This window comes from Sphingomonas sp. PP-CE-3A-406, assembly GCF_003688625.1.
In the GTDB taxonomy this organism is placed as follows: domain Bacteria; phylum Pseudomonadota; class Alphaproteobacteria; order Sphingomonadales; family Sphingomonadaceae; genus Sphingomonas.
On sequence record NZ_RCWY01000001.1, the window covers coordinates 1036710 to 1150507 of the forward strand.

Here is a 113798-nt window from a genome sequence, read left to right on the forward strand (position 1 = left end):
ACCGACGCGATCGCCACCGGCGAGACCGCGCTGATCGTCCGCCGCGACGGCAAACTCTTCTACGCACTGCCCGAAGCCAACGCGCTTCTGCGGTCGATCTGACCAACACATAACCGGGGAGGGTTTCATGCCCGCACAGCTTCTGAACGTCCTGATCTACGCCGGCATCGTGCTGTTCGCACTGGTGGTGATCGGCATCATCCTGACCCGGCTCTACCGCCGCGCGACCAAGGACGTCGCGCTGATCCGCACCGGCTTCGGCGGCGAGAAGGTCGTCCTCAACGGCGGCATCATGGTGATCCCGGTGCTGCACGAACTGATGCAGGTCCGCCTGACGACCGTGAAGCTGGAGGTGTCGCGTCTCAACAAGGATGCGCTGATCACGCTCGACAAGCTTCGCGTCGACGTCGTCGGGCTGTTCCATATCAAGGTGAAGCCCGATGCGGAGTCGATCGCCGCCGCCGCGCAGACGCTCGGCGACTCGGTCAACAGCCCCGATGCGGTGAAGTCGCTGCTCGACGGCAAGCTCGTGTCCGCGCTGCGCTCGGTCGCCGCGACGATGACGATGGAGCACCTCCACGCCAACCGCGCCGACTTCATCCAGAAGGTGCAGGAGGCGCTGATGACCGATCTGGACATGAACGGCTTCCAGCTCGAGTCCGTCAGCATCACGCATTTCGACCAGACCGCGTTCGAGCATTTCAACGAGAACAACGCATTCGATGCCGAGGGCCTGACCGTGCTCACGCGGACGATCGAGGAGCGCAAGAAGATCCGCAACGACATCGTCGCGACCAACCGCGTCGAGATCGAGCAGCGTAACCTCGATGCGAACAACCAGTCGCTCGAGATCGCGCAGGCCGCGGAACAGGCGCGACTGACGCAGGAGCAGACGCTGTCGGCACGCCGTGCCGAACAGGCCACCGCGATCGCCACCGCCGAGGCCGAGCAAACCCGCCTTGCCGAGATCGCCCGCATCACCGCCAGCCAGGCACAAACCGTCGCGCAGACCGAAGCCGACAAGGTGATCCAGACCGCGACCATCGCTCGTGACGGTGCGATCCAGACCGCGACGATCGAACGCGACCGCACCATCGAGATCGCGCGCATAACGACGGCCGTGCAGACCGCGCAAAAGTCCGAGGAGGAATCGACTGCGACGGCTGCCGCCAACGAGGCACGCGCCCTCGCCGTCCGCGCCGAGGAAAGCGTCGCCACCGCCAAAGCGACCGAAATCGCCAACCGCAACAAGAACGTCGCCGTGATCGCCGCCACCCAGCGCGCGCAGGAAGAGGCTGTCGGCATCACCGTCGCCGCGACCGCAGAAAAGGAAGCTGCCGAGGCACGTGCGAGCGCCCTGCGCACCGAGGCGACTGCCGAGGCCGATGCCGAGAAAGCCCGCGCGGAAGGGCGCGAGGCGGCGTTCAAGGTCGATGCGGCAGGTCAGGCATCGCTCAACGAGGCGACCAACCTGCTGAGCGACGCGCAGACAGCGCTGCTGATCCGCCGCGCGATGCTGGAAGCCCTGCCCGCGATCATCGCGGCGGCGAGCAAGCCGATGGAGAACATCGACAAGATCAGCATCCTCGATGCGCGAGGATTGCATGGCGACGGCGGCAGCGACGGCGCGTCCGGCGGCGGACAAAGCAATCTCGCCGACACCGCGGTCGCGGCGGCGATGCGTTACCGCGTCGGTGGCCCGCTGATCGATGGCCTGATGGCGGAACTGGGGATGACCGGCAGTTCCTTGAACGGCATGCTCGCCGGCAGCAGCGCTGACGCGGCGTCTGCGCGAAGCTCCTCCACCGATGCCCACAAACATCCCACTGCTCTCAATGGCGGGTCGGGCAACCCGCCGGCCTGACGTGAGTCCCCAGGCCAAGGCCCTGGAACTCGATCTGCGCTTCGAAGAAGACGGCGCGCAGATCTTTCCGGGCGCGTTGGATCCTGCCACGTGCCTTTCGATCGAACAGGCCGCGGCAGATCTACCCCGCGACGTCCCCGGCGTGCGGATCGGGGCCGCCCCTGCCCTGCGCGGCATGCTCGCCGTTGACGGTCCCATCGGCCGCATCGCCGGATCTGTGCTGGGGCGCGACGCACGCCCCGTCCGAGCCGTGCTGTTCGACAAGACGGCGGCCCGGAACTGGGCGCTCGGCTGGCATCAGGATCGCACCATCGTCGTCGAGCAGCGCGGTGCCGTCGACGGGTTCGGTCCGTGGACGGTGAAGGCCGGACTCGTCCAGGTCGAACCGCCCTTCGCGTTGCTGGAGCGGATGGTCACGATCCGCGTCCACCTCGACCCCGTCGACGCCACGAATGCCCCGCTCCGCATCGTACCCGGATCTCACCGGCTCGGCCGCCTGCCGGAAACGAGTATCGGGCATGTCGTCGAGGCGCGCGGCGAGCGCCTGTGCCGCGCGAACCGCGGCAATGTCTGGCTCTACGCGACACCGATCGTCCACGGCTCGCGCGCGGCCGATCCACCCCGTCGCCGACGCGTGCTCCAGATCGACTACGCAGCCGAAGACCTGCCCGCTCCGCTTCGATGGCACGGGCTGTAGAGGTCAAGGGTTCGATTCCCCTCGGAGCGACCAGCGCCTGCCGACAAACGTTATTTATCGCCCCGAACCGACCGGCCGACGGCAGTGCCCGCGCCTCAGGCGGCGCTGGTGATCGGCGCGTTCCCCGCATCCGAACTCGACAGCCACCGTACGAAGTTCGACGCGTCCATCGGTCGCCCGAACAGGAAGCCCTGCGCCTCTTCGCAGCCGATATGCGCGAGGACGTTGGCCGCGTCCTCGCTTTCGACGCCCTCGGCCACGACGCGGTAGCCGAGCTTCTGCGCCAGCCCGACCATCGTCTCGACGAGGACGAAGTCCGCGCCGCTCGTCGCACGGAGGTTGCGCACGAACGCCTGATCGATCTTGACGACCTGCGCTGGCAGCCTCTGCAGATAGGCGAGGCTGCTATGGCCCGTACCGAAGTCGTCGATCGCGAGGCAAATGCCCGCCGTCGCCAATTCTGCGAGCATCGCGAGCGCCTGCTCGGGGTGATCCATGATCGCGCTCTCGGTCAGTTCGATCTCGAGTTGATCGGGCCGCAGCTGTCGCCGCAGCATCCCCAGCTGGATGCGTTCGATCAGATCCGTCTCTTCGAGGTTGGCGGCCGAGATATTGACGGAAATCGCGACGCCTATGCCGGCCTCGTTCCAGCCGACGAGCTGGTCCATCGCCGCATCCAGCACCCACTGCGTGGTCGGTCGGGCCAGCGACGTGTGCTCGATGATCGGGATGAATTCGGCGGGCGATATCTCACCGAGCACCGGGTGCCGCCATCGCAGCAACGCCTCGACACCGATACAGCGCCGCGTCGCCAGTTCGACACGCGGTTGAAACATCAGCCGAAGCTGATCGCCGGCTTCGAGCGCGGTCCCGAAATCCTGCAACAGCGTATATTGACGGCGATGCGCGATGTCGCTGGCCGGCGAATACAGCGCGATCGCACCATCCACCTGCCGGGCATCCTGCGCCGCGCTGGCCGCCGCGCGCAACACGTCGTCGGCCACCGCGTCACCCAGCGTGAACGCGCGAACGCCGATCGCGACGTTGGTCACGAACCGGACCGACGAGGACGCCCGGATCGCCGCGAAGCCCGACGCCAGGACCGCCATGTACGCATCCTGATCGACGTCGGGTGGCCCCAGAAAGGCGAATTGCGCCGGGCCGACGTGATAAGCGACGCGAGAGGAATCGAGCCGCTGTTGCAGCGACAGCGCGGCCTCTCGGATCAACGCGTCGACCCGCGCTCCGCCCATCACCCGCAAGATCCGGTTGATCTGGTCGTCCCGGCCCAAATCGACGACGACGACGAGCCTATGCTCGCCGCTATGGTCTCGCGTCAGATCTAGGAGGTCCTCGCGGAACTGATTGCGGTTGGGCATACCGCTGATCGGATCGATCCGGCCGAACGCATGCTGCAACTCGATCTGCGCCATGACCATCGCCGCTAGGTCGGTCAACGCGGCCATTTCGGCGGCGGACGCCTGCCGAGGCTCGGTGCCGAGCACGCAGAGCGAGCCAAGACCATAGCCTTCGCTGGTGACCAGCGGTGCGCCCGCATAGAACCGGGTGCCGGCAAGACCCAACGGGCTTTCGGCGTAAAAACAGTCCGCCTGCAGGTCCTCGATAACCAGCGGGCTCGTCGATTCGGCGACCTGCGAACACGGCGCTTTTCGTCGGGTGATCGAGTCGTGAGAGATCCCGACTCGCGACTTGAACCATTGTCGATCGCGATCGGTCAGCGAAATGGCTGCTACCGGCAGGCCGAAGATCTGGCTGGCCATGCGCGTGATACGATCAAAGCTCTCGCTCGATGGCGTATCGAGCAGCTTGAGCTGGTGCAAAGCGTCAAGCCGAGCCTTCTCTAGATAGTCACGCACGGGCTTCCCTTTCGGGATAGCTGATAAATTACAATCGTTAACGGTTTCACCAACGTCAAACGCGACGGGCATTGAAAAATTAGGAAAATCCGCCGCCGAACCGCGTGGCTACCGGCTCGTAATCCGGTGACACGCAGCGCGACCGCGCGACACCAAGGCCGCGTACTAGAGCGACGTGTTCGTCGCGCTTGAGCGGAGCGATATGCGCCGATCGAGCGGATGCTGCTCGACCGATCATCGTTATCCCCTGAAACAACGGGAGGGCCGAGGCCCTCCCGCGAGGATCACCCCTGCATGTCTTCAAGTTCGCGTCCGCGTGTCTCGTTGACCATCGCCTTCACGAAGAAGAACGACGCCGCCGCGAAGAACGCGTAGCCGAAATACGTCACGCTGAGGCCCGGCGATACCGCCAGCGCCGGGAAGCTCACCGAAATCGCCGCGTTGGCGATCCACTGCGCGAAACCGGCGACCGCGAGACCCGAACCACGGATCTGCTGCGGGAACATCTCGCCGAGCATCACCCACATCACCGGACCCCAGCTTGCGTTGAAGAAGATGACGTAGAGGTTAGCCGAGATCAGCGCGATCAGGCCGTTGTGGCCCGGCAGGCTGACCGCGCCCGCCGCGTCGGTGACCGCGGTCGAGAACGCATAGGCGACGATCGCCAGCGTGACGGCCATGCCGGCCGATCCGACCAGCAGCAGCGGCTTGCGGCCGATCTTGTCGACGGTCGCGATCGTGAACAGGCACGCCGCGATCGAGAGGACGCCCGACAGGATGTTGATCTGGAGCGCGTTGTCCTCTGTGAAGCCGACCGCCTCCCACAGCACCGCGCCGTAATAGAACACGACATTGATCCCGACGAACTGCTGGAAAATGGCGAGACCGATGCCCGCCCACAGGATCGGACGGACCTTGCCGGTGGTCTTGTCGAGCAGATCGGACAGCTTGGGCTTGTGGTGGTCCTTGGCGAGCGAATTGCGGATCTCGATCACCTTGCGATCGGCCTCCTCGCGGCCGAACAGCCGGGTCAGGACGGCCCGCGCCTGCTCGTCGCGCCCCTTGGCGACCAGGAAGCGCGGGCTTTCCGGGATGACCGTCAGCGCGATCAGATAGACCAGAGCCGGGATCGCCTGGAACCAGAACATCCAGCGCCACGCCGACTGGTGAAGCCAGAACTCGGCGGTCGAGCCACCGGCATAGCGCGCGACCGCGAAATTCGCGACGAACGCACCGGTCAGGCCCGAGATGATCATCACTTGCTGGACGCTCGACAGGCGCCCGCGGATCGCCGCCGGCGTGACTTCGGAGATGTAGACCGGCGAGGTGACGCTGGCGGCGCCGACGCCGAGACCGCCGATGATCCGCGCCAGGATGAAGATCGCCGACGAGCCTGCCGCGCCCGCGACCAGCGCCGATACCAGGAACAGCACTGCCGACAACATCATGACGCTGCGGCGACCGATCGCATCCGACAACCGTCCGGCGCCGAATGCACCGATCGCCGAACCGACCAGAATCGCGCCGACGTTGACGCCGATCCCGAGCCGTCCGAGTGCGAATGCGGCCTCGAGCCCCTTCTGCGTGCCGTTGATCACGCCCGAATCATAGCCGAACATGAACCCGCCGATGGTGGCGACGGCGACGATCGCGGTGATGAAACCGTAGTTCACCGCCGATCCGCCCGATCCTCTGATACTCTCCGACATAACCCCTCCTAAACGCCGCTATTATCGGCTGATTTGTGCATGTTGCGTGATGGTGTGCGGACGCGGCCTCACCATGTGGCCAGTCGTCCAGATGTTCCGGAAACGCCGATCATGCGGGCGATCGCGCCGGCAGTGGCACGGCGGATCGACAGCCGCGTCCACCGGCTTGGTGCCCGTCCTTGCGAGGGTCTAGCGTCGGTTCGATCACACCCAATCCTCAACAACGGCGCTGGTATCGATTGCCGATCCGCGTCTCTATGGTATCGCTATCAAGTCTGGTGCGCGCGTCAAGTGCGGCTCTCGCGCGGCCGCCGGCGCGGTGCTGCGTCGGACTGCCGCCGGATCAGGGTGAAATCAAGCGTCTGGTGGCGTTCGATCTTCGCGTCGCTGCCCGATTGCCGGATCGCGGTGACCAGCAGGTCGACCGCCGCGCGCGCCATATCCGCGATCGGCTGGTGAATGGTCGTCAGTTCGGGCCAGATCGCGGTCGACAGCGTCGTGTCGTCGAATCCGCAGACCGTCAGGTCGCCCGGCACGTCGATGCCGCGGCGATGCGCGATAGCCACCGTTGCCGCCGCCATGTCGTCGTTCGACGCGAAGATCGCGGTCGGTGGATTTTCAAGCGCGAGAAGCTGCTCTGCGGCGTCGAGCCCCGATCGGTAGGTGAACAGGCCGTCGGCGACCAGGCTCGGATCGAACGGCAAACCTGCCTGTTCGAGCGCGGCGGTATAGCCCGCATAGCGCTGAGCGCTGGCCGACAGGTTGGGATCGCCGGTGATGAAGCCGATCCGCCGATGGCCGAGGTCCATGATGTGCTGGGTCATCATCGACGCCGCCTCGCGATCGTCGATGCCGATCGCCAGCTGGTCCGCCGATGGCATTGCCGTCGCCACCGCGATCGCCGGGATGCCGGCCTTGGCCAGCAGGTCGAGAACGCCGGCGGCTTCGCACAACGGCGGCGGCAGGATGATGCCGTCGATGCCGCCTTCGATCAGGTGTCGGGTCACCTCGAGCTCATGATCGCCCAGTTCGCATTTCTCGACGACGATCTGGACATCACGGCGGCTCGCCTGTTCGAGACTGCCGAGCAGGAATTCGCTCAAGAAGCCCGCGCTCGGATTGCTGTACAAAAGACCGATCCGCGTCTGCCCTGCCCCGGCCAGGCTACGCGCCGCGGGATTGGGCGCGTAGTTCAGCGCTGCGATCGCCGCATTCACGGTCTCGCGCGTCTTGGGCCGTACGTTGGTCTCGCCGTTGATCACGCGCGAGACGGTCATCGGAGAAACCCCGGCGCGCGCCGCCACATCGCTGATGGTGGGAGTCGAACCTCCGCGACGCGAGGAGCGAGTTGGCGCTGGCGAATGAACTGTCATGACAGGGGTGTTAGCGCAACGATCGGGGACCGCAACCGGCGCGGCAAGATTCGCCCAAGCGTACCGTTAATACGAGCGCCGAGGGAGATCGCCGAAACTCGGGAATGAATTCTACGCCGTAGGGCCTGAACGCTTGCCCAATGCCGATACCGGGCATATGGTAGCGGTATCGATATTCACCGACAGGCTTCATAGAGAGCAGGCGGTACAGAGAGAGGACCGATCCGCAATGCGCTACAGTCTGTTCCCCGGCGTGGCCCTGGCCGCCATCGCGCTCACCGCGACGATCTCCGGCGCGCAATCGACGCCGCCCAAGACCGGATCGACCGTCAGCCCTGACGGCAAACAGTATCGCGCGCAACCGCTGACGCGCGAGATCTACGCCGCCGACCCGTCCGCGCATGTCTTCGGCGGCAAGATCTACATCTATCCCAGCCACGACGTCGACGCGGGTATTCCCGACGACGATCTCGGCAACCAGTACGCGATGCACGACTACCGCGTCCTCAGCATGGACCGGGTCGGCGGACCGGTGACGGTCCATCCGGTCGCGATCGACGTGAAGAATATCCCCTGGGCGTCGAAGCAGAGCTGGGCGCCGGATGCCGCGTACAAGAACGGCACCTATTACCTCTACATTCCCGCGCGCGACGACAAGGGCGTCTTCCGGATCGGCGTGGCGACGTCGAAGTCGCCGGTCGGTCCGTTCAAGGCCGAACCGATGCCGATCAAGGGCAGCTATTCGATCGATCCCGCGGTGTTCACCGATACCGACGGCGCGAGCTACATGTATTTCGGCGGCATCTGGGGTGGCCAGTTGCAGCGCTGGGCGACCGGCAGGTTCGATCCGAACGCCGGTGACACCGACCTCAAGCAGGACGGCAAGCCCGCGCTGATGCCCAAGGTCGCCAAGCTGACGGCCGACATGAAGCAGTTCGCCGCGCCTCCGCGCGACGTCGCGATCCTCGACGAAGCCGGCAAGCCGTTGCTCGGCGGCGATCACGACCGGCGGTTCTTCGAAGCCTCGTGGATGTTCAAGCGCGGCGGCAAATACTATTTCACCTATTCGACCGGCGACACGCACTTCATCGCCTATGCGACCGGCACCAGCCCGCTCGGTCCGTTCCGCTACCAGGGCAAGATCCTGCTGCCGGTGCAGGGCTGGACGACGCATCATTCGATCCTGAAGGTCGGCAACACGTGGCAGCTGGTCTACCACGACACGCAATTGTCGAACCGTAACCATCTGCGATCGGCGAAGATGACAGAGCTCACCTTCAATCCCGATGGCTCGATCCGCACCATCGATCCGTTCAAGAAGTAAGCGCATGTTTCTCGGAATCGATATCGGCACGTCCGGCGTAAAGGCGGTGGTGCTCGACGAGGCCGGCGCGGTCGTCGGCCAGGGCACCGCCGCGCTCACCGTCCAGCGCCCCCACCCGCTTTGGTCCGAACAGGACCCCGATGCGTGGTGGCGCGCGACCAATGCGGCGGTGCTGGCGATCGACCCCAGCGTCCGGCGCTCTGTGCGCGGCGTCGGTCTCGCCGGGCAGATGCACGGCGCGACCGTCCTCGGCACGGACGATCGGCCGCTGCGCCCCGCGATCCTGTGGAACGACGGCCGCTGCGCCGCGGAGTGCGCCGAACTGGAGGCTGCGGTTCCCGAACTGCGCGCCATCTCCGGCAACATCGCGATGCCCGGCTTCACCGCCCCCAAGCTGCTGTGGCTGCGCAACCACGAGCCGGACATCTTCGCGAAGATCGCGAGGGTGCTGCTGCCCAAGGATTACGTCCGGCTGCAAATGACCGGCGACAAGGCGTCCGACCTGTCGGATAGCGCGGGCACCCTGTGGCTCGACGTCGGCGCGCGACGCTGGAGCGACACGCTGCTGTCGGCATGCGGCCTGTCCACCGCCAATATGCCCGGCCTGTTCGAAGGCTCGGCGATCACCGGCCAGTTGCAGGCGGACATCGCCGAGGCCTGGGGCATGCCGCGCGTGCCGGTCGCGGCCGGCGGCGGCGACAACGCCGCCGGCGCGGTCGGTGTCGGCGTCGTCCGTGACGGCGACGCGCTGCTCTCGCTCGGCACGTCGGGCGTGATCTTCGTCGCCACCGACGACTTCCGGCCCAGCCCGGAGCGCGCGGCGCATACCTTCTGCCACGCGCTGCCCGGCCTGTGGCATCAGATGTCGGTACACCTGTCGGCTGCCTCGTGCGTCGACTGGGTGGCACGGATTACCGGCACGCAGAGCGTCGCCGACCTGCTCGCGCGCGCCGAATCGGTCGGTCCCGCCGGCGGCCCCGAGCTGTTCCTCCCCTATCTCTCGGGCGAGCGGACGCCGCATAACGACGCCGACGTCCGCGGCGCGTTCCTCGGGCTCGACAACGACACCGACGGCAACCGCCTCGCGCAGGCTGTGCTGGAGGGCGTCGCCTTCGCGCTGGCCGACGGGCTCGACGTGCTGCGCGAGACCGGCACCACGGTCGATCGCCTGTCGGTGATCGGCGGCGGCGCGCGCTCGGGCTATTGGGGCCGGATCATCGCCGCGGCGATGGATGTCGAACTCGTCTATCTCGAAGGCGGCGAGGTCGGCCCGGCGCTCGGTGCCGCCCGGCTCGCGCAGCTCGCGGTCGACGGCGGCGATCCGGCCTCGGTCTGCGTCGCGCCGCCCGTCGCGCGCACCATCGTTCCCGATCCCGCCATCGCGGATACGCTCGCCGCCAAGCGCGACGCGTTCCGTGCCGCCTATTCCCGCATCACCCCCAAAAACTCGCCAAGGAATTTTTGATGGCCGACTTCTTCGCCGACATCGCCCCGATCAAGTACGAGGGCCCGGATACCACCAACGAGCTCGCCTACCGCTTCTACGACAAGGACCGGGTCGTGCTCGGCAAGACGATGGCAGAGCATCTGCGCTTTGCCGCCTGCTTCTGGCACACCTTCTGCTGGCCGGGCTCCGACGTATTCGGCGGCGGCACGTTCGATCGCCCGTGGCATCGCGGCGCCAACGACAGCGCGGCGGCGGCGGAAAAGCGCGAGGCGGCGTTCGATTTCTTCACGCGCCTCGACGTTCCCTTCTACTGCTTCCACGACGTCGATGTGATGGCCGACGCGAACTCGGTCGCCGAGCACCGCAAATTCTTCGCCGAAGCCGTCGACCATCTCGAAAAGCTCCAGGCGTCGTCGGGCCGCAAGCTCCTGTGGGGCACCGCCAACGCGTTCAGCCACCCGCGCTACGCCGCCGGTGCCTCGACCAATCCCGACCCCGAGGTGTTCGCATTCGCCGCGATGCAGGTTCGCGATGCGCTCGAGGCGACGCACCGTCTCGGCGGCGAGAACTACGTGCTGTGGGGCGGTCGCGAAGGCTATGAGACGCTGCTCAACACCGACATGAAGCGCGAGCTGGATAATTTCGGCCGTTTCCTCAACCTAGTGGTCGAGCACAAGCACAAGATCGGTTTCAAGGGCACGATCCTGATCGAGCCGAAGCCGCACGAGCCGACCAAGCACCAGTACGACTTCGACACCGCCACCGTGTACGGCTTCCTCAAGCGCTACGGCCTCGAGAACGAAGTGAAGGTCAACATCGAGGCGAACCACGCCACGCTGTCGGGCCACACCTTCGAGCACGAGATCGCCACCGCCGCCGCGCTCGACATCTTCGGCTCGATCGACGCCAACCGCGGCGATCCGCAGAATGGCTGGGACACCGATCAGTTTCCCAACTCGGTCGAGGAACTCACGCTCGCGATGGTCGAGATCCTGCGCGCCGGTGGGTTCAAGACCGGCGGCTTCAACTTCGACGCCAAGGTCCGTCGCCAGTCGATGGACCCGATCGACCTGTTCTACGGTCATGTCGGCGGGATCGACGTCGTCGCCAAGGGCCTGCTCAACGCCGCTGCGCTGATCGAGGACGGTCGCCTCGATGCGTTCAAGACCGAGCGTTACGCCGGCTGGAACGGTGAGCTCGGCAAGATGATCGGCACCAGCGATCTCGCGACGATCGCCGACCTCGCGGGCGACCGCGCGATCGATCCGAAGCCGCGCTCGGGCCGGCAGGAGCGGATCGAGAACCTGATGAACCGCTTCATGTGATCATCAGCCCGGCGATGCGATCCCACCAAGGGACTCGTATCGCCGGGTCGCTGCCTTGCTTCGACGACAGCGACCGCCGCGCGCGTCAAACACCTGTTCAGATTGCTCCGAGCAATTGATAGTGTCGTATGCGACGATAAAGGCATAATGCGAAGTTATGGACGAACCCCTTTCCGCGACACCAGAGACCACCTCCGACGCGACGTTGCCGCTGCGATCGTCGGGCCGCAGGTTGCGCGGTGCGGTGGCAAACAAGCTCGGCGTGGCGATCCTGTCGGGCGAATTCTCGCCGGGTGAAACGCTGTCGGGCGAGATTGCCTTCGCCGAGGAACTCAACGTATCGCGCGGCGCCTACCGCGAGGCGATCCAGGTCCTGACCGCCAAGGGGCTGGTCGAGAGTCGCCCCAAGGCGGGAACGCGGGTCCTGCCGCGCAACCGCTGGAACCTGCTCGATCCCGACGTGCTGGCCTGGGCGTTCACCGGCGAACCCGATCCGCAACTCGTCCGCAGCCTGTTCGAGATGCGGATGGTGATCGAGCCCGCCGCCGCGGCGATGGCGGCGGCACGGCGCAACAAGGCCGAGTTGAAGATCATGCGCGACGCGCTTGCCGCGATGAAGCGCTTTTCACTCGCGACCGAGCAGGGCCGCCAGGCCGACCGCACGTTCCACGACACGATCCTGCAGGCGACGCAGAACGACGCGATGGTCGTGCTCAGCGCGTCGATCGGCGCCGCGGTGAACTGGACGACGCAGTACAAGCAACGCCTGCGCGCGCTGCCGCGCGATCCGATCCCCGATCACGTCAAGGTCTTCGACGCGATCGCCGCCGAGGATGCCGAAGGCGCCAGCGCGGCGATGACCGCGCTCGTCACGCTGGCGCTGGAGGATACGCGCAGCGCGATGGAGCGCTGAGCGAGCGCCAGGGCGGATCGGCATTCACTTTCGAGACCGGCAGATCAGCTTGTTCTTCGTCATGCCGGTGACAGGCGATCATTGGCCTGTCGCAACGCCTGAGCACTGCAAATACGCTGAATGACGTGCGCCTCCGACGTCGCCGATGACCATCCCCTTCGAACAAGGACGGGTCCGCAGGGGTACGGCACGATGCCCTTCCGTGTTCTCCCGCGAAGGCGGGAGCCCAGTCTGGATCCCCGCCTTCGCGGGGAAACACGTCTTGCGCGAAGGCGATAGCCAACAACGTCGTCCGCTGCCGCTTCGTCAACGCGTGAGCGCAGCCGTGCCCCAGTCGACCGAGATCTGCGCGCCGCCCACACCCGGACTGCGCGCCACCAGTTCGATGATCTTCACCCCCGACACGTTCACCGACAGCTCCTGTGCCGCCTCGCCCCCGCGCGCGGCCCGCGACTGCGCCAACAGCCGCCCATCGCCGTACACCAGGAAGGTCACCGCCCGCGCACGGTCGGTCGTCGAATCGTCGATCCCGACACGCGTCCGCAGCGTGCGATAGCCGGTGTTACGTACCTCCAGCCGCGAATTGGCGAGCACGCCGAGACTGTGCGGCAGTGCCTCCCCCGCCACCTCCAGCGGCTGGTCGTACGGCGTGCGATCGACGCGAGCCCCACCCCAGCCACCGTAGCGCGGGAAGTCCCCCGCTCCTCGCGTGCCCTGCCACGCCAGCGGCGCACGGTGCACCAGCGGATCGGGTTGCGGCGTTTCCACCCCGTCGACCGCCGGATTGACGCTGCCCGGTTGCTCGGACAGGAAGACGCCATCGCGCAACTGTCGATCGCCCTTCGCGGTGAAGATCAGCGTTTCGCGCGGGGCCAGCTTCAGGCTCTGCTGCTTGCGGAATTTGCTGTGCGCGCCGGTCCACAGATCGGTCAGTTCGACATCGGCGGTATCGCGATACGCGAGATGATCGGCGGTCAGGACGACGTCCGCCGCGCCGCTGCCGCGATTGAACACCGCCACCGCCTTGTCGCCGTTGGCCAGCGTCTTGACGAATATCTGCACTTCGTCGGTATCGAACGCCAGCGTCGCCTGGTTGCCCGCGCGATCCTGATTGACCGCGATGATCCGGGCGTTGCCGATCAGGTCGAGCAACGCGGGCGACGCCTTGCGCAAATCGTAGCCGATGAACAGCGGCGCGTTCTCGATCGCCCACAGCGCGAAATGCGATTTCGCTTCGGTCATGTGCCGTTCGTCGAAATCGCCGCTGCCCACGAACAGCATGTCCGGGTCGTTCCACGATCCGGGGTGCGCATACAGCGCGCGCCGCGACACGGTGTCGAGATTGTGCAGCATCCGCCCCCAATGCGGCGAGATGTCCTCGCTGGTCCGCGATATGCCGCCGATGTTCTTGCCCCAGGCGCGGACATCGGCCGATCCCCACAGGCACAGCGAGAACAGATAGTCGTTCGCGTCGTTATACTTCGCCAGCGCGTCGGCGACTTGGGTGTACAGCCCGCGCACCGCGGGGATGTCGGTGCGCGCCAGCGAGTCCGCGTCGATCAGCGGCACGAACGCGCGGTACTTGCCGGCTTTCACCGCGGGATTGCTCGCCGGCAAACCGCGGATGCCACACGCATCGACCTTGATGAAGTCGAACCCCCAGTCCTTGAAATACAGCCGGATATCCTGGTCGACATGGCCGTACAGACCGATCTCGCGCTCCATCACGCTGCCTTCGGGCTGGTTGGGCATCGTCGAGGTGAAGACCTGGCCACAGGAATTGCGCCCGATGTCGCTGTATATCCCCGCCTTGAACCCCATCGCGTGGAGCTTGTCGGTGAACGGCCGGAAACTCGGGTCCTTGCCCGCGATCACCGAGGACGGGAAATTCGCCGATCGGATCATCATCCGGCTATCCGACAGGCGTCGCTTCAACCACCAGCCATCGTCGATATTGATATAGCGATAGCCCTTGGCGGCCAGTCCCGTGTCCGCGATCACCCGCGCCGATGCGAGAATCTTGTCCTCGGTGATGTCGGTTGCGAACGCATTCCACGAACTCCAGCCCATCGGCGGCAGCGCGGCATCGCCGCGCTGGTTCGCGCTCCAGCGGCCGGTCGGCGTCAGCGGATCGGCCTGCGCCGCTGCGACCTGCGCTCCAGCGGTCGAGAGCAAAACCGTCAGAGCAGCCGTTATCCCGTGTCGGCGAGTAGCGCGCATTGTGTGATCCTCATCCGTGCCGATCGTCACGCATGCCCCGTAGTGACAGCGCGCGCATCCCTTGATTATGCCGGATCTTGTCAGGCTATATACAGGCCCTGTCAACGCGGCAGGATAGTATTCTATATTCCGATCCACAGTAGAAAATCTTATCCTTCAAGTCGAACCTACGAAATTTCGTAGCCATTGCGCTGCCGCCCGGCTTAAGGTCACTCCTACAAAATACAGGAGGATGCTGGGGTGATACAGTCGCGAAACACAGCGAAGGGCAAGCCGATGTTCGGCCCACTGCGCGCACTCATGCTGACCGGAGCGGCGTTCGCCACCCTGCCCCTTCAGGCGCAGACGTCGCCAGCACCGAAGACCGATGCAGCGGGTACCCAGGCCGACGCACTCGCCACCGCGATCGTCGCGCGGATGACCGTCGACGAGAAGCTCCCGCAGTTGCTCAACGTCGCGCCGGCAATCCCGCGGCTCGGCATTCCCGCGTACAACTGGTGGACCGAATCGCTTCACGGTGCGCTCGGCCCGGTGCCGACCACGAACTTCCCCGAGCCGATCGGCCTCGCCGCCAGCTTCGATGCACCGCTCGTCCACGATGTCGCCGGTGCGATCAGCACGGAGGTCCGCGCGCTGCACACGCTGGGACGCCAGACCGGACGGCTCGGGCGGATCGGGACCGGGCTCGATACCTGGTCGCCCAACGTCAACATCTTCCGCGATCCACGCTGGGGCCGCGGCCAGGAAACCTATGGCGAGGATCCGTTTCTCGCCGCGCATATGGGAGTTGCCTTCGTCACCGGGATGCAAGGGCCCAATCCGTCGCTGCCCGACGTGATCGCCACGCCCAAGCATTTCGCGGTGCACAGCGGCCCTGAATCGACGCGGCACAAGGCCAATGTGTTCGTCTCGCCGCACGATCTCGAGGACACCTATCTCCCCGCCTTCCGCGCGGCGATCGTCGAGGGCGGCGCCGGCTCGATCATGTGCGCGTATAACCGCATCGACGGGCAGCCGGCGTGCGCGAGCGACCTGCTGCTCAAGGATCATCTGCGCCAGGCTTGGGGCTTTACCGGCTTCGTCGTATCCGACTGCGATGCGGTGAAGGATATCGCCGACAACCATCACTACGCCCCCGATCAGGCGAGCGCCGTCGCTACCGCGCTGAAAACCGGCGTCGACAATGAATGCAACACCGCGACGCTCGGCGATCAGGCGGGGCTCGGCGAGCGCTTCCGCGAGGCGCTCGACCGCGATCTGATCTCGGTCGGCGACATCGATCGGTCGCTCGTCCGGCTGTTCTCCGCGCGCATCCGCAACGGCGACCTGCCGGGGATACAGACCGGGCGTGATCGTGTCGTGCCCGTCGCGCAGATCGGCACGCCCGCGCACGACGCGCTGGCGTTGAAGGCGTCCGAGGAAAGCCTTGTCCTGCTCAAGAACGCCGGCATCCTGCCGCTCAAGCCGGGCACGAAACTCGTGGTCATCGGCCCACTCGGCGACGCGACGCGCGTGCTGCGCGGCAATTACTCGTCACCGTTGTCCGCGCCGCCGGTGTCGGTCCTCGATGGCTTACGGTCGGTAATGCCGGCGGGCGACGTCACGCTGGTGCCGTTCTCCCCCTCGGTCACCGACGGCGACCGCGTGCCCACATCGGCGCTGCGCACGCCCGCCGGCAAACCGGGCGTCCTCGTGCGCTACTACAACCCGACCAAAAAGCTGCCCGCGCTGTTCGATCCCGCGACGATGAAGCAGCAACTCGACGCGATCCGCTATCAGGACACGCCCGTCGCCGAACGCGTCGAGCGTGACGTAGGCGACTACAATCTCTCGCTCGCCAAGGTCGACACGCACCACCGCACGGTGTGGGCGGGATCGCTGACTCCCCCGGAAAGCGGCACCTACCGGGTCGGCCTCTCGGGCAAAGGCGGCGTGCTCGAGTTCGCCGGCGCGGTCGCGTCCGATCGCAAGGGGTCGCAGTGGAACGACCTGCCGACCTTCACCACGGTCGACCTCGTCAAGGGCCGCCGCTATCCGTTCCGCGTCACGTCGAACGATGGCGCAGACCTCGTGTGGAAGCGGATCTCGGCCTCCCCCGATGCCGACCTGACTCGCGCAGCCGCTACTGCCGACGTGCTGGTCGCGGTCGTCGGCCTCACCTCCGACCTGGAGGCGGAGGAGACCGGCGTCACGGTGCCGGGCTTCGAAGGCGGCGACAAGACCACACTCGACCTGCCCGCGAACCAGGTGGCGATGCTCGCCAAAGCCAAGGCGACCGGCAAGCCGGTGATCGTCGTCGCGATGAACGGCAGCCCGATCAACCTCGCCTGGGCGAAGGATAACGCCGCCGCGGTCGTCGAGGCCTGGTATCCGGGCCAGTCGGGGGGCCTCGCGATCGCCAACGTCCTGAGCGGCCGGACCAACCCCGCAGGCCGCCTGCCGCTCACCTTCTATCGCAGCGTCGCCGAACTACCGCCGTTCAGCGATTACGCGATGAAGGGCCGCACCTACCGCTATTTCGAGGGCAAGCCGGTCTACGCGTTCGGCCACGGCCTGAGCTACACCAGCTTCGCCTACACGCCATTGAAGGTGACACCCGCCCCCGCCGGCCCCGAAACCGGCCTGCGCGTCAGCACCGAAGTCCGCAATACCGGCGCGCGGGCCGGCGACGAGGTGGTCCAGCTGTATCTCAATTTTCCGGACCAGCCGGGCACGCCGCGCGTGGCGTTGCGCGGATACAAACGCGTTGCACTGAAACCAGGCGAACGCCGCAGCGTCAGCTTCGACCTGTCGCCGCGCGATCTCAGCAGCGTCGCGACCGACGGCACGCGCCAGGTAATCGCCGGTAAATACCGCGTGACGGTCGGCAGCGGCCAACCCGGCACCGGCGTCCCCGGCCAGTCGGCGGCGTTCACCACCCCGCGCGCGTTGCCGCTACCGCTCTGAATACGAAAGCCCCTACCGCTCCCGACCGGGAGCGGTAGGGTGCCGTCTTATTGCAGGTCGAGCACGACCACCGACATCGGCGGCAACGTCGCCGACACCGTACCACCAGCCGCCTGCGCGCCGTTAAAGGCGACCGGGCGCACCGTATCGGGCTGCTCGAAGCTGTTATGCGCGTCCATCGTCGTGCCCGTGACGATCCGCCCGGTCACGCCGCTCGCCTGAACGCCCGCGAGCGTCATCGCCACCGGGATCGCACGATGCGGATCTAGGTTGACGAGCGCGACGTGCACCTTGCCCGCGACATCGCGCACCGCCGAGACGCTGACCGCCGGCACTGCCACTTCGGACTCGTGATACCAGGGCGATTTCAGATCGACCGGCAGCGTCGTCGCATCCTGCCAGGGCTTGTACAGGTCGAACACCCAATAGGTCGGCGTCTTCACCATCTTGGCGCCGTCGGTCAGCAGCATCGCCTGCAACACGTTCACCATCTGCGCGATCGCCGCCATCTTCACCCGGTCGGCGTGATGCGCGAAGATGTTAAGGTTGAGCCCGGCGACCACCGCATCGCGGACGCTGTTCTGCTGCACCAGGAAGCCGGGGTTGCTGCCCGGCGTCGGATCGTACCACGTGCCCCATTCGTCGACGACCAGCCACTTGGTCTTGCCCGGGTCATATTTGTCCATGATCGCCGAATGCTTGGTGACGAACTCGTCCATCTGCAGCGTGTGCTGCATCGTCAGCGCCCATTCATGCTCCGAGAAGCCAAGCGCCGGGCCCTTGTCGGTCCAGACCTTGTCGCGCGGCCGCGTGTAGTAATGCAGCGACAGGCCGTCGATGTTCTTGCCGGCGATCCGCATCATCGTGTCGGTCCAGTCGTAATCCCCCTCGCTGGGGCCGCTGGCGATCCGGAGCATCTTGCCGTTCCCCGACTTGGCGAACACGCCGTAGCGGTTGGTCAGGTCGGCGGCATATTCCGCGCGCATGTTGCCGCCGCAGCCCCACAGTTCGTTGCCGATGCCGACATACGGCACCTTGTACGGTGCGGGGTGGCCGTTCGCCGCGCGCTCCTTGGCGAGCGTCGAGCCGTTCGGCGAGGTCATGTATTCGAGCCACTGCGCGGTCTCGCTCGGCGGCGCGCTGCCGACGTTGGCGGAGATATACGCTTCGGCGCCCAAGCGTTCGGCGAACCCCATGAATTCGTTGGTCCCGAACGCGTTGTCCTCGTTCACGCCGCCCCAGTTGGTGTTGATCTTGATCGGCCGCTTGCCGCGCGTGCCGATGCCGTCGCGCCAGTGATATTCGTCGGCGAAGCACCCGCCCGGCCAGCGCACCATCGGCACCTTGACCGCCTTCAGCGCCTCCAGCACGTCGCGACGATAACCGTGGTCGTTGGGGATCGACGACTTCTCGCCAACCCAGATCCCGCCATAGATGCCATGGCCGAGATGCTCGGCGAACTGGCCGAACACCTGTCGGTTCATCACCGGGCCGGGCCGGCTCGCGTCGATACCGACCGTCGCCGTGGCGCTAGCCGGAGCGGCTGCGGGCGCATCCTGCGCGGAGGCGGACATCGCCGTGGTCGTCATCAGAGTCATTGCCAGCGCGACGTTGCGATACAGTTGGCGCATTTCGATCCTCCCGTTTTTATCTGCCGCAACCGATATTGGGCCGTCGAAGCGCGGTCAATATGTAAGACTAATTGCGTGACAGGATCTCACGGCAAGACCGCCTTCGTCTGCAACGAGGGCCGAACAAACCAATCTGCCACTGGTTGATCTTGTCCGAGCAGACCGTCGTGCCGATGACAGACGACCGATCCAATCGCGATCGAATTCATATTGCTACGGTCCCTGTTCCGCGTCAGCTTCCCCCAGCAGGGCGAAAGCCCGACCTCGCCGTGTTCGCCCATTCGATCCCCGCCCCGATACCTCTGGACTCGGTCGGCAATTTCCACAGGAGCCTCGATGCTGTTCAACCATGTTTCGCGTCTGTCGCTGAGCGTCGCCATGCTGGCGCTGTCCTCACCCGCGCTCGCGCAGACGGCGCCCACAACCGCCGCCGCGACCGGCACGCGCTACGGAACCTTCGGAATCGATCTCACCGCCGCCGACAAATCGGTGAAACCCGGCGACGATTTCTGGACCTACGCGAACGGCAACTGGAACAAGCGTACCGAGATCGCCGCGGACCGGACCTCGGCCGGCGGCAGCGTCGTCCTGGCCGATCAGGCCGAGCAACAGGTTCGCGCCATCCTCGACGATGCCGCGCGTGATCCTGCGGCGGTCGGGCCGGGCGCGAAACAGTTCGGTGATCTCTACGCCAGCTTCATGGACGAGGCGGCGATCGAACGCGCCGGCACGACACCCCTGAAGCCCTATTTCGCGAAGATCGATGCGGCCGGCGACAAGCAGAAACTGCAGACGCTGTTCTCGACGGTCGGCTATGCCTCGCCGGTCGAGATCGGCCAGTTGCCCGATCCTGCCGATCCGACGCGCTACGCGGTCGCCGCTGGACAGGGTTCGCTCGGCATGGGCGGACGCGATTACTATCTCGAACAGGGCGCGAAGTACGACACCTTCCGCACCGCCTACCGCGCCTATGTCGAGAAGATCCTGACGCTGTCGGGGATTGCCGATGCGTCGGCCAAGGCGGACCGGATCGTCGCACTCGAAACCGCGATGGCGAAGGTGCAATGGTCCCCCGTCCAATCGCGCGACCTGAAGGCGATGCTGAAGCCGATGGACGCTGCCGGCCGCAAGGCGCTGGCGCCCGGTTTCGATTGGCCGCTGCTGCTGACGACCGCCGGCTATGGCAATTTCCCAATCGTCTACATGACGAACTCGACCGCGCTGACCGAGCTGGCCAAGCTGTTCGCCGCGACGCCGGCGTCGACCTGGCAGGACTGGATGAAGTTCCGTCTCGCGTCGGCCAGCGCGCCGGTCCTCCCCAAGGCATTCGATCAGGCGACGTTCGACTTCTACGGCAAGACGATGGCCGACCAGCCGCAGCAGCGCGCGCGCTGGAAACGCGGCATCGCCGTCGTCAACGGCACGATGGGAGAGGCCGTCGGCGAAGTCTACGTCAAGCGCCACTACCCGCCGCAGAGCGAAGCCAAGATGGGCGAACTGATCGCCAACCTGCGTGCCGCCTACAAGGAGCGGATCGGTGCGAACACCTGGATGGACGCGCCGACCAAGACGCAGGCGCTCGCCAAGCTCGCCGCCTTCGATCCGCGGATCGGTCATCCGACGAAATACATCGATTACAGCGCGCTCACCATCGTGCGCGGCGATCCGCTCGGCAATTCGATGCGATCGGGCGAGTTCGACCACCAGCTCGACCTGTCGCGCCTCGGCAAGCCGGTCGATCGCAGCCTGTGGGGCATGACGCCGCAGACGGTGAACGCCTATTACGATCCGCTCAACAACCAGATCACCTTCCCCGCGGCGATCCTGCAACCGCCCTATTTCGATCCGAACGCGGATGCGGCGGTCAATTACGGCGCGATCGGCGCGATCATCGGCCACGAGATGGGTCACGGTTTCGACGATCAGGGCAGCCAGTTCAGCGCATCGGGCAAGTTCGAGAATTGGTGGACGCCCGAAGCGCGCGCCGCCTTCACGAAGCATACCGCCGCGCTGTCGAAGCAGTACGACGCGTACGAACCGATCCCCGGCGTGCACGTGAAGGGCGCGCTGACGCTCGGCGAGAATATCGGCGATCTCGGCGGCGTCGAAACCGCCTATGCCGCGTATCGGAAATACCAGTCGGTGCACGGCAAGGCACCGGTGATCGGCGGTCTCACCGGCGACCAGCGGTTCTTCCTGGCCTATGCGCAGGCCTGGCAGGCGAAGCTCCGCGAAGGCGCGGCGCGGGCGCGTCTGCTGACCGATCCGCACTCACCGCCGTTCTACCGGGTCAACGGCATCGTCCGGAATGTCGACGCCTGGTATACCGCGTTCAACGTCAAGCCCGGCGATGCACTGTACGTGACGCCGGCGCAGCGCGTTCACATCTGGTAATCTGCCGAGGGTGCGCGGCATGACCGCGCACCCTCGCTTGTCGATGGGTCAGGCGATCTCGAGGACCGCGGTCTTCACTTGCGCCGAACTCGGTCCGGCCATGATCGTGAACAGGCCGGGTTCGACGACCTCGCGCATGTCGACGTCCCACAACGCGAACGCGTCCGGCCCCAGCGTGAACCGCAGCGTCCGCCGCTCGCCGGGCGCGAGCGTTACGCGTTCGAACCCCTTCAACTCCATCACCGGTCGCGCCACCGACGACACCTGGTCGCGCACGTAGATCTGCACGACCTCGTCGCCGGCGCGCTGGCCGATATTGGCGACGTCGACCTCGACCCCGACGCTGCCGGCGATACCGATCTTCGCCGCCGACAGCCGCGGTGCGCTGACGTCGAAGCGCGTGTAGCTGAGGCCGTGGCCGAATGAGAACAGCGGCGCCGTTTCCGCGAACAGATAGCCGCGCTCGGTCGACGGCTTGCGGTTGTAATAGAGCGGCACCTGCCCGACTTCGCGGGCGACGGTGACGGGCAGCTTGGCGCCCGGATTGATCCGCCCGAACAGCGCCTCGGCCATCGCGGTGCCGCCCTCCTGCCCCGGATACCAGCATTCGAGCACCGCGTTGGCCTTTGCCATCACATTGGGCCAGCTCGGCGGACGCCCGTTGATCGCGGCGACCACGATCGGCTTGCCCAGTGCGTGCAGCGCGTCGAACAGCGCATTCTGTTCGCCGATCAGGTCGAGCGTCGTGCGATCGCCGAGATGGTTCTTCGAGAATCCCTCGCGGCTGGTCTGCTCGGTATCGCCGATCGCGAGGATGATCGTATCGGCACCGCGCGCGACCTCGACCGCTTCGGCGATCAGCGCGCGGTTCCGGGCCGGATCGGCGAGCAGCACCGCGTCCTGCGACCGGTCCTCGCTCTGCGTGATGAACACGCCCTGCGCATGGACGATCGTCGCTGCGGTACCCACGAGCGTCCGGACGCCGTCGAGCAGCGACACCGTCTGGCGCGGCGGCGCGGAATAGCCGCCGAGCCGCGCGATCGCCGCGTTGGGACCGATCACCGCGATCTTGCCCTTGGGCGCAAGCGGCAGCGTGCCGTCGTTCGTCAACAGGCACAGCGATTTGCGCGCCGCGTCCAATGCGACGCCGCGTGCTTCCGCGTTACCGGTCAGGCGAGCGGCGGCACGGGGATCGACTGCCGACTGCTCGAACAAACCAGCGCGGAACTTCAACGCCAGCATTCGTGCGCAGGCGGCATCGACCGCCGCGATCGGCACCGTCCCCGCCCGCACCTGCGCAGGTAACGTCCGAAACGCGATCCCGTCCGGCAACGCGCTGTCCACCCCGGCTGCCAAGGCGAGCTTCGCCGCTCCATTGAGGTCGCGCGCGACGTGATGGATCGTATCCAGCTCCTCGATCGCGCCGTAATCGCTGACGATCGCGCCCGAAAATCCCCATTCGCCGCGCAGTACCTCGCCGAGCAGCCAGTGGTTGGCATGGCTCGGTATGCCGTCGATCTCGTTGTAGGACGGCATCACCGCGCCGATCCCGGTCCGCGTCACGACCGCGCGGAACGGCGGGAAGAAGCTCTCGCGCAGTTCACGCTCGCCGATCGGTGCGGGGCCGATATTGTTGCCCGCCTGGGGCTGGCCGTGCCCGGTCATGTGCTTCAGCGTCGCAAAGACCTTGCCGGGTGCCAGCGTCGTGCTGTCGCCCTGTAAGCCCTCGACTGCGGCCACCCCCATCTCTCCGCACAGATATGGATCCTCGCCGAACGTCTCCTCGATCCGGCCCCAGCGCGGATCGCGCGCGATGTCGACTACCGGCGACAGCGAGAGGTGGCTGCCGTGCGCGCGTACCTCGCGGCCGATGATCGCCTGTCCGCGTCGCATCAGATCGCGGTCGAACGTACCGGCCATGCCGATCGCCTGCGGGAACATCGTAGCGTCGGGCGCCATATAGCCGTGCAGTGACTCTTCGTGGAAGATCACCGGGATGCCGAGCCGCGTGCCGCGCGCCCAGCGCTGGACCGCGTTGACGAACGCGATCGTCGACGCCGACCCGCGCCACTGCGCACCTGTACCGCCGGCGACCGCGGCCACCGACGGTCCGCCGCGCTTGTCGGACGGCCGCGTGACCTGACCGAACCCCGCGGGATACGCCGCCGACGCGCGCGCCGGATCGAAATCGAGCCCCCCCGGCGTCATCACGTCCGCCTTGGTCGCCCACAGCGAAATGGTCTGGCCAACTTTCTCTTCCAGCGTCATCCGCGCCATCAGGTCGCGAACCCGGAGGTCGACCGGCGCACGCGCGTCACGGTAGATCGGCAACGCGGTCGCGGCCTGCGCGATACCGGGGATCAATCCGCCGACGGAAACCGATCCGAGCAACCCAAGAAGGTCGCGCCGCGTCGGTGCGATCGTAACAGTTGGTGTGCCCGGCAATCTTCATCTCCCGATCTGAAACGCGGCATTGCTGTCGAAGCCATCGTCGTGATAGCGATACCATGACTGGTCATCCGCGATCCTGTCAATCGATCGTGGAACCGCGGGAGAGGATTATGACGGCACTCAGCCGATCGTTTGTTAGGTTCGCGCTGCTTTTTGCGGCGATAATTGGTATGACCGGAACGGCGTATGCCGAAGACGGTTACGACCTGTGGCTTCGCTATCGCACGCCGGCGGCCACAAGTACGCGTCGTGTTCCCACGATCGAAGCGCGCGGCGATACGGCCACGTTCCGTGCAGCGGCCGAGGAACTGCGGCGGGGCGCGGGGTTGTTCGGCACGAGCACACCGACCATCCTGCTAGCCACCGCCGATGATCGCGCCGTCGCCGCGCTGCATCTTCCGCTCGCAGCGCTCGGCGACGAGGGGTACCGCGTCCGCCAAGTCACGCTCGGCAATCGCCGGATGCTCCTCGTCACCGCCAACACCGATCGCGGCGTGCTTTACGGCAGCTTCGCCTTGCTGCGTCACCTCCAGACCGGCGGCAGCCTGGACCGGATCGACCTGACCTCGACGCCGCGCGTGAAACTGCGTGTGCTGAACCACTGGGACAATCTCGATGGCGTGGTCGAGCGCGGCTATGCCGGCGCCTCGCTGTGGGACTGGTGGACGCTCCCGGATTTCCACGACCCGCGCTACACGGACTATGCCCGCGCCAACGCGTCGATCGGAATCAACGGCACCGTCCTCAACAACGTCAACGCGAAAGCCGACAGCCTCACCGCGCCGTATATTGCGAAGGCCGCAGCGCTTGCCGACGTGTTCCGGCCGTACGGGATCAAGGTGTATCTGTCGGCGCGGTTCTCGGCCCCGATCGAACTCGGCGGATTGAAGACGGCCGATCCTCTCGATCCCAAGGTCGCGGCATGGTGGAAGGCGAAGAGCGACGAGATCTATCGCCGTATCCCCGATTTCGGAGGCTTCTTGGTAAAGGCGAACAGCGAGGGCCAGCCCGGCCCGCGCGACTATCATCGTAGCCACGCCGACGGCGCCAACATGCTCGCCGCCGCGGTGCGCCCGCATGGCGGTATCGTGATGTGGCGTGCGTTCGTCTACGCGGAAACCGACCCCGAGGACCGGGCGAAGCAGGCGTATACCGAGTTCAAGCCGCTCGACGGCAAGTTCGCACCCAACGTCATCGTCCAGGTCAAGAACGGCGCGATCGACTTCCAGCCGCGCGAGCCGTTCCATCCGCTGTTCGGCGCGATGCCCAAGACGCCGCTGATGATCGAATTCCAGATCACCAAGGAATATCTCGGTTTCGCCACGCATCTGGCGTATCTCGGCCCGCTGTTCGCCGAGACGCTCGGCAGCGAGACGATGCAGCGGCCGGGCGAGACCGTCGCCGACGTCGTCGACGGCTCGGTCGAGGGTCACACGCTGACCGGGATGGCGGGGGTCGCCAACATCGGCCGCGACCGAGACTGGGCGGGCTCCACCTTCAACCAGGCGAACTGGTACGCGTTCGGTCGGATGGCATGGGATCCGACGCTCGGCGCCGCGCCGGTCGCGCGCGAATGGGCGGCGATGACCTTCGCCCCCTCGCCCAAGATCGTCGATCCGGTCGTCGCGATGATGATGGGCTCGCGCGAGGCGGTGGTCGATTACATGACGCCTTTGGGCCTCGCGCACGTCATGGCGACGGGGCATCATTACGGCCCCGGACCGTGGATCGCCGACCTCAAGCGTCCCGAATGGAACCCGGTCTATTACCACCGCGCCGACAAGACCGGGATCGGCTTCGACCGCACGCGCACCGGCAGCAACGCGGTCGCGCAATACGCCCCCGCCCTCGCCCGCCGACTTGCCGATCCGGCAACGACGCCGGAACGCGCGTTGCTGTGGTTCCACCATGTCCCCTGGGATCGGCGGATGGCGTCGGGACGGACATTATGGGCGGAGATGGTCCATGATTACGACTCAGGCGTCTCTTACGTCGCGGACATGAGCCGCAAATGGGACGCGCTCAAACCCGATATCGATGCCGAGCGCTGGGCAAAAACCGCCACCTATCTGGCCGTGCAACAACGCGAAGCTCAGTGGTGGCGCGATGCGAGCCTTGCCTATTGGATGTCGGTCAACGGTCGGGCGCTCCCCGCCGGTACCGCGCCGCCCGCGCACGACCTCGCGTGGTACAAGGCGCAGCGTTTTCCCTATGCTCCGGGCAACCCGCAATGATGTACTTGGTAGCCCGCAGGTCTGGCCCCCAGCCATGCCGCCCGGCATGTCGTTCGAAGGAAGGCGCAAGCGCATGAGCAATCGGCAGGTTTCGGGCGAGATCACGCGACGCCGCGGGCTCGCGATGCTGGGCGGAGTAGCAGTTTCGGCCTGCGCCGGTGCCAGGGTGCCGTTCCAAAGTTCTGAGGCGCCAAGGACGGACGGGATCGGGCTTCAGTCGATCGCGGCGCGGAAAGGCATGCGGTTGGGATCCTGTTTCGGCTGGAGCCCCCCGGGCGCCGATCGAGGCTCGTTCGCGAACCCCGCTTATGCCGCGCTGCTGAAGCGCGATTGCGGACTTCTGGTCCCTGAGAACCAGATGAAATGGCAGGCGATCCGGCCCACCGCGACCAGTTTCGACTTTACCCACATGGACGCGATGATGGCGTGGGCCGAGGCGAACGGACTGCCGGTGCGGGGCCACAATCTCCTGTGGCACCAGCCCAAATGGATGCCCCGCTGGGAGGAAGCGTACGACTTCGGCGCCAATCCGCATCGGGCTGCGGAGCAGATGCTCGTCGCGCATATCACCACCGTCTGCCAACGCTACGGACCCCGAATCGGCAGCTACGATGTCGTCAACGAGGCGGTGACACCGGCGGACGGAAGCCTGTACCAGACCGCATTGTCGCGCGCGCTGGGCGGGACCGAGGCGACGCTGGATCTCGCGTTCCACACCGCGCGCGCGGAGGCGCCGCACGCGCAGCTCGTCTACAACGACTATATGAGCTGGGAGCCCGGCAACGCGCATCACCGTGCGGGCGTGCTCAAGCTGCTCGAGGGTTTCAGGCGGCGAAAAATCCCCGTCGATGCGCTCGGCGTGCAATCGCATATCGTCACGCAGGGCATCGATACGCGCGCGACGATCGCCGCGATGGAGGGGGAGTGGCGGCGTTTCCTCGATGCGGTGACGGCGATGGGCTATGATCTGGTCATCACCGAGCTCGACGTCCGCGATAACGCGCTGCCCGCGGATATCGCGGTGCGCGATCGCGCGGTTGCGGACTATACCCGCGGCTATCTCGACCTGATGCTCGCCTACCCCTCACTGCGCGACATCATGCTGTGGGGGATGACCGATCGCTACAGCTGGATCGAAGGGTTCGAGCCGCGGGCGGACAAGGCGCGTCGCCGCCCCTGCCCGTACGACGCGGCGTTCGTCGCAAAGCCGATGCGCGCAGCCATTGCGGGCGCGATCGCAGCAGCGCCTGCCCGCAAGCCTCACCACGATGCAAAGACTGCAAGGATCGATCGATGAGCCGTTGGGCAACCGCAATCCTGGCCGGCGTGCTGATGGTCGCAAGCGCCGACGCGCGCGATACCGACCGCCACGTCTCTGTTCGGCACGTGTCCGCCCCGCACTGGATCGCCAGCTGGGGATCGTCGCAGATGATCGCGGACGGCGACAATGCGCTGCCCGCCGATCGCGCGGCCGCCGTCACGCTTCGCCAGATCATCCGGCTTTCGGCGGGCGGAGACCGGGTCCGCGTGCGTCTGTCCAATGCGTTCGGCACGCGACCGCTCGCGATCGGTTCTGCCCGGATCGCGCGAACGACCGCGCCCGCCACACCCCAGGTCGGCGGCGGTGCGGCGTTGACGTTCGCCGGGCAGGCGAAAGCGGTCATTCCGGCAGGCGCCGAACTCTACTCCGACCCCATTGCGTTGCCGGTTGCGCCCGGCACCGACGTTGCCATCAGCCTGTATCTGCCCGAGGCCGCGACCCCGCAGACCGGCCACCCCGGCGCCCGCGCGTTCAGCTACACGCTGGCCGGCGATCACGTCGCTGATCCGGGGTTCACCGGCGCAAAACAGACGACCCACTGGTACGCGCTCGCCGATCTCGAAGTGTCGGGTGCCACGACCATGGGCGCAAACACCGGCACGATCGTGGCGATCGGCGACTCGATCACGGACGGCTATGGCGTAAAGCCCAACCACAACACGCGGTGGACCGACGTTCTCGCCGAACGTCTCCGTGGCACCCCGGCGACGCGCGGGATCGGCGTCGTCAATGCCGGGATCGGCGGCAATCGCATCCTGCTCGACGGGCTCGGTCCCAATCTGATGGCGCGGTTCGACCGCGATGTCGTCGCGCGCAGCGGGGTGCGCTGGGCGATCCTGCTCGAAGGGGTCAACGACCTCGGCGTGCTGACGCGAGAAGCGCCTGCGACGCCCGCGCAGCACGCGGCGATCGTCGCGCAGGTCACCGGAGCTTACACCCAGCTTGTGGCCCGCGCGCATACCCACGGCATCAGGATGATTGGCAGCACGATCACGCCGTTCGGGGGCAACGACTATTACCACCCCGGCCCCGCCACCGAAGGCGACCGCCAGGCGATCAACACCTTCATCCGCACGTCCGGCACGTTCGACGCGGTGATCGATTTCGACCGCGTCATGCGCGACCCCGAGCATCCTGACCGGCTCGCCCCGGCGTATGATTCGGGCGACCACCTCCACCCATCCGAGGCGGGATATCGCAAGATGGGCGAGGCGGTTCCGTTGACCCTGTTCGGCAAGACGACCCGCCAGGTGATCGGTGCGGTCGCCCCGGTTCCCGTCGCCCCTGAACCGTTGAAGAGCAGTGCGGATACCCGACCGGCGATCGCGCTCACCTTCGACGATATCCCGGCCCACGGTCCGCTCGCGCCCGGGCAGACACGCGCCGACGTGATCCGGGGTATCACCACCGCGCTCGCTGCGGCCCGAGCGCCCGCCTTCGGGTTCATGAATGCGGGGTTCGGGCTGGATAATCCGGCGGATGCCGCAGCCGCGATCGCGGCATGGCGTGCCGCGGGACTGCCGCTCGGCAACCACACCCATTCGCACGGCGATCTGGCGAAGGTCGGCGCCAGCGCGTTCGTCGCCGATATCGTCCGCAACGAAGCCCCGCTCGAGCGTGTCGCCAAAGGCACCGACTGGCACTGGTTCCGCTACCCGTTCCTGTCCGAAGGCAAGACACTTGCGGACCGCGATGCCGTCCGCGCCGCGCTGAAGGCGCGTGGTTACCGCATCGCCGCGGTCACGATGAGCTTCGACGACTATAACTGGAACCCGCCCTACGCCGCCTGCGCCGCCAAGCGCGATCGGGCGGCGATCACGACGCTCGAAACCGGATATCTCGCGGCGGCGCGCACCGCGGCGCTCGCATCGCGCGCTCGCGCCAAGGCACAACTCGGGCACGACATTCCCTATGTGCTGCTGATGCACGTCGGCGCGTTCGATGCACGCATGCTGCCCAGACTGCTGAGACTCTACACGTCGATGGGATTCCGCTTCGTCACGCTCGCCGAGGCGGAGGCCGACCCCTATTATGCCGCCGCCACGGACCTCACCCGTCCAACCGCCTCGCCCTCGCTGCAAGGTCCACCCTCGGTGCCGGCCCCCGTCGGTCCGCCGGCAGGGCTGTGCGGTTGAACGAGACGGTTGCGTCGCGGCGGCGGCGGGAGCACGGCGGACGCTACGAAAACAGGAGAGATACATGACCGTGAAAATCGTCGCGCTGGTGTCCGTGCTGCCGGGCAAGGATGACGCCTTCATCGCCGCTGCCAAGACCTGCGTCGCCGCCTCGCGGGCCGAACCCGGCGTTCTGCACTACGAGTTGTGGCGCGAAGCCGAGGGAGAGCAGCGCTTCGTGTTCAACGAGCTCTATGTCGACGATGCCGCCGTGCAGCAGCACATGGCCTCCGACCATTTCAAGGCCTTCAGTCTGGCTGCCCGCGATCTCGCCGCGGGGCGACCGACGATCATCGTCACCAACCCCGTCGACATCGGCTGACGCGGCCGTCGAGACTGCCCGTCGCGATTGCGCCATAGGCAGTCGCGACGGTAAGAGGTCGGCAGGGTCTGGCGAGTGCCGCAACCTGCCGACTGGAAAGACTGTCGATGACCGTGATGGACGTGATCCCTGCCCGCGCCGCAAGCGACCCCCCCGGCGCCGCCGCCGAACTGGTGAGACGGCTGGGCGATGACGCACGACGCGCGGCGCGCCGCCTTGCCGTCAGCGATGGCGCAGCGCGAAACCAGGCTCTGCGCGCCGCCGCCGCTGCGCTGCGTGATGCCGTGCCGACGCTGTTGGAGGCCAATGCCGCGGACGTGGCGAGCGTCGCCGACAGCAAACCCGAATCTTTCCTCGATCGGCTCCGGCTTGACGAACCACGGATCGAGGCGATGGCGCAGGCGCTCGACGATATCGCCGAACTGCCCGACCCGGTCGGCCGCGAACTGGCCCGGTTCACCCGGCCGAACGGACTGGAGATCACGCGCGTCGCCGTGCCGATCGGCGTGATCGCGATGATCTACGAATCGCGTCCCAATGTCGGGGCCGACGCCAGCGGGCTCTGCATCAAATCGGGTAATGCGATCATCCTGCGCGGCGGATCCGAAAGCCGCCGTTCGACCGCTGCGATCGTCGCGTGCATGCAGACGGGTCTGCGGGCTGCCGGTCTTTCCGAAACCGCAGTCCAGACCGTCGACACGCCCGACCGCCAGGTCGTCGGCGAACTGCTCCGTGCGGTCGACCATGTTGATCTCGCCATCCCGCGCGGCGGTCGTAGTCTGGTCGAACTGGTACAGCGCGAGGCGCGCGTGCCGACACTGCTCCATCTCGACGGCAATTGTCACAGCTATGTCCACTCCGAGGCCGACGTCGCCGAAGCGGTGGCGATCATCCGCAACGCCAAGCTGCGACGTACCGGCGTGTGCGGCGCGACCGAAAGCATCGTCGTCGATCGTGCGATCGCGTCCGCGCTGCTCCCCGCGCTGGTCGATGCGATGCCCGATTGCGAACTGCGCGGCGACGCCGAGGCGGTCGCGATCGAGCCGCGGCTCGCGACGGCCGGCGCGGACGACTGGGATACCGAATATCTCGACGCGATCGCCTCGATCAAGATCGTCGACGGGCTTGACGCAGGAATCGCCTTCGTCGCCGAACATTCGTCGGGGCATACCGATGCGATCCTCACGCGCGACACCGCCGCCGCGCGCCGGTTCATGCTCGCGATCGATAGCGCAGTGGTGATGCACAACGCCTCGACGCAGTTTTCGGACGGCGGCGAATTCGGCATGGGCGCGGAGATCGGTATCGCCACCGGCAAGATGCACGCCCGCGGACCGGTCGGCGTCGAGCAGCTGACGAGCTACAAATATCTCGTCCAGGGGAGCGGCCAGATCCGCCCTTGATCCGGCCGTTTCGGACGGTGCGGATCGTGACATAGATGTCATCGTATACAGACGCATCCTTGGTATCGATGGTGCGTTGCGACCTCCGAAATGACGTCCCCTTAGCCGTCATGTTTTACGGAGAATGATACGATGAACCTGTTCGACGATCAGGTGGTCATTGTGACCGGGGGCGAGTCCGGGATCGGCGCCGCCTGCGCCAAGACTCTGGGTGATTCCGGCGCGCGCGTCGTCATCACCTATTTCAAGGATGCCGATGCGGCGCATGCCGTCTGTGCAGCGATCGGCGGCAAGGAGCGCGCGATCGCCGTGCAGACCGACGTCGGCGACGAGGCGGCGATCGAACGACTGTTCGCGCAAGCCGAGTCTGCGTTCGGCACGGTCAGCCTGCTGGTCAATTCGGCCGGGCTCAACATGAGCGGCGTGATGCTCGCCGACATGGCGCTGGCGCAGTTCGACCGCGTCATCCGCTCGGATCTCTACGGGCCGTTCCTCACCTGCCGGCGACTGGTGCGCGGGCTCGAAGCGAAGGGCGCCAAGGGCCGCATTGTCAACATCTCCTCTATCCACGAGCGCGCGCCCCGCCCCGGAGGCGCCGATTACGATTCGGCAAAGGGCGGGCTGGCTCAGCTGACCGCGACGCTCGCGCTCGAACTGGCGCCCAAGGGCATCGCGGTGAACGGCGTGGCACCGGGCATGATCCTGACGCCGATGAACCAGTCCGCGGTCGACAATCCCAAGGAGCTGGCCACCAAAGAAGCCGCGATTCCGTGGAAGCGTGCCGGTCGTCCCGACGAGGTTGCGGCGCTCGTCGCGTTCCTGCTGTCCCCCGCCGCGGACTATATCACCGGCACCACCGTCACGATCGACGGCGCGCTGTCGCTGACCGTTGCACAGGGCGCCTGACCGATGATCACCTACGCGGTCGAACAGCTCGACACGGTCGCCATTTCCGCAGGCTCGGTGATCGATGGCATGGACCTGATGAGCCCCTTCGTTTGGAAGGAAGGCAATCTCCACCGGATCATGGTGCGCGGCGTGCCCAGTCCGCTTGGCCCGCATGATCCGACCGGCGTCATCGCGCGCGGGGAGAGCCGCGATGGCCTGACCTTCACGATGGACCCGGGGCTTGCGATCGTCCCGGGCCCCGGCGCCGAGGATCTCGGCGGATGCGAGGACCCGACCGTCCTGGTGACCCCGAACAACGAATATCTGGTCTACTACACAGGCGTCGATGCGGCCCGGTCGCAGGGCTGCATGATCCTGGCAGCAGGGCTAGATCTCACCGCACTGACCAAGCAGGATCTGGTCCTGAAAGCCCCGCCCGGCGAAGGCAACATCAAGGAAGCGACGCTCGCGCAGACCGATGCGGGCTACTGGCGGCTGTTCTACGAATATGCCGCACAGGGCGCGTCGCGGATTGGCATGGCGTCCGGGCCGACCGCCAAAGGACCGTGGACCGTCCAGCCCGACCCATTCGGCATCCGCGACGACAGCTGGGACAATTGGCACCTCTCGACCGGTCCGATGTGGCAAATGCCGGGCGAGGATCCGGTGATGTTCTACAATGGCGCAACGCACGACGCCCGCTGGCGGATCGGCTGGATCAGCTTCAGCCCGGACTTCGCGCGCGTCACCGGTCGCGGCATCGAGCCGTTACTGCTGCCACCTCCCGCCGTCAGCCGCGATTCCACCGATATCGCATTCGCAGCCTCGACGGTCGCGCATGGCGACCAGATCGCGCTGTATTACTCGCTCGAAGACCGGATGCTGCGCAGAGCGCTGATCGCCAGATACCAGCGATGAGACGCGTGGTAAGTCAGCGCATCAGCGCCTGAAGCCTCGGGCGGACGCGGAGGAATCCCCGATATGTTCGTTCGAGGATCGCCAGGACCACGGCATTTTTGGCCACGAGCCCAAGCGGCCGTAGCACCGGTATGGCGCGCCACATCGCGGCGAAAGCTTCCGCGCCCGACAGCATTCGACCGTCTTCCGAGGCATGGAACCGTGCCAGCAGCGCATCGCGGTCAGTCGGGCAGACCGTGCCCGGTTCACTAGCGTCGACGAACTCGATCGCACCGCGACGATCCAGCCGCCGCATCAGCGCGATTTCGCGTCGACACAGCGGGCAGGAACCGTCATGCCAAACCGTCAATTTGTTCATGTGCCCGTCTTGGCTCCATCGTCGTTCCGCGCCGAAATCCGCGCGGCCAAAACCGTCGCGAACCCCAGCCACGCCACGAACGGCGCGCCAAGGATCGCCGCCGGACGATCGACCTTCGCGGCGGTCGCGACATACGCGGCACCGCTGACGATCATCGCGCCGGACGCGATCGCACCGGCATCGAGATCGCGCTTGCGAAAGAATATCTCGGTCCACGCGCCGATCATGCCGGTGTTGAGCAGCCACAGGCCTACCGCGGCGTTACGCGTGCTGTCGGCGGGTTGACGAAGCAGACGATAACCGCCGACCGCAAGCCCGGTTTCGAGCACCGGCCAGACCGCGCCGAAAACTGCGTCGGGTGGCGTGAAGCTCGGTTTGTCGAGGCGTTTGTACCAACGCCGAATCCGCGGATGTGACGGATCCGGGGCATTGCGTCGACCGAGCACCGCGCTCACGCCTAATACTGCTGCGACGATCGCTACCGATGCGGTGCGCGACAGACCTGTGGCCGATGGGACGGATTCGCTGGTCGTCATGCTGCGAGATACCGCTCGAGATCGTCGCTGCCGCCGATCCGCTCGCCATCGATGAACACCTGTGGCGTCGTAGCGACGCCGTGCTCGTCCTTGAACGCATCGACCTCGTCGCGCGACCGCAGGAGCCGGTCATCGACCTGGAAGCCGTTCTGCTCCAGCATCGTCTTCGCGCGTACGCCGAACGGGCAGGTGTGATCCGGCAGGATCATCCGGTACAGTATCGCGTTCTTCGTCTCGGCCATGTTCGTCATCCTCCTTACCACTCGATCCCGATCTTGCCGAAATGCTCGCCGCTCTGCTGGAACGCGAACGCCTCGGCGAGATCGTCCAGCGCGAAACGACGGTCGATCACCGGGCGGATCGCGGTCGCCTCCAGCGCGCGGACGAAATCCTGCTGCTCGCGACGGCTGCCAACGATCAGGCCCTGTAGCCGCGCTTGCTTGCCCATCAGCGCTGCGGTGGGCACCTCACCGCCGATCCCCGTCAGCACGCCGATCAACGAGATGTGCCCGCCGACCCTGACCGCATCGATCGACTGCGCCAGCGTACCGGGGCCGCCAACCTCAACGACATGATCGACGCCGCGCCCGCCGGCCCAGTCCGCAACTTTACGCCCCCACTCGGGTTCGCTCCGATAGTTGAGCGTGAAGTCGGCCCCTAGATCGCGGGCACGGGCAAGCTTGTCCTCGGACGACGATGTGATCGCCACTGTCGCCCCCATCGCCTTGGCGATCTGCAACGCCCAGATCGAGACCCCACCCGTGCCAAGCAGGAGCACCGTGTCCCCGGCCTTCAGCTTGCCGTCGACCACCAGCGCGCGCCACGCGGTGAGGCCCGCAGTCGTGATCGAGGCGGCTTCGACGGAATCATAGCCTTTGGGTGCCTTGGTGAACGCGGTGGCTGGCAGCACGACGTGGCTCTGCGCGAACCCATCGATGCCATCGCCCGGCGTGCGGCTGAAATCGCCGATGGTCGGCGTGCCGTCCTGCCAATCCGGGAAGAAGCACGACACCACATGATCGCCGACCGCGAACTCGGTCACACCTTCGCCGACGCTTTCGACGGTCCCCGCGCCATCGGACAGCGGTATGCGACCGTCTTCGGTCGGCATCCGGCCGAGCGCGACGCCAAGATCGTGAAAATTGATCGAACTGCCGTGCAACGCGACACGGATCGCGCCCGGTGGCGGCGTGCCTGGATCGTCCCTTTCGGCGATCGCGATATTGTCGAGACCCGCGGGGGATCGTAGCGTCATGATCTTCATGTCGGCTCCTTCGATGCTGTAACGCACCGCCCCGCCGAACTGGCCCCGACCGCAACCCATAGCCACGTCGTCCGGCACAAAAAAAGGGCCCGCCATCGCTGGCGAGCCCTCAGGTCGGGGAGAGGAAGGATCAGAACTTGATGGTCGTACCGATCGCGATGTTTCGGCCGAGCGAGTCGTAGCGCGACGGGATCGTGTTGGTTCGTGCGAGTGCGACGTTGTACGAGTCCACCACGATCGGCGGGTTCTTGTCGAACAGGTTGTTCGCGATCAGACGCAGCGAGAACTGCTTGGCGATCGCGAAGTTGAGCGCGAGATCGAAATAGCTCTGCGGCGCGACCCGGTAGTAGCTGGTCCGTGCCCGCGCATCGGTGCCGCCGATCGCCGGATCACCCGAATTGTCCGCATTGGTCAGCGATCCGACATAGCGCCAGTTGAACGACGCGCTGAAACCGCGGCCGACCGTCGTGTAGGTCGCGCGCAAGCCGTGCGACCATTTCGGGATCAGCTGGCCGCAACCATTGCCGTAATAGCCCGCGCAGTTGCGCTGCGGCTGGACCGGCGAGTCCTGGCCACCCGCAAACGTCGTCAACGACCCATTGAAGTTCCAGTCGATCTTGCCGACCGTCGCCAGGTCCATCGTGTACTGCGCCTGGAAATCATAGCCGCGCGCGATCGACGTGTAGTAGTTGGTCGTGCCCTGGCGGATGAAGCCAGTCGTCGGGTTGGTGCTTGCGTTGGAGAACAACGTGCCCGTGCCCGGGTTACGGACGATGCCCTGGCAGAAGAACGCATCGCCGTTCGAGCGCTGACAGCCATCGGTGTAATAGCTGTAGTCGTTGAAGCCGAGCGAGTCGTTGATCTTGATCCGGTAGCGGTCGACCGAGAAGAACAGCCCACGGACGAACCTCGGCTTCACGATCAGGCCATAGGTCTGCGTGTAGGCGGTCTCCGGCTCGGCGGTGAAGCCACCCGACCGGACGGTGCACGCTGCCGAACCGTTCGGCGTCGTGCCGTTGCTGCAGAGCAAGGACTGGCTGCCATAGAGCGCATCGGACAATCCGGTTGCCCGGCAAACGTCACGCGACGCAACCGGCGCGCCGAACGTCACGCCGTTGGGGCCATTGGTGACCGTCGGCGCACAGAAGTCGCTGAAGGTGCCAGCCCCGCCGGATGCGAAGTCGATATTCGTTGCCTGGCGGATTTCGGTGACCGTCGGCGCGCGCTGCGCCTTGTTGAACGAGGCGCGGAACGTCAGATCGCTGACGGGCGCGTAGATGCCCTCAACCTTCCAGGTGTTGAAGGTGTCCGGATTGCTGCTGTACTTCGACAGGCGATAGCCACCGTTCACCTGAAGCAGGTCGGCAAATCGCTTATGCTCGACCAGCGGGACTTGGAGTTCAGCGTTCGCTTCCCAGACGTCCTGCTTGAGATAGCTGTCGGTACCGCCGAGGGCACCGCGATACGCCGCGTCGGCGGTCGATTTCAGCGTATCCTTGCGATACTCGGTCCCCAACGCGATCGCGATGCCCTGCTCGGCAAACGGCGAGGTGATGCCGTATTTGCCGAGGTCGCCGGTGACGTTGGCCTGCACGTCATACAGCGTGCCGGTGGTCACGGCGGTACCCGTGTTCAACAGATAGTTGACCAGCGCCGGATTGGTGTTGCCGGCGCTGAACGCGTCGAACGGAACGCAGCCGGCATCGGCGGTCGTGGCGCAGGTCGGCGCCGCGAGCGTACCACCGACATTGATCGAGTTCTGCAACCGCGTCGAATTGACGAAGGTAGGCGTGTAGTCCTGATGGTTGCGGGCATAGACGCCGCCGACATCATAGGTCCACGCGCTGCCGACCTTGCCGCGGATACCGGCTGTAAAGCGGGCGCCGGTGTTCAGATAGGTATCCGGCTGATCGTTGTTATCGCCGAGACGATAGGCGATATTGATTGGTGCGGTCGTGGCGGTACCGGCAGCCGCCCCGCAGATCGCGGTGGCCTGCGAGCCCGACAGGAACGGGTTGTTGCAGTTGACCTGGACGTTGCCGCCCGCGATCCCCGGATAGTTGGTGTACGATTTATCGCGGAACCAGATACCAGAGCCGTACAGCTCGGCGTTGGGCGAGATGTCGAAGCTGACGAAGCCGCCGGCGTTGATCCGCTCAGACGGACGCTGATAAGAGTAATTGTTGAAATAGTTCGAGGCGTTGCCGGGACCCGCGCCGAACGGGACGAAGGTGCGCGAACCATTGGGATTGTTGACGAATTGCGCGTCCTTGTTCGCGCCGCTGAGCGGCGTGACGAGACCGCTGGTCGAGCTGCTCGGCGTCAGACCGCACGAGATCGGCGCGTTCAGACTCGTCTGCGTCAGGTAGCAGCCGGTGTTCGACCGGTCCGACAGCAGCACGGGGTCGGTATGCTTGTAGTTGGCGAACCCGGAAATCCGCAGCTTGCCGTCGAAGAACTTCTTGCCGGCGGTCAGCGTGAGGTCGGCACGGCCGCCGTCGTTGGTCAGGCCACGCACGCTGTTGAAGCCCGCCGCGCGTGCCAGCGGCGACACGACCGTATCCTTGTTGTTGTGATTGTAGAAATTATAGTTGCCGTCGAGCTGGATGCCCTCGAAATCCTTCTTGAGGATGAAGTTGACGACACCCGCGACAGCGTCCGAACCGTACACCGACGAAGCGCCGCCGGTCAGCACGTCGACGCGCTCCAGCAGGGTCGCGGGAATGATGCCGACGTCCTGGCCGTTCTGCGTGCCGATGCGCTTGCCGTCGATCAGCACGAGCGTCCGCTCGAACCCGAGGCTGCGCAGCTTGATCCGCTGGCGACCGTCCGAATCGGCATAGGTCTGCTGGCTGTCGGGCGCGACCTGCGGCAGGCGGTTCAGCACGTCCTCGACGTTGACCGCCGCCTGCGCGCGAATGTCCTGCGAGGTCACCGAGGTAATCGGCGCGGCGGAGGTCGTGTTGGGGCGCTGGATGCGCGATCCGGTGACGACGATCGACTGGTTCGCGCCGCTATCGGCGTTGGCGGGAGCGACTGCGGTGGTCGCGTCGGCCTGAACCTTGGCTTGTGCGGGCGTGTTGGCGCTGTCCTGGGCTGGGGCCTGAACCGGGGCCTGGACTGGGGCCTGAGCCGGAGCGACCGGGCCAGCGGCGGCATCCTGTGCCACCCCGGGCGTGGCCCAGATCATGAGCGATCCCACAAGCGCAACGCGCGATACCGAATGACTGAAATTCATATCCTACCCCTATGGCCGACAGCGCCGTACGACCGCGCAGTTCCTCCCAGCACGCTTGATCAGATAATTGGTTCCGTCAATACCTATGCAATACCTTTATGGAACATTTACGATGGATTGTTGCAAATGTGCGTCACCTCTTGGCGGGTGGGCCGCGCCTGCGTAGCATGCTGCACATACACCCGATGGAGGATCGACCGTTGACGACAAGGCGCTCATTGCTCGCGGGTCTCGGAACCTGTGGAACTCTGTCATTGGCCGCATCCTACGCGCAGGCGGCAAGCGTTCCCGCCCCCGGGGGCACGTCCCGAGGCGAAGGCGCGATGATCGTGTCGACATGGGATTTCGGCGCGGCGGCGAACGCAGCGGCATTTGCCAAGCTCAAAGCAGGTGGCACGTTGATCGATGCGGTCGAGGCCGGCGCGATGGTGCCCGAAGCGGATCCGACCAACCACAGCGTCGGCTATGCCGGCTATCCGGACCGCGACGGGCACGTCACGCTCGACGCGGTCATCATGGACGATGCCGGCGGGGTCGGCGCGGTCGCGGCGCTGGAGAATACGGTCCATGCGATCTCCGTTGCCCGACGGGTCATGGAACGGACGCCGCACACCTTCCTGGTCGGCGAAGGCGCGACGCGGTTCGCGCGCGATCAGGGGTTTCCCCAGCAATCTCTGCTGACTCCCGAATCCGAGAACGCGTGGCGGGATTGGCTCAAGACCGCGAAATACCAGCCCGAAGCCAACAGCGAGAACCGCACGCGCACCCCAGGCGGTGCGCTCGATCACGATACGATCGGCCTGCTCGCCCGCAGCGCGGACGGCCGGCTCGCCGGCGCCTGCACGACCTCGGGGATGGCGTTCAAGATGCGCGGCCGCGTCGGCGATTCGCCGCAGGTCGGTTCGGGCCTCTACGTGGAGGCCGGCGTCGGCGGTGCGACCTCTACGGGACTAGGCGAGGAAGTCACCCGGGTCGCAGGGTCGGCACGAGTCGTCGCATCGATGCGGTCGGGCGCCTCCCCGCAAAAAGCCTGCGAAGAGGTCGTGCGCCATATCGCCCATCTGCGCGGCGATGCCGTTCGCGGCGTGCAGGTCGGCTTCCTCGCGCTCGACCCGAAGGGCAATGTCGGCGCGTTCTGCCTGCTTCCCGGATTTACATACGCCGTCACCGACGCGCACGGCGTGACGAAGGTTCTCAAGGCTGCTTCGCTGTTTCAGGCCTGACACAGACTGAAGCTGGACGCTGGCGTTCCGCAATACCAATCACGCCCCACAGAATTTCTTGTGGCGGAATATCCGTCGTCCGATCGCGAACCGGGGCTCAGCGGCCCGGTTCACGATCTACTGGACCGAATGACGCCGTTCACTGATAGGCAGGTCGAACAGCAGTTCGCGGACATAGCGGACCGGCGGCGAACCGTGGTTCAGCAGCGCGTCGTTGTACCGCTTGAGGTCGAACGCCGCGCCCTGCCGCTTCCTCGCCTCTTCCCGCAGCGCCATGTGCTCCGAATAGCCGGTGAAATAGCTCAGCAACTGCGTCGAGCCGAGCGAGGCGCGGACCCATTTGCCCGCCGCCTCGCGCTCCTGCTGGAACGCGGTGTGCGTCATCAGCTGCATCGCCTGCTCGCGCGTCATGCCCTCGGTGTGGATGCCGATGTCGAGTAGCGAGTTCGAGATCGAGCGCAGCCGCATCTTGAGCACAGTCAGCTTGAACAGCGGATCGCCGTTCATGAAGCCCTCGTCCGCCATCATGCCCTCGGCATAGACCGCCCAGCCCTCGACGAACGGCCCCGAGCCGAGCACCGCGCGCAGCGTCGACTGAGTCGCATTGGCGTGCGCGAGCTGGAGATAATGCCCTGGCATCGCCTCGTGCACCGCCAGATCGTGGATCATGTAGTCGTTATATTCGCTGAGGAACGAGGTCGCCTGCGCCTCGGTCCAGTCGCCGGGGATCGGCGACACGGCGAAGAACGTGCCGAGGTTCTTTTCCAGCGGGCCGGGCGAATCGCAGTAGGCTACCGCGACGCCCTGCTGGAACTTGGGCATCGTGATGATCTTCACGGGGCCGTCGGGCATCCCGACCAGACCCTTGTCGCGGACGAACGCGGTCGCCTGCGCCAGTGCCTTGGTCGAGGCGTCGATCATGCCGTCGCGTGCCGGACGCTTGGCGTAGGTGAGTTCGAGCGCGAGCTGGATCGCGGCCTGTTGCTGCGCTTCGGACGGCTTGTCGGGAAGCAGCAGCGCGCCCTTTTGGGCGCCGAAAATCTGGCGCGCGATCGCGTACATCTGCGCACGCGTGTCGACGATCGCGGCCTGCGCGCGGCGCTTGATCTCGGCCCGGGTGAGGTCGGATTGCAGCGCGAAGCCGAGCTTCTTGTCGTAGAGCGCCGCGCCGAGGCGGAAGTCGCCCTTCGCGCCGGGGACGAGCGTCTTCTCGAGCCAGACCTGATGCTCTGCGACCGCCGCCTTTAGTTTCACGAGCGCGGCGTCGAACCGCTTGGCGTCCGCTGCCGACAATTCGCTCTCGTGCGGCGCGAGCATGGTCTCGGCGATGTCGACGATGCCGCTGTTCTGTTTCGCCACGGTCGTCGCGTAGATCGACGGTACGCGGGCGGGGACGATGTTCGCGCGCGCCTGTGCCAGCAACGCGGGAAGCGCCGCCATCCGCGCGGTCGCCGCGTTCAGCCGCTGCGGCCACGGTGCAAAATCGCGGGCAGCGAGCGAATAGAGCGAGCTGCCGGCGATGTCGTTATAGACCTGCGGGTCCCACGCCCACCCGCCGAGCGTCTCGGTATCCCAGATGTCGTAGCGCAGCGCATTGTCGAGCAATGCCGCATCGACCTGCTCCTCGCGCGACAGGGCTTTGCGGTCGATCCGCTGGAGATCGGCGAGCATCGCCTTCGAGAACGCCTCTCGCTTGCCGCGCCCTGCGGCCGACATGTCGGTGATCTGCGTGTCGAACCGGTGATCGCCGAGCGCGGTCGCCGACGATGGATTGAGCTGCGCCAGGCCATCGACATAGCGCTTCGACAGAGACGCGAACGCGCTCGTCTCGGCTTGCGCCGCCAGCGCGGGCGCAGGGATCGACGAGACGGGCAGCGCCAGCATCGCGACGCCGAGCAACAGACGGAAATTACGCATCTTGGAATTCCTGACGATCAGCGTTGTGGCGCGAGTTGTGCGTTCAGATAGACGGTGACGAGCGCGGCGCGCTTGGCGTCCTCGATCTTGTCGGCGCCCGCCGCGTGGCCGCCCTCCGGGTTCTCGTAATAGAAGAACGGGTCGCCATACGCCTCCAGCCGCGCGGCGAATTTGCGCGCGTGGCCGGGGTGGACACGGTCGTCCTCGGTCGACGTGTAGATGAACGGCACCGGATATTTCATGCCGCGCTTCAGGTTCTGGTAGGGCGAATATTGCGAGATAAACGCCCAGTCCGCCGGCTTGTCAGGATCGCCATATTCACCCATCCACGATGCGCCCGCCGACAGATGCGAATATTTCTGCATGTCGAGCAGCGGCGATCCCATCACGATTGCGCCGTAGAGATCGGGTCGCTGCTCCATCGCCACGCCGACCAGCAGGCCGCCGTTCGACCGCCCCGACACCGCGATCTTGCGCTTGGCGCTGACACCGGTGCGCACCAGATCGTCACCAACCGCGTGCAGATCGTCATACGCCTTTTGCCGGTTCTCGCGCAGCGTCGCCTGATGCCAGCGCGGGCCGTACTCGCCGCCGCCGCGGATGTTGGCGAGCACGAACGCGTTGCCCTCCTCGACCCAGAACAGCCCGGCCGGGCCCGAGCGGTACGGCTGATCGACGAGATAGGTCGGCGTCTGCGCGTTGCGGAACCCCCCATAGGCATGGACGAGCGCGGGCACCGGGCCCGTCGTGCCCTTCTTGCGCACGAGGAAATACGGTATCTTCGTCCCGTCCTTCGACGTCGCGAACCGCTGTTCGACCTGCATCCGGGACGCATCGAACCGCGCCGGCAGCGTGTCGACCGCGACCGGCTTGGCGGCTGGTCGGACCGCATACAAGGCCGGCGGGCTGAGGAACCCCTCGACCATCGCATAGGCCAGATCGTCCTTGCCGGCGGTCGCCTCGAGATGGATCGTCGACGCGGTCGGCAACGCCGCGATCGACTGGGTCCAGACACCGTCGGCACCGCGCGTCAGCGACACCAGCCGCCCCGACACGTCGTCAAGCATCTTCACCCATAACACCGACTTGCTTGAATCGACCTGTTCGACGGCCTGTCTGGCGGTCGGCACCAGCACGCGCTCGATCGTCGGATCACGTCCGGCCAGCACGTCGGCGATCGCATAGGCGACCACCGCGCCGGCGGGAATGCCGCGCCAGTCCGACGACAGCGTCGCGATCAGCCGCCCGTCGAGCACCGTGTCGATCACCGCATCGTCGGGCAACGGCGTCGCCACCAGTCGGCCATCGGCCGCGACATGACTCCGCTTGGCATGGAAGAAATCGACGTCGCGCGACACCAGCGCATAGCGGCGGTCGCCCTCGGTGAAGACCGCCGTATTGATCCCGACATCGCTCGGCGCAGCGCTGGCGATCTCGGTCGCGGCGGACAGCGGTGTGCCCCGTCGCCACAGCTTTGCTGTCCGCGGCAGACCCGAGGTGGTGAGGCTGTCCGGCCCGAAGTCGGTCGCGACATACAGCGCGTCCGGCCCGGCCCAGTTTACGCCTGACTTGAACATCGGCACGACGAAACCGTTCGCGACGAACTTGCCCGAGGGAATGTCGAACTCGCGCTCGACCACCGCGTCGCCGCCGCCGTTCGACAGCGCCACCATGCAGCGATCGTAGGACGGCGATCGGCAGGTCGCGCCCTTCCACACCCAGCTCTTGCCCTCCGCCTTGCCCAGCGCATCGACGTCGATCAGCGTCCGCCACACCGGCTTGCCGCTGCCGAACGAGGCGAGCGACGCTACCCGCCACAGGCCGCGCGGATTCGCCTTGTCCTGCCAGAGGTTGACGACCTGATCGCCGAGGATCTGGTCGGGCGTCGCGATCTGGCGATCCGCCTGCAACAAATCGAGCGCACGCTGGCGGTAGCGCGCATAGCCGGGCTTGGCTTCGAGCGCGGCGAGCGACTGCGTGTTCCACCGCTTCACCGTATCGAGCGCACGCGTGCCGTGAATGTCCTCGAGATACGCGTTCGGATCGGTAGCGGGGGCCGGCGTCTGCGCCAACGCGGTTGTGGAAAGGGCCAGCAAGGCCAGGAACGGCAGGCGTCTTTGCATCATCACTCTCTTTCGTTCGATGATGCGACCTTAGGCAGCGTAGTCCGCTCTGCTAACCCCTTCTCTCCGCCGATCCGCGATCAGTCGGCCTCGAGCGCGAGCAGCGCGAACGTCGCCAGCCAATGCTCACCCATGTAGTCGTCCGCGAGATGCGGCAGCGCCTCGGCGAGGTGCGCGTCGGCGATCGCACGAGCGGCGGCAGGATCGGGCAGCGCGTCGGCGATCGTCCGCCAGCACCACGCGCGCGACAGGTTCACGCCATCGAGATGCGCGAGGCGGCCGTCCGACCGGTCGCTGACGATCGCGGGAGAGCGCAGGCACGCCGTCGCCGGACCGAACGGATCGGGCAGGAATGCCGCCAGCCACGGTGCGAACCCGGCCCCCAGCACGTCCTTCATCAACGCCGCCTCGCACAATGTCGCCGACAGGAAATCCTCGCCGCTCGGCTCGAACGGCAGGCAATCGCGATCGTCGCCATACCAGTCCCCCGCGCGCGCCTCGATCAGCGCGGCGAGCGACGCGTCGTGCGTCCGCGCCCAGCGCAGTGCGTGGACCAGTGCGAACGCGGTGCAGTCGTGCTTGCCGCTGCGGACCGGATAGATCAGCTTCGGCAGGTACGCCGCAAACCGGCCTGCGAACGCGCGTGCCAAAGGCTCGACCGCCGCCGCCCACGGCCGATCGGGCCGCAATGCCAGCTCGTCATGCAGCGCTAGCAGCCAGCCCCAGCCGTAAGGCCGCTCGAACCCGCCGGTGCCCGGCCGATCGAGATAGGCGACCTCGCCCGCGATCAAGGCAGGAACGAGCATCCGATGCGCTAGCGCCTCGACCTCGGCGGCTTCGGACATGTCCGGATGTAGCCGCGCAAGCCGCATCACCTGCCACCAGCCATGCACGCAGCTGTGCCAGTCGAAACTGCCGTGGAATACCGGGTGCAGCGTCTTCGGCAGCGCGAGGTCGCCGGGGCCGTCCAGCACTTGGTCGAGCTTGTACGGCCATTGGCGCGTCAGGTGCCCCAGCGTCAGCCCGGCGAACCGCGCCGCGGTCGTGCGATCGAGCGTGTCGGTCATTCCATCATCCCGTATCGGTGCAGGTCGGGTGTCAGCTGCTGTGGTCCGCGATGATCTGCCACGCGGTCCCGCGCCGTTCGAACACCAGCGTCGTCATCCCGCTTTCCACGGTCGACGGCCCGGTCAGCGTCCAGCGTGCGAACAGCATCGCATGCCGCGGATCGATCCCGCGCATCTCGAGGACTGCGAACGACAGCGTGCCTCGCGCATTGCCGACGCCGCGGAAGCTCGGCTGATATTTGGCCGCGATCGCCGTCTTGCCGCGCAGCAGCCCCTTGGGCGTCACGAACACGGCATCGTCGGCATACACCGCCATGAACCGCGCGAGATCGCCCGCATTCCAGCCCGCCGCGCTCACCGCCATCGTCTGGCGGATGGCGGTCTCGGCCGGGACCTGTGCAGGCGCCGCGGCGGCGCTCATCATCACGATCGGCACCAGCAGAGCACGCATCATTCTTTCCCCACCAGTTCGAGCAGCGCCGGTTCGTCGACGGGCTCCGAAAACAGGAAGCCCTGGTACAGACCACAGCCGCCCGCCGTGAGCAATTCGAGCTGCGACGGCGTTTCCACGCCTTCGGCGATCACCGCGAGCCCGAGCGACCGCGCCATCGTGATCGCACCGGCAACCACCACCCGGTCGCGCGCCGATCCGTCGATATCGCGCACCAGCGACTTATCGATCTTGACGTAATCGAGCGGCAGCGACTTCAGATAGGCCAGGCTCGAATAGCCCGTGCCGAAATCGTCGATCGCAACGCGGCACCCTGCCCCGCGTAGCTCCGCCAGCAACGCCGATGCAGCCGCCAGGTCTTCGATCAGCCCGGTCTCGGTGATCTCGACGGTCAACCGCCCGCGCGGAAAGCCGCTTTCGTCGACCCGTGCCAGGAACAGCGCCGCGAACCCCGGCCGCGTGATATCCGCCGCGGTCAGGTTCAGTGAAACCCGCAACGTGTTCAGCGCCGCCGGCCAGGCAACCGCACGCGCGAGCACCAGCCGCTGGATATGATCGGACAAGGCGATCCCCAGGTCGGCGCGGTCGGCGGCGTCGAACAGCGTGTCCGCGCCGAGCGGCCCCAGCGTCCGGTGGCTCCACCGCGCCAGCGCCTCGACACCGGTGATCCGGCCGCTCGCGATTTCGACCTGGGGTTGCCAGCGCAAGTCGATCTCGTCGCGTTCGATCGCGTGATGCAGGTCGATCGCCAGCGCATCGATTGGCGCGACGCCGTCGGGCAGCGCGACATGCAACACCGATCCGTCACTCGCCTTGGCTTCCGCCAGTGCTTCGCTGGCGCGGCGCAGCAACGCCGCCGCGTCGTCGCCCGGCTGCCGCTGCGCCACCCCGAACCGACAGCCGAGCACGGCACGCGTATCGGCCACCGCGAACGGCCGCGCGAGCGCCGCGTCGAGCGCGGTGATCGCTGCCGTCACCGCCGCACCCGACGCCTCGATCACCAGCGCGAATTCCGACCCGCCAAGTCGCGCGACCATCGAGTCCACGTCGATCGCTGCGTGCGCGATCGTCTCGGTCCGCCGCACCGCTGTCTCGATCAATGCGTCCACCATCGGTCGCCCATGCGCCGCATTGACGATATCGAGCCGCGACAACGACACCAGCACCACCGCGACCGGGCAGTCGGCGGCGATCCGGCCGATGATCCAGCGGCGAACGTCACCGGTTTCGCGGTCGTACAACGTTGCGCCAGGAATCCTGCGCCGGTCGACCGCACTCCCAGAAGAGCGGACCGCATGGCGCCCGGCGAAGCGGAGCGCCTGGATCAACTCGCTATCGGCCGCCGGGCTCGTCAGGAATTGCGTTGCACCCGCATCGAAGAACTCGCCGATCGCTTCGACATCGCCGCGCGACACCAGCACCAGCAGCGCCGCGCCGTTGGTGGCAACCAGCCCGCCCAGCGCGAGCGTCGCCGCGATACCCTCGTCGAGCGCGCCGCGCGCGTCGATCAGCGCCACTGCCGCGCCGCTTGCGAGAAAGCGGCTTTCGATCGCCACGGCATCGCTAGTCACCGCCGCATGCCAGTCCGCGCCGGCGCCGGCATCGGCCAGAATCCTGGCGATCTCATCGCGTTGACGGAACGATACCGCGAACAGCGTCGTTGCCGTCTGCATGTCTTCCATATCCGTCGCACCCCACCCCATCGGTGCGAGCCTAGCCGCAGCGTCGCTGCCCGCCAATCCATTACCGTCCGGTTCGGCCTTGTTCGAGGCTCCTCCTGTGCTTAGCTCGTCTATGATGATCGACTCTGCCCATCCCCTGCCCGGCGTTCCGGCGCAAAAGCCGTTGCAGGACACGCATGGTCGCACGATCAAGTATCTCCGGATTTCGGTGACGGACCGGTGCGATCTTCGGTGCCGGTATTGCATGGCCGAGCAGATGACGTTCCTGCCGCGCGCCAAGCTCCTGAGCCTCGAAGAGATCGCGATCATCGCCGAGCGGTTCATCGCGCGCGGGGTCACCAAGATCCGGTTGTCGGGCGGCGAGCCTCTCGTCCGCCGCGATGTTGCCGAACTCGTCCAGCGCCTGGGCCACAACATCGGAGCTGGCCTGGAAGAGTTGACGATGACCACCAACGGCACGCGTCTCGCGCAGCATGCGGAGGCGATGGTTGACGCTGGCATCCGCCGCGTCAACGTCAGCATGGACAGCCGCGACCCGGAGCGGTTCCGCTACATCACTCGTCACGGTGACGTGTCGCAGGTGATCGGCGGGATCATGGCGGCGCGCGACGCGGGGCTGGCGATCAAGATCAACATGGTCGCCCTGAAAGGTTTCAACGAAGACGAGATCGCGCCGATGCTCGCATGGTGTCGCGACGAGGGCTTCGACCTGTCGCTGATCGAAACGATGCCGCTCGGCGCGATCGACGAGGACCGCACCGATCGCTTCCTGCCGCTGACCAAGGTGTTCGACGAGCTGAGCGAGCAGTTCACGCTTGCCCGCGATGCGTACAAGACCGGTGGCCCGGCGCGCTACTGGAACGTCGACGGCACGCGCACCCGGCTCGGGCTGATATCGCCGCTGACCGCCAATTTCTGCGACGGCTGCAACCGCGTTCGCCTGACGACCGAGGGCAAGCTCTACATGTGCCTCGGCCACGATGATCAGGTCGATCTGAAAGCCGCGCTGCGCGAGGGCGGCACGGCCGGGCTCGACGAAGCGATCGATGCCGGGCTCTTCGCGAAGCCGAAGGCGCACGATTTCCGCATCGGCGTCGGCGAGCGCCCTGCGGTCTCGCGTCACATGAGCGTCACCGGAGGATGAGCCGGTTCGAGCGGCTGGCGCTGGTCGCATCCACGACACCGCCCGCTCGCGCCGCCGAAGCCCAGCTTGCCGATACGGGCGACTGGGTATCGGTCGACGAAGCCGACGCGATCATCGCGCTCGGCGGCGACGGTTTCATGCTTCAGACGCTTCACGCCATGCTGGAGCGCCGCAAGCCGCCGGTGCCGGTCTTCGGCATGAACCTCGGCACGGTGGGGTTCCTCATGAACGAGTGGCGCCATCATGGCCTGCTCGATCGCCTCGAGCGCGCGAAGCCGTTCAAGGTCGTGCCGCTCACGATGACCGCGATCGGCGTCGATGGCCGCACGCACACTTTGCCCGCGATCAACGAGGTGTCGTTCCTGCGCGAGACCCGCCAGACCGCCAATCTGGAGATTACGGTAAACGAGCGGATCGTCCTGCCCGAACTCGCCTGCGACGGCATCCTGGTCGCCACGCCGGCCGGCTCGACAGCATATAATCTGTCCGCGCACGGCCCGATCCTGCCGTTGGGCTCGGGCATGATCGCGCTGACCCCGATCAGCCCGTTCCGTCCGCGGCGCTGGCGTGGGGCGATCCTGCCCGACAAGGCCCGGATCGGCGTCCGCGTCCTCGACGCCGCCAAGCGGCCCGTATCGGTGGTCGCCGACCAGCGCGAGATCCGCGATATCGCCCGCGTCGACATCTGCATGGACCGCGCCCGCGAGCTGACACTGCTGTTCGACCCGGAGCACGCGCTCGACGACCGCATCACGATGGAGCAGTTCATCTCCTGACGCGGTCGCCCGATGCAGGGCCGGAACGAAAGTTTTCGGATTTACGTCGAAACCCGCTTGCATGATCCGGAGGGCCAGTTATAGAGCCGCCCTCGGCAACGATCCCTGATAGCTCAGCGGTAGAGCTCTCGACTGTTAATCGAGTGGCCGTAGGTTCGAATCCTACTCAGGGAGCCAGTTGCAGGCCGCATAAGTCCTCGCTTTTCGGAGTGCGGCGGCGCCAGTGCCAGCCGGGTGTTATTACATATATTATGGCACACGTTATGACATTCGCGGCTCGTTCTCGCGATATCGCCGGCCGCTGCGAAGCGCGACTTTTCGATCAGCTTCGAACGACGTCCGGCATCAGGATATAGCCGTTGCCGCGTACCGTGCGGATGATCTCGGTCGCATCGAACGCCTGCAGCTTGCGTCGTAGGCGGCTGATGTTCACGTCGATCGTCCGCCCCCGCGACAGGCTCTCCGCCCTGCCCGACTGCGCGATCATGTCGTCGCGCGTGTGGACGATCTGCGGCTGCGACACGAACACGTTGAGCAACTGGAACTCGCCGTCGGTGAGACGAACCGCGGTACCGTCCGGCGTGTGCAGCGTCCGCATGCGACAGTTCAGCGTCCATCCGGCGAACGTGTAGGCCTCGACCCTAGCTGAAGGCGCCGCCTCGTTCGCTATTGGCTCGTGGGCTCCCGAGGGAGCAGGCGTCGCAGCCCCGCGCCGCCGCAACACCGACCTGATGCGGGCCAGGATCTCCCTGGGACTGGAGGGCTTCGTGACGTAATCGTCCGCGCCGAGTTCGAGGGCGACCACCCGGTCCACTTCGCCCGCAAGCGCCGAGAACATGATGACCGCCGGCGCATCGCCGCTTTGCGTCAGACTGCGCAGCACCGACAGGCCGTCCTCGCCCGGCATCATCATGTCCAGCACGACGAGATCGCACGCATGATGCGCCAGCCACGCGCGCAGCGCTGCCCCGCTCTCGACCGCCTCGGCACGCAGGCCGTGATCGACCAGAAATTCGGTGAGCAATTCCCGCAGACCGGGATCGTCGTCGACGATGACGATCCGCGCACCGCCGACGACATGGTCATCGACATCGCTCGGAGCGGCTGAGCTTTCAGGAAAGCCTGGATGGAGTGTGATCATGCCGACGCCCTGCATCGCGTGTTTGTCCGGGATATTTCAGGCGTAACGCTCACGTCGTGCGCGCGACACGGTTTGCGATGATCTGTTATGCAGCGACGACGTGATGCGGCCGGGGATCACGCCGTCGTCGTCCAAGGCAGCGTTCGCGCGCAGGACCTTCGGTTCTTTCATGAGCCCGGTGATCGGCGCGGCGCGATCACGGAAACGTCGCTCCGCTCGCCATCGCCTTGCTGGGGCTGAGCCCCGGCTGCTCGAGAAACTGGTTGAGCCCCGCCACCAGCGCCTGCGTGGCGGCGCCGGTCAACGCGACTCGCCCGACGACGACGAGCGAGTGGTCACCTCACGTCGCGGCCATCATCGACGGTCAGTCCTGCGCAGAAACGCGCGCGTCGCCTTCTCCCTCGACGCCCGCACTCCCGATCGACCGGTCAATCATCCCGGACCGGCTCATCCACCAGAACAGCGCCACGCCCGGCAGCGCGAGCACGGTCGTCAGAAGATAGAAATTCACATAGCCCATCGCGTCGATCAGTCCGCCCGCCGTGGTGCCAGTCACGATCCGGCCGACGACGCTCGCCGCTGCCGAGATCAGCGCGAACTGCGCCGCGGTGAAACGCAGGTCGCACAGCGCCGAGAAGTACGCGATCACGACGACGCCGCCGAAACCGCTGGAGGCATTCTCGAAGCCGATCGCGCCCGCCATGCCGATATTCGAATGGCCAGCCGCCGCCAGCGCGGCAAACGAGAGGTTCGACACGCCCATCAGCACTAGCGACAACAGCACCGAGCGCTTCATCCCCATCCGCGCATACAGGATGCCACCGATGAAGATGCCGACCAGGTACGCGAAGAAGCCCACGCCGACGTCATAGAATGCGATCTCGTCGCCGGTGAAGCCGAGATCGTCGAACAGCAGGCGCAAGGTCAGGTTGGCCAACGTGTCGCCGACCTTGAAGATCAGGATGAAGGCGAGGACGACGAATGCACCTTCGCGCGAGAAGAACTGCACGAACGGCACCCAGATCGCGCGGAACCCCTCGCCCAGCCCGCGCCGTTCGATCGGCGGACGGCGACGTTCGGGCTCACCGAGCACCAGTCCCGCCAGCACTGCAGGCAGCGCGAAGATCGTGCAGGCCAGATACGCCGCGCTCCAGCCAGCGCGTTCCGCCACGACCAGCGCCAGCGCACCGGCACCCGCGGAGCCGATCCGCCAGCCATATTGGCTCATGCCGGAGCCGACGCCCAACTGGCGCGGTTCGAGGATCTCGATCCGGAATGCATCGATCACGATGTCGAACGTCGCCCCCGCCGCACCGACCAATATCGCTGCGGTCGCGGTACTGGCGATGCTGGCCGACGGATCGACCAGCGCGAGGTTCACCACCGCCGCGATCACCAGCGCCGCCGTGACGATCAACCAGGAAACGCGCTGACCGAGGCGACCAATGATCGGCAGCCGGACACCATCGACGATCCATGCCCACAGGAATTTGAGATTGTAGACGAGGAAGGCGAGACTGAACGCGGTCACCGTCTTCTTGTCGATGCCGCTCGCCGCTAGCCGCGTCGTCAGCGTCGCGCCGATCATCGCATAGGGAAAGCCCGACGACATCCCAAGCGCGAGGGCTGCCAGGGGCGCCTTCTCGGCATAAGGCCGAAATCCGTCGCTCCAGCGCTTGCCTGCGGTGTCGTCCATACGCCAAACTTCCCTACTCGATCGAGCAGGACCCTAGCGCGAAAACCGCGGGATGCCAGCGCAGGCTGGCGTCAATGACAGCTAGGTCAGCGTCGCGAACAGCCTGAACCCCGGCGGCAGGCGCTTCGGAGTCGCGCCACCGATCCGTGCGTCGATGACCGCGATCGCACCGATCAGGTCGCGCGGCGCATAGGGCTTTGCCAGGCAACCCGTCGCCAGCGCCATCGCCTCGTCCGGAAAGTTGCCGGTCACGAACATCACCGGCACGCCGCGCGCTTGCGCCGCGCGTGCCACGTCGAGACCCGAGCCATCGGCGAGATGAACGTCGACCAGCACCAGGTCGATTTCCGCATTGCCCTCCGCATCGGTGCTGTTGGCAATGATCGCGAGCGCATCGGCGACGCGGTCGACCGTCGCCACGATCGTGTAGGCCGCCTCGGTCAGGAAATGCTCGTTGTCGAACGCGATCAGCGGCTCGTCCTCGACCAGCAGGAGGCGCACGATGTTTCGCTTCTTCTTGCCGAACAACATGATGGTCGAGACCCCACAGCGTGCCGAACGATCGTTACGCTTGTGGGTCTAACGCACCGCAACACGAACGGTCGCAAATATTTCGCGCTTGGCGCCGATCCATAGTATTAGCCGCGCCATGACGACTTCAAAAGACGATAACCCGACTGCCAGCCCGTCGAACGACGCGCCCGCAACCTCCCCCGAAACGCCGGCCGCACCGATCAAGGGCGACCGTATCGCCAAACTGCTCGCCCGCGCCGGGATCGCCTCGCGCCGCGATATCGAGCGGATGATCGCCGAGGGCCGCGTCGCGCTCAACGGCAGCATTCTCGACACGCCTGCGACCATTCTGCGCAACCTCAACGGCGTGACGGTCGATGGCGACCCGGTCGAGGCTCCGAGTTCGGCGCGGCTGTTCCTGTACCACAAGCCGACCGGGCTGCTCGTCACCGAGCGCGATCCCGCCGGGCGTACGACGATCTACGACCGCCTGCCGCGCGAACTGCCGCGGCTGGTGCCGGTCGGTCGCCTCGATCTCAACACCGAGGGGCTGTTGCTGATGACCACCGATGGCGGGCTCAAGCGCCAGCTCGAACTGCCCGCGACCGGCGTTGAGCGTGCCTATCGCGCGCGCGCTTACGGCAACATCACGCAGCCGCAGCTCGAGGAACTGATCGAGGGTATCGAGATCGAAGGCGTCCGCTACGGCTCGATCAACGCGAATATCGAGCGGCGCACTGGCGCGAACGTCTGGATCGAGATGATCCTGACCGAGGGCAAGAATCGCGAAGTTCGCCGCGTGCTGGAGCATCTCGGGTTGCAGGTCTCGCGGCTGATCCGGACGCGTTATGGTCCGTTCGTGCTCGGCGACCTGCCGCCCGGGCAGATCGGCGAAGTGCTCCAGCACGACGTCGTCGCGTTCCAGAAGGAACTGGCCAAGGGTCGACCCGAGGGTCCGGGCGCGCGCGCGAACATCGGGATCAGCGCGAGTGCCGGGGCCGGGGCCGGGATCGGCGCGCGGTCTAGCCAGCGTGGCAGCAATGCGCCGCGGCCGGCTCCGACGGCACGGCCGGCGCCGGGTGCGCGTCCGGTTTCGGGCGCGCGGCCTGTTGCTGGCGTGCGTGCGCCGGTTCGCAGTCCGTATGCGGCGCCTGCAAGCTCGGGCTTTTCGAGCGGCGCGGTACCGACCGATCGTCCGTCGCGACCGGCGCGTCCGGAGCGGATTCGTCCGACCGCAGCGATGCAGCGCGGCGACGTCAACGATCCCTGGGCGCGGCCGGACGTGCGGAATGCCGCTCGGCCGACGGGAACGCATCACGCCCGCCCGACGAGTGGCGAGACCTCGAAGCCGTATGTGCGCCAGGAGCGTGCGGATCGCGGCGAGGAGCTGAGCACGAGCCCCAAGATCAAGCATTTCCGCGCCGCCAAGCCACCGCGGGAGCGCGCTGCGCCGTCGCGAGTCGGTGCGGGCGCTACGGTGCAGCGTCAGGAGCAGCCGCGGGGCTTCCGTCCGCAGGCCGACGATTCGCGGGGGCGCAGTTCACTCGACAAGCGCGCGGCGCGGAGTGCCAGCGGGCGTCCGGGTGCCGAGCCAAGGCCAGTGCGATCGGAGGGTCCGGCGCGGCCTGAACGCGGCAGTCGTGCTACGGCACCGGGCAAGGGTCCGTCGGGAGGGCGCGGTCATCCGCCCCGTGCACCACGTGGAGGGAAGCGCTGATGCGGATCATCGCAGGCCAATGGCGCGGTCGCCCGATCGTCGCGCCCAAGGGGGACTCAACGCGTCCCACCGCCGACCGGATGCGCGAGACGTTATTCTCGATGCTGACGAGCCGCGTCGGGAGCTTCGAAGGGTTGGCAGTCGCCGATCTGTTCGCCGGCTCGGGCGCGCTCGGGATCGAGGCACTTTCACGGGGTGCAGCGACGTGCATGTTCGTGGAATCGGACAAGCTGGCGGTCGACGCGCTGAAGGCCAACCTCGCCAAGCTGGAGATCCGCGGTGATGTCCGCGCCACGTCGGTGATGGCGCTCGGGCCCGCACCGGCGCCGCTAGACGTGATCCTGATGGATCCGCCCTACAACACCGGTGCCGGACTGGTCGCGCTCGACAAGCTGTCGCGGTTGGGTTGGGTCGGACCGGCGACGTGGATCAGCCTGGAGACGGCGAAGGCCGAGGTCGTCGAACTGGCAGGCTTCGAGGTCGACGCCACGCGCGTGCACGGCAAGGCGCGGCTGACGCTGTTGCGGCCGTTGTCAGCGTAAAAGCGTGTTCTCCGCGAAGGCGGGAGCCCAGACTGGGCTCCCGCCTTCGCGGAGAACATTCTACTTCTCGGTCGTGCGGCCCAGAATCAGCAGCCCGCCAAGGCTCAGCATCCCGGCCGCCATCAGATACCCTCCGACCAGCCACAACCCATGTGGCGCCAGCGCCTCCGCGACGATCGGCGCGAGCGCACCGCCCAGCACGCCGCCAAGGTTGAACGTCATCGACACGCCGGTGTAGCGCACCCCCGCCGGAAACAGGCTCGGCAGCCAACCGCCCAGCGGCCCGTACGCGAACCCCATCACGAACAGCGCGCCCGACAGCCACAGCCACACAGTGAACAGCGATCCCGAGCCCAGCATCGGCCCCATCAGCGCGCCGACGCCGATGCACCCGGCAAACCCGATTGCGAGCATCCGCGCCGCGGAGTGCCGGTCCGCCAGCACGCTGGCCACGATCACGCCGCCTGCCAGGAACCAGATCGCGACGAGTTCGACACCGAGGAACGCCTCGCGCGAATAGCCGAGCGTCTTCGTGCCGTAACCGAGCGCGAAGGCGGTCGCGAGGTAGAACAGCGCGAAGCATGCGATGACGCCAAACGTGCCCGCCAGCGTCGCACGAAAATGCTGTGTGAGAAGTGTCGCGATCGGCACCTTGGGGAGCGCCTCGGTAGCCTCCGCTTCCAGGAAGGCGGGAGTCTCGGTCAGCTTCAGCCGCACCCACAGGCCGAGCCCCACGAGGATCGCGCTGAGCAGGAACGGGATGCGCCAACCCCAGGCGATGAACTGCGCCTCGTCGAGGACGAGACCGATGATCAGGAACAGCCCGTTGGCGGCGAGGAAGCCGACTGGTGCACCAAGCGGTGGGAACATGCCCCAGGTGTTCTTGCGATGCGGCGGCGCGTTCTCGACCGCCAACAACGCCGCCCCGCCCCATTCGCCGCCTAAGCCGAGCCCCTGCCCAAGCCGCATCAGGCACAGCAGCGCGGGCGCTATCCAGCCGACTTGTGCATAGGTGGGGAGGAACGCGATCCCGACGGTCGATCCGCCCATCAGCAGCAGCGAGGCGACGAGGGTCGACTTGCGCCCGATCCGATCGCCGAAATGCCCGAACACGATCGCGCCGACCGGGCGGGCGACGAAGGCCAATCCGAACGTCGCATAGCTCAGCAGCAACTGCGCCGAGGCTAACTGTCCCGAAAAGAACAGAGGCCCGAACACCAGTGCCGCGGCGGTCGCGTAGATATAGAAATCGTAGAACTCGACCGCGGTGCCGACTAGGCTGGCGGCGAGGATGCGGCGATGGGAGGCTAGCGTCGTCATGGGCACGGTCTCGCCGGGGAGGCGGTTCCGGTCAACCGATTGCGGCTTACAATCCTCCCCCGCCAAGGGGGGGGCAGCGCGTAGCGACGGAGGGGGAGGAAACGCAACCGAGGTTACCCTTTCCTCCCCCTCCGTCTGGCAAGCGCCAGCCGCCTCCCGCTTGCGGGGGAGGATCAGACTGGGAGGACTATGCGGGCGACGAGGCCCGGGGCGTTGTCGGCGAGTTCGAAATGGCCATCGTGGAGCCGCGCCACCGCCTCGATCAGGGCCATGCCGAGGCCAGCACCGGGCGTCGATCGTGCGCTGTCGAGGCGGCCGAAGCGCTTCAGCGCCTGGGCACGGTCGGAGGCGGCGATGCCAGGGCCGCGGTCCTCGACCTGGATCGCGACGCCGTCGGTGCGGTGGACGATCCGCAGGGTGACTTCGCCACCGCCGGCGCCGTGGCGGAGCGCGTTGTCGATCAGGTTGGTGATTGCCTGGCTGATGAGTTCACGGTGCAGCTTCATCGGCGGAGGGCGGTCGTCGATCGCTATCGTGAAAACGAGGCCGGCATCCTCCGCGACGGGCGCGTAGAGTTCGCCGATCTCCTCAAGCAGGTTCGCCGGCGAGACCTCAATGAAGCGATCGCGTGAGACCGAGCCCGAGCGGCTGATCTCGATCACCATCGTCAGCATCCGCATGACGAGGTCGGTTTCGACCAGAAGCCCGCCCAGCGCCGCTTCCCGAGCGTCGGGATCCGCGATCAGCACCGCCTGCTCGGTCTTGGTGCGCAGACGCGCGAGCGGCGAGCGGAGGTCGTGCGCGAGGCTGTCGGTGACGATCCGCAGTTCGGCCATCACGCCTTCGAGTTTGCCCAGCATGACGTTGAGGCGGGCGGCAAGGCGGTCGAACGCATCGCCCCCGCCCGCGATCATATCGACGCGGCGAGACAAGTCGCCTTCGCCCGCTGCCTCGATCGCCTTGGCGATGCCGTCGAGCCGGCGGCTGACGTAGCGCGTGAGGACAAGCCCTCCGACCACGCCAAGCGCGAGCGACAGGAACACGGCGACCGCGAGTGCGCGTTCGATCGCGCGTTCCTCTGCGGCGATCAGGTCGAGATTGCGACCGGTCAGCAGCCAGTAGCTCCCGAGCGGGTGGAGCGCGTACCCCGTCTCACGTGCCGACCAGAGTTCGTCAGCGCCGAGTCGTGCGATGCGAAACTGCGTGATGCGAAGCGGGACCGCGAGCCGTTCAGGCGCGATGCCGACGACTGCCCTGCCCTTCGGGTCGACCACCGCGAGGACTAGCGAGACATCGCCGGGGACGACTGCGCTGTCGATCGCCTGACGGATCGCGGGGAGACCACCGTTACGCCAGACCGCGCGCAGGGCTTCCGATTGTTCGGTGGTCTCGCGCCGGATCGCGTCGATCGCGTCCGCGCTGGTGGTCTTCCAGACGAAGCCGACCAGCGCGAGGTTGGAGATCAGCGCCAGCGCGATCGAGAGCAGCGCGATTCGGGCTGTTACCGAAAGGCGAATCACCCTTCTACGGCGAGCCGGTAGCCTGCGCCGCGGACCGTATGGAGGATCGGCGTCGGGAACCCTTCCTCGAGCTTGCGACGGAGACGGCCGATATGGACGTCGACGACGTTCGAGCCCGGGTCGAAGTGATAGTTCCAGATCTTCTCGAGCATCATCGTGCGCGTCACTACCTGACCGGCATGGCGGGCAAGGAATTCGAGCAGGTTGAACTCGCGGGCGCCGAGCGGGATCGAGCGGCCGGCGCGGGAGACGGCGCGGGCGAGCAGGTCGATTTCGAGATCACCGACCGAGAGCTTGGTCTTCTGCGGCTCGGTCGCGGCGCGATCAGAGCGGCGGAGCATGGCCTCGATCCGTGCGGACAGTTCGGCGAACGAGAAGGGCTTGCACAGATAATCGTCGGCGCCGGCCTTTAGGCCATCGACGCGATCGTCGACGGCGGCGAGTGCCGACAGGATCAGGACCGGCGTGGCGATGCCAGCCGCGCGAATCGCGCTGACCATCGACAGCCCGTCGAGACCAGGCAGCATGCGGTCCGCTATGATTAGGTCGAAGATGCCTTCGCTCGCGAGAAAAAGGCCGTCGCGGCCGTCTGCACACGCTTCGATTGCATGGCCAGCCTCAGCCAAGCCCTTGGCAAGATAGGCGGATGTCGAGGCGTCGTCCTCGACGATCAGGATCTTGCGGCTCAACGCGGTCTCACCTTCCCTGCCACCGATTTCGGTCACCATCTCCTGCCCTTATAAACGGAAAGGCCGGCGGAAAGAACCCTTCCCGCCGGCCCCCACGGTACCCCCGGGAGTGACGGGCACCGATCTCTGGAAACTCATGTGACCGTTGCTGGCCACGTGGTCGTTCTAGGATCGGGTGGGGGTCAGGGCGATGACCGAGGAGTGACAATTTCGTCATGTTGATGGTTGTTGTGAGGCTCGATACGAAACCGTCCGAGGAATCCACCCAACTTCCTACCCCCGTCATCCCGGCGAACGCCGGGACCCACGGTTGCGGAATGGGTGGTGGTAGTTCGCTATCGCTTGGTCCGCCGTATCCGTGGGTCCCGGCGTTCGCCGGGATGACGGAGGGGGCGCGCAAAGGCGTGAGCCCAGTTTGGGCTCACGCCTTTGCAGCGGAACATGCCTACTTCTTGTCGAGAATCGCAGCGATCGCCGCGCCGACATGCGCGATGTCGGCCATACCGTCGACACGGTGGACCAGGCCTCGTGCGTCGTAGATGGGCAGGATCGGCGCCGTCTTCGCGCGGTATTCGGCCATGCGGTTGTGGACCGTCTCCGCGTTGTCGTCGGGACGACGCTTGAACTCGGTCGAGCCGCAGACGTCGCAGACGCCGGCGACGACCGGCTTCTTGTAGCGATCGTGATAGCCCGTGCCGCACTTGGCGCAGGTGTAGCGGCCGACGACGCGGTCGATCAACGCGGCTTCATCGACGCCGAGTTCGATTACGTAATCGAGCGTCCGACCACGATCGGCGAGCAAGCCATCGAGCGCTTCCGCCTGTGCCGCAGTCCGCGGATAGCCGTCGAAGATGACGCCTTTGGTCGTGTCCGGCTGGTCGAGGCGTTCACCGATGATACCCGACACGATCTCGTCAGACACGAGACCGCCGGACTCCATCACGGACTTCGCCTGAAGGCCGACCGGCGTTCCGGCGGCGACCGCTGCACGCAGCATGTCGCCAGTCGAAAGCTGGACCATGCCGCGCTCGTTGACGAGCGTGGCGGCTTGCGTGCCCTTGCCCGCGCCAGGCGGTCCAAGAAGGATGATATTCACGAAACGCACTCCCCTCGTTCGTGCAGGATTTTTACCGCGTTAGACCCGCGGCTTAACGAAGTCGATTGCCCTTGAGCTTCGCCTTCTTGATCAGGTCGCCATACTGGTGTGCCAGCAGGTGCGACTGGATCTGCGTCACCGTGTCCATCGTCACGTTGACGACGATCAGCAGGCTGGTGCCACCGAGGTAGAACGGGATCTGCAACGCGGTCACCAGATACTCCGGCAACAGGCAGATGATCGTCAGATACGCCGCACCGATGACGGTGATGCGCGTCAGCACGTAATCGAAGTAATTCTCGGTATTCTTGCCCGGGCGGATGCCGGGAATGAACCCGCCATTGCGCTTCAGGTTGTCGGCGGTTTCCTCGGGGTTGAAGACGACCGCGGTGTAGAAAAACGAGAAGAAGATGATGCCGGCGCCGTAGAGCAGCATGTACACGGGCGAACCATGCTGAAGGTACTGGTTGAGGGTGATGATGAAATCACCCCACTTCGATTCACCTGCGACACGCTGACCGGCGAACTGCGAGATCGTCAGCGGCATCAGCAGCAGCGACGACGCGAAGATCGGCGGAATCACACCGGCGGTGTTGATCTTCAGCGGCAGATGGCTGCGGTCGGCCTGCATGCCGCGCTGAGTCTGGCGCTTGGGATACTGGATCAGGATGCGGCGCTGCGCGCGCTCCATGAAGCAGATGAAGAGGATCAGCACGACCACCGCGACGACGATGCCGATCAGCTTGATCGGATCGAGCGAGCCCGAGCGGCCGCCTTCGAGCAGGTTGACCAGCGTGACGGGGAGATGCGCGACGATGCCGGCCATGATGATCAACGAGACGCCGTTGCCGATACCGCGGCTGGTGATCTGCTCGCCTAGCCACATCAGGAACATCGTACCGCCGATCAGCGAGATGACCGCGGCAACACGGAACATCATACCGGGCTCGATGACCGCCTGGATGCCCTGTGCCGCACCCAGCGTCTCAAGGCCTACAGCGATGAAATACCCCTGGACCGCGGTCAGGCCGACGGTGCCGTAGCGCGTGTACTGGTTGAGGCGCTTGCGGCCCGATTCGCCGTCCTTCTTGATGGCGGCGAGCGTCGGCGACAGCGAGGTCGCGAGCTGCACCACGATCGAGGCGGTGATGTAGGGCATCACGCCGAGCGCGATCAGCGACATACGGCTGAGCGAACCGCCAGAGAAGGTGTTGAAGAAATCGAGCACGCCGCCCTGCGTCTGTTGCGAAAGCAGGCCGAGCGCGGTCGGATCGACACCCGGCAGCGGAACATAGCTGAGCAGGCGGAAAATAATCAGCGCACCGATCGTGAACCACAACCGCTTCTTGAGGTCGGTCGCCTTCGCGAATTTCGAAAGGCTGATGCTTTGCGCCATCTGGTCGGCTGCGGATGCCATGCGTGTGATCGTCCTGGAAACAAAGAAGGCGGGATGCGTTATGACCGCCCCCGCCGCTCATATAGGCGCACGGGCGCGCTTGTCTAATGGCTAAGGCGGATATGGATGGGTGGAGGACCACCTCGTCCATTCAATTCCGCCGCCTTGTTGCCCTCACCCCATTCCGTTCGTCCCGAGTAGCCGTCGAGCTTGTCGAGACGGCGTATCGAAGGACTGGCCCGCTCGGGTGTTGTACCTCGATACGAGTTCTCGACTGCGCTCGACCTCTACTCGGCACGAACGGGATGGGGAGAGATGGTGAGGGTTGCCGCGGCGGAGCGTCTCAGACGCCACAAACGAAAAGAGAGGAGGCGCACTCGGCGCCCCCTCCCCCATCAAGGTCAGGCCTTGAACGACGCCTTGTGCGCCGCACGCTCCTTGTACTTCACGCCCTTCTTGGCGGCAGCCTTCTCGGCTGCGGGGACGAAGTGGATCACCTCGACCTTGCCGCCGATCTTCTCGACCGCTTCGATCGCGCCCTTCGACGCGCCGTCGACGGTGAACGAGAGGACCGTGGTCAGCTCGCCCTTGGCGAGGAGGCGGACGCCGTCCTTGCCGCCGCGTGCCAGGCCAGCAGCCTTCAGCGCGTCGTGGTCGAGCGTGGCGTTCGCCTCGATCTTGCCGGCGTCGACCGCGAGCTGGATCGCGCCGAGGTTGACCTCTGCGAAGTCCTTGCGGAAGATATTGTTGAAGCCGCGCTTAGGCAGACGCATGTGCAGTGGCATCTGGCCGCCTTCGAAGCCGGCGATGGACACGCCCTCGCGGCTCTTCTGGCCCTTCTGGCCGCGGCCTGCGGTCTTGCCCTTGCCCGAGCCGATGCCGCGTCCGACGCGCATTTTGGACTTACGGGCACCTTCGTTATCGCGGAGTTCGTTGAGCTTCATGGTAATGCACTCGCTTTCGCTTGTTACGCGCTGGTTGGATAGAATCTGTAATAAGAAAGGGGGCCGTTAGCCCCCTTCCCCGTATTTGTCACTAGGTAGCGTGAAGGCTCAGCCTTCGACCGACACCATGTGCTGCACCTTGCGGATCATGCCGCGGACCTCTGGGCTGTCTTCCAGCTCGCGGGTCTTGTGCATCTTGTTGAGACCGAGACCGATCAGCGTTGCGCGCTGATCCTTCTCGCGGCGGATCGGCGAACCGGTCTGCGTGATCTTGATGGTTGCCATGATCGCTTACTCCGTGATCGCAGCTGCATCGGCCTCGGCGGTCTTCGAACCACCATGGCCGAGCAGGTCGGCGATCTTCTTGCCGCGACGCTGTGCGACGGCCTTGGGCGAGGTCTGCTCGCCAAGGGCCTCGAACGTGGCGCGGATCATGTTGTAGGGGTTCGACGTGCCGACCGACTTGGTCACAACGTCCGCAACGCCCAGCGATTCGAAGACTGCGCGCATCGGGCCACCGGCGATGATGCCCGTACCCTGAGGCGCCGACCGCAGCGTGACCTTGCCGGCACCGAAGTGACCGTTGCCGTCATGATGCAGCGTGCGACCGTCCTTCAACGGAACGCGAACCATCTTCTTCTTGGCAGCAGCCGTCGCCTTCGAGATGGCTTCCGGCACTTCGCGTGCCTTGCCATGACCGAAGCCTGCACGACCCTTGCCGTCGCCGACGACGACCAGTGCCGCGAAGCCGAAGCGCTTACCGCCCTTGACCGTCTTCGAGACGCGGTTGATGTGCACCAGCTTCTCGATCAGCTCTTCGCCGCCATCGTCCGCACCGGGACGACCGCCACGATTGTCGCGACCGCGACCGCCGTCGCGACCACCGCGATTGCCGCCTGGGCCACCGCTGCGGTTGCCACCGGGACCACCACGACCACCGCCGCCGCCGCCGCCGCCACCGGGACCGCCGCGACCGCGACCGCCACCGTTGTTGCCCTGGTAGCCAGTGCTCTGCGGGACATTCTGAGCCGTGACGTCCTGTGCGGTCGTCTCAGGAGCGATTACTGCCGGCGTGTTGTTTTCGTCAGCCATGTCTTAGAACTCCAATCCGGCTTCGCGCGCGGCATCGGCAAGAGCCTTCACGCGACCGTGGTAGAGGAAGCCGCCGCGATCGAACACGACCTGGGTCACGCCCGCTGCCTTCGCAGCCTCGGCGACGCGCTTGCCGACCGAAGTCGCCGCGTCGATGTTGGCGCCGGACGTGCCGCGCACGTCCTTCTCCAGCGTCGAGGCCGATGCGACCGTTGTGCCGGCGGCATCGTCGATCACCTGGGCATAGATGTGCTTGCCCGAGCGATGCACCGACAACCGCGGACGGGTGCCTGCACGTGCGCGGAGCGCGGTACGGTTGCGGCGACGCCGCTTGGCGAAAAGAGAAAGTCCCTTGGTCATTACTTCTTCTTCCCTTCCTTGCGGAAGATGAACTCGCCGTCGTACTTGATACCCTTGCCCTTGTAAGGCTCGGGCTTGCGCCACTGACGAATTTCCGCGGCCAGCTGACCGACCATCTGCTTGTCCGAACCCGAGATCTCGATCGTCGTGTTGTCGGGGGTCTTGACTTCGATCCCCTCCGGCACGTCGATGTTGACGTCGTGGCTGTAGCCGAGCTGCAGCTTGAGGTTACGACCCTGCGCTGCGGCACGATAGCCGACGCCGGTGATCAGCAGCTTCTTGGTGAAGCCTTCCGACACGCCGGTGACCAGGTTCTGCACCATGGTCCGCTGCATGCCCCAGAACGCGCGAGCGCGCTTGGTATCGTTGGCCGGCTGCACCGAAATGCCGCCGTCTTCGATCGTGTAGCTGATCTCGTCGCGAAGCGGCATCTTGAGGGTACCCTTGGGGCCCTTCATCGTCAGCTGCTTGTTCTCGATGGTCGGCGTGATGCCTGCCGGTACGGTGACCGGCTTCTTACCAATGCGGCTCATCAGAACACCTCCGCGAGGACTTCGCCGCCGACGTTCTGCTCGCGTGCTTCGGAATCCGACAGCACGCCGCGGGGCGTCGAGACGATGGTGATGCCGAGGCCGTTACGGACGCGCGGGAGTTCCTGCGAGCCGGAATAGACGCGACGGCCGGGCTTCGAGACGCGCGCGACATGCTTGATCGCAGGCTGGCCCTCGAAATACTTCAGCTCGATGCGAAGGCCGGCCGCGGGGCCCATCTGCTCTTCGCTATAGCCACGGATGTAGCCTTCGCGCTGCAGAACGTCGAGCACGCGGACGCGCAGCTTCGACGCCGGCGTGAGGACGGAGTCCTTCTTCGCGCGCTGGCCATTACGGATACGGGTGAGCAAATCACCCAGGGGATCGGTCACTGCCATGATTTAGTCCTTACCAGCTCGACTTCGTGACGCCGGGGATGAGGCCCTTGTTGGCCAGATCGCGCAGCTGAATACGGCAGAGCCGGAACTTGCGGTAATAGGCGCGCGGGCGACCGGTCAGCTCGCACCGGTTACGGATGCGGGTCGGGTTCGCGTTGCGCGGCAGTGCCGCCATCTTGAGGCGAGCGATCAGACGCTCACCGTCGTCGAGCGTCTTGTCCGCTGCGATCGCCTTCAGTGCCGCGTACTTCGGGGCATACTGCTTGACCATGCGCTTGCGGCGCTCGTTCTTGTTGACTGAACTCAGTTTCGCCATCGACTTAAGTTCTTTCTTTCTTCTGCCCCCTCGCCCCTCCGGGGAGAGGGTCGGGGTGAGGGGCAGCCCAGCAGGACCGCGCCTCCAGTTTTCGGGCGGAGCGAGGGAGACTCACTCCCCCTCACCCCAACCCTCTCCCCGAGGGGAGAGGGAGTTACTTAAGCTGCCTTCTTCTCGTCAGCAGCGTCGTCTTCGATCGGGAACGGGAAACCGAACAGACGGAGAAGCTCGCGAGCCTCGTCGTCGGTCTTTGCGGTCGTCGTCACGATCACATCCATGCCGCGGACCTTGTCGACCCGGTCATAGCTGATTTCTGGGAACACGATCTGCTCCTTGATACCGCAGGCATAGTTGCCACGGCCATCGAAGCTCTTCGGGTTGAGACCGCGAAAATCGCGGACGCGGGGAAGAGCGATCGTGATGAAACGGTCGAGAAACTCGTACATGCGCTCGCGGCGAAGGGTGACCTTCACGCCGATCGGCATGCCTTCACGCAGCTTGAACTGCGCGATCGACTTCTTGGCCTTCGTCACGACAGGCTTCTGGCCGGCGATCAGCTCCATTTCGGAAGCAGCCTGGTCGACCTTCTTCTTGTCCTGCGTAGCTTCGCCGACGCCCATGTTCAGCACGATCTTGTCGAGCCGCGGGATCTCCATGACGTTCTTGTAACCGAACTTCTCGGTCATCGCCTTGATGATCGTCTCGTCATACAGCTTGCGCATGCGCGCAACGTAGACGGCCTCGGTGCCGGCCTGCTCGCCAGTGTTCTGATCAACCATTGATCTTCTCCCCGGTCTTGACGGCGACGCGGACCTTCTTGCCGTCCTGCTCCTCGAAGCGGACGCGGGTCGGCTTGCCGTCGGCGGTCACGTGCGCGACCTTCGAAACGTGCATCGGTGCTTCCTTGCGGATCAAGCCACCCTGCGGGTCACCCTGAGTCGGCTTGGTGTGGCGCACGGCGATGTTGACGCCCGATACGACGACCTTGTCGGTCTTCGGCATGGAGACGGTGACTTCACCGGTCTTGCCCTTGTCCTTGCCGGACAGGACGATGACCTTGTCACCCTTCTTGATACGCTGCGACGCCATTACAGCACCTCCGGCGCAAGGCTGATGATCTTCATGTGCTTCTTGCCGCGCAGCTCGCGAACGACTGGGCCAAAGATACGGGTGCCGATCGGCTCCTCGTTCTTGTTGACCAGCACCGCGGCATTGCCGTCGAAGCGGATGACCGTACCGTCTGCACGGCGGATATCCTTGGCGGTACGCACGATCACCGCGCGGTGAACGTCGCCCTTCTTCACACGGCCACGTGGCTGCGCTTCCTTGATGCTGACGACGATAATGTCGCCAACGCCTGCAACACGACGCTTGGAACCCCCAAGCACCTTGATGCACTGCACCCGCTTCGCGCCGCTGTTGTCAGCGACGTCGAGATTGGACTGCATCTGGATCATGGATCCGTATCCCTTCTCTGTCTCTGGGGTCGATACCGACCGAACCCCGCCTAAAAAATCACCCCGCCACGGACGAACCGCAACGGGGAGGAGCGGCCGCTTAGCCGTTCCATCGATGGAACACAAGGTTCCAATGTAAACCGTCATCCCAGCGAAAGCTGGGATCCAGAGTTATCGAGCGTTACGCCCCTGGCTCTGGATCCTGACTTTCGTCAGGATGACGGGAACCGGTTCGAGCCGATCGCCCCTCACCACTAGATCCCAGCTTTCGCCGGGATGACGGGGTTTGGAGCGTACCAGTTCAGCCCTCGGCCGAAGCCCGCTCCGGCGTCGCGTGGGTGTTGACCCGCTCGATCACCTTCCAGGTCTTCAGCTTGGAGATTGGTGCGGTCTCTTCGATCCGCACGGTCTCGCCCTGCTTGAACTCGTTGCTCTCGTCATGAGCATGATACTTCTTCGAGCGACGGATGATCTTCCCGTAGAGCGGGTGCTTCACCTTACGCTCGACGTTCACGACCACCGTCTTGTCGCCCTTGTCGGACACGACCAGACCGGTCAGCACGCGCTTCGGCATGATACGTTCCTTACTTCGCGGCTTCAGCGCTGGTGCGCTGAGCCTGCAGGGTCTTGATGCGAGCGATGTCGCGGCGGACCTCACGAACGCGGCTCGGCTTTTCGAGCTGGTTCGTGGCGGCCTGGAAGCGCAGGTTGAACTGCTCGCGCTTCAGTTCGCCGAGCGACTCCGACAGCTGGTCGTCGCTCTTGGTCTTCATGTCGTCGATACGAGCCATGATCTTACTCGCCTCCCAGATGCGAGGTGTCGCCCAGGCGGGCAACGACCTTTACCTTGATCGGCAGCTTCATGGCCGCCCGCTCGAACGCCTCGGCGGCGATCTTGCCGTCGACGCCGTCGAGCTCGAACAGGATCCGACCCGGCTTAACGCGAGCGGCCCAGTATTCCGGCGCGCCCTTGCCCTTACCCATGCGGACTTCGGCTGGCTTTCCCGAGACCGGAAGGTCTGGGAAAATGCGGATCCACAAACGCCCCTGGCGCTTCATGTGACGCGTGATCGCGCGGCGGGCCGCCTCGATCTGGCGTGCGGTGATCCGGTCGGGTTCCATCGCCTTGAGGCCGTAGGAGCCGAAATTGAGCGAGAAGCCACTCTTGGCGTCGCCCGAAATCTTGCCCTTGAAGGCCTTCCGGAACTTGGTCTTTTTTGGTTGCAGCATGTCTGTTCCTGCCCCTTAGCGACGATCGTCGCGCTGCGGCCGCACGCCGGAGGTCTGAGCCTCCATCATGATGCGGTCGTACGACGTCGGATCGTTGCCGAGAATCTCGCCCTTGAAGACCCAGACCTTCACGCCGCAAACGCCGTAGGACGTGTGCGCCGTAGCCTCGGCATAATCGATGTTCGCGCGCAGCGTGTGCAACGGAACCCGACCCTCACGATAGCTCTCCGACCGTGCGATCTCGGCGCCGCCGAGACGGCCACCGCAGTTCACCCGGATGCCCTCGGCACCGAGACGCATCGCCGACTGCACCGCACGCTTCATGGCGCGACGGAAGGCGATACGACGCTCGAGCTGATCGGCGATGCCCTGCGCGACGAGACGCGCATCGACTTCCGGCTTGCGGATCTCGACGATGTTCAGCGACACGGTCGACGACGTCATCTTGCCGATCGTCGAACGCAACTTCTCGATGTCCGCACCCTTCTTGCCGATGATCACGCCGGGGCGCGCAGCGAAGATGGAGATACGGGCCAGCTTGGCCGGACGCTCGATGACCACCTTGGAGATCGCGGCCTGCGGCAGCGTCTTCATGATGAATGCGCGGATCTTGAGATCCTCGAGCAGGAGCCGACCATAGTCCGCGCCTTCGGCGTACCAGCGGCTATCCCAGGTACGGTTGATCTGCAGACGCAGACCGATGGGGTTGCTCTTCTGACCCATTATGCTTCTTCCTGCTCGCGCACGACGATGCGCAGACGGCTGAATGGCTTGAGAATGCGGGTCGACTTGCCGCGGCCGCGGGTAGCGAAGCGCTTCATCGTGATCGACTTGCCGACCGAAGCCTCGGCGACGACGAGTGCGTCGACGTCGAGGTTATGGTTGTTCTCGGCGTTGGCGATGGCCGAGGCCAGCACCTTGCGCGCTTCGATCGCCATGCCCTTGGTCGAGAAGGCGAGGATGTTCATCGCATCGCCGACCTTCTTGCCACGGATCAGCGCAGCCACGAGGCCGAGCTTCTGCGCGGAACCACGGATCTGCGTACCGACCGAAAGCGCCTCGTTGTCCGCGACCTTGCGCGGGCTGACTTGCTTAGACATCAGCGCTTGCCCTTCTTGTCGGCGGAGTGGCCGGGGAAGTAGCGCGTGGGCGCGAACTCACCGAGCTTCATGCCGACCATGTCTTCGTTGACCGAGACGGGCACGAACTTGCGGCCGTTATAGACGTTGAACGTGAGACCCACGAACGACGGCAGGATCGTCGAGCGACGCGACCAGGTCTTGATCGGCGAACGCGCGTTGGTGTCCTGGGCGGTTTCTGCCTTCTTGAGCAGATGAAGGTCCACGAAGGGGCCCTTCCAGACTGAACGAGCCATGTTAGCCCTTCCTCTTCGTCGAATGACGCGACCGGATGATCATCTTGTCGGTCGACTTGTTATGACGCGTGCGCGCACCCTTCGTCGGCTTGCCCCAAGGCGTAACCGGATGACGGCCACCCGAGGTACGGCCTTCACCACCGCCATGCGGATGGTCGACCGGGTTCTTGGCGACGCCGCGCGTCAGAGGACGGATACCCATCCAGCGCGAACGGCCTGCCTTGCCCAGGTTCTGGTTCTGGTTGTCGGGGTTCGAGACCGCGCCAACCGTCGCCATGCAATCGCTGCGGATGTAGCGCTGCTCGCCCGAGTTCAGGCGGACCATCACCATGCCCTTGTCGCGACCGACGACCTGCACGTACGTGCCGGCCGAACGGGCGATCTGGCCACCCTTCATCGGCTTCATCTCCACGTTGTGGACGATGGTGCCGACCGGCATCTGACCGAGTTCCATGGCATTGCCTGGCTTCACGTCGGTCTTCTTGGCCGCGAGGACCTTGTCGCCGACGGCCAGACGCTGTGGCGCCAGGATGTAGGCGAGTTCCTCGTCCGGGTACTTGACCAGGGCGATGAACGCGGTGCGGTTGGGATCATACTCGATCCGCTCGACAGTGCCTTCGACGTCCCACTTGCGACGCTTGAAGTCGATGTAGCGGTACTTCTGCTTGTGACCGCCGGCGATGCCGCGCGAGGTCACATGGCCCTTGTTGTTACGACCGCCGGTCTTGTGCTTACCTTCGGTCAGCGCCTTGACGGGGCGGCCCTTCCAGAGCGACGACTTGTCGACCAGGATGAGACCGCGGCGTGCCGGCGATGTCGGATTATAATGCTTGAGTGCCATGGCCTCAGATCCCCGTCGTCACGTCGATGGACTGACCGTCCTTCAACGTCACGATTGCCTTTTTCATGTCGGAGCGCGAGTAGTTCGTGCCCTTCCACTTCTTGGTCTTGCCCTTCTGGACGAGCGTGTTCACGCCGACGACGTTCACGTCGAACAGCGCCTCTACGGCCGCCTTGATCTCGGGCTTCGTGGCATCGTTCGATACCTTGAACACAACCGCGTTGAACTCCGACAGGGTCGTCGTCTTCTCGGTGATGTGCGGCGCGAGGATAACGTCGTAATGACGATTATCGATGCCCGCCTTCTGCTTCTTAGCCATGGAAGCGCGCCTCCAGCTTTTCGACAGCGGCGCGCGTCAGCACCAGCGTGTCATGCTTCAGGATGTCGTAAACGTTCGCGCCGGCAGCCGGCATCACGTTCACTTCGTACAGGTTGCCCGCAGCGAATGCGAAGCTGGTGTCGACCATGTCGCCGTCGATGACGAGCGCACGCTTGCCGAAGCCGAGCTTTGCGAGATCGCCCTGCAGCGTCTTGGTCTTGCCACCCTCGACAGCCAGGCTGTCCATGATGACCAGCGAACCCGCCTTGGCGTGGCTGCTGAGAGCCATCCGCAGGCCGAGCGAGCGAACCTTCTTGTTCAGCGACGGGTTGAAGTCACGAACGCGTGCGCCGTGAGCCTTACCACCACCGATGAACACAGGTGCGCGACGATCGCCGTGACGAGCCGTACCGCCGCCCTTCTGGCGACCGAACTTCTTGCCGGTGCGTGCGACGTCTGCGCGCTCACGGGTGCCACGAGCCGTCTCGCGACGCTTCTCGAGCTGCCAGGTGACGACACGGTGCAGGATGTCGGCGCGCGGATCGAGACCGAAGACCTCGTCGTTGAGCTCGATGTCCGCTGCGTCAGTGCCGGCGAAAGATGAAACCTTGATCTTCACGCTCAGCCCTCCTGGCCGTCGGCTGCAGGTGCGTCGGTCGTTTCGGCCGGCGTGTCTGCTGCGGTGTTGCTATTTGCGGTCTTGAGACCGGCGGGGAACGGTGCGTCGGCATGGCGCGCAACCTTCACCGAGTCCTTGACGAAGAGCCAGCCGCCCTTGGAGCCAGGAACCGAACCCTTGACGAACAGGAGACCACGCTCGACGTCCGTCGATACGATCTCGAGGTTCTGCTGGGTGCGATACTTGTCGCCCATGTGGCCGGCCATCTTCTTGTTCTTGAAGACCTTGCCCGGATCCTGACGCTGACCGGTCGAACCGAGCGAACGGTGCGAGACCGACACGCCGTGGGTTGCCCGCAGACCGCCGAAGCCCCAACGCTTCATGCCGCCCTGGAAGCCCTTACCCTGGGTCTTGCCCTGGATATCGACGATCTGGCCTGCGACGTAATGGTCGGCCGAGATCTCGGCGCCAACGTCGAGCAGGCCGTCTGCGTTCACGCGGAACTCATGGACGACAGCCTTAGGCTCCACTTCGGCCTTGCCGAAATGGCCGCGCTGCGGCTTTGCTACATTCTTCGACTTGGCGACACCTGCACCAAGCTGGACGGCAGTGTAGCCGTCACGATCCATTTCGCGAACGGAAACGACCTGATTGCCTTCGAGTGCCAGAACGGTGACCGGCACGTGCCGACCATCTTCCTGGAACAGGCGGGTCATCCCCATCTTCTTCGCGATCACGCCAGTACGCATGATCTTGTCCCTTCCTAGACAGAGGCCCCGTCGGACTATTCCTCGGGGGCTTGCGGACCATGTCCGGAGCGAGCTCCATGATGCGTCCACCTGACCCCATCCCCGGCAAAAGCCCTGAATGGAGTCGGTTCAACCCGGTAAATACGAAACGTGCCCCCGTCCCGGGCTGGTGTTTCTGCAAGTGCAAAAACGTGACGGGGGACGCTGCCCCGTCGGTTTTCACCGACGGCGGTATCCCAATGTAGAGCGGCGCGGGACCGTTACCGGTCGACCGCGCCGCGCCAGCCCTTAGGCCAGCTTGATCTCTACGTCCACCCCTGCTGCGAGGTCGAGCTTCATGAGCGCATCGACCGTCTGCGGCGTCGGCTGGACGATATCCAGCATACGCTTGTACGTGCGCACCTCGAACTGCTCGCGCGACTTCTTGTCGATGTGCGGGCCGCGGTTCACGGTGAACTTTTCGATGCGCGTCGGAAGGGGAATCGGACCGCGGATGAGCGCGCCGGTGCGGCGTGCGGTGTCGGCGATGTCGCCAGTGGCCTGATCGAGCACACGGTGATCGAACGCCTTCAGACGAATGCGGATATTGCTGTCCATAGTCCCTACCGATGCGAAAGAGCGGGCCCGTTTCTGGGCTCTTGCTGGTTGATGTTTAAACCGAAGGCGGGCCATTACGGGAGAGTCGGGCGAAATGCAACTGGGGGTTGCCGGTTTTCGCCGGTTACGAGCGAGGAATGGGACATCATCGGACGGTGCCCTATCCTCCCCCTTCGTCGCCTACGGCGCCACCTCCCCCTGGCGGGGGAGGATTGTAGATGTCGACGCTTCGCCGCTAAGATCGCCCCGCTACTTGATCCTCCCCCGCCAGGGGGAGGTGGCACGCGAAGCGTGACGGAGGGGGAGGCAAGCGATGCGGCTCGAAGGATCTCTACCCGGCCGCAGCAACGCCAAGCGCCTGCGAAAACAGATGACCCCGCCAGAGATAGCCCTCTGGCTGGCGCTACGAGCTAACGAAGAAGGCCTACGCTTCCGAAAGCAACACGCAGCAGGCCCCTATGTCCTGGACTTCTACTGCGCCCCAGCTCGACTCGCGATCGAAGTAGACGGCGAAGCCCACAACCACGGCAACCGCCCCGGACGAGACGCAACCCGAGACGCCTGGCTAGTTGCCCAAAACATCCAAGTCCTTCGCTACCCAGCCCGCGAAATGCTAGCCAACCTCGACGACGTCGTCCGCCAGATCACGTACACCGCACTCCAACGACGAACCACCATCGAGAGCTAATCGCCCCCTCCCCCTCCGACGCCTCCGGCGCCACCTCCCCCTAGCGGGGGAGGATTGTACCCATCGGTCGTTGGACGGCAGTTTTACTCCTAACCCAAATGACCACCGGAGCCGCGAACGATTCAGTGAAGCAGTAGAAATACGGACGTTTGGAAAGACGCGTCAGGGCATGATCTTATGATTAAGAGCCCAAGGGAGGCGGCTTCCCGTCAATGAGTAAGCGCACATCTCGTCGCATGAGCCAACCGGCGAAACCACTCGCATTTTGTCGGGATCGACTACCGTAAAGTCGTAGTCGTCCCCACACGAACTGCCCCCACAGGCCGCCCATATTAGCAATCGGGTCCTGCCGTTACCGGTGGTGCAGGCTATCCCGTTATGGTCTGAAAGCCCGTTAGACGCGTCCACCACCAAGTCGGCACCGCGCGGCGAATGAAGAACGACGCGGCCATCCGTATCGAGATTGAAAAAGCTGCCTGTCACATCAGTCACGCCCACGACCCGTACAACAGCAGGCCCACAGCCGCCTGTATAGGTTTGAGTAGTCTCAATCAATGTTGTGGGAAATGCATCACTAGGGTCAAGATGTATAGCCAGCGGGACATCAGCTTGGCCAACAGAAGCCAGGACGGCTGCGTAGATTAAGACACCTGATACCATCGATCCAACTCCGGCAAAAAGGCGATGCTCTACAGAGTGCCCTGTCACTCATCCTACACCGCTTTGCGACGCAATAGATCGAATGTTTAAACTGGATAACTAGCCTGCTCCAAACACGAAAAAGCCCGGCCTCTCTCGCGAGAAGCCGGGCTCTTCGATCACCTCCCGAAGGAGAGGATGCTTACTTGTCGATCTGGCTGACGACGCCTGCACCGACGGTACGGCCGCCTTCGCGGATCGTGAAGCGCTGGCCCACGTCCATGGCGATCGGTGCGATCAGCTTGATGCCGAGCGACACGTTGTCGCCTGGCATGACCATCTCGGTGCCCTCAGGCAGCTCGACGGTGCCGGTCACGTCCGTCGTACGGAAGTAGAACTGCGGGCGGTAGTTGGCGAAGAACGGCGTGTGACGGCCACCCTCTTCCTTCGACAGCACGTACACTTCCGAGTTGAAGTCGGTGTGCGGCTTGATCGTGCCTGGCTTGCAGAGCACCTGGCCACGCTCGACTTCGTCGCGTGCGACGCCGCGGATCAGCGCGCCGACGTTATCGCCAGCCTGGCCCTGGTCGAGTAGCTTGCGGAACATCTCGACGCCCGTGACCGTGGTCTTGCGGACGGTCGGGTGGATGCCGACGATCTCGACTTCCTCGCCAACCTTGACGATGCCGGTCTCGACGCGGCCGGTGACGACCGTACCACGACCCGAGATCGAGAACACGTCCTCGATCGGCATCATGAACGGCTTGTCGAGCGGACGCTCGGGCTGCGGGATGTAGTCGTCGACAGCCTGCATCAGCTCGGTGACGGCGTCGGCACCCAGCTTCTGGTTCGAACCCGACAGTGCGCAGGTAGCCGAACCCTTGATGACGGGGATGTCGTCGCCCGGGAAGTCGTACGAGCTGAGCAGCTCGCGGATTTCCATCTCGACCAGCTCGAGGATTTCCTCGTCGTCGACCAGATCGACCTTGTTCATGAACACGACCATGGCAGGCACGCCGACCTGGCGTGCGAGCAGGATGTGCTCACGGGTCTGTGGCATCGGGCCATCGGTCGCCGAAACGACGAGGATCGCGCCGTCCATCTGGGCTGCGCCGGTGATCATGTTCTTCACATAATCGGCGTGGCCCGGGCAATCGACGTGCGCATAGTGACGGTTGGCCGTCTCGTACTCGACGTGTGCGGTCGAGATCGTGATGCCGCGCTCGCGCTCCTCGGGAGCCTTGTCGATGTTGGCGAAGTCGACTGCGGTACCGCCGGTCGTCTCTGCCAGAACCTTCGTGATCGCAGCGGTGAGCGACGTCTTGCCATGATCGACGTGACCGATGGTGCCGATGTTGAGATGCGGCTTGTTCCGCTCAAATTTTGCCTTGGCCATTGTTTCCTACCTTCTGATTCGTATTCCGGTGCCACCCCGGGAACCGCGCGAACGCGGCCCAATAGCGGCTGTTAAAGCGTTGCGCCAGCCCCTGCTTGGGGAGAGGCCGACGCGGAAGTGAATTCCGCGTCGTCGGACTTCGGTCGTTGACCGAAGCCGGCCGGCCTTTCGGCGTCTCGGAGCCAGGTTACCCTGGCTCCGTGCGCCTCTGGCTTAGGCCAACTTCGCCTTCACCTCGTCCGCAACGTTCTGCGGCACTTCGTCATAGTGCGAGAACTGCATCGAGTAGTTCGCACGACCCTGCGTGAACGAGCGGAGCGAGTTCACGTAGCCGAACATGTTGGCCAGCGGGACCATCGCCTCGACCGTCTGCGCGTTGCCGCGGCTGTCGGTGCCCTGGATCTGGCCACGACGGCTGTTCATGTCGCCGATGACGTCGCCCAGATAATCCTCCGGGGTGACGACCTCGACCTTCATGACCGGCTCGAGCAGCGTGATGCCCGACTTCTGTGCGACTTCGCGCATCGCGCCACGTGCACAGATTTCGAACGCCAGTGCTGACGAGTCGACGTCGTGATACGCGCCGTCATACAGCACGATCTCGAAATCGATGATCGGGAAGCCGACCAGCGAACCCGACGCAGCGGTTTCGCGGAAGCCCTTCTCGATCGCCGGCAGATATTCCTTCGGAATGTTGCCGCCCTTGATCTCGTCCTTGAACGTGATGCCCGAACCGCGCTCGCCCGGCGTGACCTTGACCTTCACGCGACCGAACTGACCGGTACCACCCGACTGCTTCTTGTGCGTGTAGTCGACGTCAACCGGCTTCTTCAGATACTCGCGGTATGCGACCTGAGGAGCGCCGACGTTCGCCTCGACCTTGAACTCACGCTTCATGCGATCGACCAGGATCTCGAGATGGAGCTCGCCCATGCCCTTGATGATGGTCTGGCCCGACTCGGGGTCCGACGACACGCGGAACGAAGGATCCTCGCGTGCGAGACGATTGAGCGCGACGCCCATCTTCTCCTGGTCGGCCTTGGTCTTCGGCTCCACCGAAAGCTCGATCACGGGCTCGGGGAATTCCATCCGCTCGAGAATGATCGGTGCGTTCATCGCGCAGAGCGTGTCACCGGTCGTGGTATCCTTGAGACCCGCTAGAGCGACGATGTCGCCAGCGAAAGCCTCCTGGATGTCCTCACGGCTGTTCGCATGCATAAGCAGCATGCGGCCGACCTTTTCCTTCTTGTCCTTGACCGAGTTGGTGACCTGCGATGCGGTCTCCAGCTTGCCTGAGTAGATGCGGGCGAAGGTCAGCGTACCGACGAACGGATCGTTCATGATCTTGAACGCCAGTGCCGAGAACGGAACGTCGTCCGACGAAGGACGCTCGTCCGGCGTCACGCCGTCGAGCTTCAGACCCTGGATCGCGGGAACGTCGAGCGGCGAAGGCAGATAGTCGACGACGGCGTCGAGCAAAGGCTGAACGCCCTTGTTCTTGAACGCCGAACCGCAAACAACCGGGACGAACGCCATGCTCAGCGTACCCTTGCGGATCAGCTTCTTGAGGTCGGCGACGCTCGGCTCGTTGCCTTCGAGATAGGCCTCCATGAGGGCATCGTCCTGCTCGACGGCCATCTCGATCAGCTCGCTGCGATACTTCGCGGCCTTCTCGACCAGATCCTCGGGGATCTCGGCATATTCGAACTTCGCACCAAGGCTCTCTTCGAGCCAGATGATCGCGCGGTTTTCGACGAGATCGACCAGGCCCTTGAAGCCGCCTTCCATGCCGATCGGAAGATACAGCACGGCCGGACGCGCGCCGAGACGCTCGATGATTGAGTTCACGCAGAAGTAGAAATCGGCGCCGGTGCGGTCGAGCTTGTTGACGAAGCACATGCGCGGCACGCCGTACTTGTCGGCCTGACGCCACACGGTCTCGGACTGCGGCTCGACGCCGGCAACGCCGTCGAAGCATGCGACCGCACCATCGAGCACGCGGAGCGAACGCTCGACTTCGATCGTGAAGTCGACGTGGCCGGGCGTATCGATGATGTTGATAAGGTGCTCTTCGCCCTTACCTTCTTCGGCGCGCCACTTGCAGGTGGTCGCAGCCGACGTGATCGTGATCCCGCGCTCCTGCTCCTGCTCCATCCAATCCATCGTCGCGGTGCCTTCGTGCACTTCGCCGATCTTGTAGGACTTGCCGGTGTAATAGAGGATGCGCTCGGTCGTCGTCGTCTTACCGGCGTCGATGTGCGCCATGATGCCGATGTTGCGGTAACGGTCGAGCGGATGGCTGCGGGCCATGATCGTGCTTCCTTAAGGATATGGGGAGCCGAACGTGCCGGCTCCCCAATATATAGGTGTTTGCGTGACAGGCGAAAGACCGCCCGTCACACGGATAGCAATGCTAGGCTTCAAAGCCCGCTGTTACCAGCGGCAGGAAGCCCGCTGTTACCAGCGGTAGTGTGAGAATGCACGGTTGGCTTCCGCCATCCGGTGCGTATCTTCACGCTTCTTGACCGCGTTGCCACGGTTGTTGGCGGCATCCATCAGCTCACCCGACAGCCGTGCGGCCATCGTGTTCTCGCTGCGCGAACGCGCCGCACCGATCAGCCAGCGAATCGCCAGCGCCTGTGCACGCTCGGGACGAACCTCGACCGGCACCTGGTACGTTGCACCACCGACGCGGCGCGAACGGACTTCGATGCCCGGCTTCACGTTGTTCAGCGCATCGTGGAAAACGCCGATCGGATCGCGCTTGGCGCGGCTCTCGACGGTTTCGAATGCACCGTACACGATCAGCTCTGCGACGGACTTCTTGCCGTCCAGCATGACGCTGTTCATGAACTTCGACAGAACCTCATCCCCGAACTTGGGATCAGGCAGGATGACCCGCTTTTCGGGACGACGACGACGTGCCATTTTGTATTCCTTTTAAACTTCAGCCTTGATGATCAGATACCTGACCGGCTTACTTCGGACGCTTGGCGCCGTACTTGGAACGCGACTGACGCCGGTCCTTCACACCCTGTGTATCGAGCACGCCGCGCAGGACGTGATAGCGAACACCGGGAAGATCGCGGACACGACCGCCACGAATCAGGACAACCGAATGCTCCTGAAGATTGTGACCCTCGCCCGGGATGTAGCTGATGACTTCGCGCTGGTTGGTCAGGCGAACCTTGGCCACCTTGCGCAGAGCCGAGTTCGGCTTCTTCGGGGTCGTCGTGTAGACGCGCGTGCAAACGCCACGCTTCTGCGGATTTGCTTCCATCGCAGGGACCTTCGACTTGGCCTTCTGCGGATCGCGGCCCTTGCGGACCAGCTGGTTGATCGTCGGCATTGAAGCCTTCACCTTTCAAGTGGTTACTTTGCTGGAGCCATGAGGCGCCTGAGAATACAAAAAGGACCATAGGAACGCGGGAGCGCCCCTCAGGTCCTGGAATGCATCCAGCAATGTTCAAGCATGCCCGGCGGGAAACACTCCCGAAGAACAGGCCGCGCCTATAGGTCAGGAGTCGGTTGCGGTCAACGGGGCGGAATCGGCTTAGGTGAGAGTAGTTAGGTGGCGACGAACGCGGACGTGAAGCCGCTGACGACCACGCACGGGAGCCACTTTTCTCGATCCTCCCCCGCCAGGGGGAGGTGGCACCGCAGGTGACGGAGGGGGAGGGACACGTAACGATCGTTACCCCTTCCTCCCCCTCCGTCTGGCAAGGGCCAGCCACCTCCCCCTGGCGGGGGAGGATCGCAGCACCTCGTCTACCGCGATCGCGTCCCAAGCACGGCAAGCAGCGTCTTCTCGAATCGCGCAGGATCCTCGACCTGCGGCGAGTGGCCCAGCCCCTCGAGCATCACCAATTTTGCATTAGGCATTTGCTTCACCGCGCGCGGCGCGACCATCGGGATTGGCTCGAGAAACTGACGCAAGTTCGCCGGCGCCTGCGCGCGGCCGAAGGCGGTCTTGTCCAGCGTCCCGATTATCAAGGTCGTCGACGGCGTGATCCGGTACAGCTCGTGCGCGACCGATTGCGTCTTGATCATCTCGCTCGTCTTGGCCTGCGCGAGCGCAACGGTGTCGCGCCCTGCCCCCTGGTACATGCCCGCCTGCATCCAGACCCAGCGATCATAGGACGGCTTCCACACGCCGTGGTAATAGTTCTCGAGCTGGTACGCCTTGATCGACGCGTAGCTCGTCTTCTTCTCGTTCGCCCACAGCGTGTCGACGTCGGTATAGGGCACGCCCTCCTCGCCACGATCCTTCAGGCCGAGCGGATTGACGAGCACCAGCTTCTCGACCGACGCGGGGTACAGGATCGCGTACCGCATCGCGAGCATGCCGCCCATCGAATGCCCGACGATCGTCGCCCGCGTGATGCCGCGCGATTCGAGCAGCCGCTTGGTGAACGTCGCCAGCATCTCGAAGCTATACTGTGCCACGCGGGGCTTCGACGATTTGCAGAAGCCGATCTGGTCGGGGACGATCACCCGGTAACCGACCTCGCTCAGCGCCCGCGCGGTGCTGCCCCAGGTCGCGCCACAGAAGTTCTTGCCGTGGAGCAGGACGACCGTGCGACCATTGGGGCGCTGCGGCGCGATATCCATGAACGCCATCTGCGCAGGGCTGCCGACGATATCGACTTCCATCGTCTGAACCTGCCACGGGTAGGTGAAGCGTTCGAGCTGCAGCCCGAGGTCCGGCACCTGCGGAACCGGCCCCGCCCCCATGAGCAACGCCGCGACCGGCAGCGCCAGCATCATCAATCCCGCCTTCATACGATTACGCTTTCCTACATCCAACGAGACCGCTTAAGGTTAACGGGCAAACCATGCACCGTGCAACGCATCATCCTTACGATGACGGTTGCGGGGACCTCGCGGGACGAATTGCACGCGAGACGCTTGCCCTTCGCGAAAACGCTGGGTAAGGGGCGCGTCCGTGTAGGAGTGTAGCTCAGTTGGTTAGAGCGTCGGTCTCCAAAACCGAAGGCCCTCGGTTCGAATCCGAGCACTCCTGCCACCCCCTTTAAATTTCGATTTCGAACGCACCGTTTCACGCGGTGGCTTCACGCGTTCATCGCGATTGCAGAAAGTGCATTCCATAATGCAATTTTCGCAATTGATCTATGATGTGCTGCGATGCACAACGATCAGGCCTTTCAGGCATCCTCTCCTAAAAACTTTTACGGCCGGTCTTGTACCGGCCTTTTTTTTCGCCTGCGTTCGGCGCACACCTCGGGTGCCGTCGTCAAGCCGAACGATAAATAGAAACCGTGGGAGCGGAGCCGCCGGTCAAACCGGCACCGGCAAGACGATCGTGCGGGGGATCGAGTGACCCAAGCGCTCTCCCCCGCCACTTCGCGCAGCAGTTACGCTCCTCTCTACCGACACGCGCCCCGCCCCTCTCCTGCCGCGCACTTGCTTTCACCTGTGACGGCAGCTATCTGCCGCGCTTCCGACAGCGAGAACGGACCTGTCGCCGCGACCCTTCACAGGGAGCGGCTAGTGGGTCTATGTCTCGCATCTCAGTTTCTCAATCAGCGGGTTCGAAGAACATCGTGGCGAAGACGTCCCCCCTCGAATTCATCCAGCAGGTCCGCAACGAGACCGCGAAGGTCACGTGGCCGACGCGTCGCGAGACGGTCATGACCGGCGTGATGGTGGTGATCATGACGACGATCCTCGCGCTGTTCTTCCTGGGCGTCGACTCGATCCTGCAAGCGATCGTCTCCGCCCTCCTCAAACTCGCTCAGTAAGCAAGGTTCCGTCATGGCGCGCTGGTACATCATTCACGCCTATTCGGGCTTCGAGGGCAAGGTCCGCGACTCGATCATGGCCGAGGCGACCCGGATGGGTCTCGAGCAGCTCGTCGAGCAGATCGAAGTCCCGACCGAAACCACCACTGAGGCCCGTCGCGGCAAGAAGATCGCGGTCGAGCGCAAGTTCATGCCGGGCTATGTGCTCGCCAAGCTGAACATGAACGACGACGTGTATCACTTGGTGAAGAACACGCCGAAGGTCACCGGCTTCCTCGGCAGCATGGGCAAGCCGCAGGCGATCAGCGAGGCGGAAGCCACGCGGATGCTGAACAGCAAGGAAGAGGCCGCCGCTGCGCCCAAGCAGAAGGTCAAGGTCGACTACGAGATCGGCGATCAGGTCAAGGTCCTCGACGGCCCGTTCGCGACCTTCAACGGTTTGGTGGAAGAACTCGATTTCGACCGCAGCCGCGTCAAGGTTTCGGTGTCGATCTTCGGGCGTGCGACGCCAGTCGAGCTCGAGTTTGAGCAGGTCGAAAGAAGCAAGTAAGCCGCATAGCGGCGCGCTTGCGGCCGCACACGATTAGCCAGCGGCTAATCGCGAGACGGCCTCGACCGGCCGGCGGGCCAACGGCCCGGCCGACGACGCGGGATTTACTCCCGCGTCGCGTTTTTGGAAACGCCCAGCGTTCCGCGCATTCCCTTCGCGTTCCGTAGCCCTGACGAAAGTCAGGAATCAGAATTACAGAACGCTAGCCTGCTTGGCTCTGGGTCCTGACTTTCGTCAGGATGACGAGGTGGATGGATATAGGTTCCGCGACATCAACGGGACTCCATCAGCCACCACCCGTTCTGCTCCCTACGCTACATCGGAATACCATACTCGGGGCCTGATACGTCACCAAGTATAGGTTCCTGCAGGCCATCGTACACTGTGCATCTGGATCCGCTTTATAAAGCTACACGCCAAGCAGACCGAAAGCACTCAACTCTGGCCATCTAGCCAAGCCTCCAGCATATCGGAAAGCGGACACGCGTCCATATTCTAAGCAGAAACCGATCAAACGAGGCGATTGTTCACCGGCCTAAGCGACAGGCTCCTGGCTAGGCTTGCCATAAGCGACCTGGCAGTTGCTTGGCAAACAGTAGCCAAACGCGGCATGCTATGTGCTTGCGCAGAACAAGAGAGGAACATACGTATTGCACGGCGTGTGTCGTTGTGTTAGCGCGCTTTGCAACTTGACGGGGACAAAATGACATATTCGCCGGCTGTCGAATCTCGCCTGTCGAAACCTCAAGTGCATAAATTTGCCGAGTCGATTGCTCAGCAACTCAGCTTCACGGCAGGCGATGACATTCATGCTCTCATCGAGAGGATGGGTGGGGTTGTCCAGATTGAAGACACGCTGCTTACGGACCCGGAACACACCGGCAGTCTATACGTCGAAGGCCCATCCAAATTTAGGATTGTAGTCCCTTCGCATACCAGCCCGGAACGCGACCGGTTTACGGTTGCACACGAACTTGGCCATTATGTGCTTCACTATCTTTGGGCGAAGAAAAAGAACCCTGCCCTCCCAGATCGGGTTGTCGCTTTCCGCCGTGGATCAGAACGCATTGAGTGGGAGGCAAATTGGTTCGCTGCTGCATTCCTAATGCCCGAAGCTTCGTTCCGTTCAGTGTATGAAGAGAAGGGCGGCGACATTAGATCGGTCGCCGACAACTTCCTCGTTTCTACCGCTGCGGCTGAAGTTCGGGCCAAGGGACTGGGGCTAATTAATTGACGGTTCCGGTATGTCCGCCGTTTCTAGAGCCCCGTTTGCGCTTGTTCCTCAGCGCGGACATTGTGGGTTCGACATCACTAAAGCAGACTCGCGGCCGCCCAGGGGGGGCTGAGGAGGACTGGAAAAGCGGTCCGGTTTGGTTTTCGGCTATCCAAGGTTTTTACTTCGAAGCGGCTCAGGCGTTTCTTCAGCAATGGGCAGATCGAAAAGCGAAGAGCGAGCTTCCAGTAGAGCTGTACGGGGATGAGCCTGAATTTTGGAAGTCGATCGGCGACGAAGTTTTATTTGTAAAGGAACTGGGCGACCACCGCCAGATCGCTACTACGCTCACATGTTGGTTCCAAGCCGTCGACCGAATGCGAACCTTCCTTAAGGGGGAGAGCTCATCCCTTGATGTTAAGTGTACCGCTTGGGTAGCAGGATTTCCTTACCGTAATCGAGAGGTGGTTATCGGCAGATATCCGAGTGCCGCAAGTGAGCGCGTTGAGAACTATTACCAAGCCAGTGGCAACCTCCTCAACTCGATCTACACGGACAAAGACAGTACTGGTTTATCGGTGGACTACATAGGCCCCTCGATTGACACGGGCTTCCGCCTGACGGGTTTTTCATCGAGCCGTAAAATGGTGGTGAGTGTCGACGTTGCATACCTCATCTCGATGACGAGCTTCGACGGAGAAGTCAGCAGAATCGACTTGAACTACGATGGATCGCACACCCTAAAGGGGGTAATCGGCGGCGCGTCTTACCCGGTTTTCTGGATCAACATGAGTGGCAGTCACTCGCTCGCAGTCAAAGAAGATAAGTTGCGAGCGCAAACTATTGTAAATCGTGAGGATATCAGGGAGTATTGCGACGCCTTCTATAAAGAGTATGCCAGCTTTACCTTCCGACCTTTCATCAAAGGCGACGTGGGTCAAACGTTGGCAAAGATGCCAACGTGGTATGAAAATTACCACGCCCTGCTAGTCAAAAACTTTAACCTGCCAGACAATGAGTATGACGCCGAGGCGCCAGAACAAGACTTACCCGACGCAGACGCGGAGCAGGTAGTCGATCAAGAAGACTTCGACGAGCTACTCGTTGATATTGCTTTCGCCGATGATGCGGACCGTCCATCTTCCTTCGATGCGGGCGACGCCGTGCATCATCACAAGTTTGGCGACGGAACTGTAACAGCAGTTGACGGAAATAAGCTGGATGTCTTTTTCAGGAATGTAGGCGACAAGCGTGTAATGGACAGCTTTGTGACAGCTACCGAGCCTTTTTAATCTCAGCTCGACTCAGTTGGTGATGAGCTGAAGAAGCGTTACACAGGCGCACATCAACCCGCTCCGCTTTTTTCAGGCAGCTCATGCGCAGGTGGGCGACTTCCACCTTGCTGCTGATCGTGTGGACCTACCCAACGAAATGCGCTTGAGTTGACACGTGCCGTGACATGGGTGTCCTTCTCTTTCAGGCTGTTGATTTGGCGCACAGCTACATAAACAATAGTCCGCTTATGCGAACTGCCGCCGGAGAGCGGCCGTTTCGCATAAACCCTAAACCGAAACCGCTATATCCGCCCCTTCAGCCGCCACCCGCCGAACAGCGCCACGCTTGGATCGTGCGCCACCTTCGTCGGATCGGCCTTGCTCCAGCCGGTGACCTGATCGAGCGCCGGCAGGTGTACCGTCCTCGGCGCCGGATACGGGTTGGTCAGCGTCGGTTCGCCGCGTTCGTTACGGGCGGCTTCGGCGATGTCGAAGGCTTCGCGGGCGCGGGCTTGGCGGGCTTCGTACATTGCCGTCAGGCGGTAGCTGTGTGCGTCGCTCGATTCGCCGCGGCGGCGTTTGATGTGCGGTGGCTCTTCCTGGAGGTGGACCGTCCGGTTGTGCAGGTGGAGGAGCTGCAGCGCCTGGTTCGCGGTCATCGGCGGGATCGGTGGGGGAGCGTTGTGGCGCCATTCGTCATGGTCGTGCGAGCCTGGCAGGGTACCGGCCAACAGCGCGAACTCGACCGACTCGTAGCCGGCCGCGAGCGCGAGGCGCATCTCGCGGGCGAAGGCGGGGCTAGCTTTGCGGCGGGCGTAGAAGGCGGAGTGGCTGAACCCGGCGGCGGCGGCCGAGAGGCGGATATTGGCGGTGACGGAGAGCGCGGTGAGAAAGGCTTGCTCGGCGGCGTGGTCGAGGCGGTTGGCGGGCGGGCGGCGGAGCTGGAGACGGCCGTTGGCGGTTCTTGTCGTCGTGGGCGTGGTGTCGGCGCTTGGCGTTTGGGGCGAGCCTCTTCCACCCCCGACCTCTGGTCGGCGGTCCCCCTCCCCGTTCCGGGGAGGATCTTTGAGAGCGGCGGATGCTAGTGCCAGCGCGGCGTTCCATTTTGCGGCGAAGGCGGGGTGAGCGGCGCGGCGCTTGGTGAAGGTGGAGCGGTTGTAGCCTAGCGTGCTGGCGGCTTCGCGGGCGTTGCCGGTGCGGCGGAGGGCGGCGAGGAACGCGGCGTTCTGTGCGGCCTGGCGGCGGGTGAACTGGTCGGGGGTGAACGGGCGCGCCATCGCTAGTGGGTCTGCCTCGATATCCTACATTGCAAGGGGCTTGTGCTGGGGGCGTGGTTTTCGAGTTTGTTTCCCCGCGACGGCGGGGACCCAGACTGGGCTCGCGCCTTCGCGGGAGAACAAGGGAGCGCAGTCTTTAGTAGGATTGGTTCACGCGAAGGCGCGAGGGCGCGAAGAGAAGTCAGAGGAGCAGAAGATTCGGGGTTCGCGCGGAGGCGCGGAGACGCGGAGGAGAAGGGACGCCGAGAAGAAGGAGGGAGCAGGGTGTTGCCGCTTTGCGGGTTTTGGGGTATGGGCGCCGGCTTCCACCTTCACTGTTGGAATTGCGGGAGGTTGCCGAGAGGTAGCCGCCATCACCGCTAGGCTCACACAAAGAGAGTGACATGGCTAAAAAGATTACCGGATACATCAAGCTGCAGGTCCCTGCAGGCGAGGCAAAGCCCGCACCGCCGATCGGGCCTGCGCTGGGTCAGCGCGGCGTGAACATCATGGAGTTCTGCAAGGCGTTCAACGCCGGCACGAGCGAACTGAAGAAGGGCATGCCGATCCCGACCGTCATCACGGTCTATGCGGATCGCTCGTTCTCGTTCGAGACCAAGACCCCGCCAGCATCGTACCTGATCAAGGAGGCCGCTGGTCTCAAGTCGGGTTCGAAGGAGCCGGGCAAGGTCGTCGCCGGCACGATCAAGCGCTCGCAGCTGAGCGAGATCGCCACGACGAAGATGAAGGACCTCAACGCCAACGATATCGACGCTGCGACGAAGATCATCGAAGGCAGCGCCCGCGCAATGGGCCTCGAAGTGGTGGAGGGCTGAGATCATGGCTAAGCTGAGCAAGAAGCAGAAGGCCGTCACGGTCGACCTCGTCAAGCTGCACGGCATCGACGAGGCCATCGGTCTCGCACGGTCGGGCGCCACGTCGAAGTTCGACGAGACGATCGAAGTCGCGCTGAATCTGGGCGTCGATCCGCGTCACGCAGACCAGATGGTCCGCGGCGTCGTCACGCTGCCCAAGGGCACCGGCAAGACCGTCCGCGTCGGCGTGTTCGCCCGCGGCGCGAAGGCTGAAGAAGCCCTCGCAGCAGGCGCAGACGTCGTCGGCGCCGAAGACCTGATGGAAATCATCCAGGGTGGCACGATCGATTTCGATCGCTGCATCGCGACCCCGGACATGATGGGCATCGTCGGTCGCCTCGGTAAGGTGCTGGGTCCCAAGGGCCTGATGCCGAACCCGAAGCTCGGCACGGTGACGATGAACGTCGCCGCCGCGGTTCAGGCAGCCAAGGGCGGCCAGATCGAATACCGCGTCGAGAAGGCCGGCATCATCCACTCGGGCATCGGCAAGGCGTCGTTCCCGGCAGAAGACCTGCGCGCGAACTTCGACGCACTGGTCGACGCAGTGGTGAAGGCCAAGCCGACCGGCGCCAAGGGCAAGTACGTCCAGAAGGTCGCGATCTCGTCGACCATGGGTGCAGGCATCAAGGTCGACACGACCGAGGTTGCTGGCGCGTAAGCCCAAGCCGCACGGGGTTAGTGCAAGCTAACCCCGAGACGGCGACAGGCCGGCCGGCGCGGGCAACCGCGACCGACGAGGACGGGATTTACTCCCGTCCCGCCGCTTAGAGTTAAGAAGGGCCGGGAGCGATCCCGGTCCTTTTTGCGTGCGCGCCATATCGCCGTTCGATGAAGATCGCCGCCCCCTAGCCCCCGCTCCCGTCATCCTGACGAAAGTCAGGATCCAGGGTTACAGACGCTACTCCTAATGGCTCTGGATCCTGACTTTCGTCAGGATGACGGGATTTGCGAAAACGCGTGAATGCCCCACCATTCTGAGCCACCGATCAATCCATGATCCAAGCCTCCTGCCATTGTGGCGCGGTAACGCTGGCCGCCGACGATCCGCCCGAATGGGTCGCCGACTGCAACTGCTCGATCTGTCGCCGTTACGGCGTACTCTGGGCCTATTACCGCGCAAGCGACATACGCGTCGCGGCATCCGTGCCGACGGCAGTCTACAGTTGGGGTGCCAAGACATTGCGCTTCCACCGATGCGGCGAATGCGGGTGCGTGACGCACTGGACGAAGGTCGACCCAATGATCGACCGGATCGGGATCAACGCCCGCCTGATGCCGATCGACGTTCTAGCGGCGGCAAGGATACGCAGGCTCGACGGCGCGGATACCGGGCTGTACCTGGACGCCTGACCCTCTCGGCGATTGACTCCCCCGCCAATTCCGCTAAGCGGCACCTTCGTTCGGCGGGCTTGCTCGTCGAACTCCGTCCGAGACAGTGGGTGCAGCGGGTTTGCCGGTGCTTAATCTCCCACCTAGACGGGGAATGAGATTTTGTCGGCCCATCTGCGCGCCGCCCCTCTCCCATGCCCCATCGACGAGACACCCCGGAAGCGCGGGTTTGTCTGCGCCTCCGGTTAGTAACCGGGTCCACTGCGCAAGCGGTGAACTCGTAAAACGTGGAGAATGGCATGGATCGTGATCAAAAGACCGCGGCCGTAGCCGAGCTGAACCGCACCTTTTCCGAGGTCGGCGTCGTCGTTGTCACGCGCAACCTCGGCCTGACCGTCGCACAGTCCACTGTGCTGCGGAACAAGATGCGCGACGCCGGCGCGACCTACAAGGTCTCGAAGAACAAGCTTGCCAAGATCGCAATGGACGGCACCGACTACAGCTCGCTGGGCGACATGCTCACGGGTCCGGTCGGTCTGGCCAGCTCCATCGATCCCGTCGCGGCCGCCAAGGTGGTCGTGGAATTCGCGAAGACGAACGACAAGTTCGAAATCGTGGGTGGGGCGATGGGCGCGACGACCCTCGACGTCGACGGTGTGAAGGCGCTCGCAACGCTGCCCTCGCTGGACGAACTGCGTGCCAAGATCGTTGGCCTCATCGTGGCACCTGCCACGAAGCTGGCAACGATTACGCAGGCTCCGGCAGCGCAGCTCGCGCGCGTGCTTTCCGCCTACGCGGAGAAGGAAGCCGCCTGATCTTGCAGGCCTTTCGTTACCTTTTTGAACTGATGGGGCCGATGCCCCGAGATGGAGATTTATCATGGCAGACCTGAACGCGCTCGTTGAGAGCCTGAGCGAACTGACCGTTCTCGAAGCAGCTGAGCTTTCGAAGCTGCTCGAAGAGAAGTGGGGCGTTTCGGCCGCAGCAGCGGTCGCAGCACCGGCAGCAGGCGGCGGCGCAGCCGCACCGGCCGCTGAAGAGCAGACCGAATTCGACGTCATCCTGACCGGCGACGGTGGCAAGAAGATCAACGTCATCAAGGAAGTCCGTGCGATCACCGCGCTCGGCCTGACCGAAGCCAAGACGCTGGTCGAGTCGGCTCCCAAGGCCGTCAAGGAAGGCGTGTCGAAGGACGAAGCCGCCAAGATCAAGGCTCAGCTCGAAGCAGCTGGCGCGACCGTCGAGGTCAAGTAAGCCGCAGCGGGAGAGACGATTTAGCTTCGGCTAAATCGCACTCCCGCAAGGCCGGCCGGCGGCACGCAGTGTCGACCGACGAAGCAGGGGCTTTGCCCCTGCTGGCCGCAGCTAAGAAAAAGGGCGGCCCCAGCGATGGGGTCGCCCTTTTTCGTTACACGTCGCGAACTTCCCCATCTGCTCGGCGGAAGCCGTAGCTCAATTGAGGGGCGGCGCTAACGAAGCGCAACGTACCTCACGACAGATCGCCCACATGGGCCCCGGCCTCCGCCGGGGTGGTGAGAGCCGGCAGTCAGGCCGTTTGGATTGCGAAGCGCGGCGCGTCGTCCGCCGGCTCCACCGTCGCATCCAGATCGCGGGGGTGCACAGTCCACCCCCGCAACGTCAGCCCGGTCCTCACGCCGACGAACAACGCCGAGCCCACCAGCGCCGCGAACAGCCCGACCCACAGCGCGTCGAACACCATCAGCGCCCACACAATCGGTAGCGGCTGGCCCAAGGCGAGCTTGTGATTGGCCATGTGCAGCGCCTGCGCCGGGCCGAACGCGACTGCCGCCAAGACGCTGAGGACGATCCCGGCGGGCAGCAGTGACGTCATCGCCCGCTTTGGCGTCACCGACGCGTCCTCGATCAACGCACCAACGACGTAGATCAGGAAGCCACCCTGGATGATCCCCGAAACGATCTGAAGCGGTACGGCGATCGCCAGTGGTAGACCTTGCTTGTCCAGCCACATGAACGGCGATGCGACCGCCAGCCCCACGACCAATCCGACGACCACCCGGACGAAGGTCATCGGCGGAACCAGCAATGTCCGACGAACCGACCGTACCGACCAGAACCGCGCGACCGCGAGAATGGCGATGACGAACCCCGCGATCTTCACGTAGCCGAAGCCCCAGCGCAGTGGATCGTTGGCGAGCGCACGAAACTGCTCGACCGATGCGAACATGCCGAGGTGGATTTCCGCGATATGTTGCAGGAACTCGGGCACCACCGCGATCGCCAGGACGAGCGGTGCCGCCCTCACCGCGCGTCCGCCGAGCCGATAGGTCTCCACGACGGCGCCCCCCAAGCCGAGGATGGCGCCGACAATGCGCCCGCCAATCCCGAGTCTTTCGCTACGATCGCTCATGCCGTTTCCCCGTCTGCTGTAAAACTCAGAATGTCGCCCGGCTGACAGTCGAGCGCGGTGCAGATCGCCTCCAGCGTCGAGAAGCGGATCGCCTTGGCCTTGCCGGTCTTCAGAATCGACAGGTTCGCCATCGTGATGTCGACCGCCTGCGAAAGCTCGGTCAGCGTCAGCCCACGCGCCGCGAGGATGCCGTCGAGCGTGACGATGACGGGCATCAGACGGTCATCGCCAGATCGTCGCGCATGCCCGCCCCCACGCGGAACACGCGGGCGAGCACGAACAGCATGACGACCGCGATCCATCCGGTAAAAGAAGGAGTCCAGGTGACGAAATCGACGTTGATCCGGTTGAAATAGAGCGCGGTCGCCCCGAGGACGAGGTCGAGCAACTGCAGTACGAGCAGCGCCCAGCCGATCCGCTGGAGCCGGTCTGCATTGATCGCGACGAATGGGTCACCGACGCGCACGCTTTCGACGATCGCGATCAGACGAGTGAACAGCTGGTGCACGGCGACGGCCGCCGCGATCGAGATAACGCCGAGCAACCGCATGATCGCCACCGTCTCCGGCACGTATCGGCCGTGATATTTAACCGCTATCTGCGCGGTCAGTGCGTCGGCGAAAACGAACGACAAGACGATCGCAACGGCGAAACCGATCGCGGACGTCCAGTTCAATCCGTTGGCAAACCGCAGCACGCCGTTCGCGATACCCAAAAACCGATCCCGCATGACGCCCTCCGTTTATCGATAAACGATATGTATCGCTTATCGATAAACGTCAAATGACAGGAGCGGAAATCTTCGGATCGATCGCAGGCTACAGCCTAGAGATCAGCGCTCGAACGTCGCCGCGTGAGGTCTTGCCGCGACGGTGGTGAACATCTTCGCCGGGCCGTCTAGCCAGAACGGGGCGAGCTTGGCGGAGTCGGTACGCTCGATACCGACCACCCACGCGCGAGCGGTCTGCGCGTCGTCACCGGCCGTTGCGTAGAGAATATTCGTGGCGAGAACGGGCACGAACATCGGGCGGTTGGCGGCCGTCATCGTGCGGATCGCCTCGCGCGCAATCGCGGCGACGGTGCGGATGGTGCGCGTTTCGCCTGCGGCCAGGGCGAAGGGCGGCGCCGCGGGACGGACCACGGGCGCGGCGTTGAACTGTGCAATGTCCATGTCCTGATCGGCATGCGCGGTAAGCAGCGCGACGCCGGTCCGGATCGCCTCGGCCGATGCGGTCCCCGTGTTGGTGATGATGAGTTCGCACTCGACGGTGGCGCTGAGCATATTGAGCCCGGCGCGCAGGGGGCGGAGTTCGCACGTCAGCCGTGCGCGTGCGGAAGCGGGCGGCGTGGGCGCGGCCTTCGCCCTGGGCTCGAGGAATTTGGGTGCGCTCGCGGGTATGGCCGCACCGGCTACGGCGCCCGGCGTGACGACAGGCGAAGCGGGCGTCGACGATATCGCCGGCTCAGCGGAAGCAGAAGGAATCGGAGCGGCGGGCTCGGGGGTGGGCTCGACATAGGCTTCGGGTTCGATCCGGTCGAATCGACTGCCGCGCGGTTTGCGGCGGAGTGCCCATAGCGCACCGAGAACCACGACGATCGCCGTCAGCGACAGCCACAGCGGCATCGACCTGCCCGTTTCCGGCGCGGAGAGCGTGGATTCGGCCGTCGTGGTCGGTGCGGCGGGTTGCGGCGCAGCTTCGGAGGGGGCGGTCGAGCTCGGCGAAGACTGAGGAGCCGGCACGGGCTCTTGCGTCGGCGCGGCGACGGGCGGCTCGGCAGGCGTCGACGTCCGCGTCTGCTCGGGCTCCGACGTCCGCGGTTGTGTCGCAGTTTCCGAAGTGCTGCGGTTGGCCGCGCGTTGGCCGGTCGTTCGATCGGTCGCTGCTGGATTGGTAGCCGGGCGATTCCTTGCCGTACGGTCGGCGGCGGTGGTGGTCGTCGCGCGTGGCGACGGTGCGTTGCGCGGGGCCTGCGCACTCGTCGGCGATGGGGTCGGCGATGGGCTCGGCAGGACGATCGTCGGTGCGGCGGGAACCGGTATCGAGCTCGCGTCCGAGGTCGGCTGGGTACCGGGCGTCTGGAGGCGCTCTAGGCCGCGCACTGGTGCGACTGGCTCGGTCTGCGCGACTGCCGATGTCGCGGCAGTACCCAGGACGGTCCCGAAGACTGTCATGGTGGCGAGCAGGGCAGCCAGCGCCCCGCGGTCGGTCGTCATCGTCGAAATCCCCTGCGCGCGGTCTGGCGGCGTTGTGCCCGGGGGAGGCTGAACCTGCTGCGACGGCAAGCCGTCATGCGACGAGTTGCTTCCAGGTAGCGGCGAAGCGTTGGTGACGCGTGGGCGATCGGGTGCCGGTTAACCGCAATCTCGCCCGCCAGGGGGCGCCGAAAGTGACGCAGGGGGAGGACACGGAACAGCGGTTTGCCCTTCCTCCCCCTCCGTCTGGCAAGCGCCAGCCACCTCCCCCTGGCGGGGGAGGATCAAGAGGGCTCGTTTTACTTTGGTGCGACGACCACCGCTCCGCCCTTCATGACGAATGCGGGGTGCTCCAGCTGGCGGACGTCGGCGAGCGGGTCGCCCTCCACCGCGATCAGGTCGCCGAAGCGGCCGGGCTGGATCGCGCCGACGTCGGCGGTGCGTCCGAGCGCGGTCGCGGCACTGGAGGTGGCGGCTTGGATAGCCTCGATCGGCGTCATGCCCCATTCGACCATCTTGGCGAACTGGAGCGCGTTGTTGCCGTTGGGGTAGACGCCGCCGTCGGTGCCAAACAGCATCTTCACCCCGGCGGCGTGCGCGGCGCGGAAAGTCTGGCGCTGCTTGAGACCGATCGCGCGTTCCTTTTCGAGGCTTTCGGCGAAGACGCCGTTCTTGGCGCCCTCGGCGAGAATATAGTCGTCGTCGTAGATATCCATGTCGAACCACGCGCCGCTGGCCTTGGCGAGCTTGAACGATTCGGCGTCGGCGAGGCTGGCGTGTTCGATCGTGTCGACGCCCGCGCGGAGTGCGTCGTTGATGCCCTCGACGCCGTGGGCGTGGACGGCGACCTTCATGCCGAGCATGTGCGCTTCCTCGACGATCGCCTTGATCTCGGGGAGGCTGATCTGCTGCGCGCCGACGCTGTCGGTCTTCGAGAGGACGCCGCCGGTCATGCAGACCTTGACCACCTCGGCGCCGTATTTGCGGATCGTCCGTACGGCGCCGCGAAACTCATCGGGCGTGTTGGCGATCTGCGGGTGCGGGACCTGAATCGAGGGCGGGAATTCGGTCGCGTCGCAGTGGCCGCCGGTCGCGCCCAGCGCGTAGGTGGCAGGGACGATGCGCGGGCCGGGGACGTAGCCGCGTTCGATGCCCTGCTTGAGCGCGACGTCGTCGTAATTGGCCGAGCCGACGTTGCGCACGGTGGTGAAGCCTGCGTCGAGCGTCTTCCGCGCATTGGCAACGCCGACGACGGTCCAAAAATTGTCGGTGAATTCCAGCGTACGATACCCGCTGAGCGTCGGGTCGCTGGTCAGGTGGACGTGCATGTCGATCAGGCCGGGGAGCAAAGTGCGCTCGCCCAGATCGACGCGTTCGGCGCCGGCGGGGACCGCGTCGCCCTTGCGCCCTACCGCGGTGATGCGGCCATCGACGATCGTGACCTGCGGGCTGTCGACGCGCTTGCCCGCGAGGACGTCGATCATGTGCGCGGCGGTGACCACGACCGTCTTTGCGTCCGCGGTGGTGGCGGTGCCGGCGAGCAAGGCTGCGGCGAGAATCCTGGCGATCGTCATGTGGTTGTCCCCTTCCCCGAGTAGCGCATCGTGTGCGGCACCGCGCGGGTTGGATCAAGGGGGCGATCGACGCACCGCGCTTGCCCTAATCTGGACACCGGCGCAGGTCATCGCTGCGCCCATGACGACGAGACTCACCCCGATGATGCTTCGCTTTCTTCCGCTCTGTGCTCTGGCCGCGGCGCTCGCGCCGACGGCAGCCAACGCCGATCCTGCGCCGTTCGACCTTACCGGGCCGAATTTGCGCGTCGGCGTGACGCACGGGACGACGACCCTGCCGATCGCGCAGGTGCCGCGGCTCGCGACCGGCGACCGGGTCACGATCGCGGCCGATCTGCCGACCGGCAAGAAGGACGATGCCGAGCGCTATCTGCTGGTCGCGGGGTTTTTGCGCGGTGCGACTGAGCCGCCGCCGAAGTCGTGGTTTTTCAAGGCCGAGACGTGGAAGACGAAGAAGGCCGCGCTGAATTTGAAGGTGCCGGACGGGGCGCGGCAGTTGGTGGTGTTCCTTGTGCCCGACAGCGGTGGGTTCGATACCGTCGTTGCGGCGGTCCGCAAGCAGCCGGGAGCGTTCGTCCGCGCGGTCCAGGATCTCGATCAGGCGTCGCTCGATCGCGCGCGGCTCGATGCGTTTCTCGACAGTATCCATGCGCTGGAGCGGACGCGGCCGGAGCGGATCGAAGCGGTATCGCCGCTGCTGTCGCGCAGCCTGTCGATCAAGCTGAAGGCGGAATGCCTCGATCTCGCCGCCGATCTGCAAGCCTCCTGCCTCACGCAGAGCCGCGATTCGCTGGTGCTGGCGGATGGCCAGAGCTCGACGCTGGCAGATACGCTGGTGGGGGCGCCGACCGACCTGGCGCTGCAACTCAGCGCGACACCGGCGGGCGGGCTCGGGTACTACAGCCCGTATATCGGCGTGGTGCGCGATCTGGCGAAGATCTTCGGTGCGTTCCAGTCGACGCAGTTCCGCTATATTCCGGCATTGGCGCGATTGCATGACGATCGGATGGCGTTGTTGCTGAATGCGGCGCCATCGTTCGCGAGCCCGAAATCGGTGATGGTGGTGGCGATGCCGGTGATCGAGACCGGCACACCGCAGACGCCGACGTTGCGGCGCGCGGAGGCGGACCGGCTGGTCTGCGCGGCCAAGCCCGACCTCGTGCTGCCGGTCGAGGGTGCACCGCTGATCTATGCGACCAAGTTCGCGCACGACATGAGCCTCCGCGTGACGACGCCGCAGGGTGGCGTAGTCGAGCTGCCGGTGCAGGCCGATGCCGAGCGCGGCGGCTATGTGCTCGATCAGGTGGGCATGCGAACCGCGGGTTTGAGCAGCGTGACCGATGCCAAGCTGCACGGGCGTTGGGGATTCACGCCGTTCGACGGGCCGCAGTTCCGCTTGCAGGTGCCGCGCGCCGGCGGGTGGACGATGGTCGATACCGATCCGGAGAATCTGGTGGTGGGGCGCGACAATCCGGTGGCGCTCGCCGGACCGACGCCGAGCTGCGTCGAGGCGGTAACGCTGACCAGCGCGGCGGGCGACGTGCCGCTGGCGTGGACGACGAATGGCGACCGGATCGGACTGACGCTGCCACTCGCGAAGACCGCGCCGGGGAAATTGACGTTGCTGGTCAAGCAATACGGGGTCGAGGCGCCTGAGAAGATCGCGCTCACTGCGCTCGCCGAGGCGGGGCGGATCGATGGGTTGACGCTGTATGCGGGCGATGCGGCGGGGACGCTGGCGGGAACGCGGCTCGATCTGGTCGCGTCGATGACGATCGACGGGGTCGCGTTCAAGCCGGGCGAAGTGGTGCGCGCGGACAAGGGTGATCTGCTGGGGCTGACCTCGGATACGGCGCCGACGTTCACGCCGGGGCAGGCGAAGACGGCGCTCGTGACGCTGACCGACGGGCGGAAGCGATCGGTGAAGTTCACCGTCGCGGCGGCGCGGCCCAAGGCGACGCTGATCGCCAAGAGCGTGGCGGCGCCCCCCTCCCCCGGGCTTCCCCTCGTGCTGGCTGGCGATACGGCGATCGCGCAGGATGCCCGGATCACCTTCTCGCTGCGTGCGGAGGGGACGACGCGGTTTGCGGCGGGGGACAGCGTCGAGATCGGTGCGGTCGCCGGCGGGGCGACGACGAGCGTCGCGTCGGGCCGCGGGCTGACCATGCAGGACGAGCGGATCGCGGTCGTTTCGGTCGAGCCGGGCAAGGCGCTGGGCGTGTCCGCGCATGGGCCGCTGCGGTGGCGGCTGGTGCAGGACGGCGTTGCGGGCGACTGGGTGCCGTTGACGAGCCTGGTGCGCGTGCCGGCGCTGACCGGGGTGACGTGCAAGGATGCGTGCACGCTGGCCGGTAGCGACCTGTTCCTGATCGATTCGGTGGCGGCGAATGCTGGGTTTGCGGATGCGGTGCGGGTGCCGGAGGGGTTTACCGGGGCTTCGCTGACCGTACCCAAGCCGGTTGGCGGGGCGCTGTTTCTGAAGCTTCGGGATGATCCGGCGGTGGTGGCAACGGTGGCGGTCAAGCCATAACGCCTTAACCCACCCTCACCTTCCGTCATCCCCGCGGAGGCGGGGCCCCATAGCCTCCAACGGTCGTGCACGATCGCACGTCCAGCCAGTATGGGTTCCCGCCTTCGCGGGAATGACGGAGTAGAGACGGGGTATTTACGGGATCAGCCGGTCCGCGCGCAGCTCCGCGAACAGGTCGAAGAACGCGTCATCCGTGGGCTGGTATTCCTTGAACCCCAAGCGGCGGCTCTTGCCCATGTCCGTCACCACCTCGATCGGGCGGCCGAGATCGGCGTCGGTGTGCCACGGCGAGGCGAGCCGCGACAGGTCGGCTTCCGCCAGGCCTTCGCGCGCGGCGATCTCGCGCCAGATGCCGGCGTCATCCTTCATCTGCTCGTCGAGCGTGAGCACGGTGCCGTCGAACGGGGCCGGCTCGATCCCGAACCACTCGGCGATGCGGCCCCACATCCAGCTCCAGCGGAAGACGTCGCCGTTGACGACGTTGAACGCCTCGTTGCGCGCCTCGGGCGTGGTCGCCGCCCAGATCAGGTGATCGGCGAGCATCGTCGCGCTGGTCATGTCGGTCAGGCCGTTCCACTGCGCGGCCGAGCCGGGGAAGCGGAACGGGCGACCGGTTTCGCGGCACAGCGTCGCATAGACCGCAAGCGTGGTGCCCATATTCATTGCGTTGCCGACCGCCTTGCCGATGATCGTGTGCGGGCGGTGGACGCTCCAGCCGAAGCCTTCGCGCTCCGCCGCCTCGAACACGGCGTCTTCCTGCGCGTAGTAGAAGTTCTCGACGTCGAGGCGGCCCTGCTCCTCGCGGAACGGGGTCTGCGGGAGGACGCCCTTGCCGTACGCCTCGAACGGTCCGAGGTAGTGCTTCAGGCCGGTGACGAGGGCGACATGGCCGACGCTTCCGGCTGGCGAGAGCGCGCCGAGCAGGTTGCGGACCATGCCGCCGTTGACGCGGATGTTCTCCGCTTCGCTGTCCTGGCGCGACCAGGTGGCGATGAACACCGCGTCGGGCTTGAGGCCGGTGAGCGCCTTTTCGAGGCTCGCGGGATCCTGGAGGTCCGCCGCGACGGGCTGGACACCGTCCTGCTCGGTCGGGCGCCGCGCGAGACCGTGGACGGTCCAGCCGGATTTCACCAATGCCGCGGCGGTCGCGCTGCCGACGATCCCGCTCGTTCCTACTACCAATGCCGTCTTGGCCATCTTCAGCTCCTTATCTGCTCGCTACCAGCTAGGCACCGAACGCACGGGCTTCTAGAAGGCACCCTTTGGGGACATAGGCACCGGAAGGTATCCACATGCAGGCGGGAACGGCCGACGAGGAATGGCGCGAGGACTGCGCGCCGCGGCGGACGCTGGAGCTGTTCGCGACCAAGTGGACGAGCATGATCCTGCATACGTTGCACGTGCGGCACGACGGGCCGGCGCGGACCGGCGTGCTGCTGCGATCGATCCCCGGAATCTCAAAAAAGATGCTGACGCAGACGTTGCGCGAAATGGAGGCGGCCGGGCTGGTCGTGCGGACCGTCCACGGGACGGTGCCGCCCGCGGTGGATTATGCGCTGACGCCGCTCGGCGCGCGGTTCGTCGAGCCGGTCGAGCTGCTGTACGATTGGGGGCGCCGGAATGCCGACGCGCTCGATGCGTTGCAGGCCAAGCCAAGCTCGCGACGGTAACGACGGTTTGCAGTGACGATCCGCTTGTCGCTATGGGGCGCGGATGACCGCATCGGATCTCCAGAGCCTGTTCGTCACCAACCTCGTCCGGTACAATAGCGGCGACCGGCGACGGTGGCGGCTGATCGTCGGCGACGTGAAGGTCTACAGCCTCGCGACGCACGCGCATTGCAACTGGGCGGTGACGCCGTCGGGCAGCGCGAGCGAGGTCGACGCGGTCGAGCGGCTGGCGGACCGGCTGCGCGAGGATCACCCTATCATCACCGCCGGCTGACGGCGTCAAATACCCCGACTGACGGCCTTTCATCTACGCAGGAGCATCACATGGCGAAGCAATATTGGGCGCAGATCATCGAACTCGACGAGGAAATGACCGCCGCGACGATCCCCGGCGCGACCGATCACGAGGATGCGGCGGATTCGCTGGTCGCGGATTTCGTCGGCGCGATGGGTGGCGAGATTACGTCTGGCGCGGTGCGCGTCTGGGTGCAGGGCGGGGCCGAGAAGGTCTATGACTGGAAGGCGGACTTCACGATGCCCGACATGGACGAGATGGGCGACGAGGACGAGATGGAGGTCGAGGGCGAGATCGAGCTGACCGAGCGGGTTTGAGCTCACGCGACGTCACTTTCGTCATCCCAGCGAAAGCTGGGATCCAGAGCGGCGCAGCATTACACCCTTGGCTCTGGATCCTGACTTTCGTCAGGATGACGACGTATCAGGGCACCGTCTTCCCCGCGGGCGCGAGTTCGTGCCAGGTGTGGTCGTCGTGCGCTAGCAGGGCATCGGCCGCGGCCGGCCCTAGCGTGCCCGCCTCATACGGCTCCGGCATGCCGGCGTCATGCGCCCACAGGTCGAGGAACGGCTGCACCGCGGCCCAGCCCGCCTCTATCGCGTCCGCCCGTTGGAACAGCGTCTGGTCGCCGACGAACAGGTCGTAGATCAGCGACTCATACCCGGTCAGGTGACCGATATCGAACGCATCGGCATAGCGGAAATCGAGCGCGATCGGCGCGGTCGCGACTTCGAGGCCGGGGCGTTTGATGTTGATGTCCATGCTCAGCCCTTCGTCGGGCTGGATCTGGATGATCAGGCGGTTGGGCGGCAGCATGTCGGCGGCGGCACCGGGGAACGACGCGAACGGGACCGGCTTGAAGGTGATCGCGATCTCGGTGTCGCGACACGTCATCGCCTTGCCGGTGCGCAGGTAGAACGGCACGCCCGCCCAGCGCCAGGTGTCGACCATCAGCTTCAGCGCGACATAGGTCTCGGTCCGGCTGTCCGGCGCGACGTCGGGCGAGGCGGTGTAGGCGGGAACATCCACGCCCTTCACCTTGCCAGCGGTATACTGGCCGCGAACGCCGTTGCGCTTCGCCTTGCCGGGCGAATAGACTCGGACGGCTTTGAGCACCTTGCCCTTTTCGTTGCGGATCGCCTCGGCATCGAAGCTCGCTGGTGGCTCCATCGCGACCATCGCGAGCAGCTGGAACAGGTGGTTGGGGACCATGTCGCGCAGCGCGCCGGTGCCGTCGTAGAACTTGCCACGGGTGCCGACGTCGACCGTCTCGGCGGCGGTGATCTGGACGTGCGCGATGCAGTCCGAGTTCCAGACGCGCTCGATCATCATGTTCGCGAACCGCGCGGTCATGATGTTCTGCACGGTTTCCTTGCCGAGGAAATGGTCGATCCGGTACACCTGCGCTTCGCCGACCTTCGACAGGATGCGCGCGTTGAGTGCCTGAGCGGAGGCCAGGTCGTGCCCGAACGGCTTCTCGATCGCGATCCGGCGGAAGGCATGCGGCGCTTCCGCCATCAGGCCGTGATCGGCGAGCTTATCGACGATGTCGCCGAAAAACTTGGCGGGCACCGCGAAGTAGAACGCCACGTTGCCCTTCACGCGTGTCTTGAGCTGTTCGTAGACGTCGTCGTGCGTGAAATCGCCCTGGAGATAGCCGACGCGATCCTTGAGCCGTGCCCACGCGTCGCCTTTCTCGCCGGCCCCTTCGCCGCCCTTCGCATCGAAGCTGCCGAGCGCCTCGCGCAACGACTGATCGTTGCCTTCGTCGATGCCGACACCGAGGACGTGAAAATCGTTACCGACAAGCCCCAGTCGAGTCATGTTGATCAGTGCCGGCATCAGCAGGCGGCGGGTCAGGTCACCGAAGGCGCCGAAGATCACGAGCGTCGTCGGCGGGGCGGGCTTCACGGACTTGATCACGAATTCGCCTCGGACATGCATCGACCCTTTCTACGGTGGTTTCTTCAAACCGCGTAGCGTGTGTCGATGTTCCCCGCACGCCCTCAGGTCGCCGTGAGGATGTTGTCCCCGAACGCACGCGCGTCGACCTCCGCCCAGTCGAGTTCCTCCTGCAGGCGGCGATAGACATCCTCGGCCACCTCGCCCTTGTCGCGCATTTCGTGGAGCACGATGCGCTGGCAGGCGATCATCTCAAGATGGAGTTCGTCGAATTCCGAGGTCGCCTGCGGGTCGTCTGCCTCGGCGGTGACCTTGCCTGCTGAGCCATAGCGGAAGCGCAACGCATCGGCCGCCGCGCCTTCGCGTGCTGGCAGGACGGCTAGCCCTGCATCGATCAGTCGCTTGCGCGCGGGGGCGATCTCGTCGGCAAGCCCCGTGTCTGCGCCGAGATCGAGACGGCGGATCAGGGGGCCCAGTGTGAGCCCTTGCAGCACCAGCGTGCCGATCACGACGGCGAACGCGGCGAGCACGATCAGGTCGCGGCCCGGCACCGATCGTGGCAGCGCGAATGCGGTGGCGAGCGTCAGCAGTCCACGCATACCCGACCAAGACAGGATGATCGACGCGTTCCACGGCGGCGGCTTGGGCAGCCAGGACGGCGCGTAGCGGTTGGCGATCACGCCCTCGACGAAGCGCACGAAGAACACCCATGCGATGCGCGTGGCCAGCACGGTCGCCAGCACCGCGGCGGCGAACCCGATCGCAGGCCAGCGCTCGGCAGCGGGCAGGCCGACCAGCACGTCGCGCGATTGCAGCCCCATCAGCGCGAACGCGATGATGTTGAGGACGAGCACCGCCGCCGACCATACCGCTGCGCCCTGCAACCGGTCGCGTGCGGGCTGGACGATCGGGCGGCGCTGCGACACGATCATCCCGAACGTGACGACCGCGAGCACCGGCGAGATGTGCAGCCGCTCGGCCAGCAGCCAGATCCCGAACGTCACGGCGAAATCGGCTATGCTCGCCCCCAGCGTGCCCGCGAACAACGGCGCGACGCGGAGGTAGAGCCACGACGCAATGGCCCCGAACACGATCCCGCCTGGCACCGCGGCGGCGAGCGCCAGCGGCGTCACCGGCGTATCCGAATGCGTCGCGAACGCCACCGCCAGCCCGAACAGCAGCAGCGCGGTGGCGTCGTTGAGGAGACTCTCGCCCTGGAGCAGCAGCAGGCCGCGGCGCGGGATGCCTACTTCACCGAGCACCGCTTCTGAGGCGGCAGCATCGGGTGGTGCAACGATTGCCCCCAAAGCGAACGCGGCGGCGAGCGGCAATCCGCCCAGCGTCACACCAACCAGCGCGACCGCTGACGCCGTGACAAGCACGGCGAATACCGCGAGGCTGAGCAGCGGGAACCAGTGTCGCCGCAACGCGCGTGGGCTGGTGTAATAGGCGGCGTACAGCAGCGCGGGGGCGATGAACAACGCCAGCGCCAGATGCGGCTCGACCGTGATCTTCGGTGCGAACGGCAACGCGGCAAAACCGATCCCGGCCGCCGCCAGCAGGGTCGGATAGGGCACGTTCAACTTGCGCGCGAGGACCAGCAGGACCAGCGCGGCGAGCAGGATCGCGTCGAGGCTTTCGAATACTTCCACGGGCACGCAACGGGTGGGAGGAGCGGACGGGCCCACCGCATCGCGCGGGCCAAAAAAAACCACCCCGTGCGTGTCGCACGGAGTGGCCTAGGTTCAGGGAGGAGGGACGCTAGAAGCGTCCCGTACGGCGCCGCGAAAGGGGGGGACACGATGCCGTACAGGATCTAAATGGGTGAGCGCCGATTTGGTTCAACCCTTGTTGCACCGCACTGCAAATAATTTTGCTAAATCCGTACGTCCGGGGTCGAGCGGCACCCTCATAGAGCTGCCGGCGGTGCGGCAGGGCACCGGTATCGAGGACGACCCGTACCGCACTGAGCGCCACGGATCGTCCTTGTGGGAAAGCCTCAGACGTTGAACTGCGGTGCGGCCATCTGCGGCTGCGGGGTCTGGCCGAGCTGGGCCTGGCGCGCGAAGATGTCGCGCATCAGCGACAGCGAGAACAGGTGTGCGTACAGCAACGGCAGCATGCCCGACTTGCTCATCTTGCGCAGCGCATCGCCGCGCAGGTCGATCAGTTTTTCCTCGTTGATCATCTGGAAGCCGCGATAGACGAACGGCTGGTCCGCACCTTCAGGCTGGATCGTGACTTCGCCGTCCATCAGCAGCTCGAGCTCGCGCAGCTCGTTCATGAAGTTCTGCGTGCGCGCACCAGCCTGTTCGAACGACTCGTTGAAGCCGAGGATGTTCTTGGTCAGCTCGGTCGGCTGGCCGTTCTCGAACAGCGCATCGCCGTCCTCGAACTCGCCGATCGCCTGCGAGGTCGGGTCGAAGCAGAGCGACAGCTCCTGCGCATCGGGGTGCAGGCGCGCGAGCATGTACGGGTAGCGGCGGACGTATGCCGGCACGTAGAACGTGTTCTCGGTCAGCTTGCCGTCGTCGCCGACGAACACGTTGACGCCCTCGTTCAGGCCCATCAGCGCGAGCGGGATCGCGTCGTCGCCGACCGAGAAGACGATCGGCATGTGGCGCTGGACCAGCGGAAACTCGTCGACGGTGATCGGGATCGCGTGCTGGCCGACCAGGAACGGCGCGCTGTCCTGCGGGCGGACCTTGTAGTTCGCGTGCGCGTCGCTCGAAAGCGGCTCGAGGCCATTGTAGAAAAGCGGAAGCTGGGCGGTGCTGGCCATGTTACTCTCCGGATCGGTCGGTCGAAATGCCGGTGGCTCATGCCACCGATTGGGGCGAGGCTCTATGGTGCGCCGGGCGGGCGTGCAAGTGTGACGAGCTTGCCGGGGTTGAGGATGCCGAGCGGATCGAGTGCGGACTTGATCGCGCGCAGAGCGGTCATCCGCGCGGGTGACGAGAGGCGTTCGAGTTCATCGCGCTTCATCTGGCCGATGCCGTGCTCCGCGGAGATCGAGCCGCCGGCCGCGACGACGAGGTCGCCGACGAAGCGGGTGACGACCGGCGCGTCTTCGGCATACCAGTGCGCGGGGTCGGTGCCGGGCGCGGCGCGGACGTGGAAATGGACGTTGCCGTCGCCGAGATGGCCGAAGCCGCTGGCGTGCGTGCCGGGGAAGCGTGCATCGCACGCCGCCGCCGCCTCGATCATGAAGCGCGGCATCGTATCAACGGGAATCGAGATGTCGTGCTGCGTTGCGGGACCGAGCGCGCGTTCGGCGGCGGAGAGCGAGTCGCGGAGCAGCCAGAAGGCGGCGGACTGGGCTTCGCTGGTGGCGATCGTCGCGTCTTCGATGGCGCCGTCTTCGAGCGCTTTGCCGAGCAGGCGTTCGAGGAGGGCGCTCGGGGATTCGCCTTCGGTGGTGGCAGACGTCGCCTCGATCAGGAGGTGCCAGGGGTGGCGGCCGGCGAGTGGCGCGCGCGCGTTCGGGAGGTGCGCGATGGCGGCGGCGAGCGACTCGACGGGGAGGATCTCGAAGCTCTCGATCGCGTCGGTCTTCGCCTGCATCGTGCGCAGGAGTTTCAGCGCGGCCTGGGGCGAACGGATGCCGACCCACGCGGTGCCGCGCGCTGCGATTGCGGGGGCCAGGCGTAGCGTGGCGGCGGTGACGATCGCCAGCGTGCCTTCCGCGCCGATGAAGAGCTGGTCAAGGTCGTAGCCGCGGTTGTCCTTCTTGAGCGCGGACAGGCCGTCGTAGATGCTGCCATCGGCGAGCACCGCCTCGACGCCCGCGACGAGGCCGCGCATCGTGCCGAACTTGAGCACCTGCGTGCCACCGGCGTTGGTCGAGACGAGCCCACCGATCGTCGCCGTGCCGCGTGCGCCGAGCGTCAGCGGGAAGCGCCACCCCTGCCCTTGCGCGGCGCCGTCGAGGTCGGCGAGGATCACGCCAGCCTCGGCGATCGCAAGCCCGGCGTCGGCGTCGAGGCTGCGGATGCGGTTCAGGCGACGCAGCGACAGGATCAGCGCGCTGCCGTCGGCGGGGGCGGTCGCGCCGCCGACCATCGAGGTGTTGCCACCTTGCGCGACCAGCGGCACGCGGTGCTCGGCGGCGGCCGCGACGATCAGCGCGACTTCGGCGGTCGAGGTCGGTGCAAGCAACGCGTGCGCGACGCCGTGGAAGCGGCCGCGCCAATCGTGCAGCCATGGGTCGATATCGGTGGCGTCGGTGACGATCGCCTTTGCGTCGAGACACGCGCTCAGCGAGCCGAGCATGGCGGCTTGCGAAGGGGTCAGGATTGCTGTCGGAAAAATAGCCACAGGCCACGCGCTAGACAAAATTCATCGCGCGTTCAACGATCGGCCCTAACGGTTACGACAGCATCATGATCCACTTCGCGATTCCCGCCACCCTGCTTGCGCTAGCAGGCCCCGCCGCCGCTGCGGCCGCAACGCGGGACACGCCTGTGCGCCCGGTGCAGACCCGTGTGTCCCATCTGCAGATCGCGCAGATCTCGATCCACGAGCGCATCATCATCCGCGTACCCCGGATGAACCGGACGACGATGCGGACGGTCGATCGGTCGACCGAATGGAAGGAGCACAAGGGCCCCAAATGCATCGCCGTGGCCGAGATCGCCGGGGCGATGCTGAACAAGGACGGCGCGCTCGATCTGCTGATGGCCGACCAGACCAGGCTGCGCGCGCGGCTCGATGGCGATTGCCGGCCGCTCGATTATTATTCGGGCTTCTATCTGAGACCGGGGCCCGACGGGATGGTCTGCAAGGCGCGCGATGCGATCCGGATGCGCTCGGGTGCGCGGTGCGAGATCGATGGGTTCAAGAGTTTGCGGCCGAAGTAGTAGCGGAGGCAGGCCAGTCTCGTGTGTGGCGAACGCAGTCTCGCCTCGCTCCGTCATCCTGACAAAAGTCAGGATACAGAGTAACTGACGGTACGCTGCTTGGCTCTGGACCCTGACTTTCGTCAGGATGACGGGGGTTTTTGCGGAAATACGCCGCCCGCCGCCCCCTCCCCATCCTCGATTCACCGCGTTTCCTTGACATTTGTCGCTAAATCGGCGAGCGCAAAAACGCTTGAGGGCAGTGCATTTCACCCTCCATTTACCGGACATTTGCATGAGTTTTGCCGATCTCGGCCTCTCCGACGAACTGCTGAAGGCAGTCACCGACTCCGGCTATACCGAGCCGACCCCGATCCAGGCCGGCGCGATCCCGTCCGTGCTGATGATGCGCGACATCATCGGCATCGCCCAGACGGGCACCGGCAAGACCGCGTCGTTCGTGCTGCCGATGATCGATATTCTGGCACACGGGCGCAGTCGTGCGCGGATGCCGCGCTCGCTGATCCTCGAGCCGACGCGCGAACTCGCCGCGCAGGTGGCGGAGAATTTCGAGAAATACGGCGTCAACTCGAACCTCTCGATGGCGTTGCTGATCGGTGGCGTGTCGATGGGCGACCAGCTCGCCGCGCTCGAAAAGGGCGTCGACGTGCTGATCGCGACGCCGGGCCGGCTGATGGACCTGTTCGGGCGCGGCAAGATCATGCTCAACGGCTGTTCGATGCTGGTGATCGACGAGGCGGACCGGATGCTCGACATGGGCTTCATCCCCGACATCGAGGAAATCTGCACCAAGCTGCCGAAGCAGCGCCAGACGCTGTTGTTCTCGGCGACGATGCCGCCGCCGATCAAGAAGCTGGCGGACAAGTTCCTGACCAATCCCAAGACGATCGAGGTGTCGCGCCCGGCGTCGACCAACCTGAACATCAAGCAGTATCTGGTACCGGTGCCGAGCCAGACCGCCAAGCGCGATACGCTGCGCGGCATCCTCGCGCAGGAAGAAGTGACCAACGCGATCATCTTCTGCAACCGCAAGACGACGGTGCGCGACCTCAACAAGGTGCTGAAGCAGGCGGGCTACAAGTCCGGCGAGATCCACGGCGACATGGAGCAGCCGCAGCGGCTGGCCGAGCTCGAGTTGTTCAAGACGGGCGCGGTGACGATCTTGGTTGCCTCCGACGTCGCGGCGCGCGGGCTCGACATCAAGGGCGTATCGACGGTGTTCAATTATGATGCGCCGTGGCATCCCGACGACTATGTCCACCGGATCGGTCGGACGGGTCGCGCCGGGGCGACCGGGACGGCGTACACGTTCGTCGCGCCGGACGATGCCGAGAATATCGTCAATATCGAGAAGCTTACCGGGCAGACGATCGAGCGGCTGAAGGTTGCCGAGCCGAAGACCGCGCCGGTTGCCGTCGAGGCCGAGGAGGACGCGCCGCGTCGCGATCGGTCGCGGAGCCGTCGCGGGGGACGTTCGGAGGACGTGGCTCCCGTCGCGGTTGCGGAGGAGGCTGGTCGCGAGCGGCCGCGGACTCGCCACGTACCGCGCGAAGACACGGTCGCGCCCGCGGTCGTCGCCGAAGTGCTCGCCGCGGTCGAGCCGGTCGTGGTGGCGAAGCGCCCGCGCTGGGAGCGGACGCCGATCGACGAGCCGGTGCCTGCGATCGCGCCGCGCGTTGCGGGGCCGGTGCGGATCGCGCCTGTGCCGGCCGAGCCTGCGCGGGTCGAACCGGAGTATGTGGAACCGGTTCGCGTCGCGCCTGCTCAGTCCGAGCCGGTCCGCTCGCAACCCGTTCGGAGCGAACCTGTTCGCTCGGAGCCGGCGCGGTCGGACCCGGCCCGTTCGGAACCGGCGCGGTCAGAGCGTATTCCGGCGGAACCGGATCGTGGTCGTCGCGAACCGGTTGCCGATGCGCCGGCAGATGGCTGGAATGGGCCGTTCCCCAGCTTCCTCAATGCCGTGATCGGAGGATATGAATGATGTCGATGAGCCGTATCGCCGCTTTTGCCCTGCTCGCCACCGCGGTGGCCGCACCGGCGGCACCGCGCGCGAAGGTCGCGGCGCCGCACGTCAATACGGCGAGCTTCGACAAGCTGCCCCAGCCCTTGCCGCTGCCGTATAACGAGGCGGCCAATGCCAATGCGCAGGTCGCCGCGGCGCGGGCGCGGGCGCTGAAGACGCACAAGCGGTTGCTGATCGATCTCGGCGGCAACTGGTGTCTCGATTGCCGCCTGCTGGCCGGGACGATCGACCTGCCCGAGATGAAACGCTTCGTAGACAGCAAGTTTGTGGTGGTGACGGTCGACGTCGGTCGCTTTGACAAGAATGGGCAGATTGCGGCGGGCTACGGCATCAAGGGTCGCCTGAAGGGCGTCCCCGCGGTGCTGGTCGTCGATCCGCGGACCAACAAGCTGTTGAATGCCGGGCATGAGACCGAACTGGCCGATGCTCGGTCGATGGGGCCGCAGGCCTTGGCCGACTGGCTGGCGAAGTGGGCGGCCTGATCGCTACTCTGTAGCGTCTAGTCCGGCGGTTTGCATCTTTGTAAGTCGCTCCTCGATGGCGACTCGGTTTTAAAACGTACCGGTAAGCTGACGTGCTGGCCCCGAACAATCCTCCCCCGCCAGGGGGAGGATTGTCGCTAGCTGCACGCAAGGTACCCGGCCGCCACGCGGCGAATCTCCAAGCCTGGCCGCCTATAGTAGAAAGTGGATTTTAACCCGCTCCACTCGGCCCAATCCCCGCCGTCATCCTGACGAAAGTCAGGCCCCAGAGCCATTAAGGCTAACTCCTGGTATCCTGGGTCCTGACTTTCGTCAGGATGACGGGTTTGATTGGCCGGTCACTCGCTCGCCCTTACGCGGCGACTGCGATCAGGGCGTCGTCCAGTGATGCGGCGCGCAGGTATGCCGGGCGTTCGATCAGGCGCGCGGCATACTGTGCGAACGCTTCGCGCTTCGGCATCCAGCCAAACTGCATGCCCCAGATGACCTGCGATCCTACGTAAACGTCGGCGGCGGTGAAGCGGTCGCCGGCGATGTACGGGTGCGCTGCCACGCCCTGTTCGAGCACGTCGATCACGCGGTCGAAGCTGCCATAGCCGATCATGCGTTGTTGCGCGGCATCGGGGACGACGCCGAGCGCCCGGTTGCCGGTCGCGGCTTCGACCGGGCCGGCGGCGTAGAAGAGCCAGCGATAATAGTCGGCGCGTTCTTCGTCGCGTGGGGCGAGCTCAGCGTCGGGGAACGCGTCGGCAAGATACGCACAGATCGCGGCGCATTCGGTGATTGTCTTGTAGTTGTGGACGATCGCCGGGACCTTGGCCATCGGGTTGATCGACAGATACGGCTCGGCCTTCATCGTCGTGTCGTAGTCGAGGACGACGGTCTCATACGCCGCCTCGACCTCCTCGAGCATCCACCGCGCGATCCGGCCTCGCGACATCGGGTTGGTGTACAGGGTCAGCGTCATGCGACTCTCCTTAAGAACGGATCGTGAACGATGGTCTCATGGGGAGTAGGTGCGGTCAAGGTCTCGCTTCTGATCGCAAGAAGTTGCTCTCACTGCCGTCATCCTGGGCTTGACCCAGGATCGAGAGCCACGGGCGGCGGCGCTTCGGGGTCTGGATCCTGACTTTCGTCAGGATGACGACGTTAGCAGCGGACCTCCTACACCAGCGCCTTGTCGAACAGCGCGAGCATGCGGGTCCAGGCCTTGTCCGCCTGCGCTGGGTTGTAGACCTTCGAGTCGGGCGGGCACCAGCCGTGCATCGTTCCGGCGTAGACCTCGATTTCGGCGGGGAGTTTGGCGGCGGCGAAGGCGGTGCGGAGCGTGTCCTTTTCGGTCGGCGACCGCGCGTCATCGTTGGCGGCGATCGCGATGAGGTATCGACCCTTCATCTGCGGGATCAGAAGGTGCGGGCTGTCGGGCTTGTCGGTGACGAAGCCGCCGCCGTGGAACGTCGCGCCCGCACGGATGCGGTTCGCAACGGCAGCAGCGGTGCGCATCACCATCGGGCCGCCCATGCAATAGCCGGTGGTGGCCATGCCGCGCTTGCGATCGACCTGCGGCTGCGCGTCGATGAAGGCGGTGAAGGCACGCGCGTCGCGGACCGTGCCTTCGGATGTGAGCGCTTCGCGGAATGGGGCGATGCGGCTTTTGACTTCGGGCTGGTCGTAGGATTCGCCAGGCTTCAGGAACGGCGCCTTGGTCGAGCGGTAGAACTGGTTGACGACGAGCACCGCATAGCCCGATTGAGCGAGGCGGTCGGCCATCTGGCGGAAGGCGGGGCGGAGGCCCATGATGTCCGGCCAGACCAGCACGCCCGGGTGCTTGCCGGTGGCGGGTGCGACGAAATAGGCGTCGGCCTTGCCGTCGGGGGTGGTGATCGAGACGTCGCGGCCCTTGATGACCGCAGCGTTCGCGGGGGCTGGGAGCAACATCGTCAGGCCCATCGCACCGGTCATCACGCCGAACTGGCGGCGCGAGACGCCGGCCAGATAGGCTTCGTTATCGTCTGCGGTATGCTCGTCGCACATGGGGCTATCCTCTTGAATTTGGCCGCATGCTAACTCAGCCCGCGCGCCACCACCATACGCCATCGTGCGTGTCGCGGATCGCTCGGCCTTCGACTTCGAGGCGGCGGAGATGGGCTAGGGCTTCGCCGGTCGCCATGCCGAGCACGTCCTGCCCGATCGCCCGGCGGAACAGGCGGCCGAAACAGTCGACCGCGCGGCGAGGCTCGGCAAGGAAGACGGCGAGTTCGTCGAGCCGTTCGCGGTGCTCGCGGTCCATCGCGTCGAGGCGGGTGTGGAGGCCGGTGAACGGGTCGCCGTGGCCCGGCAGGACGAGCAGGTCGGCGGGTAGCGTCTTCAGCTTGGCGATCGAGGCGAACCATTCGCCCAGCGGGTCGGCGTTCGGTTCGGTGACGCCGAGCGAGACGTTGGGGCTGATCCGGGGGAGGACTTGGTCGCCGGCGATGAGGATGCCGTTGGCTTCGTCGTACAGGCACGCGTGTTCGGGGGAGTGGCCGGAACCTGTGACAACGCGCCAGTCGCGCGTGCCGATGGTGAGCGTGTCGCCGTCTTCGACGCGGGTGTAGCTGAGCGGGAGCGGCGTGATAATTTTCCGGAAGCCGGCCCAGCCCTTGGCGGTGGCGTGGTCGATCTGTGCGGCGTCCCAGCCTGCGCCGCGCCAGAAGGCGAGCATTTCGTGCGGGACGGAGTCGCGGGCATCGGCGGCGAGCATGCGCGCGGTCAGCCATTCGGCTCGGGTCATGATCAGGGGGGCGGCATGGTGATCGCACATCCAGCCGGCGAGGCCGATATGGTCTGGGTGGAAGTGGGTGCCGATCATTTGCGTGATGCGGGTGTTGGCTTTGGGGCCGTTGAAGATGGCTTTCCAGGCGTCGCGTGCGGCCGCAGTGTTCATGCCGGTGTCGACCAGCGCTTCGCCGTCGGTGTCGGCGAGGAGCCAGCAGTTTACGTGGCGTAACGGGCCGGGGATGTGGAGGCGGACCCAGTCTATGCCGGGGGCGACCTGCATCGTGCCGCCCGACGCGGGCTCCGCGCCACCAAACGGGTAGGTCAGCCCCTTGTGGCTGGTCGGCGCGAAATTGGTGTCGGGTGCGGATGCCATACGTTGCAGTTAGCAACGGAGTGTTAGGGGGGATAGTGTTGGCGAATGTGACGAACTTCACCCCGTCATCCTGACGAAAGTCAGGATCCAGGGTAGGGCGGGCCGACGTTTTTGGCTCTGGATCCTGACTTTCGTCAGGATGACGGAGGAGGGGGCAGCGGGCCTTTTTCGCTCGATTTTGCCGTATCGTGTGGCGAAAGCGCCCCCCGCCGCCCCCCTCCCGTCGGGCGAGAGCCAGCGGCCTCAGCTTGGCGGGGAAGGATTGAGTTGGGCTCGCGCGAATTCGTGTGCGTTCAGTAACCCCCGATCTGTTCCGGGGTCCACCCTTCCGCGAACCAACTTCTATCGATTTTGCGGAACCGTGGATGCCGGAACAAGCCCGGCATGACGGAAGAGAGTGGTCCGACTGACGCATCAGGTCGGATCTAGCTCCGGGGTTAGCGGCTCGAACCTAGCCGTATCGCAAGAGGAAAGCGCGAGCCCGCCCCCTGCCCCCTCCCGCTTGCGGGAGGGGAAGTGCCGTCAGCGCTTGAACGGGTCGTCGAACAGCGGCTTGACAGGGAGGACGCCGCCGTCTGCCACGAACTGGGCGTCCGCAGCCGCCTGGGTGCGCTCGGCGCGGAGCTGCTGGAGCAACACCTCGCGGTCGCCTTCGAGGCGCGTGTCGGTCGGGGCTTCCATGCCGGCTGCCTTGGCTGCCTTCGCCACCGCCGCGTCGAGTTCGCGCTGCGAGGTCAGGCCGAGCGTGACCGGGTCCTTCGGCGTGATGTTGGCGATGTTCCAGTGGCTGCGGTCGCGGATCGCGGCGATCGTCGTGCGCGTGGTGCCGATCAGCAGCGAGATCGCGCCATCGGTGATCTCCGGGTGATTGCGGATGATCCACGAGATGCCGTCGGGCTTGTCCTGGCGCTTCGAGACCGGCGTGTAGCGCGGACCCTTGGTGCGGCGGACCTGCTCGGGGCCCTTGATCATCTTGAGCTGGTAATCGGGATCGGCGGCACCCTTGTCGATCTCATCCTGCGTCACTTCGTGCGCGCGGACGGGATCGCGACCGGTGAGCTTGGTCGACGTCGTATCGTCGGCGATCGCCTGGATCTCGAGGATGTGCAGGCCGCAGAAGTCCGCGATCTGCTCAAAGCTGAGCGCGGTATTGTCGACCATCCAGGCGGCGGTCGCGTGGGGCATGAGCGGCTGGGCCACGGCGGAAACTCCGTAAAAATAGAAAGGGCCGCCCCTTTCGGAGCGGCCTGACATGAAGCAGACTTAGTGCGCGCGGCGCTAACAGGCAAGCGAACAAGCGTAACGCGTATCATGCCGCGAGAAGCGGACGATCCAGGGGGCGGTCGAGCGGGACGAGCGCGTGGAGGAACTGGCGCGCGCTGGCCGGCCAGCTGTAGCGCGCAGCATAGGCGGCGCAGGTGACGCTGTCGCGGGTCAGCGCGGTGGCGATCGCGGTGTCGAGGTCTTCGTGCATCGCGCCGACACGGTCGTCGAGCACGTCGATCGGGCCGGTTACCGGGTAGGCGGCAACCGGCGTGCCGCAGGCGAGCGCTTCGATCATGACGAGGCCGAAGGTGTCGGTGCGGCTCGGGAAGACGAGTGCATCGGCGGTCCGGTACGCGGCGGCGAGATCGAGACCGGAACGATGGCCGAGAAAAACGGCCTGTGGAAAGCGACGAGCGAGCGTGGCGCGCGCGGGACCATCGCCGACGACCACCTTGGTGCCGGGGTGGCTGGAGGACAAAAACGCTTCGATGTTCTTCTCGACGGCGACCCGGCCGACATAGAGCAGGATGGGCCCCGGCAGCGCGGTCAGTTCGGGATCTCGTGCGCCATCGAGACCGAACTGGGCGAAGTCGACGCCCCTGCCCCATTCGCGGACCTGATGCAGGCCGTGATCGGCAAGAGTCTTCGCGACCGATGGCGTCGAGACGAGGATCGACTGCGCGGGCCGGTGAAACCAGCGGATATAGCGCCAGATCCAGTCCGGGTTCGCGCCGGTACGAGCGGCGATATAGTCGGGAAACTGGGTGTGATACGCGCTGGTGAACGGGAGCGCGCGGGCCAGGCACCAGTTGCGGGCGGCGAGGCAGACCGGCCCTTCGGTGGCGAGATGGATCGCGTCGGCGCCGAATGCTGCGAGCATGCGGCCGACGGCGCCCGAGCGCGCGAAGGCGAGGCGGATCTCGGGATAGGTCGGGCATGGCATCGAGGCGAAGCGTTCGGGGGAGACGACCAGGACCTGGTGGCCGATCGATTCGAGTTCCTGGCGGACAGCCTGGAGGGTGCGGACGACGCCGTTGACTTGCGGGCTCCAGGCATCCGTGACGATCGCGATACGCATCGGCTTATCCTTTCTTACCCTCTCCCGTCGGGAGAGGGAGGGGCCCGGCCGGCGAAGCCGGGTGGGAGGGTGAGGGCATTTTTTCACCGACGTCGTGGACTTGCCCTCACCCGCGCCGCTGTCGCGGCTTGCCCTCTCCCCGTCGGGGAGAGGGTTAAGTCAGGCGGCCATGGATATGACCTTGTCGCGTTCGCGGGCAGCGATCTCGTCGCCCCAGTGGAGCAACTCCATGCGGCCGTCGAAATGCTCGACCAGCGCCGTGCAGCCCTCCACCCAGTCGCCGTCGTTGTAATAGGCGATGCCGGCGATCTCGCGCATTTCGGCGGTGTGGATGTGGCCGCAGACGACGCCTTCGACGCCGCGGACACCGGCAGCGTGCGCGACGACTTCCTCGAAGTGCGAGATGAAGGCGACTGCGTTCTTGACCTTGGCCTTGGCGTGCTTCGACAGCGACCAATAGGGCATCCCCATCCGCCGCCGCGCGCCGTTGACCCAGCGGTTGAGGCCCATCAGCATCGTGTAGGCGGCGTCGCCGATGTGCGCGATCCAACGATGCGCGAGCGTGATCGCGTCGAACTCGTCGCCGTGGAGGACCAGCAGGCGGCGACCGTCGGCGGTCTCGTGGATCGCGTTGCGGCGGATCGAGATGCCCCCCAGGTCGAGGCCTGAATATTGCCGGAACACCTCGTCGTGGTTGCCGGGGATGTAGACGACGCGGGTGCCGCGCTTGGCGCGCTTGAGCAGGCGCCAGATCACGTCGTTGTGCGCGGCGGGCCAGTAGAATTTCTTCTTGAGCCGCCAGCCGTCGATCATGTCGCCGACGAGGTACATCGTCTCGCTATCGACGTGATCGAGGAAGTCGTTGAGCATCCCGGCGTTGCAGCCGCGCGTGCCGAGATGGACGTCGGAGATCCAGATCGTGCGGTACTGGCGGCGTTCGACGACCGGCTCGGGTACGGCGGGCCGGGAGTGGATGAAGTCGGCGATATCGGTGATATCGGCGCCAACGAAGCTAGATGGCGAAAACGTCGTGATGGCGTTCATGAGCCTGCCCCCGCAAAACTATCCTTGTCGCGAGTATTAGCCGAGTATTGTTACAGGGCGGTCGCAGTCCGGTGACTGTTCCAAGTCAGCAGATTTATCGTGTTTACAGCTGGAACAAGGTCACCATGTTTCCCCGCGAAGGCGGGGATCCAGACTGGGCTCCCGCCTTCGCGGGAGAACAAGTTTTGTTAGGCGACCGAATTGAATGCACCACCCCGGCGGAGGCCGGGGCCCAGTTGGAGAGGTTGCAGTAATGGAGCGCACCGCGTCCTTACTGAGCGTCCCCACCTGGGCCCCGGCCTTCGCCGGGGTGGGGTAGTGTTGGCGTTTGCCCTCCCCTCACTCCATCGTCAGCACGATCTTTCCGACGTGGTCGCCCGCTTCCATTCGCGTGTGCGCCGCCGGCGCGTCGGCGAAGGCGAAGGTGCGGTCGATCACCGGCTTCAGCTTGCCGGCCTCGACATGCGGCCAGACGGTGCGCGCCAACTCGTCGGCGACCAGCGACTTGAAGGCGGTGTCGCGCGGGCGGAGCGTGGAGCCGGTCAGCGTCAGGCGGCGGCGCATGATCTCGAACAGGGGCACCGTCGCCATCATGCCGCCCATGACCGCGATCGATACGTGGCGGCCGTCCTCCGCGAGGCATTGCAGGTTGCGCGGGACGTAGTCGCCGCCAACCATGTCGAGCACCGCGGCGACACCCTTGCCGCCGG

General features: G+C 65.3%; 106 protein-coding genes and 2 tRNA genes (2 of these 108 cut by a window edge). 40 read left to right on the forward strand and 68 right to left on the reverse strand.

The genetic code is table 11. The features are described 5' to 3' along the window. The 3 genes in view from C8J44_RS04485 to C8J44_RS04495 are tightly spaced (at most 25 nt apart) and all read left to right on the forward strand, a layout consistent with a single transcriptional unit that may run on beyond the window. Positions 1-102 carry the end of an OB-fold-containig protein gene (locus C8J44_RS04485; protein WP_121903480.1) on the forward strand. 519 nt of this gene lie to the left of the window's left edge, so the window shows 102 of its 621 coding nt (coding positions 520-621); the start codon falls outside the window, past its left edge; the stop codon is at positions 100-102. Positions 103-127: 25 nt separating this feature from the next. Beyond that, on the forward strand, positions 128-1864 hold the full coding sequence (locus C8J44_RS04490; RefSeq protein ID WP_259466705.1) for a flotillin family protein: 1737 nt from the start codon (positions 128-130) through the stop codon (positions 1862-1864). Position 1865: 1 nt separating this feature from the next. Then, positions 1866-2561 (forward strand): phytanoyl-CoA dioxygenase family protein, encoded by a 696-nt coding sequence (locus C8J44_RS04495; RefSeq protein WP_259466706.1) that lies wholly within the window; start codon positions 1866-1868, stop codon positions 2559-2561. Positions 2562-2656: 95 nt separating this feature from the next. Here the strand turns inward: C8J44_RS04495 and C8J44_RS04500 are convergent, their stop codons facing one another. The 3 genes from C8J44_RS04500 to C8J44_RS04510 form a co-directional block, all read right to left on the reverse strand. Beyond that, positions 2657-4438, reverse strand: coding sequence for a bifunctional diguanylate cyclase/phosphodiesterase (locus tag C8J44_RS04500; protein ID WP_121903482.1), 1782 nt, complete (start codon positions 4436-4438; stop codon positions 2657-2659). A gap of 284 nt (positions 4439-4722) precedes the next feature. Continuing rightward, positions 4723-6147: a sugar porter family MFS transporter gene (locus C8J44_RS04505; RefSeq protein WP_121903483.1), complete on the reverse strand. Its 1425-nt coding sequence runs from the start codon at positions 6145-6147 to the stop codon at positions 4723-4725. A 287-nt stretch (positions 6148-6434) separates the two neighbouring features. Next, complete coding sequence (locus C8J44_RS04510; RefSeq protein WP_121903484.1) at positions 6435-7520, reverse strand: LacI family DNA-binding transcriptional regulator; 1086 nt, start codon at positions 7518-7520, stop codon at positions 6435-6437. A 229-nt stretch (positions 7521-7749) separates the two neighbouring features. Between C8J44_RS04510 and C8J44_RS04515 the strand changes: the two genes are divergently transcribed. The 4 genes from C8J44_RS04515 (at position 7750) to C8J44_RS04530 (ending at position 12529) form a co-directional block, all read left to right on the forward strand. After that, a complete protein-coding gene (locus tag C8J44_RS04515; RefSeq protein WP_121903485.1) occupies positions 7750-8844 on the forward strand; it encodes a glycoside hydrolase family 43 protein in 1095 nt (364 codons plus the stop codon). 4 nt (positions 8845-8848) lie between these two features. Further along, the gene (gene xylB / locus C8J44_RS04520) at positions 8849-10309 is read left to right on the forward strand and encodes a xylulokinase (RefSeq protein WP_121903486.1); all 1461 of its coding nucleotides are present in this window, start codon (positions 8849-8851) and stop codon (positions 10307-10309) included. Next, positions 10306-11616: a xylose isomerase gene (gene xylA / locus C8J44_RS04525; protein WP_121903487.1), complete on the forward strand. Its 1311-nt coding sequence runs from the start codon at positions 10306-10308 to the stop codon at positions 11614-11616. The genes xylB and xylA overlap by 4 nt, the downstream gene beginning before the upstream one ends. 157 nt (positions 11617-11773) lie before the next feature. Continuing rightward, on the forward strand, positions 11774-12529 hold the full coding sequence (locus C8J44_RS04530; protein ID WP_121903488.1) for a FadR/GntR family transcriptional regulator: 756 nt from the start codon (positions 11774-11776) through the stop codon (positions 12527-12529). A gap of 306 nt (positions 12530-12835) precedes the next feature. Here C8J44_RS04530 and C8J44_RS04535 read toward each other — a convergent pair whose 3' ends face one another. Next, positions 12836-14749: an NPCBM/NEW2 domain-containing protein gene (locus C8J44_RS04535; RefSeq protein WP_121903489.1), complete on the reverse strand. Its 1914-nt coding sequence runs from the start codon at positions 14747-14749 to the stop codon at positions 12836-12838. Between the two features lie 276 nt (positions 14750-15025). On the opposite strand from C8J44_RS04535, the gene C8J44_RS04540 reads away from it, so the two are divergent. Continuing rightward, the gene (locus tag C8J44_RS04540; protein WP_121903490.1) at positions 15026-17695 is read left to right on the forward strand and encodes a glycoside hydrolase family 3 C-terminal domain-containing protein; all 2670 of its coding nucleotides are present in this window, start codon (positions 15026-15028) and stop codon (positions 17693-17695) included. A gap of 47 nt (positions 17696-17742) precedes the next feature. Here C8J44_RS04540 and C8J44_RS04545 read toward each other — a convergent pair whose 3' ends face one another. Beyond that, positions 17743-19284 carry an alpha-N-arabinofuranosidase gene (locus C8J44_RS04545; protein WP_121886223.1) on the reverse strand — a complete coding sequence of 514 codons (1542 nt, stop codon included), beginning with the start codon at positions 19282-19284 and terminating at the stop codon, positions 17743-17745. Positions 19285-19662: 378 nt separating this feature from the next. Here C8J44_RS04545 and C8J44_RS04550 point away from each other — a divergent pair, with 378 nt between their 5' ends. Further along, positions 19663-21720, forward strand: coding sequence for a M13 family metallopeptidase (locus C8J44_RS04550; RefSeq protein ID WP_121903491.1), 2058 nt, complete (start codon positions 19663-19665; stop codon positions 21718-21720). Between the two features lie 48 nt (positions 21721-21768). Here C8J44_RS04550 and C8J44_RS04555 read toward each other — a convergent pair whose 3' ends face one another. Further along, complete coding sequence (locus C8J44_RS04555; RefSeq protein ID WP_404969178.1) at positions 21769-24165, reverse strand: glycoside hydrolase family 3 N-terminal domain-containing protein; 2397 nt, start codon at positions 24163-24165, stop codon at positions 21769-21771. Positions 24166-24341: 176 nt separating this feature from the next. Between C8J44_RS04555 and C8J44_RS04560 the strand changes: the two genes are divergently transcribed. The 7 genes from C8J44_RS04560 (at position 24342) to C8J44_RS04590 (ending at position 33431) form a co-directional block, all read left to right on the forward strand. Then, positions 24342-26405: an alpha-glucuronidase family glycosyl hydrolase gene (locus C8J44_RS04560; RefSeq protein WP_259466707.1), complete on the forward strand. Its 2064-nt coding sequence runs from the start codon at positions 24342-24344 to the stop codon at positions 26403-26405. Between the two features lie 73 nt (positions 26406-26478). Further along, positions 26479-27702 (forward strand): endo-1,4-beta-xylanase, encoded by a 1224-nt coding sequence (locus tag C8J44_RS04565; RefSeq protein ID WP_183128695.1) that lies wholly within the window; start codon positions 26479-26481, stop codon positions 27700-27702. Further along, positions 27699-29861, forward strand: coding sequence for a GDSL-type esterase/lipase family protein (locus C8J44_RS04570; RefSeq protein ID WP_259466708.1), 2163 nt, complete (start codon positions 27699-27701; stop codon positions 29859-29861). Before C8J44_RS04565 ends, C8J44_RS04570 begins: the two co-directional genes overlap by 4 nt. 64 nt (positions 29862-29925) lie before the next feature. Then, the gene (locus C8J44_RS04575; RefSeq protein ID WP_121903493.1) at positions 29926-30222 is read left to right on the forward strand and encodes a putative quinol monooxygenase; all 297 of its coding nucleotides are present in this window, start codon (positions 29926-29928) and stop codon (positions 30220-30222) included. Between the two features lie 116 nt (positions 30223-30338). After that, the gene (locus C8J44_RS04580; RefSeq protein WP_220683094.1) at positions 30339-31625 is read left to right on the forward strand and encodes a glutamate-5-semialdehyde dehydrogenase; all 1287 of its coding nucleotides are present in this window, start codon (positions 30339-30341) and stop codon (positions 31623-31625) included. Between the two features lie 132 nt (positions 31626-31757). Then, a complete protein-coding gene (locus C8J44_RS04585; protein WP_121903495.1) occupies positions 31758-32531 on the forward strand; it encodes an SDR family NAD(P)-dependent oxidoreductase in 774 nt (257 codons plus the stop codon). Positions 32532-32534: 3 nt separating this feature from the next. Next, entirely contained in the window at positions 32535-33431 is an 897-nt protein-coding gene (locus C8J44_RS04590; RefSeq protein ID WP_121903496.1) for a glycosidase, read from the forward strand. Between the two features lie 13 nt (positions 33432-33444). Here C8J44_RS04590 and C8J44_RS04595 read toward each other — a convergent pair whose 3' ends face one another. From C8J44_RS04595 to C8J44_RS04615, 5 genes are all read right to left on the reverse strand, one after another. Continuing rightward, positions 33445-33789 carry a thiol-disulfide oxidoreductase DCC family protein gene (locus tag C8J44_RS04595; RefSeq protein WP_121903497.1) on the reverse strand — a complete coding sequence of 115 codons (345 nt, stop codon included), beginning with the start codon at positions 33787-33789 and terminating at the stop codon, positions 33445-33447. Then, the gene (locus tag C8J44_RS04600) at positions 33786-34325 is read right to left on the reverse strand and encodes a TspO/MBR family protein (RefSeq protein ID WP_121903498.1); all 540 of its coding nucleotides are present in this window, start codon (positions 34323-34325) and stop codon (positions 33786-33788) included. Before C8J44_RS04600 ends, C8J44_RS04595 begins: the two co-directional genes overlap by 4 nt. Continuing rightward, positions 34322-34567, reverse strand: a complete 246-nt coding sequence (locus tag C8J44_RS04605; RefSeq protein ID WP_121903851.1) for a glutaredoxin domain-containing protein — start codon at positions 34565-34567, stop codon at positions 34322-34324. Before C8J44_RS04605 ends, C8J44_RS04600 begins: the two co-directional genes overlap by 4 nt. Before the next feature lie 14 nt (positions 34568-34581). Then, positions 34582-35589, reverse strand: coding sequence for an NAD(P)-dependent alcohol dehydrogenase (locus tag C8J44_RS04610; protein ID WP_121903852.1), 1008 nt, complete (start codon positions 35587-35589; stop codon positions 34582-34584). A gap of 130 nt (positions 35590-35719) precedes the next feature. Next, a complete protein-coding gene (locus C8J44_RS04615) occupies positions 35720-38779 on the reverse strand; it encodes a TonB-dependent receptor domain-containing protein (protein WP_259466709.1) in 3060 nt (1019 codons plus the stop codon). A gap of 371 nt (positions 38780-39150) precedes the next feature. Here C8J44_RS04615 and C8J44_RS04620 point away from each other — a divergent pair, with 371 nt between their 5' ends. Further along, positions 39151-40050, forward strand: a complete 900-nt coding sequence (locus C8J44_RS04620; protein ID WP_259466710.1) for a N(4)-(beta-N-acetylglucosaminyl)-L-asparaginase — start codon at positions 39151-39153, stop codon at positions 40048-40050. A 117-nt stretch (positions 40051-40167) separates the two neighbouring features. Here C8J44_RS04620 and C8J44_RS04625 read toward each other — a convergent pair whose 3' ends face one another. The 5 genes from C8J44_RS04625 to C8J44_RS04645 form a co-directional block, all read right to left on the reverse strand. Next, on the reverse strand, positions 40168-41967 hold the full coding sequence (locus tag C8J44_RS04625; RefSeq protein ID WP_121903501.1) for a DUF885 domain-containing protein: 1800 nt from the start codon (positions 41965-41967) through the stop codon (positions 40168-40170). 17 nt (positions 41968-41984) lie between these two features. After that, complete coding sequence (locus tag C8J44_RS04630; protein ID WP_121903853.1) at positions 41985-44090, reverse strand: prolyl oligopeptidase family protein; 2106 nt, start codon at positions 44088-44090, stop codon at positions 41985-41987. A gap of 80 nt (positions 44091-44170) precedes the next feature. Continuing rightward, positions 44171-45157, reverse strand: coding sequence for a DUF2891 domain-containing protein (locus tag C8J44_RS04635; RefSeq protein ID WP_121903502.1), 987 nt, complete (start codon positions 45155-45157; stop codon positions 44171-44173). Positions 45158-45188: 31 nt separating this feature from the next. After that, positions 45189-45608: an SgcJ/EcaC family oxidoreductase gene (locus C8J44_RS04640; RefSeq protein ID WP_259466711.1), complete on the reverse strand. Its 420-nt coding sequence runs from the start codon at positions 45606-45608 to the stop codon at positions 45189-45191. Continuing rightward, positions 45608-47281: an EAL domain-containing protein gene (locus tag C8J44_RS04645; protein WP_183128696.1), complete on the reverse strand. Its 1674-nt coding sequence runs from the start codon at positions 47279-47281 to the stop codon at positions 45608-45610. Before C8J44_RS04645 ends, C8J44_RS04640 begins: the two co-directional genes overlap by 1 nt. A gap of 124 nt (positions 47282-47405) precedes the next feature. Here C8J44_RS04645 and moaA point away from each other — a divergent pair, with 124 nt between their 5' ends. The 3 genes from moaA to C8J44_RS04660 all read left to right on the forward strand — a co-directional run bounded on the left by moaA (position 47406) and on the right by C8J44_RS04660 (position 49387). Next, on the forward strand, positions 47406-48434 hold the full coding sequence (moaA, locus tag C8J44_RS04650; protein WP_121903855.1) for a GTP 3',8-cyclase MoaA: 1029 nt from the start codon (positions 47406-47408) through the stop codon (positions 48432-48434). Beyond that, entirely contained in the window at positions 48431-49210 is a 780-nt protein-coding gene (locus C8J44_RS04655; RefSeq protein WP_056047646.1) for an NAD kinase, read from the forward strand. The genes moaA and C8J44_RS04655 overlap by 4 nt, the downstream gene beginning before the upstream one ends. Positions 49211-49312: 102 nt before the next feature. Next, a tRNA-Asn gene (locus C8J44_RS04660) sits at positions 49313-49387 on the forward strand. Between the two features lie 145 nt (positions 49388-49532). Here the strand turns inward: C8J44_RS04660 and C8J44_RS04665 are convergent. The 3 genes from C8J44_RS04665 to C8J44_RS04675 all read right to left on the reverse strand — a co-directional run bounded on the left by C8J44_RS04665 (position 49533) and on the right by C8J44_RS04675 (position 52578). After that, on the reverse strand, positions 49533-50351 hold the full coding sequence (locus tag C8J44_RS04665) for a response regulator (RefSeq protein ID WP_121903856.1): 819 nt from the start codon (positions 50349-50351) through the stop codon (positions 49533-49535). Positions 50352-50715: 364 nt separating this feature from the next. After that, a complete protein-coding gene (locus C8J44_RS04670; protein ID WP_121903503.1) occupies positions 50716-52047 on the reverse strand; it encodes an AmpG family muropeptide MFS transporter in 1332 nt (443 codons plus the stop codon). Between the two features lie 81 nt (positions 52048-52128). Next, positions 52129-52578: a response regulator gene (locus C8J44_RS04675; RefSeq protein WP_121903504.1), complete on the reverse strand. Its 450-nt coding sequence runs from the start codon at positions 52576-52578 to the stop codon at positions 52129-52131. A 118-nt stretch (positions 52579-52696) separates the two neighbouring features. Here C8J44_RS04675 and C8J44_RS04680 point away from each other — a divergent pair, with 118 nt between their 5' ends. Together C8J44_RS04680 and rsmD are read left to right on the forward strand one after the other, a co-directional pair. Then, complete coding sequence (locus tag C8J44_RS04680) at positions 52697-54277, forward strand: pseudouridine synthase (RefSeq protein ID WP_121903505.1); 1581 nt, start codon at positions 52697-52699, stop codon at positions 54275-54277. Continuing rightward, on the forward strand, positions 54277-54819 hold the full coding sequence (rsmD, locus tag C8J44_RS04685; protein ID WP_121903506.1) for a 16S rRNA (guanine(966)-N(2))-methyltransferase RsmD: 543 nt from the start codon (positions 54277-54279) through the stop codon (positions 54817-54819). Before C8J44_RS04680 ends, rsmD begins: the two co-directional genes overlap by 1 nt. Positions 54820-54879: 60 nt before the next feature. Here the strand turns inward: rsmD and C8J44_RS04690 are convergent, their stop codons facing one another. The 26 genes from C8J44_RS04690 to rpsJ all read right to left on the reverse strand — a co-directional run bounded on the left by C8J44_RS04690 (position 54880) and on the right by rpsJ (position 71667). Next, positions 54880-56205, reverse strand: a complete 1326-nt coding sequence (locus tag C8J44_RS04690; protein WP_404969179.1) for an MFS transporter — start codon at positions 56203-56205, stop codon at positions 54880-54882. A gap of 107 nt (positions 56206-56312) precedes the next feature. After that, a complete protein-coding gene (locus tag C8J44_RS04695; protein ID WP_056486867.1) occupies positions 56313-57659 on the reverse strand; it encodes a HAMP domain-containing sensor histidine kinase in 1347 nt (448 codons plus the stop codon). Next, the gene (locus tag C8J44_RS04700) at positions 57656-58348 is read right to left on the reverse strand and encodes a response regulator transcription factor (RefSeq protein ID WP_056050249.1); all 693 of its coding nucleotides are present in this window, start codon (positions 58346-58348) and stop codon (positions 57656-57658) included. The genes C8J44_RS04695 and C8J44_RS04700 overlap by 4 nt, the downstream gene beginning before the upstream one ends. Before the next feature lie 445 nt (positions 58349-58793). Continuing rightward, positions 58794-59444: an adenylate kinase gene (locus tag C8J44_RS04705; RefSeq protein ID WP_121903508.1), complete on the reverse strand. Its 651-nt coding sequence runs from the start codon at positions 59442-59444 to the stop codon at positions 58794-58796. 52 nt (positions 59445-59496) lie between these two features. After that, a complete protein-coding gene (gene secY / locus C8J44_RS04710; RefSeq protein ID WP_055872627.1) occupies positions 59497-60861 on the reverse strand; it encodes a preprotein translocase subunit SecY in 1365 nt (454 codons plus the stop codon). 380 nt (positions 60862-61241) lie between these two features. Next, on the reverse strand, positions 61242-61784 hold the full coding sequence (rplO, locus tag C8J44_RS04715; protein WP_056047631.1) for a 50S ribosomal protein L15: 543 nt from the start codon (positions 61782-61784) through the stop codon (positions 61242-61244). A gap of 108 nt (positions 61785-61892) precedes the next feature. Then, positions 61893-62069, reverse strand: coding sequence for a 50S ribosomal protein L30 (gene rpmD / locus C8J44_RS04720; protein WP_055872633.1), 177 nt, complete (start codon positions 62067-62069; stop codon positions 61893-61895). 6 nt (positions 62070-62075) lie between these two features. Then, positions 62076-62876: a 30S ribosomal protein S5 gene (rpsE, locus tag C8J44_RS04725; RefSeq protein WP_121903509.1), complete on the reverse strand. Its 801-nt coding sequence runs from the start codon at positions 62874-62876 to the stop codon at positions 62076-62078. 3 nt (positions 62877-62879) lie between these two features. Continuing rightward, positions 62880-63236 carry a 50S ribosomal protein L18 gene (gene rplR / locus C8J44_RS04730; RefSeq protein WP_031393749.1) on the reverse strand — a complete coding sequence of 119 codons (357 nt, stop codon included), beginning with the start codon at positions 63234-63236 and terminating at the stop codon, positions 62880-62882. Continuing rightward, a complete protein-coding gene (gene rplF, locus C8J44_RS04735; protein ID WP_056047628.1) occupies positions 63236-63769 on the reverse strand; it encodes a 50S ribosomal protein L6 in 534 nt (177 codons plus the stop codon). Before rplF ends, rplR begins: the two co-directional genes overlap by 1 nt. After that, positions 63769-64164: a 30S ribosomal protein S8 gene (gene rpsH, locus C8J44_RS04740; RefSeq protein WP_031393751.1), complete on the reverse strand. Its 396-nt coding sequence runs from the start codon at positions 64162-64164 to the stop codon at positions 63769-63771. Before rpsH ends, rplF begins: the two co-directional genes overlap by 1 nt. A 10-nt stretch (positions 64165-64174) precedes the next feature. Then, the gene (gene rpsN / locus C8J44_RS04745; protein WP_056015537.1) at positions 64175-64480 is read right to left on the reverse strand and encodes a 30S ribosomal protein S14; all 306 of its coding nucleotides are present in this window, start codon (positions 64478-64480) and stop codon (positions 64175-64177) included. Between the two features lie 158 nt (positions 64481-64638). Beyond that, entirely contained in the window at positions 64639-65202 is a 564-nt protein-coding gene (gene rplE, locus C8J44_RS04750) for a 50S ribosomal protein L5 (protein ID WP_082441396.1), read from the reverse strand. A gap of 49 nt (positions 65203-65251) precedes the next feature. Further along, positions 65252-65569 (reverse strand): 50S ribosomal protein L24, encoded by a 318-nt coding sequence (gene rplX / locus C8J44_RS04755; RefSeq protein ID WP_056047623.1) that lies wholly within the window; start codon positions 65567-65569, stop codon positions 65252-65254. Further along, complete coding sequence (rplN, locus tag C8J44_RS04760; protein ID WP_031393755.1) at positions 65569-65937, reverse strand: 50S ribosomal protein L14; 369 nt, start codon at positions 65935-65937, stop codon at positions 65569-65571. The genes rplX and rplN overlap by 1 nt, the downstream gene beginning before the upstream one ends. Before the next feature lie 301 nt (positions 65938-66238). Then, on the reverse strand, positions 66239-66511 hold the full coding sequence (gene rpsQ, locus C8J44_RS04765) for a 30S ribosomal protein S17 (protein WP_031393756.1): 273 nt from the start codon (positions 66509-66511) through the stop codon (positions 66239-66241). Positions 66512-66521: 10 nt separating this feature from the next. After that, positions 66522-66728 (reverse strand): 50S ribosomal protein L29, encoded by a 207-nt coding sequence (rpmC, locus tag C8J44_RS04770; RefSeq protein ID WP_055872644.1) that lies wholly within the window; start codon positions 66726-66728, stop codon positions 66522-66524. Positions 66729-66732: 4 nt separating this feature from the next. Next, a complete protein-coding gene (gene rplP, locus C8J44_RS04775; protein WP_031393758.1) occupies positions 66733-67167 on the reverse strand; it encodes a 50S ribosomal protein L16 in 435 nt (144 codons plus the stop codon). 15 nt (positions 67168-67182) lie between these two features. Then, the gene (gene rpsC / locus C8J44_RS04780; protein ID WP_055872646.1) at positions 67183-67890 is read right to left on the reverse strand and encodes a 30S ribosomal protein S3; all 708 of its coding nucleotides are present in this window, start codon (positions 67888-67890) and stop codon (positions 67183-67185) included. Beyond that, entirely contained in the window at positions 67890-68267 is a 378-nt protein-coding gene (gene rplV, locus C8J44_RS04785) for a 50S ribosomal protein L22 (RefSeq protein ID WP_056047621.1), read from the reverse strand. The genes rpsC and rplV overlap by 1 nt, the downstream gene beginning before the upstream one ends. After that, positions 68267-68542 carry a 30S ribosomal protein S19 gene (gene rpsS, locus C8J44_RS04790; RefSeq protein ID WP_031393761.1) on the reverse strand — a complete coding sequence of 92 codons (276 nt, stop codon included), beginning with the start codon at positions 68540-68542 and terminating at the stop codon, positions 68267-68269. The genes rplV and rpsS overlap by 1 nt, the downstream gene beginning before the upstream one ends. Before the next feature lies 1 nt (position 68543). Beyond that, entirely contained in the window at positions 68544-69383 is an 840-nt protein-coding gene (rplB, locus tag C8J44_RS04795; RefSeq protein ID WP_055872649.1) for a 50S ribosomal protein L2, read from the reverse strand. A 4-nt stretch (positions 69384-69387) separates the two neighbouring features. After that, positions 69388-69702 carry a 50S ribosomal protein L23 gene (locus tag C8J44_RS04800; protein ID WP_056047618.1) on the reverse strand — a complete coding sequence of 105 codons (315 nt, stop codon included), beginning with the start codon at positions 69700-69702 and terminating at the stop codon, positions 69388-69390. Further along, positions 69695-70321 carry a 50S ribosomal protein L4 gene (gene rplD, locus C8J44_RS04805; protein WP_056047616.1) on the reverse strand — a complete coding sequence of 209 codons (627 nt, stop codon included), beginning with the start codon at positions 70319-70321 and terminating at the stop codon, positions 69695-69697. The genes C8J44_RS04800 and rplD overlap by 8 nt, the downstream gene beginning before the upstream one ends. 2 nt (positions 70322-70323) lie before the next feature. Further along, entirely contained in the window at positions 70324-71070 is a 747-nt protein-coding gene (rplC, locus tag C8J44_RS04810) for a 50S ribosomal protein L3 (protein WP_056060507.1), read from the reverse strand. 288 nt (positions 71071-71358) lie between these two features. Continuing rightward, the gene (rpsJ, locus tag C8J44_RS04815; protein WP_007406109.1) at positions 71359-71667 is read right to left on the reverse strand and encodes a 30S ribosomal protein S10; all 309 of its coding nucleotides are present in this window, start codon (positions 71665-71667) and stop codon (positions 71359-71361) included. 313 nt (positions 71668-71980) lie between these two features. Here rpsJ and C8J44_RS04820 point away from each other — a divergent pair, with 313 nt between their 5' ends. Continuing rightward, positions 71981-72355, forward strand: a complete 375-nt coding sequence (locus C8J44_RS04820) for an endonuclease domain-containing protein (RefSeq protein WP_121903510.1) — start codon at positions 71981-71983, stop codon at positions 72353-72355. A gap of 841 nt (positions 72356-73196) precedes the next feature. Here C8J44_RS04820 and tuf read toward each other — a convergent pair. The 5 genes from tuf to C8J44_RS04845 form a co-directional block, all read right to left on the reverse strand. Beyond that, a complete protein-coding gene (gene tuf / locus C8J44_RS04825; protein WP_031393767.1) occupies positions 73197-74390 on the reverse strand; it encodes an elongation factor Tu in 1194 nt (397 codons plus the stop codon). 213 nt (positions 74391-74603) lie between these two features. Then, a complete protein-coding gene (gene fusA, locus C8J44_RS04830) occupies positions 74604-76700 on the reverse strand; it encodes an elongation factor G (RefSeq protein ID WP_121903511.1) in 2097 nt (698 codons plus the stop codon). A gap of 147 nt (positions 76701-76847) precedes the next feature. Then, positions 76848-77318 (reverse strand): 30S ribosomal protein S7, encoded by a 471-nt coding sequence (gene rpsG / locus C8J44_RS04835; protein WP_031393769.1) that lies wholly within the window; start codon positions 77316-77318, stop codon positions 76848-76850. A 49-nt stretch (positions 77319-77367) separates the two neighbouring features. Further along, positions 77368-77739, reverse strand: coding sequence for a 30S ribosomal protein S12 (gene rpsL, locus C8J44_RS04840; RefSeq protein ID WP_010164594.1), 372 nt, complete (start codon positions 77737-77739; stop codon positions 77368-77370). Positions 77740-78158: 419 nt separating this feature from the next. Beyond that, positions 78159-79172, reverse strand: coding sequence for an alpha/beta fold hydrolase (locus C8J44_RS04845; protein WP_121903512.1), 1014 nt, complete (start codon positions 79170-79172; stop codon positions 78159-78161). Between the two features lie 167 nt (positions 79173-79339). Here C8J44_RS04845 and C8J44_RS04850 point away from each other — a divergent pair. The 5 genes from C8J44_RS04850 to C8J44_RS04870 all read left to right on the forward strand — a co-directional run bounded on the left by C8J44_RS04850 (position 79340) and on the right by C8J44_RS04870 (position 83207). After that, positions 79340-79416: transfer RNA gene (locus C8J44_RS04850), tRNA-Trp, on the forward strand. A 538-nt stretch (positions 79417-79954) separates the two neighbouring features. Then, a complete protein-coding gene (secE, locus tag C8J44_RS04855) occupies positions 79955-80152 on the forward strand; it encodes a preprotein translocase subunit SecE (RefSeq protein ID WP_056047594.1) in 198 nt (65 codons plus the stop codon). Between the two features lie 13 nt (positions 80153-80165). Continuing rightward, the gene (gene nusG, locus C8J44_RS04860; protein ID WP_055872668.1) at positions 80166-80702 is read left to right on the forward strand and encodes a transcription termination/antitermination protein NusG; all 537 of its coding nucleotides are present in this window, start codon (positions 80166-80168) and stop codon (positions 80700-80702) included. A gap of 703 nt (positions 80703-81405) precedes the next feature. Beyond that, on the forward strand, positions 81406-81936 hold the full coding sequence (locus C8J44_RS04865; protein WP_121903857.1) for an ImmA/IrrE family metallo-endopeptidase: 531 nt from the start codon (positions 81406-81408) through the stop codon (positions 81934-81936). A 35-nt stretch (positions 81937-81971) separates the two neighbouring features. Beyond that, positions 81972-83207: a hypothetical protein gene (locus tag C8J44_RS04870; protein ID WP_147453124.1), complete on the forward strand. Its 1236-nt coding sequence runs from the start codon at positions 81972-81974 to the stop codon at positions 83205-83207. Positions 83208-83491: 284 nt separating this feature from the next. Here C8J44_RS04870 and C8J44_RS04875 read toward each other — a convergent pair whose 3' ends face one another. Beyond that, positions 83492-84466: a hypothetical protein gene (locus C8J44_RS04875; RefSeq protein ID WP_121903514.1), complete on the reverse strand. Its 975-nt coding sequence runs from the start codon at positions 84464-84466 to the stop codon at positions 83492-83494. A gap of 383 nt (positions 84467-84849) precedes the next feature. On the opposite strand from C8J44_RS04875, the gene rplK reads away from it, so the two are divergent. The 5 genes from rplK to rplL all read left to right on the forward strand — a co-directional run bounded on the left by rplK (position 84850) and on the right by rplL (position 87903). Beyond that, on the forward strand, positions 84850-85281 hold the full coding sequence (gene rplK, locus C8J44_RS04880; RefSeq protein WP_056047586.1) for a 50S ribosomal protein L11: 432 nt from the start codon (positions 84850-84852) through the stop codon (positions 85279-85281). A gap of 4 nt (positions 85282-85285) precedes the next feature. After that, a complete protein-coding gene (gene rplA / locus C8J44_RS04885) occupies positions 85286-85978 on the forward strand; it encodes a 50S ribosomal protein L1 (RefSeq protein WP_056047582.1) in 693 nt (230 codons plus the stop codon). A 335-nt stretch (positions 85979-86313) separates the two neighbouring features. After that, complete coding sequence (locus C8J44_RS04890) at positions 86314-86670, forward strand: GFA family protein (protein WP_056047580.1); 357 nt, start codon at positions 86314-86316, stop codon at positions 86668-86670. A gap of 278 nt (positions 86671-86948) precedes the next feature. After that, a complete protein-coding gene (gene rplJ, locus C8J44_RS04895; RefSeq protein ID WP_055879768.1) occupies positions 86949-87464 on the forward strand; it encodes a 50S ribosomal protein L10 in 516 nt (171 codons plus the stop codon). A 64-nt stretch (positions 87465-87528) separates the two neighbouring features. Further along, on the forward strand, positions 87529-87903 hold the full coding sequence (gene rplL / locus C8J44_RS04900) for a 50S ribosomal protein L7/L12 (protein WP_056047577.1): 375 nt from the start codon (positions 87529-87531) through the stop codon (positions 87901-87903). 292 nt (positions 87904-88195) lie between these two features. Here the strand turns inward: rplL and C8J44_RS04905 are convergent, their stop codons facing one another. The 5 genes from C8J44_RS04905 to C8J44_RS04925 all read right to left on the reverse strand — a co-directional run bounded on the left by C8J44_RS04905 (position 88196) and on the right by C8J44_RS04925 (position 92806). Then, positions 88196-89038: a hypothetical protein gene (locus C8J44_RS04905; RefSeq protein ID WP_056047575.1), complete on the reverse strand. Its 843-nt coding sequence runs from the start codon at positions 89036-89038 to the stop codon at positions 88196-88198. Further along, positions 89035-89253 carry a helix-turn-helix transcriptional regulator gene (locus C8J44_RS04910; protein ID WP_056047572.1) on the reverse strand — a complete coding sequence of 73 codons (219 nt, stop codon included), beginning with the start codon at positions 89251-89253 and terminating at the stop codon, positions 89035-89037. Before C8J44_RS04910 ends, C8J44_RS04905 begins: the two co-directional genes overlap by 4 nt. Then, positions 89253-89768: a DUF2975 domain-containing protein gene (locus tag C8J44_RS04915; RefSeq protein ID WP_056047570.1), complete on the reverse strand. Its 516-nt coding sequence runs from the start codon at positions 89766-89768 to the stop codon at positions 89253-89255. The genes C8J44_RS04910 and C8J44_RS04915 overlap by 1 nt, the downstream gene beginning before the upstream one ends. 102 nt (positions 89769-89870) lie before the next feature. Next, complete coding sequence (locus tag C8J44_RS04920; RefSeq protein ID WP_056047568.1) at positions 89871-91253, reverse strand: hypothetical protein; 1383 nt, start codon at positions 91251-91253, stop codon at positions 89871-89873. A gap of 278 nt (positions 91254-91531) precedes the next feature. Next, the gene (locus tag C8J44_RS04925) at positions 91532-92806 is read right to left on the reverse strand and encodes an amidohydrolase family protein (RefSeq protein ID WP_056047566.1); all 1275 of its coding nucleotides are present in this window, start codon (positions 92804-92806) and stop codon (positions 91532-91534) included. A 142-nt stretch (positions 92807-92948) separates the two neighbouring features. Here C8J44_RS04925 and C8J44_RS04930 point away from each other — a divergent pair, with 142 nt between their 5' ends. Next, the gene (locus tag C8J44_RS04930) at positions 92949-95336 is read left to right on the forward strand and encodes a hypothetical protein (protein ID WP_259466712.1); all 2388 of its coding nucleotides are present in this window, start codon (positions 92949-92951) and stop codon (positions 95334-95336) included. A gap of 135 nt (positions 95337-95471) precedes the next feature. Here C8J44_RS04930 and C8J44_RS04935 read toward each other — a convergent pair whose 3' ends face one another. Next, positions 95472-96533: an SDR family oxidoreductase gene (locus tag C8J44_RS04935; RefSeq protein WP_121903515.1), complete on the reverse strand. Its 1062-nt coding sequence runs from the start codon at positions 96531-96533 to the stop codon at positions 95472-95474. Between the two features lie 95 nt (positions 96534-96628). Between C8J44_RS04935 and C8J44_RS04940 the strand changes: the two genes are divergently transcribed. From C8J44_RS04940 to C8J44_RS04950, 3 genes are read left to right on the forward strand one after another with little or no spacing between them, the layout of a single operon-like run. Continuing rightward, positions 96629-97006, forward strand: coding sequence for a helix-turn-helix domain-containing protein (locus tag C8J44_RS04940; RefSeq protein WP_121903516.1), 378 nt, complete (start codon positions 96629-96631; stop codon positions 97004-97006). 43 nt (positions 97007-97049) lie between these two features. Next, positions 97050-97280 carry a hypothetical protein gene (locus tag C8J44_RS04945; RefSeq protein ID WP_056047557.1) on the forward strand — a complete coding sequence of 77 codons (231 nt, stop codon included), beginning with the start codon at positions 97050-97052 and terminating at the stop codon, positions 97278-97280. 50 nt (positions 97281-97330) lie between these two features. Continuing rightward, a complete protein-coding gene (locus C8J44_RS04950) occupies positions 97331-97618 on the forward strand; it encodes a hypothetical protein (protein WP_121903517.1) in 288 nt (95 codons plus the stop codon). 106 nt (positions 97619-97724) lie between these two features. Here the strand turns inward: C8J44_RS04950 and zwf are convergent, their stop codons facing one another. From zwf to C8J44_RS04970, 4 genes are all read right to left on the reverse strand, one after another. Beyond that, on the reverse strand, positions 97725-99224 hold the full coding sequence (zwf, locus tag C8J44_RS04955) for a glucose-6-phosphate dehydrogenase (protein ID WP_259466713.1): 1500 nt from the start codon (positions 99222-99224) through the stop codon (positions 97725-97727). Between the two features lie 83 nt (positions 99225-99307). Continuing rightward, positions 99308-100861 carry a sodium:proton antiporter gene (locus C8J44_RS04960; RefSeq protein ID WP_220683079.1) on the reverse strand — a complete coding sequence of 518 codons (1554 nt, stop codon included), beginning with the start codon at positions 100859-100861 and terminating at the stop codon, positions 99308-99310. Between the two features lie 341 nt (positions 100862-101202). Next, complete coding sequence (locus C8J44_RS04965; RefSeq protein WP_121903519.1) at positions 101203-101985, reverse strand: SapC family protein; 783 nt, start codon at positions 101983-101985, stop codon at positions 101203-101205. Positions 101986-102047: 62 nt separating this feature from the next. Then, positions 102048-103475 carry an FAD-binding oxidoreductase gene (locus C8J44_RS04970; RefSeq protein ID WP_121903520.1) on the reverse strand — a complete coding sequence of 476 codons (1428 nt, stop codon included), beginning with the start codon at positions 103473-103475 and terminating at the stop codon, positions 102048-102050. A 110-nt stretch (positions 103476-103585) separates the two neighbouring features. On the opposite strand from C8J44_RS04970, the gene C8J44_RS04975 reads away from it, so the two are divergent. From C8J44_RS04975 to C8J44_RS04985, 3 genes are all read left to right on the forward strand, one after another. Beyond that, positions 103586-104062: a hypothetical protein gene (locus C8J44_RS04975; RefSeq protein ID WP_259466714.1), complete on the forward strand. Its 477-nt coding sequence runs from the start codon at positions 103586-103588 to the stop codon at positions 104060-104062. Between the two features lie 274 nt (positions 104063-104336). Further along, the gene (locus C8J44_RS04980; RefSeq protein WP_121903521.1) at positions 104337-106043 is read left to right on the forward strand and encodes a DEAD/DEAH box helicase; all 1707 of its coding nucleotides are present in this window, start codon (positions 104337-104339) and stop codon (positions 106041-106043) included. Positions 106044-106048: 5 nt separating this feature from the next. Beyond that, a complete protein-coding gene (locus tag C8J44_RS04985; RefSeq protein WP_121903860.1) occupies positions 106049-106567 on the forward strand; it encodes a thioredoxin family protein in 519 nt (172 codons plus the stop codon). Between the two features lie 352 nt (positions 106568-106919). Here the strand turns inward: C8J44_RS04985 and C8J44_RS04990 are convergent, their stop codons facing one another. From C8J44_RS04990 to C8J44_RS05020, 7 genes are all read right to left on the reverse strand, one after another. After that, positions 106920-107534, reverse strand: a complete 615-nt coding sequence (locus tag C8J44_RS04990; RefSeq protein WP_121903522.1) for a glutathione S-transferase family protein — start codon at positions 107532-107534, stop codon at positions 106920-106922. 197 nt (positions 107535-107731) lie between these two features. Further along, a complete protein-coding gene (locus C8J44_RS04995; protein WP_121903523.1) occupies positions 107732-108601 on the reverse strand; it encodes a dienelactone hydrolase family protein in 870 nt (289 codons plus the stop codon). A gap of 34 nt (positions 108602-108635) precedes the next feature. Beyond that, the gene (locus tag C8J44_RS05000; protein WP_121903524.1) at positions 108636-109700 is read right to left on the reverse strand and encodes an MBL fold metallo-hydrolase; all 1065 of its coding nucleotides are present in this window, start codon (positions 109698-109700) and stop codon (positions 108636-108638) included. Positions 109701-110222: 522 nt separating this feature from the next. Further along, complete coding sequence (locus tag C8J44_RS05005) at positions 110223-110900, reverse strand: DUF1013 domain-containing protein (RefSeq protein ID WP_055873545.1); 678 nt, start codon at positions 110898-110900, stop codon at positions 110223-110225. Between the two features lie 109 nt (positions 110901-111009). Next, positions 111010-112044, reverse strand: a complete 1035-nt coding sequence (locus C8J44_RS05010) for a glycosyltransferase family 1 protein (RefSeq protein WP_060524083.1) — start codon at positions 112042-112044, stop codon at positions 111010-111012. Positions 112045-112203: 159 nt separating this feature from the next. After that, positions 112204-113088, reverse strand: coding sequence for a UDP-2,3-diacylglucosamine diphosphatase (locus C8J44_RS05015; RefSeq protein ID WP_060524082.1), 885 nt, complete (start codon positions 113086-113088; stop codon positions 112204-112206). Positions 113089-113427: 339 nt separating this feature from the next. Then, positions 113428-113798: the 3' end of an NAD(P)H-quinone oxidoreductase gene (locus C8J44_RS05020; protein ID WP_121903525.1), read on the reverse strand. The gene runs 610 nt beyond the window's last position; the window shows 371 of its 981 coding nt (coding positions 611-981); its start codon lies off the right edge, out of view; the stop codon is at positions 113428-113430.

What these genes read in the sequence shown, in the direction of transcription:
- C8J44_RS04490 (WP_259466705.1), top strand. Translation starts at nt 128, where the DNA reads ATGCCCGCACAGCTTCTGAACGTCCTGATCTACGCCGGCATCGTGCTG.
- C8J44_RS04505 (WP_121903483.1), bottom strand. Translation starts at nt 6,147, where the DNA reads ATGTCGGAGAGTATCAGAGGATCGGGCGGATCGGCGGTGAACTACGGT.
- C8J44_RS04510 (WP_121903484.1), bottom strand. Translation starts at nt 7,520, where the DNA reads ATGACAGTTCATTCGCCAGCGCCAACTCGCTCCTCGCGTCGCGGAGGT.
- C8J44_RS04515 (WP_121903485.1), top strand. Translation starts at nt 7,750, where the DNA reads ATGCGCTACAGTCTGTTCCCCGGCGTGGCCCTGGCCGCCATCGCGCTC.
- xylB (WP_121903486.1), top strand. Translation starts at nt 8,849, where the DNA reads ATGTTTCTCGGAATCGATATCGGCACGTCCGGCGTAAAGGCGGTGGTG.
- C8J44_RS04530 (WP_121903488.1), top strand. Translation starts at nt 11,774, where the DNA reads ATGGACGAACCCCTTTCCGCGACACCAGAGACCACCTCCGACGCGACG.
- C8J44_RS04535 (WP_121903489.1), bottom strand. Translation starts at nt 14,749, where the DNA reads ATGCGCGCTACTCGCCGACACGGGATAACGGCTGCTCTGACGGTTTTG.
- C8J44_RS04540 (WP_121903490.1), top strand. Translation starts at nt 15,026, where the DNA reads ATGTTCGGCCCACTGCGCGCACTCATGCTGACCGGAGCGGCGTTCGCC.
- C8J44_RS04545 (WP_121886223.1), bottom strand. Translation starts at nt 19,284, where the DNA reads ATGACGACCACGGCGATGTCCGCCTCCGCGCAGGATGCGCCCGCAGCC.
- C8J44_RS04550 (WP_121903491.1), top strand. Translation starts at nt 19,663, where the DNA reads ATGCTGTTCAACCATGTTTCGCGTCTGTCGCTGAGCGTCGCCATGCTG.
- C8J44_RS04560 (WP_259466707.1), top strand. Translation starts at nt 24,342, where the DNA reads ATGACCGGAACGGCGTATGCCGAAGACGGTTACGACCTGTGGCTTCGC.
- C8J44_RS04565 (WP_183128695.1), top strand. Translation starts at nt 26,479, where the DNA reads ATGAGCAATCGGCAGGTTTCGGGCGAGATCACGCGACGCCGCGGGCTC.
- C8J44_RS04570 (WP_259466708.1), top strand. Translation starts at nt 27,699, where the DNA reads ATGAGCCGTTGGGCAACCGCAATCCTGGCCGGCGTGCTGATGGTCGCA.
- C8J44_RS04575 (WP_121903493.1), top strand. Translation starts at nt 29,926, where the DNA reads ATGACCGTGAAAATCGTCGCGCTGGTGTCCGTGCTGCCGGGCAAGGAT.
- C8J44_RS04580 (WP_220683094.1), top strand. Translation starts at nt 30,339, where the DNA reads ATGGACGTGATCCCTGCCCGCGCCGCAAGCGACCCCCCCGGCGCCGCC.
- C8J44_RS04585 (WP_121903495.1), top strand. Translation starts at nt 31,758, where the DNA reads ATGAACCTGTTCGACGATCAGGTGGTCATTGTGACCGGGGGCGAGTCC.
- C8J44_RS04590 (WP_121903496.1), top strand. Translation starts at nt 32,535, where the DNA reads ATGATCACCTACGCGGTCGAACAGCTCGACACGGTCGCCATTTCCGCA.
- C8J44_RS04595 (WP_121903497.1), bottom strand. Translation starts at nt 33,789, where the DNA reads ATGAACAAATTGACGGTTTGGCATGACGGTTCCTGCCCGCTGTGTCGA.
- C8J44_RS04600 (WP_121903498.1), bottom strand. Translation starts at nt 34,325, where the DNA reads ATGACGACCAGCGAATCCGTCCCATCGGCCACAGGTCTGTCGCGCACC.
- C8J44_RS04605 (WP_121903851.1), bottom strand. Translation starts at nt 34,567, where the DNA reads ATGGCCGAGACGAAGAACGCGATACTGTACCGGATGATCCTGCCGGAT.
- C8J44_RS04610 (WP_121903852.1), bottom strand. Translation starts at nt 35,589, where the DNA reads ATGAAGATCATGACGCTACGATCCCCCGCGGGTCTCGACAATATCGCG.
- C8J44_RS04615 (WP_259466709.1), bottom strand. Translation starts at nt 38,779, where the DNA reads ATGATCTGGGCCACGCCCGGGGTGGCACAGGATGCCGCCGCTGGCCCG.
- C8J44_RS04620 (WP_259466710.1), top strand. Translation starts at nt 39,151, where the DNA reads ATGATCGTGTCGACATGGGATTTCGGCGCGGCGGCGAACGCAGCGGCA.
- C8J44_RS04625 (WP_121903501.1), bottom strand. Translation starts at nt 41,967, where the DNA reads ATGCGTAATTTCCGTCTGTTGCTCGGCGTCGCGATGCTGGCGCTGCCC.
- C8J44_RS04630 (WP_121903853.1), bottom strand. Translation starts at nt 44,090, where the DNA reads ATGCAAAGACGCCTGCCGTTCCTGGCCTTGCTGGCCCTTTCCACAACC.
- C8J44_RS04635 (WP_121903502.1), bottom strand. Translation starts at nt 45,157, where the DNA reads ATGACCGACACGCTCGATCGCACGACCGCGGCGCGGTTCGCCGGGCTG.
- C8J44_RS04640 (WP_259466711.1), bottom strand. Translation starts at nt 45,608, where the DNA reads ATGCGTGCTCTGCTGGTGCCGATCGTGATGATGAGCGCCGCCGCGGCG.
- C8J44_RS04645 (WP_183128696.1), bottom strand. Translation starts at nt 47,281, where the DNA reads ATGCAGACGGCAACGACGCTGTTCGCGGTATCGTTCCGTCAACGCGAT.
- moaA (WP_121903855.1), top strand. Translation starts at nt 47,406, where the DNA reads ATGATCGACTCTGCCCATCCCCTGCCCGGCGTTCCGGCGCAAAAGCCG.
- C8J44_RS04655 (WP_056047646.1), top strand. Translation starts at nt 48,431, where the DNA reads ATGAGCCGGTTCGAGCGGCTGGCGCTGGTCGCATCCACGACACCGCCC.
- C8J44_RS04665 (WP_121903856.1), bottom strand. Translation starts at nt 50,351, where the DNA reads ATGATCACACTCCATCCAGGCTTTCCTGAAAGCTCAGCCGCTCCGAGC.
- C8J44_RS04670 (WP_121903503.1), bottom strand. Translation starts at nt 52,047, where the DNA reads ATGGACGACACCGCAGGCAAGCGCTGGAGCGACGGATTTCGGCCTTAT.
- C8J44_RS04675 (WP_121903504.1), bottom strand. Translation starts at nt 52,578, where the DNA reads ATGTTGTTCGGCAAGAAGAAGCGAAACATCGTGCGCCTCCTGCTGGTC.
- C8J44_RS04680 (WP_121903505.1), top strand. Translation starts at nt 52,697, where the DNA reads ATGACGACTTCAAAAGACGATAACCCGACTGCCAGCCCGTCGAACGAC.
- rsmD (WP_121903506.1), top strand. Translation starts at nt 54,277, where the DNA reads ATGCGGATCATCGCAGGCCAATGGCGCGGTCGCCCGATCGTCGCGCCC.
- secY (WP_055872627.1), bottom strand. Translation starts at nt 60,861, where the DNA reads ATGGCATCCGCAGCCGACCAGATGGCGCAAAGCATCAGCCTTTCGAAA.
- rplO (WP_056047631.1), bottom strand. Translation starts at nt 61,784, where the DNA reads ATGAAGCTCAACGAACTCCGCGATAACGAAGGTGCCCGTAAGTCCAAA.
- rpmD (WP_055872633.1), bottom strand. Translation starts at nt 62,069, where the DNA reads ATGGCAACCATCAAGATCACGCAGACCGGTTCGCCGATCCGCCGCGAG.
- rpsE (WP_121903509.1), bottom strand. Translation starts at nt 62,876, where the DNA reads ATGGCTGACGAAAACAACACGCCGGCAGTAATCGCTCCTGAGACGACC.
- rplR (WP_031393749.1), bottom strand. Translation starts at nt 63,236, where the DNA reads ATGACCAAGGGACTTTCTCTTTTCGCCAAGCGGCGTCGCCGCAACCGT.
- rplF (WP_056047628.1), bottom strand. Translation starts at nt 63,769, where the DNA reads ATGAGCCGCATTGGTAAGAAGCCGGTCACCGTACCGGCAGGCATCACG.
- rpsH (WP_031393751.1), bottom strand. Translation starts at nt 64,164, where the DNA reads ATGGCAGTGACCGATCCCCTGGGTGATTTGCTCACCCGTATCCGTAAT.
- rpsN (WP_056015537.1), bottom strand. Translation starts at nt 64,480, where the DNA reads ATGGCGAAACTGAGTTCAGTCAACAAGAACGAGCGCCGCAAGCGCATG.
- rplE (WP_082441396.1), bottom strand. Translation starts at nt 65,202, where the DNA reads ATGCGCAAGCTGTATGACGAGACGATCATCAAGGCGATGACCGAGAAG.
- rplX (WP_056047623.1), bottom strand. Translation starts at nt 65,569, where the DNA reads ATGGCGTCGCAGCGTATCAAGAAGGGTGACAAGGTCATCGTCCTGTCC.
- rplN (WP_031393755.1), bottom strand. Translation starts at nt 65,937, where the DNA reads ATGATCCAGATGCAGTCCAATCTCGACGTCGCTGACAACAGCGGCGCG.
- rpsQ (WP_031393756.1), bottom strand. Translation starts at nt 66,511, where the DNA reads ATGCCGAAGCGCGTGCTGACCGGTCTGGTCGTGTCCGACAAGGGCGAC.
- rpmC (WP_055872644.1), bottom strand. Translation starts at nt 66,728, where the DNA reads ATGGCTCGTATCGACGACATGAAGACCAAGAGCGACGACCAGCTGTCG.
- rplP (WP_031393758.1), bottom strand. Translation starts at nt 67,167, where the DNA reads ATGCTGCAACCAAAAAAGACCAAGTTCCGGAAGGCCTTCAAGGGCAAG.
- rpsC (WP_055872646.1), bottom strand. Translation starts at nt 67,890, where the DNA reads ATGGGTCAGAAGAGCAACCCCATCGGTCTGCGTCTGCAGATCAACCGT.
- rplV (WP_056047621.1), bottom strand. Translation starts at nt 68,267, where the DNA reads ATGTCTAAGCAAGTCAGCCCGCGCAAGGTCGCGGACAACGAGGCGCTT.
- rpsS (WP_031393761.1), bottom strand. Translation starts at nt 68,542, where the DNA reads ATGGCTCGTTCAGTCTGGAAGGGCCCCTTCGTGGACCTTCATCTGCTC.
- rplB (WP_055872649.1), bottom strand. Translation starts at nt 69,383, where the DNA reads ATGGCACTCAAGCATTATAATCCGACATCGCCGGCACGCCGCGGTCTC.
- C8J44_RS04800 (WP_056047618.1), bottom strand. Translation starts at nt 69,702, where the DNA reads ATGGCTAAGAAGCAGAAGGCGGGCATCGATAATCGTCATTACGACGTT.
- rplC (WP_056060507.1), bottom strand. Translation starts at nt 71,070, where the DNA reads ATGCGTACTGGCGTGATCGCGAAGAAGATGGGGATGACCCGCCTGTTC.
- rpsJ (WP_007406109.1), bottom strand. Translation starts at nt 71,667, where the DNA reads ATGGACAGCAATATCCGCATTCGTCTGAAGGCGTTCGATCACCGTGTG.
- C8J44_RS04820 (WP_121903510.1), top strand. Translation starts at nt 71,981, where the DNA reads ATGCGGCTCGAAGGATCTCTACCCGGCCGCAGCAACGCCAAGCGCCTG.
- tuf (WP_031393767.1), bottom strand. Translation starts at nt 74,390, where the DNA reads ATGGCCAAGGCAAAATTTGAGCGGAACAAGCCGCATCTCAACATCGGC.
- fusA (WP_121903511.1), bottom strand. Translation starts at nt 76,700, where the DNA reads ATGGCCCGCAGCCATCCGCTCGACCGTTACCGCAACATCGGCATCATG.
- rpsG (WP_031393769.1), bottom strand. Translation starts at nt 77,318, where the DNA reads ATGGCACGTCGTCGTCGTCCCGAAAAGCGGGTCATCCTGCCTGATCCC.
- rpsL (WP_010164594.1), bottom strand. Translation starts at nt 77,739, where the DNA reads ATGCCGACGATCAACCAGCTGGTCCGCAAGGGCCGCGATCCGCAGAAG.
- C8J44_RS04845 (WP_121903512.1), bottom strand. Translation starts at nt 79,172, where the DNA reads ATGAAGGCGGGATTGATGATGCTGGCGCTGCCGGTCGCGGCGTTGCTC.
- nusG (WP_055872668.1), top strand. Translation starts at nt 80,166, where the DNA reads ATGGCGCGCTGGTACATCATTCACGCCTATTCGGGCTTCGAGGGCAAG.
- C8J44_RS04865 (WP_121903857.1), top strand. Translation starts at nt 81,406, where the DNA reads ATGACATATTCGCCGGCTGTCGAATCTCGCCTGTCGAAACCTCAAGTG.
- C8J44_RS04875 (WP_121903514.1), bottom strand. Translation starts at nt 84,466, where the DNA reads ATGGCGCGCCCGTTCACCCCCGACCAGTTCACCCGCCGCCAGGCCGCA.
- rplK (WP_056047586.1), top strand. Translation starts at nt 84,850, where the DNA reads ATGGCTAAAAAGATTACCGGATACATCAAGCTGCAGGTCCCTGCAGGC.
- rplA (WP_056047582.1), top strand. Translation starts at nt 85,286, where the DNA reads ATGGCTAAGCTGAGCAAGAAGCAGAAGGCCGTCACGGTCGACCTCGTC.
- C8J44_RS04890 (WP_056047580.1), top strand. Translation starts at nt 86,314, where the DNA reads ATGATCCAAGCCTCCTGCCATTGTGGCGCGGTAACGCTGGCCGCCGAC.
- rplJ (WP_055879768.1), top strand. Translation starts at nt 86,949, where the DNA reads ATGGATCGTGATCAAAAGACCGCGGCCGTAGCCGAGCTGAACCGCACC.
- rplL (WP_056047577.1), top strand. Translation starts at nt 87,529, where the DNA reads ATGGCAGACCTGAACGCGCTCGTTGAGAGCCTGAGCGAACTGACCGTT.
- C8J44_RS04905 (WP_056047575.1), bottom strand. Translation starts at nt 89,038, where the DNA reads ATGAGCGATCGTAGCGAAAGACTCGGGATTGGCGGGCGCATTGTCGGC.
- C8J44_RS04910 (WP_056047572.1), bottom strand. Translation starts at nt 89,253, where the DNA reads ATGCCCGTCATCGTCACGCTCGACGGCATCCTCGCGGCGCGTGGGCTG.
- C8J44_RS04915 (WP_056047570.1), bottom strand. Translation starts at nt 89,768, where the DNA reads ATGCGGGATCGGTTTTTGGGTATCGCGAACGGCGTGCTGCGGTTTGCC.
- C8J44_RS04920 (WP_056047568.1), bottom strand. Translation starts at nt 91,253, where the DNA reads ATGACGACCGACCGCGGGGCGCTGGCTGCCCTGCTCGCCACCATGACA.
- C8J44_RS04925 (WP_056047566.1), bottom strand. Translation starts at nt 92,806, where the DNA reads ATGACGATCGCCAGGATTCTCGCCGCAGCCTTGCTCGCCGGCACCGCC.
- C8J44_RS04930 (WP_259466712.1), top strand. Translation starts at nt 92,949, where the DNA reads ATGATGCTTCGCTTTCTTCCGCTCTGTGCTCTGGCCGCGGCGCTCGCG.
- C8J44_RS04935 (WP_121903515.1), bottom strand. Translation starts at nt 96,533, where the DNA reads ATGGCCAAGACGGCATTGGTAGTAGGAACGAGCGGGATCGTCGGCAGC.
- C8J44_RS04940 (WP_121903516.1), top strand. Translation starts at nt 96,629, where the DNA reads ATGCAGGCGGGAACGGCCGACGAGGAATGGCGCGAGGACTGCGCGCCG.
- C8J44_RS04945 (WP_056047557.1), top strand. Translation starts at nt 97,050, where the DNA reads ATGACCGCATCGGATCTCCAGAGCCTGTTCGTCACCAACCTCGTCCGG.
- C8J44_RS04950 (WP_121903517.1), top strand. Translation starts at nt 97,331, where the DNA reads ATGGCGAAGCAATATTGGGCGCAGATCATCGAACTCGACGAGGAAATG.
- C8J44_RS04965 (WP_121903519.1), bottom strand. Translation starts at nt 101,985, where the DNA reads ATGGCCAGCACCGCCCAGCTTCCGCTTTTCTACAATGGCCTCGAGCCG.
- C8J44_RS04970 (WP_121903520.1), bottom strand. Translation starts at nt 103,475, where the DNA reads ATGCTCGGCTCGCTGAGCGCGTGTCTCGACGCAAAGGCGATCGTCACC.
- C8J44_RS04975 (WP_259466714.1), top strand. Translation starts at nt 103,586, where the DNA reads ATGATCCACTTCGCGATTCCCGCCACCCTGCTTGCGCTAGCAGGCCCC.
- C8J44_RS04980 (WP_121903521.1), top strand. Translation starts at nt 104,337, where the DNA reads ATGAGTTTTGCCGATCTCGGCCTCTCCGACGAACTGCTGAAGGCAGTC.
- C8J44_RS04985 (WP_121903860.1), top strand. Translation starts at nt 106,049, where the DNA reads ATGAGCCGTATCGCCGCTTTTGCCCTGCTCGCCACCGCGGTGGCCGCA.
- C8J44_RS04990 (WP_121903522.1), bottom strand. Translation starts at nt 107,534, where the DNA reads ATGACGCTGACCCTGTACACCAACCCGATGTCGCGAGGCCGGATCGCG.
- C8J44_RS04995 (WP_121903523.1), bottom strand. Translation starts at nt 108,601, where the DNA reads ATGTGCGACGAGCATACCGCAGACGATAACGAAGCCTATCTGGCCGGC.
- C8J44_RS05000 (WP_121903524.1), bottom strand. Translation starts at nt 109,700, where the DNA reads ATGGCATCCGCACCCGACACCAATTTCGCGCCGACCAGCCACAAGGGG.
- C8J44_RS05010 (WP_060524083.1), bottom strand. Translation starts at nt 112,044, where the DNA reads ATGCGTATCGCGATCGTCACGGATGCCTGGAGCCCGCAAGTCAACGGC.
- C8J44_RS05015 (WP_060524082.1), bottom strand. Translation starts at nt 113,088, where the DNA reads ATGAACGCCATCACGACGTTTTCGCCATCTAGCTTCGTTGGCGCCGAT.